Annotated in this window: 105 protein-coding genes, 2 tRNA genes and 1 pseudogene (1 of these 108 cut by a window edge); 72 read left to right on the top strand and 36 right to left on the bottom strand. The window is 72.2% G+C overall.

Annotated features, from left to right (window positions below):
• From ABZ898_RS19680 to obgE, 5 genes and pseudogenes are all read left to right on the top strand, one after another.
• Positions 1–204, top strand: a pseudogene (locus ABZ898_RS19680) (phosphocholine cytidylyltransferase family protein); the annotation flags it as partial.
• Positions 192–1,253, top strand: coding sequence for an iron-containing alcohol dehydrogenase family protein (locus ABZ898_RS19675; RefSeq protein WP_361660097.1), 1,062 nt, complete (start codon positions 192–194; stop codon positions 1,251–1,253). The pseudogene ABZ898_RS19680 and the gene ABZ898_RS19675, both read left to right, overlap by 13 nt.
• Before the next feature lie 191 nt (positions 1,254–1,444).
• A complete protein-coding gene (gene rplU, locus ABZ898_RS19670) occupies positions 1,445–1,765 on the top strand; it encodes a 50S ribosomal protein L21 (protein ID WP_030815038.1) in 321 nt (106 codons plus the stop codon).
• Between the two features lie 14 nt (positions 1,766–1,779).
• Positions 1,780–2,034, top strand: coding sequence for a 50S ribosomal protein L27 (gene rpmA / locus ABZ898_RS19665; protein ID WP_147986439.1), 255 nt, complete (start codon positions 1,780–1,782; stop codon positions 2,032–2,034).
• Between the two features lie 128 nt (positions 2,035–2,162).
• The gene (gene obgE, locus ABZ898_RS19660; protein ID WP_361660094.1) at positions 2,163–3,608 is read left to right on the top strand and encodes a GTPase ObgE; all 1,446 of its coding nucleotides are present in this window, start codon (positions 2,163–2,165) and stop codon (positions 3,606–3,608) included.
• 117 nt (positions 3,609–3,725) lie between these two features.
• Here obgE and ABZ898_RS19655 read toward each other — a convergent pair whose 3' ends face one another.
• Both ABZ898_RS19655 and ABZ898_RS19650 read right to left on the bottom strand, forming a co-directional pair.
• Positions 3,726–6,029 (bottom strand): CDP-glycerol glycerophosphotransferase family protein, encoded by a 2,304-nt coding sequence (locus ABZ898_RS19655; protein ID WP_361660091.1) that lies wholly within the window; start codon positions 6,027–6,029, stop codon positions 3,726–3,728.
• Between the two features lie 582 nt (positions 6,030–6,611).
• A complete protein-coding gene (locus ABZ898_RS19650; protein WP_361660088.1) occupies positions 6,612–7,340 on the bottom strand; it encodes a hypothetical protein in 729 nt (242 codons plus the stop codon).
• 173 nt (positions 7,341–7,513) lie between these two features.
• Here ABZ898_RS19650 and proB point away from each other — a divergent pair, with 173 nt between their 5' ends.
• The 5 genes from proB to ABZ898_RS19625 all read left to right on the top strand — a co-directional run bounded on the left by proB (position 7,514) and on the right by ABZ898_RS19625 (position 12,366).
• A complete protein-coding gene (proB, locus tag ABZ898_RS19645) occupies positions 7,514–8,620 on the top strand; it encodes a glutamate 5-kinase (protein ID WP_361660123.1) in 1,107 nt (368 codons plus the stop codon).
• Positions 8,621–8,780: 160 nt separating this feature from the next.
• Complete coding sequence (locus ABZ898_RS19640; RefSeq protein WP_361660086.1) at positions 8,781–9,206, top strand: hypothetical protein; 426 nt, start codon at positions 8,781–8,783, stop codon at positions 9,204–9,206.
• 73 nt (positions 9,207–9,279) lie between these two features.
• Complete coding sequence (locus ABZ898_RS19635; RefSeq protein WP_361660083.1) at positions 9,280–10,566, top strand: glutamate-5-semialdehyde dehydrogenase; 1,287 nt, start codon at positions 9,280–9,282, stop codon at positions 10,564–10,566.
• Between the two features lie 86 nt (positions 10,567–10,652).
• Entirely contained in the window at positions 10,653–11,210 is a 558-nt protein-coding gene (locus ABZ898_RS19630) for a hypothetical protein (protein ID WP_361660080.1), read from the top strand.
• 88 nt (positions 11,211–11,298) lie between these two features.
• Positions 11,299–12,366, top strand: a complete 1,068-nt coding sequence (locus ABZ898_RS19625) for a hypothetical protein (protein WP_361660078.1) — start codon at positions 11,299–11,301, stop codon at positions 12,364–12,366.
• A 27-nt stretch (positions 12,367–12,393) separates the two neighbouring features.
• On the opposite strand, the gene ABZ898_RS19620 is transcribed toward ABZ898_RS19625, so the two are convergent.
• Positions 12,394–13,485, bottom strand: a complete 1,092-nt coding sequence (locus ABZ898_RS19620) for a M48 family metallopeptidase (protein ID WP_361660075.1) — start codon at positions 13,483–13,485, stop codon at positions 12,394–12,396.
• 99 nt (positions 13,486–13,584) lie between these two features.
• Between ABZ898_RS19620 and ABZ898_RS19615 the strand changes: the two genes are divergently transcribed.
• The 10 genes from ABZ898_RS19615 (at position 13,585) to ABZ898_RS19570 (ending at position 18,823) form a co-directional block, all read left to right on the top strand.
• The gene (locus ABZ898_RS19615) at positions 13,585–13,749 is read left to right on the top strand and encodes a hypothetical protein (protein ID WP_361660072.1); all 165 of its coding nucleotides are present in this window, start codon (positions 13,585–13,587) and stop codon (positions 13,747–13,749) included.
• Positions 13,750–13,882: 133 nt separating this feature from the next.
• Complete coding sequence (locus ABZ898_RS19610) at positions 13,883–14,047, top strand: hypothetical protein (protein WP_361660069.1); 165 nt, start codon at positions 13,883–13,885, stop codon at positions 14,045–14,047.
• Between the two features lie 55 nt (positions 14,048–14,102).
• A complete protein-coding gene (gene nadD, locus ABZ898_RS19605; RefSeq protein WP_361660067.1) occupies positions 14,103–14,780 on the top strand; it encodes a nicotinate-nucleotide adenylyltransferase in 678 nt (225 codons plus the stop codon).
• A gap of 16 nt (positions 14,781–14,796) precedes the next feature.
• On the top strand, positions 14,797–16,518 hold the full coding sequence (locus tag ABZ898_RS19600; protein WP_361660064.1) for a LytR C-terminal domain-containing protein: 1,722 nt from the start codon (positions 14,797–14,799) through the stop codon (positions 16,516–16,518).
• A gap of 161 nt (positions 16,519–16,679) precedes the next feature.
• Positions 16,680–17,123: a ribosome silencing factor gene (gene rsfS, locus ABZ898_RS19595; protein WP_361660061.1), complete on the top strand. Its 444-nt coding sequence runs from the start codon at positions 16,680–16,682 to the stop codon at positions 17,121–17,123.
• Positions 17,123–17,791 (top strand): histidine phosphatase family protein, encoded by a 669-nt coding sequence (locus tag ABZ898_RS19590; protein WP_361660058.1) that lies wholly within the window; start codon positions 17,123–17,125, stop codon positions 17,789–17,791. The genes rsfS and ABZ898_RS19590 overlap by 1 nt, the downstream gene beginning before the upstream one ends.
• Positions 17,792–17,897: 106 nt before the next feature.
• Positions 17,898–17,970, top strand: a tRNA-Ala gene (locus ABZ898_RS19585).
• Positions 17,971–18,218: 248 nt separating this feature from the next.
• Positions 18,219–18,392 (top strand): hypothetical protein, encoded by a 174-nt coding sequence (locus ABZ898_RS19580; protein WP_361660055.1) that lies wholly within the window; start codon positions 18,219–18,221, stop codon positions 18,390–18,392.
• Positions 18,393–18,395: 3 nt separating this feature from the next.
• Entirely contained in the window at positions 18,396–18,629 is a 234-nt protein-coding gene (locus ABZ898_RS19575; RefSeq protein ID WP_006136074.1) for a hypothetical protein, read from the top strand.
• Between the two features lie 121 nt (positions 18,630–18,750).
• Positions 18,751–18,823: transfer RNA gene (locus tag ABZ898_RS19570), tRNA-Ala, on the top strand.
• Between the two features lie 114 nt (positions 18,824–18,937).
• On the opposite strand, the gene ABZ898_RS19565 is transcribed toward ABZ898_RS19570, so the two are convergent.
• Positions 18,938–20,548: an NADH-ubiquinone oxidoreductase-F iron-sulfur binding region domain-containing protein gene (locus ABZ898_RS19565; protein ID WP_361660052.1), complete on the bottom strand. Its 1,611-nt coding sequence runs from the start codon at positions 20,546–20,548 to the stop codon at positions 18,938–18,940.
• Positions 20,545–21,792: a cytochrome b/b6 domain-containing protein gene (locus tag ABZ898_RS19560; RefSeq protein WP_361660049.1), complete on the bottom strand. Its 1,248-nt coding sequence runs from the start codon at positions 21,790–21,792 to the stop codon at positions 20,545–20,547. The genes ABZ898_RS19565 and ABZ898_RS19560 overlap by 4 nt, the downstream gene beginning before the upstream one ends.
• Before the next feature lie 401 nt (positions 21,793–22,193).
• On the opposite strand from ABZ898_RS19560, the gene leuS reads away from it, so the two are divergent.
• The 5 genes from leuS (at position 22,194) to ABZ898_RS19535 (ending at position 30,486) form a co-directional block, all read left to right on the top strand.
• Positions 22,194–25,082: a leucine--tRNA ligase gene (gene leuS, locus ABZ898_RS19555; RefSeq protein ID WP_361660046.1), complete on the top strand. Its 2,889-nt coding sequence runs from the start codon at positions 22,194–22,196 to the stop codon at positions 25,080–25,082.
• Between the two features lie 164 nt (positions 25,083–25,246).
• The gene (locus ABZ898_RS19550; protein WP_361660043.1) at positions 25,247–25,960 is read left to right on the top strand and encodes a hypothetical protein; all 714 of its coding nucleotides are present in this window, start codon (positions 25,247–25,249) and stop codon (positions 25,958–25,960) included.
• Between the two features lie 63 nt (positions 25,961–26,023).
• Entirely contained in the window at positions 26,024–26,869 is an 846-nt protein-coding gene (locus ABZ898_RS19545) for a DegV family protein (RefSeq protein ID WP_361660041.1), read from the top strand.
• Positions 26,870–26,977: 108 nt separating this feature from the next.
• Positions 26,978–28,024, top strand: a complete 1,047-nt coding sequence (locus tag ABZ898_RS19540) for a ComEA family DNA-binding protein (RefSeq protein ID WP_361660039.1) — start codon at positions 26,978–26,980, stop codon at positions 28,022–28,024.
• Positions 28,021–30,486 carry a ComEC/Rec2 family competence protein gene (locus ABZ898_RS19535; RefSeq protein ID WP_361660036.1) on the top strand — a complete coding sequence of 822 codons (2,466 nt, stop codon included), beginning with the start codon at positions 28,021–28,023 and terminating at the stop codon, positions 30,484–30,486. Before ABZ898_RS19540 ends, ABZ898_RS19535 begins: the two co-directional genes overlap by 4 nt.
• Before the next feature lie 16 nt (positions 30,487–30,502).
• Here the strand turns inward: ABZ898_RS19535 and ABZ898_RS19530 are convergent, their stop codons facing one another.
• Together ABZ898_RS19530 and ABZ898_RS19525 are read right to left on the bottom strand one after the other, a co-directional pair.
• Positions 30,503–30,685, bottom strand: a complete 183-nt coding sequence (locus tag ABZ898_RS19530; RefSeq protein ID WP_361660034.1) for a hypothetical protein — start codon at positions 30,683–30,685, stop codon at positions 30,503–30,505.
• Complete coding sequence (locus ABZ898_RS19525) at positions 30,682–30,978, bottom strand: ATP-binding protein (RefSeq protein ID WP_361660031.1); 297 nt, start codon at positions 30,976–30,978, stop codon at positions 30,682–30,684. Before ABZ898_RS19525 ends, ABZ898_RS19530 begins: the two co-directional genes overlap by 4 nt.
• Positions 30,979–31,285: 307 nt before the next feature.
• On the opposite strand from ABZ898_RS19525, the gene ABZ898_RS19520 reads away from it, so the two are divergent.
• The 7 genes from ABZ898_RS19520 to ABZ898_RS19490 all read left to right on the top strand — a co-directional run bounded on the left by ABZ898_RS19520 (position 31,286) and on the right by ABZ898_RS19490 (position 37,698).
• Complete coding sequence (locus ABZ898_RS19520) at positions 31,286–32,548, top strand: helix-turn-helix transcriptional regulator (protein WP_361660029.1); 1,263 nt, start codon at positions 31,286–31,288, stop codon at positions 32,546–32,548.
• The gene (locus ABZ898_RS19515; protein WP_361660026.1) at positions 32,545–33,072 is read left to right on the top strand and encodes a GNAT family N-acetyltransferase; all 528 of its coding nucleotides are present in this window, start codon (positions 32,545–32,547) and stop codon (positions 33,070–33,072) included. Before ABZ898_RS19520 ends, ABZ898_RS19515 begins: the two co-directional genes overlap by 4 nt.
• A gap of 167 nt (positions 33,073–33,239) precedes the next feature.
• The gene (locus ABZ898_RS19510; RefSeq protein ID WP_361660023.1) at positions 33,240–34,046 is read left to right on the top strand and encodes an arylamine N-acetyltransferase; all 807 of its coding nucleotides are present in this window, start codon (positions 33,240–33,242) and stop codon (positions 34,044–34,046) included.
• A gap of 117 nt (positions 34,047–34,163) precedes the next feature.
• Complete coding sequence (locus ABZ898_RS19505; protein WP_361660120.1) at positions 34,164–35,045, top strand: YceI family protein; 882 nt, start codon at positions 34,164–34,166, stop codon at positions 35,043–35,045.
• Positions 35,046–35,168: 123 nt separating this feature from the next.
• Positions 35,169–35,414: a hypothetical protein gene (locus ABZ898_RS19500; protein ID WP_361660020.1), complete on the top strand. Its 246-nt coding sequence runs from the start codon at positions 35,169–35,171 to the stop codon at positions 35,412–35,414.
• A 74-nt stretch (positions 35,415–35,488) separates the two neighbouring features.
• Complete coding sequence (gene holA, locus ABZ898_RS19495) at positions 35,489–36,478, top strand: DNA polymerase III subunit delta (RefSeq protein WP_361660017.1); 990 nt, start codon at positions 35,489–35,491, stop codon at positions 36,476–36,478.
• 209 nt (positions 36,479–36,687) lie between these two features.
• Positions 36,688–37,698, top strand: a complete 1,011-nt coding sequence (locus ABZ898_RS19490; RefSeq protein ID WP_361660014.1) for a CorA family divalent cation transporter — start codon at positions 36,688–36,690, stop codon at positions 37,696–37,698.
• Between the two features lie 191 nt (positions 37,699–37,889).
• Here the strand turns inward: ABZ898_RS19490 and rpsT are convergent, their stop codons facing one another.
• On the bottom strand, positions 37,890–38,156 hold the full coding sequence (gene rpsT / locus ABZ898_RS19485; RefSeq protein ID WP_030814907.1) for a 30S ribosomal protein S20: 267 nt from the start codon (positions 38,154–38,156) through the stop codon (positions 37,890–37,892).
• A gap of 228 nt (positions 38,157–38,384) precedes the next feature.
• Here rpsT and lepA point away from each other — a divergent pair, with 228 nt between their 5' ends.
• The 4 genes from lepA to hemW all read left to right on the top strand — a co-directional run bounded on the left by lepA (position 38,385) and on the right by hemW (position 45,723).
• A complete protein-coding gene (gene lepA / locus ABZ898_RS19480; protein ID WP_361660011.1) occupies positions 38,385–40,262 on the top strand; it encodes a translation elongation factor 4 in 1,878 nt (625 codons plus the stop codon).
• A gap of 279 nt (positions 40,263–40,541) precedes the next feature.
• Entirely contained in the window at positions 40,542–42,416 is a 1,875-nt protein-coding gene (locus ABZ898_RS19475; RefSeq protein WP_361660008.1) for a long-chain fatty acid--CoA ligase, read from the top strand.
• 172 nt (positions 42,417–42,588) lie between these two features.
• Positions 42,589–44,454: an ATP-binding SpoIIE family protein phosphatase gene (locus ABZ898_RS19470; protein WP_361660118.1), complete on the top strand. Its 1,866-nt coding sequence runs from the start codon at positions 42,589–42,591 to the stop codon at positions 44,452–44,454.
• Between the two features lie 36 nt (positions 44,455–44,490).
• Positions 44,491–45,723, top strand: a complete 1,233-nt coding sequence (hemW, locus tag ABZ898_RS19465) for a radical SAM family heme chaperone HemW (protein WP_361660005.1) — start codon at positions 44,491–44,493, stop codon at positions 45,721–45,723.
• 9 nt (positions 45,724–45,732) lie between these two features.
• On the opposite strand, the gene ABZ898_RS19460 is transcribed toward hemW, so the two are convergent.
• Positions 45,733–46,593 carry a DUF3097 domain-containing protein gene (locus tag ABZ898_RS19460; protein ID WP_361660002.1) on the bottom strand — a complete coding sequence of 287 codons (861 nt, stop codon included), beginning with the start codon at positions 46,591–46,593 and terminating at the stop codon, positions 45,733–45,735.
• Between the two features lie 34 nt (positions 46,594–46,627).
• Positions 46,628–47,350 (bottom strand): MBL fold metallo-hydrolase, encoded by a 723-nt coding sequence (locus ABZ898_RS19455; RefSeq protein WP_361660000.1) that lies wholly within the window; start codon positions 47,348–47,350, stop codon positions 46,628–46,630.
• A 158-nt stretch (positions 47,351–47,508) separates the two neighbouring features.
• Between ABZ898_RS19455 and hrcA the strand changes: the two genes are divergently transcribed.
• The 10 genes from hrcA to ABZ898_RS19405 all read left to right on the top strand — a co-directional run bounded on the left by hrcA (position 47,509) and on the right by ABZ898_RS19405 (position 58,295).
• On the top strand, positions 47,509–48,525 hold the full coding sequence (gene hrcA / locus ABZ898_RS19450) for a heat-inducible transcriptional repressor HrcA (protein ID WP_361659997.1): 1,017 nt from the start codon (positions 47,509–47,511) through the stop codon (positions 48,523–48,525).
• Positions 48,526–49,668 carry a molecular chaperone DnaJ gene (gene dnaJ / locus ABZ898_RS19445; protein WP_361659994.1) on the top strand — a complete coding sequence of 381 codons (1,143 nt, stop codon included), beginning with the start codon at positions 48,526–48,528 and terminating at the stop codon, positions 49,666–49,668.
• A 76-nt stretch (positions 49,669–49,744) separates the two neighbouring features.
• Positions 49,745–50,845, top strand: coding sequence for a nitronate monooxygenase (locus tag ABZ898_RS19440; RefSeq protein ID WP_361659991.1), 1,101 nt, complete (start codon positions 49,745–49,747; stop codon positions 50,843–50,845).
• The gene (locus tag ABZ898_RS19435; RefSeq protein WP_361659988.1) at positions 50,842–51,588 is read left to right on the top strand and encodes a 16S rRNA (uracil(1498)-N(3))-methyltransferase; all 747 of its coding nucleotides are present in this window, start codon (positions 50,842–50,844) and stop codon (positions 51,586–51,588) included. The genes ABZ898_RS19440 and ABZ898_RS19435 overlap by 4 nt, the downstream gene beginning before the upstream one ends.
• A 1-nt stretch (position 51,589) precedes the next feature.
• Positions 51,590–51,982, top strand: a complete 393-nt coding sequence (locus ABZ898_RS19430) for a VOC family protein (protein ID WP_361659986.1) — start codon at positions 51,590–51,592, stop codon at positions 51,980–51,982.
• 109 nt (positions 51,983–52,091) lie between these two features.
• On the top strand, positions 52,092–52,640 hold the full coding sequence (locus tag ABZ898_RS19425; RefSeq protein WP_361659983.1) for a hypothetical protein: 549 nt from the start codon (positions 52,092–52,094) through the stop codon (positions 52,638–52,640).
• A gap of 57 nt (positions 52,641–52,697) precedes the next feature.
• Positions 52,698–55,952: a S41 family peptidase gene (locus tag ABZ898_RS19420; protein ID WP_361659980.1), complete on the top strand. Its 3,255-nt coding sequence runs from the start codon at positions 52,698–52,700 to the stop codon at positions 55,950–55,952.
• A gap of 43 nt (positions 55,953–55,995) precedes the next feature.
• Positions 55,996–56,349, top strand: a complete 354-nt coding sequence (locus ABZ898_RS19415) for a histidine triad nucleotide-binding protein (protein WP_361659978.1) — start codon at positions 55,996–55,998, stop codon at positions 56,347–56,349.
• Between the two features lie 6 nt (positions 56,350–56,355).
• Positions 56,356–57,261, top strand: coding sequence for a ribonuclease Z (locus ABZ898_RS19410; RefSeq protein ID WP_361659976.1), 906 nt, complete (start codon positions 56,356–56,358; stop codon positions 57,259–57,261).
• Between the two features lie 29 nt (positions 57,262–57,290).
• Positions 57,291–58,295: an adenosine deaminase gene (locus ABZ898_RS19405; protein ID WP_361659973.1), complete on the top strand. Its 1,005-nt coding sequence runs from the start codon at positions 57,291–57,293 to the stop codon at positions 58,293–58,295.
• 72 nt (positions 58,296–58,367) lie between these two features.
• Here ABZ898_RS19405 and ABZ898_RS19400 read toward each other — a convergent pair whose 3' ends face one another.
• Positions 58,368–59,837 (bottom strand): MFS transporter, encoded by a 1,470-nt coding sequence (locus ABZ898_RS19400; RefSeq protein ID WP_361659970.1) that lies wholly within the window; start codon positions 59,835–59,837, stop codon positions 58,368–58,370.
• Positions 59,838–60,356: 519 nt separating this feature from the next.
• On the opposite strand from ABZ898_RS19400, the gene ABZ898_RS19395 reads away from it, so the two are divergent.
• The 8 genes from ABZ898_RS19395 (at position 60,357) to ABZ898_RS19360 (ending at position 68,489) form a co-directional block, all read left to right on the top strand.
• Positions 60,357–61,307, top strand: coding sequence for a 5-dehydro-4-deoxyglucarate dehydratase (locus ABZ898_RS19395; RefSeq protein ID WP_361659967.1), 951 nt, complete (start codon positions 60,357–60,359; stop codon positions 61,305–61,307).
• Positions 61,304–62,593 carry a glucarate dehydratase family protein gene (locus ABZ898_RS19390; protein WP_361659964.1) on the top strand — a complete coding sequence of 430 codons (1,290 nt, stop codon included), beginning with the start codon at positions 61,304–61,306 and terminating at the stop codon, positions 62,591–62,593. The genes ABZ898_RS19395 and ABZ898_RS19390 overlap by 4 nt, the downstream gene beginning before the upstream one ends.
• A gap of 202 nt (positions 62,594–62,795) precedes the next feature.
• The gene (locus ABZ898_RS19385) at positions 62,796–63,947 is read left to right on the top strand and encodes a PfkB family carbohydrate kinase (RefSeq protein ID WP_361659961.1); all 1,152 of its coding nucleotides are present in this window, start codon (positions 62,796–62,798) and stop codon (positions 63,945–63,947) included.
• 220 nt (positions 63,948–64,167) lie between these two features.
• Positions 64,168–65,247, top strand: coding sequence for a PhoH family protein (locus tag ABZ898_RS19380; protein ID WP_361659958.1), 1,080 nt, complete (start codon positions 64,168–64,170; stop codon positions 65,245–65,247).
• Positions 65,248–65,259: 12 nt separating this feature from the next.
• Complete coding sequence (gene ybeY, locus ABZ898_RS19375) at positions 65,260–65,757, top strand: rRNA maturation RNase YbeY (protein ID WP_361659955.1); 498 nt, start codon at positions 65,260–65,262, stop codon at positions 65,755–65,757.
• A gap of 11 nt (positions 65,758–65,768) precedes the next feature.
• The gene (locus tag ABZ898_RS19370) at positions 65,769–67,067 is read left to right on the top strand and encodes a hemolysin family protein (RefSeq protein ID WP_361659952.1); all 1,299 of its coding nucleotides are present in this window, start codon (positions 65,769–65,771) and stop codon (positions 67,065–67,067) included.
• Positions 67,064–67,423, top strand: a complete 360-nt coding sequence (locus ABZ898_RS19365) for an MmcQ/YjbR family DNA-binding protein (RefSeq protein WP_361659949.1) — start codon at positions 67,064–67,066, stop codon at positions 67,421–67,423. The genes ABZ898_RS19370 and ABZ898_RS19365 overlap by 4 nt, the downstream gene beginning before the upstream one ends.
• A gap of 46 nt (positions 67,424–67,469) precedes the next feature.
• Positions 67,470–68,489, top strand: coding sequence for a S66 peptidase family protein (locus ABZ898_RS19360; RefSeq protein ID WP_361659946.1), 1,020 nt, complete (start codon positions 67,470–67,472; stop codon positions 68,487–68,489).
• On the opposite strand, the gene ABZ898_RS19355 is transcribed toward ABZ898_RS19360, so the two are convergent.
• Positions 68,490–69,905 (bottom strand): MFS transporter, encoded by a 1,416-nt coding sequence (locus tag ABZ898_RS19355; protein ID WP_361659943.1) that lies wholly within the window; start codon positions 69,903–69,905, stop codon positions 68,490–68,492. It abuts the gene before it with no gap.
• A gap of 173 nt (positions 69,906–70,078) precedes the next feature.
• Between ABZ898_RS19355 and ABZ898_RS19350 the strand changes: the two genes are divergently transcribed.
• Positions 70,079–70,894, top strand: a complete 816-nt coding sequence (locus tag ABZ898_RS19350) for a helix-turn-helix transcriptional regulator (RefSeq protein ID WP_361660115.1) — start codon at positions 70,079–70,081, stop codon at positions 70,892–70,894.
• A complete protein-coding gene (locus tag ABZ898_RS19345) occupies positions 70,891–71,241 on the top strand; it encodes a cytidine deaminase (protein WP_361659940.1) in 351 nt (116 codons plus the stop codon). The genes ABZ898_RS19350 and ABZ898_RS19345 overlap by 4 nt, the downstream gene beginning before the upstream one ends.
• A 102-nt stretch (positions 71,242–71,343) precedes the next feature.
• On the opposite strand, the gene ABZ898_RS19340 is transcribed toward ABZ898_RS19345, so the two are convergent.
• The 5 genes from ABZ898_RS19340 to ABZ898_RS19320 form a co-directional block, all read right to left on the bottom strand.
• Positions 71,344–72,567, bottom strand: a complete 1,224-nt coding sequence (locus ABZ898_RS19340; protein WP_361659938.1) for a hypothetical protein — start codon at positions 72,565–72,567, stop codon at positions 71,344–71,346.
• Complete coding sequence (locus ABZ898_RS19335) at positions 72,560–72,775, bottom strand: hypothetical protein (RefSeq protein WP_329011034.1); 216 nt, start codon at positions 72,773–72,775, stop codon at positions 72,560–72,562. The genes ABZ898_RS19340 and ABZ898_RS19335 overlap by 8 nt, the downstream gene beginning before the upstream one ends.
• A 142-nt stretch (positions 72,776–72,917) precedes the next feature.
• Positions 72,918–73,169, bottom strand: a complete 252-nt coding sequence (locus tag ABZ898_RS19330; protein ID WP_361659935.1) for a hypothetical protein — start codon at positions 73,167–73,169, stop codon at positions 72,918–72,920.
• A 151-nt stretch (positions 73,170–73,320) separates the two neighbouring features.
• Positions 73,321–73,659, bottom strand: coding sequence for a P-II family nitrogen regulator (locus ABZ898_RS19325; RefSeq protein WP_361659932.1), 339 nt, complete (start codon positions 73,657–73,659; stop codon positions 73,321–73,323).
• Complete coding sequence (locus ABZ898_RS19320) at positions 73,656–74,951, bottom strand: ammonium transporter (RefSeq protein WP_361659930.1); 1,296 nt, start codon at positions 74,949–74,951, stop codon at positions 73,656–73,658. The genes ABZ898_RS19325 and ABZ898_RS19320 overlap by 4 nt, the downstream gene beginning before the upstream one ends.
• 180 nt (positions 74,952–75,131) lie before the next feature.
• On the opposite strand from ABZ898_RS19320, the gene era reads away from it, so the two are divergent.
• The gene (gene era, locus ABZ898_RS19315) at positions 75,132–76,085 is read left to right on the top strand and encodes a GTPase Era (RefSeq protein ID WP_361659927.1); all 954 of its coding nucleotides are present in this window, start codon (positions 75,132–75,134) and stop codon (positions 76,083–76,085) included.
• 10 nt (positions 76,086–76,095) lie between these two features.
• On the opposite strand, the gene ABZ898_RS19310 is transcribed toward era, so the two are convergent.
• Genes ABZ898_RS19310 through ABZ898_RS19300 form a run of 3 tightly spaced genes read right to left on the bottom strand, consistent with a single transcriptional unit; the run spans position 76,096 to position 78,809 of the window.
• Positions 76,096–77,409 (bottom strand): GH1 family beta-glucosidase, encoded by a 1,314-nt coding sequence (locus ABZ898_RS19310; RefSeq protein WP_361659924.1) that lies wholly within the window; start codon positions 77,407–77,409, stop codon positions 76,096–76,098.
• Between the two features lie 44 nt (positions 77,410–77,453).
• On the bottom strand, positions 77,454–77,720 hold the full coding sequence (locus ABZ898_RS19305) for a protealysin inhibitor emfourin (RefSeq protein WP_361659921.1): 267 nt from the start codon (positions 77,718–77,720) through the stop codon (positions 77,454–77,456).
• 24 nt (positions 77,721–77,744) lie between these two features.
• The gene (locus ABZ898_RS19300; RefSeq protein ID WP_361659918.1) at positions 77,745–78,809 is read right to left on the bottom strand and encodes a M4 family metallopeptidase; all 1,065 of its coding nucleotides are present in this window, start codon (positions 78,807–78,809) and stop codon (positions 77,745–77,747) included.
• Positions 78,810–79,199: 390 nt separating this feature from the next.
• On the opposite strand from ABZ898_RS19300, the gene leuA reads away from it, so the two are divergent.
• The 3 genes from leuA to ABZ898_RS19285 all read left to right on the top strand — a co-directional run bounded on the left by leuA (position 79,200) and on the right by ABZ898_RS19285 (position 82,859).
• Positions 79,200–80,921 carry a 2-isopropylmalate synthase gene (gene leuA, locus ABZ898_RS19295; RefSeq protein WP_361659915.1) on the top strand — a complete coding sequence of 574 codons (1,722 nt, stop codon included), beginning with the start codon at positions 79,200–79,202 and terminating at the stop codon, positions 80,919–80,921.
• A gap of 190 nt (positions 80,922–81,111) precedes the next feature.
• The gene (locus ABZ898_RS19290) at positions 81,112–81,756 is read left to right on the top strand and encodes a TerB family tellurite resistance protein (protein WP_361659912.1); all 645 of its coding nucleotides are present in this window, start codon (positions 81,112–81,114) and stop codon (positions 81,754–81,756) included.
• 89 nt (positions 81,757–81,845) lie between these two features.
• A complete protein-coding gene (locus ABZ898_RS19285; RefSeq protein ID WP_361659909.1) occupies positions 81,846–82,859 on the top strand; it encodes a questin oxidase family protein in 1,014 nt (337 codons plus the stop codon).
• Here the strand turns inward: ABZ898_RS19285 and ABZ898_RS19280 are convergent.
• Together ABZ898_RS19280 and ABZ898_RS19275 are read right to left on the bottom strand one after the other, a co-directional pair.
• On the bottom strand, positions 82,856–83,089 hold the full coding sequence (locus tag ABZ898_RS19280; protein WP_361659906.1) for a DUF397 domain-containing protein: 234 nt from the start codon (positions 83,087–83,089) through the stop codon (positions 82,856–82,858). The two genes, ABZ898_RS19285 and ABZ898_RS19280, sit on opposite strands and share 4 nt — an antisense overlap.
• Entirely contained in the window at positions 83,071–83,901 is an 831-nt protein-coding gene (locus ABZ898_RS19275; protein ID WP_361659903.1) for a helix-turn-helix transcriptional regulator, read from the bottom strand. Before ABZ898_RS19275 ends, ABZ898_RS19280 begins: the two co-directional genes overlap by 19 nt.
• Before the next feature lie 123 nt (positions 83,902–84,024).
• On the opposite strand from ABZ898_RS19275, the gene ABZ898_RS19270 reads away from it, so the two are divergent.
• The 4 genes from ABZ898_RS19270 (at position 84,025) to ABZ898_RS19255 (ending at position 86,160) form a co-directional block, all read left to right on the top strand.
• Positions 84,025–84,231, top strand: a complete 207-nt coding sequence (locus ABZ898_RS19270) for a hypothetical protein (protein ID WP_361659900.1) — start codon at positions 84,025–84,027, stop codon at positions 84,229–84,231.
• Positions 84,228–84,452 carry a hypothetical protein gene (locus ABZ898_RS19265; protein WP_361660125.1) on the top strand — a complete coding sequence of 75 codons (225 nt, stop codon included), beginning with the start codon at positions 84,228–84,230 and terminating at the stop codon, positions 84,450–84,452. The genes ABZ898_RS19270 and ABZ898_RS19265 overlap by 4 nt, the downstream gene beginning before the upstream one ends.
• An 82-nt stretch (positions 84,453–84,534) precedes the next feature.
• A complete protein-coding gene (gene recO, locus ABZ898_RS19260; RefSeq protein WP_361659897.1) occupies positions 84,535–85,281 on the top strand; it encodes a DNA repair protein RecO in 747 nt (248 codons plus the stop codon).
• A 30-nt stretch (positions 85,282–85,311) separates the two neighbouring features.
• A complete protein-coding gene (locus ABZ898_RS19255; protein ID WP_361659895.1) occupies positions 85,312–86,160 on the top strand; it encodes an isoprenyl transferase in 849 nt (282 codons plus the stop codon).
• Positions 86,161–86,280: 120 nt separating this feature from the next.
• Here the strand turns inward: ABZ898_RS19255 and ABZ898_RS19250 are convergent, their stop codons facing one another.
• The 4 genes from ABZ898_RS19250 to ABZ898_RS19235 form a co-directional block, all read right to left on the bottom strand.
• On the bottom strand, positions 86,281–86,706 hold the full coding sequence (locus ABZ898_RS19250; protein WP_361659892.1) for a transcriptional repressor: 426 nt from the start codon (positions 86,704–86,706) through the stop codon (positions 86,281–86,283).
• Between the two features lie 134 nt (positions 86,707–86,840).
• Positions 86,841–87,734, bottom strand: coding sequence for a metal ABC transporter permease (locus ABZ898_RS19245; RefSeq protein ID WP_361659889.1), 894 nt, complete (start codon positions 87,732–87,734; stop codon positions 86,841–86,843).
• Positions 87,734–88,516, bottom strand: a complete 783-nt coding sequence (locus ABZ898_RS19240; protein WP_361659886.1) for an ABC transporter ATP-binding protein — start codon at positions 88,514–88,516, stop codon at positions 87,734–87,736. The genes ABZ898_RS19245 and ABZ898_RS19240 overlap by 1 nt, the downstream gene beginning before the upstream one ends.
• Positions 88,513–89,484, bottom strand: coding sequence for a metal ABC transporter substrate-binding protein (locus tag ABZ898_RS19235; RefSeq protein WP_361659883.1), 972 nt, complete (start codon positions 89,482–89,484; stop codon positions 88,513–88,515). The genes ABZ898_RS19240 and ABZ898_RS19235 overlap by 4 nt, the downstream gene beginning before the upstream one ends.
• 241 nt (positions 89,485–89,725) lie before the next feature.
• Between ABZ898_RS19235 and ABZ898_RS19230 the strand changes: the two genes are divergently transcribed.
• The 3 genes from ABZ898_RS19230 to ABZ898_RS19220 all read left to right on the top strand — a co-directional run bounded on the left by ABZ898_RS19230 (position 89,726) and on the right by ABZ898_RS19220 (position 92,903).
• Positions 89,726–91,108, top strand: a complete 1,383-nt coding sequence (locus ABZ898_RS19230) for a glycine--tRNA ligase (protein WP_361659880.1) — start codon at positions 89,726–89,728, stop codon at positions 91,106–91,108.
• Between the two features lie 148 nt (positions 91,109–91,256).
• Positions 91,257–92,267, top strand: a complete 1,011-nt coding sequence (locus ABZ898_RS19225) for an aldo/keto reductase (protein ID WP_361659877.1) — start codon at positions 91,257–91,259, stop codon at positions 92,265–92,267.
• A gap of 39 nt (positions 92,268–92,306) precedes the next feature.
• Positions 92,307–92,903: a TetR family transcriptional regulator gene (locus ABZ898_RS19220; RefSeq protein WP_361659874.1), complete on the top strand. Its 597-nt coding sequence runs from the start codon at positions 92,307–92,309 to the stop codon at positions 92,901–92,903.
• A 72-nt stretch (positions 92,904–92,975) separates the two neighbouring features.
• Here the strand turns inward: ABZ898_RS19220 and ABZ898_RS19215 are convergent, their stop codons facing one another.
• The 3 genes from ABZ898_RS19215 to ABZ898_RS19205 all read right to left on the bottom strand — a co-directional run bounded on the left by ABZ898_RS19215 (position 92,976) and on the right by ABZ898_RS19205 (position 95,910).
• Positions 92,976–94,118 (bottom strand): serine hydrolase domain-containing protein, encoded by a 1,143-nt coding sequence (locus ABZ898_RS19215; RefSeq protein ID WP_361659871.1) that lies wholly within the window; start codon positions 94,116–94,118, stop codon positions 92,976–92,978.
• A 62-nt stretch (positions 94,119–94,180) separates the two neighbouring features.
• Positions 94,181–94,405 (bottom strand): hypothetical protein, encoded by a 225-nt coding sequence (locus ABZ898_RS19210; protein ID WP_361659869.1) that lies wholly within the window; start codon positions 94,403–94,405, stop codon positions 94,181–94,183.
• Between the two features lie 71 nt (positions 94,406–94,476).
• On the bottom strand, positions 94,477–95,910 hold the full coding sequence (locus tag ABZ898_RS19205; RefSeq protein WP_361659866.1) for an MFS transporter: 1,434 nt from the start codon (positions 95,908–95,910) through the stop codon (positions 94,477–94,479).
• Positions 95,911–96,089: 179 nt separating this feature from the next.
• Between ABZ898_RS19205 and ABZ898_RS19200 the strand changes: the two genes are divergently transcribed.
• Positions 96,090–96,962, top strand: a complete 873-nt coding sequence (locus tag ABZ898_RS19200; protein WP_361659863.1) for a helix-turn-helix transcriptional regulator — start codon at positions 96,090–96,092, stop codon at positions 96,960–96,962.
• Positions 96,963–96,972: 10 nt separating this feature from the next.
• Here the strand turns inward: ABZ898_RS19200 and ABZ898_RS19195 are convergent, their stop codons facing one another.
• Positions 96,973–98,418: an MFS transporter gene (locus tag ABZ898_RS19195; protein ID WP_361659860.1), complete on the bottom strand. Its 1,446-nt coding sequence runs from the start codon at positions 98,416–98,418 to the stop codon at positions 96,973–96,975.
• A gap of 159 nt (positions 98,419–98,577) precedes the next feature.
• Here ABZ898_RS19195 and dusB point away from each other — a divergent pair, with 159 nt between their 5' ends.
• A complete protein-coding gene (dusB, locus tag ABZ898_RS19190) occupies positions 98,578–99,708 on the top strand; it encodes a tRNA dihydrouridine synthase DusB (protein ID WP_361659857.1) in 1,131 nt (376 codons plus the stop codon).
• A 114-nt stretch (positions 99,709–99,822) separates the two neighbouring features.
• Positions 99,823–100,449 carry a LysE family translocator gene (locus tag ABZ898_RS19185; protein ID WP_361659854.1) on the top strand — a complete coding sequence of 209 codons (627 nt, stop codon included), beginning with the start codon at positions 99,823–99,825 and terminating at the stop codon, positions 100,447–100,449.
• 23 nt (positions 100,450–100,472) lie between these two features.
• Here the strand turns inward: ABZ898_RS19185 and ABZ898_RS19180 are convergent, their stop codons facing one another.
• From ABZ898_RS19180 to ABZ898_RS19170, 3 genes are all read right to left on the bottom strand, one after another.
• Positions 100,473–102,494 carry a CDP-alcohol phosphatidyltransferase gene (locus ABZ898_RS19180; protein ID WP_361659852.1) on the bottom strand — a complete coding sequence of 674 codons (2,022 nt, stop codon included), beginning with the start codon at positions 102,492–102,494 and terminating at the stop codon, positions 100,473–100,475.
• A 180-nt stretch (positions 102,495–102,674) separates the two neighbouring features.
• Positions 102,675–104,612, bottom strand: a complete 1,938-nt coding sequence (locus tag ABZ898_RS19175; protein WP_361659849.1) for a glycogen debranching N-terminal domain-containing protein — start codon at positions 104,610–104,612, stop codon at positions 102,675–102,677.
• A complete protein-coding gene (locus ABZ898_RS19170) occupies positions 104,609–106,027 on the bottom strand; it encodes a trehalase family glycosidase (RefSeq protein ID WP_361659847.1) in 1,419 nt (472 codons plus the stop codon). The genes ABZ898_RS19175 and ABZ898_RS19170 overlap by 4 nt, the downstream gene beginning before the upstream one ends.
• A gap of 119 nt (positions 106,028–106,146) precedes the next feature.
• Here ABZ898_RS19170 and ABZ898_RS19165 point away from each other — a divergent pair, with 119 nt between their 5' ends.
• Both ABZ898_RS19165 and ppdK read left to right on the top strand, forming a co-directional pair.
• Positions 106,147–107,367, top strand: a complete 1,221-nt coding sequence (locus tag ABZ898_RS19165; protein ID WP_361659845.1) for an ROK family protein — start codon at positions 106,147–106,149, stop codon at positions 107,365–107,367.
• Positions 107,368–107,773: 406 nt separating this feature from the next.
• Positions 107,774–110,494, top strand: a complete 2,721-nt coding sequence (gene ppdK, locus ABZ898_RS19160; RefSeq protein ID WP_361659842.1) for a pyruvate, phosphate dikinase — start codon at positions 107,774–107,776, stop codon at positions 110,492–110,494.
• A 132-nt stretch (positions 110,495–110,626) separates the two neighbouring features.
• Here ppdK and ABZ898_RS19155 read toward each other — a convergent pair whose 3' ends face one another.
• The 3 genes from ABZ898_RS19155 to ABZ898_RS19145 all read right to left on the bottom strand — a co-directional run.
• On the bottom strand, positions 110,627–111,247 hold the full coding sequence (locus tag ABZ898_RS19155; RefSeq protein ID WP_361659840.1) for a class F sortase: 621 nt from the start codon (positions 111,245–111,247) through the stop codon (positions 110,627–110,629).
• A 127-nt stretch (positions 111,248–111,374) separates the two neighbouring features.
• The gene (locus ABZ898_RS19150; RefSeq protein WP_361659837.1) at positions 111,375–111,917 is read right to left on the bottom strand and encodes a hypothetical protein; all 543 of its coding nucleotides are present in this window, start codon (positions 111,915–111,917) and stop codon (positions 111,375–111,377) included.
• Positions 111,918–112,219: 302 nt separating this feature from the next.
• A protein-coding gene (locus ABZ898_RS19145) for a M4 family metallopeptidase (RefSeq protein WP_361659834.1) crosses the window boundary here: on the bottom strand, positions 112,220–112,404 show its 3' end. It continues 1,462 nt past the right edge of the window; the window shows 185 of its 1,647 coding nt (coding positions 1,463–1,647); its start codon lies beyond the right edge, outside the window; its stop codon occupies positions 112,220–112,222.

The raw sequence follows: 112,404 nt of genomic DNA, 5'->3' as shown, positions 1-112,404 counted from the left end.
GAGGGCGACGCCGCCGAGGAGCTGGCCGACGCCCTGCGCGCCACCTTCGAGCGCGACCCGCAGCTGTACTACGAGGACGGTTACCAGGAGCTGGTGAACCGCGGCTTCAAGGTCGACGTCCAGCCGATCGGCGACGTCTCCTGGGTCGAGATCGACAACCACGACGACCTCGCTCGGGGACGGGAGATCGCGTGCCGATACTGACGAGGCTCATCCCCTCGCCGGTCGTCGTGGACATCCGCCCGGGTGCCCTCGCCGACCTGGCCGCCGTCCTCGCCGACCAGCGCATCTCGCACTCCGGCCGCCTCGCCGTCGCGGTCAGCGGCGGCTCCGGCGCCAGGCTGAAGGAGCGGGTCGCGCCGCAGCTGCCGGGTGCCACCTGGTACGAGGTGGGCGGCGGCACGCTGGACGACGCCGTACGGCTCGCCGACGAGATGAAGTCCGGCCGCTACGACGCCGTGGTCGGCCTCGGCGGCGGGAAGGTCATCGACTGCGCCAAGTACGCGGCGGCCCGCATCGGCCTGCCGGTGGTCGCGGTCGCCACCAACCTCTCCCACGACGGCATCTGCTCGCCGGTGTCCATCCTGGACAACGACGCGGGCCGCGGCTCCTACGGCGTGCCCTCGCCCATCGCGCTGCTGATCGACCTGGACATCATCCGGGAGACGCCGGTGCGCTTCGTGCGCTCCGGCATCGGGGACGCCGTGTCGAACATCTCGGCGGTCGCGGACTGGGAGCTGGCCAACCGGGTCAACGGCGAGAAGATCGACGGTCTCGCCGCCGCCATGGCCCGCCAGGCCGGCGAGGCGGTGCTGCGCCACCCCGGCGGCTGCGGCGACGACGCCTTCCTCACCGTGCTCGCCGAGGGGCTCGTGATGTCCGGCATCGCCATGTCGATCGCCGGTCACACCCGTCCCGCCTCGGGTGCCTGCCACAAGATCAGCCACGCGTTCGACCTGCTCCACCCCAAGCGCGCGGCCAGCCACGGCGAGCAGTGCGGCTTCGGCGCGGCCTTCGCCATGCATCTGCGCGGCGACCACGAGGGCTCGTTCCTCATGGCCGCCTCGCTGCGCAGGCACGGGCTGCCGGTGCTGGCCGAGGAGATGGGGTTCAGCGCGGAGGAGTTCGTCGGCGTGGTGGAGTTCGCGCCGGAGACCCGGCCGGGCCGCTACACGATCCTGGAGCACCTGGAGCTGTCCCCGGACCGGATCAGGCAGGCGTACGCCGACTACTCGGCCTCGCTGAACGGCTGATCAGGGCCCGGTTTGACCCGTACGGGACGCGCCCGTACCCTTGACCGTCGGCGTGTCATTTGAACATGCCACATCCTCGTAAACCTTCTCCTCCCGGTCGCCCCGGTGCGGTCGGGAGAGGTCGTTCATGGCGTAGTGCCGGTCCGGCTGGCCTGCGGGGGTGCCGTCCTTCGAGCGAAAGTGAGATCCGCGTGTACGCCATCGTGCGCAGCGGTGGTCGCCAGCACAAGGTTGCTGTCGGCGACATCGTTGAGGTTGACAAGATTTCCACGGCCAATGTGGGCGACACGGTCGAGCTCTCGACCCTGCTCGTCGTCGACGGCGACTCCGTGACCAGCGACCCGTGGGTGCTGGCCGGCATCAAGGTCCAGGCCGAGGTCGTGGACCACCACAAGGGCCAGAAGATCGACATTCTGCGCTACAAGAACAAGACCGGCTACCGCCGTCGTCAGGGCCACCGCCAGCAGTACACGGCGATCAAGGTCACTGAGATCCCCGCGGCTGCGAAGTAAGGGACTGAGAACACATGGCACACAAGAAGGGCGCATCGTCCACCCGGAACGGTCGCGACTCCAATGCCCAGCGGCTCGGCGTGAAGCGCTTCGGCGGTCAGGTCGTCAGCGCTGGTGAGATCCTCGTCCGCCAGCGCGGCACCCACTTCCACCCCGGCGCGGGCGTCGGCCGTGGCGGCGACGACACGCTGTTCGCGCTGCTGCCCGGTGCGGTGGAGTTCGGCAGCCACCGCGGCCGCAAGGTCGTGAACATCGTTCCGGTCGCCTGAATCGTCTGATTCACGGCCGCGAGCGTAAAACCACGCGAGGCGGACCTCACTTCCCGGTTCGGGAAGGCAGGTCCGCCTTTCGCGTGTTGACATAGGTATTACCCGTACTTTTCTGGAGGCACCGAACCATGACCACCTTCGTGGACCGCGTCGAACTGCACGTCGCCGCGGGTAACGGAGGCCACGGCTGTGCCTCCGTCCACCGTGAGAAGTTCAAGCCGCTCGGCGGTCCGGACGGCGGAAACGGCGGACGGGGCGGCGACATCATCCTCACCGTCGACCAGTCCGTGACCACGCTGCTCGACTACCACCACTCCCCGCACCGCAAGGCCACCAACGGCAAGCCCGGCGAGGGCGGCCACCGCTCCGGCAAGGAGGGCCAGGACCTGGTGCTCCCCGTCCCGGACGGCACGGTCGTCCTGGACAAGCAGGGCAACGTCCTGGCCGACCTCATCGGGGAGGGCACCTCCTTCGTCGCCGCGCAGGGCGGCCGGGGCGGCCTCGGCAACTCCGCGCTCGCCAGCGCCCGCCGCAAGGCCCCCGGCTTCGCGCTGCTCGGTGAGCCCGGCGACCTCCGGGACGTGGTCCTGGAGCTGAAGACCGTCGCCGACGTGGCCCTGGTCGGCTACCCGAGCGCGGGCAAGTCCTCGCTGATCTCGGTGCTCAGCGCCGCCAAGCCGAAGATCGCGGACTACCCCTTCACCACCCTGGTGCCCAACCTCGGTGTGGTGACGGCCGGTTCGACCGTCTACACCATCGCCGACGTGCCCGGTCTGATCCCCGGCGCCAGCCAGGGCAAGGGCCTGGGGCTGGAGTTCCTGCGCCACGTGGAGCGTTGCTCGGTCCTGGTGCACGTGCTGGACACCGCCACGCTGGAGTCCGACCGCGACCCGCTCTCCGACCTCGACATCATCGAGGAGGAGCTGCGGCAGTACGGCGGCCTGGAGGACCGGCCCCGCATCGTCGTCCTCAACAAGATCGACGTGCCCGACGGCAAGGACCTCGCCGAGATGGTCCGGCCCGACCTGGAGGCACGCGGCTACCGCGTCTTCGAGGTGTCCGCGGTCGCCCACACCGGGCTGCGCGAGCTGAGCTTCGCCCTCGGTGACCTGGTGGGCCAGGCGCGTGCCGCCAAGCCCAAGGAGGAGGCGACGCGCATCGTCATCCGGCCCAAGGCCGTGGACGACGCGGGCTTCACCGTCACCCGCGAGGAGATCGACGGCGAGCCGCTGTTCCGGGTGCGCGGCGAGAAGCCGGAGCGCTGGGTGCGCCAGACCGACTTCAACAACGACGAGGCCGTCGGCTACCTCGCCGACCGGCTCAACCGCCTCGGTGTCGAGGACCGGCTGATGAAGGCGGGCGCCCGCACGGGCGACGGCGTCGCCATCGGCCCCGAGGAGAACGCGGTCGTCTTCGACTGGGAGCCCACGGTCACCGCCGGCGCCGAGATGCTCGGCCGCCGTGGCGAGGACCACCGCCTGGAGGAGGAGCGCCCGGCGGCGCAGCGCCGCAGGGACCGTCAGGCCGAACGCGACGAGGCCCAGCAGGAGTACGACGACTTCAAGCCGTTCTGACGCGGTGAACCGGGCCGGCGCCTCGCGCCGGCCCCGGGACCGGCGGCCGTTCGCCGAAACGACAAGAGGGCGGGCCGGAGGGAGATCCCTCCGGCCCGCCCTCTTCGTCGCGTCGGGTCAGACGTTGATCAGACCGGCCTCGCCGGACGGCTGGCGCGGGATGTGCGCCTTGGCCAGGGTGGAGGGCGCGGGCGCCGGGGTCCGCTCGTCCAGGGGGATCACCTCGGGGGAGGGCTCCTGGCCGAGGAACAGGTGGCGCACCACGCGCTCCGCCGCGTTGCCGTCGTCGAACTGCACGAAGCGCTCACGGAACGCCGACCGCAGCTCGCTCGCCTTGTCGCTCTTCCACTCGCCCGAGCGGAAGACCTCGATCAGCGCGTCCTCGCTGGTCGCGGTCGCGCCCGGGGTCTCGCCCGGCTTGCCGGAGAGGATGTCGAAGTAGACACCGCGGGCCCGGCTGTAGACCTCCCAGTCGTCCGCGTACGTGACGATCGGGCGGTCCAGGCACGCGTAGTCGAACATGATGGAGGAGTAGTCGGTGATCAGCGCGTCGGCGGCCAGGCAGAGGTCCTCCACCACCGGGTACTTCGACACGTCCTTGATCAGACCGCGCTCCTGGAGCGCCTCCAGGCGGGGGTCGCTGCCGTAGAAGTAGTGGGTGCGGACTAGCACGACGTGGTCCGGGCCCAGCTCACGGCAGAAACGCTCCAGGTCGATGCGGGGCACGTAGCCCTTCTGGTAGTCACGCACCGTCGGGCAGTACAGGATCGCCGTCTTGCCCGGCTCGATGCCCAGCTCGGCGCGGATGCGGACGACGTCCTCGGCGGTGGCCCGGTAGTAGACGTCGTTGCGCGGGTAGCCGTACTCGACGGCCTCGAACGCGCAGGGGTACACCCGCTCCCAGATCTCCGAGGAGTGCCGGTTCGACGTCAGGCTCAGGTCCCACTTGTCGGCCCGCTCCAGCATCTTGCCGAAGCTCATGTTCTTGGCCGCCGCAGGGTACTTCTGCTGGTCGATGCCCATCTGCTTGAGCGGGGTGCCGTGGTGCGTCTGCAGGTGCACCTGCTCGGGGCGCTTCACGAAGTCGTTCGGGAAGTTGACGTTGTTGACCAGGTACTTGGCGCGGGCGATGACCTCCCAGTACCGGGGGGAGTTGGCCACCACGTAGTCGACGCCGGCGGGGACGGTGTCCACCGCGTCCTTCTTGATGATCCACACGCCGTGCACGTCCGGCGCGAGTTCCTTCGCCTTCTCGTAGATCGCGGCGGGGTTGCAGGCCACACCGCGGTTCCAGTAGGCGGCGTAGACGGCGAGCTTGTCGTCGACCGGGCGGCGCAGGTGCAGGCGGTACAGGCGGTTGTACGCGGTCTTGCCGAGCTTGTGCTTGGCCTTGGTGGCCCGCTGGATGACCTGGCGGCGGGTGTCCGCGGCCTTCGTCACGGCCGCGTACGCCGCGTAGGAGCCGCGCTCCAGCAGCTGGAACCTGACGCCCTGCGAGCCCTCGGGGAGGACGAAACCGCTGGGCCGGTAGCGCTTGTACTGGGCGGCCGACAGCTTGAAGAACTCCGCGCGGTCCTTGGGGACGATGCGGTCCTCGCGCATGAGGGTGAACAGGAAGTGGCTGGCCATGCGCTCGAAGAGCAGCGCGCGCACCGGCGCGGTCTCCGGGTGCTCGTCGAGGAACTCGAAGAGGCGGGCGTACTGCTCGAAGATGCCGAAGTGCTTGCGGCCGGGCGTCCGCATGGAGTTGCCCTGGCGGCGCTGGCGGTACTCGACGCAGACGTGGTCGAGCGCGGCGATGGTCTCCGCGGTCAGCATGGTCTTGTAGACCATGAGGGCGTCTTCGTAGATGCCGTCGGTGAACGTGAAGTTGTGGTCCGTGACGTAGAAGTCACGCCGGTACACGCGGTTCCACACGACGGCGAACATCGTGAGGAACTCGGGGCGCTCCAGCGCGGTGAACACGTCCGAGCCCGCGCTGCTGAGCAGTTCGCCGGCCGCGCTCGCCTGGACCCGGTTGTTCCAGTAGGTGCGCACGTGGTTGAGCAGCAGGATGTCCGGGTCGCCGGTGGCATCCAGCCGCTCGGCTATCGCCTGCAGCGCGCCCTCGGCGAGGGTGTCGTCGCTGTCCAGGAAGAGGATGTACTCGCCCCGCGACTTCAGCGCGCCGGCGTCGCGCGCCTTGCCGATGCCCTGGTTCTCCTCGAGGTGCACCGGCACGACACGGCTGTCGAGGGCGGCGTACTCGTCGAGTATGCGACCGCAGGAGTCGGGCGACTTGTCATCTATCGCGATGACCTCGAAATCGCCGAACGACTGCGAGAGGATGGAATCCAAGCATGCACGCAGGTATCCCTGGACTTTGTAAACGGGGACGACAACGCTGATTTTCGGCGAAGCGTTTCCATTCGCAATAGGCATGCTTCGGGGCTCCTGAGACTGTCGATCAAACTCAACTGCGCCCCGTCGCGTGAACCGCGGCGAGGCGCGAGAGGTACAGGGAGGGCAAGGTAAACGTGCGGATAATCGTAGCCTACGCCCCTCTGAGACAGTCATGTCCGACGGGTGGCCTGCCTCACGGGAGCCGGCGCTCACGGCCCGGTCCGGTCCCCGGCTCGTGAGGGAACGGCGAAGAGCTGGTCACCTGAGGCCAAGGGGCGGACGGCACCGGGGCCGGACCGGTCCACAGTCGTGACGCAAGTGTTGCCGTTCGGTGAGCCGAAGTGGACCGCGCGGGCGGAGTGTGCGGATGTTGTGCTTCGTCCCACATCCGGCCACTCGTGACGTAAAACCGACTCGCGTTTGTGCGCGATGTCCGGGTTGCCCGCATATATTGCCCGGGTATATCGGTGTCACGCGTGGTGACCCGAGTGGCGGGAGTGGAATTCCTTTACCGGTGCTTTCCTGCGGCGCTGTGAATGCCGCGTAAATTACCGCGCACCTGCGGCGCCGGGGCGAATGGGCCGGGAGCCCGGGATTCGCGCTCCGTACCGGCGCCGCATTTCAGGCCCTCAGATCCGCCTCGTCGCCCATCACCACGACCGGATGCTCCGCCGGATCGAGCGTGCGCAGCAGATACTCCATGTCCGCCCCGGACTGGCTCACGCACGCCGACGTGCCGCTGCCGTGATCCATGTGCAGCCAGATCCCGCCGCCCTTGGACTGCCCCTGCGGCCTGGTCTGGTCGTTGGGCGCGGTGCCCCGGACCCGGTTGTAGTCGATGGCGATGACACGGTCGAAGTCGTGCCAGTACGACTTCTTCCAGTAGTGCGGCGCCTGGAAGGCGGCCGACTCGGTGTACGGCAGCCTGGCGCCCTCGGGCGCGGCCAGCACCCCGCCCGCGTCGCTCAGCGTGAACACCCCGACCGGGCTGCGCAGATCGTCCTCGTGGTGGTCGGTCGTCCAGCCCTTGCGGCCGTTGTGCGTGTCCCAGGCGCGCTCCCGGGTCCAGACCGACCCCTTCCTCGTGTACAGCGCCGCGTGCGACTCCGCCGAGTCCCGGCCCTCGCCGGAGACCAGCAGCACCTGCCGGGACTCGGCGGGGACCCGCTTCCACAGCCGGTCCCCGACACCGGGGACCCGCTTCAGCACCGTCTCGCGCGGCTTCCCGTCGGCACGGTCCCGCGCGCCCGGCTTGTCGTGCTCCGGGCCGCCGCACCCCACCGCACCTAGGACGAGCAACGCCCCGCCCACCGCGGCCGCAGCCGCTCGCACCGCAACGCCGTTTCGCATGGGCTCCATGGTCCCAGAACGTGCCCCGTCCGCACGGCCGCAGTCCCCCGCCCGCCCCGTCCGCCTGCTGAAACCCGGCTGCACCGGCCGCGCCCATTCACGTAGATTGCGGGCACGGCAGCCGGACCGGGGTCAGAGGAGAAGCGGGCAAGGTGGCAAGCGCAAGGCAGACCGTGGGCGACGCGCGGCGGATCGTCGTCAAGGTGGGGTCCTCCTCACTGACCACCGCCGCCGGCGGACTCGACGCGGACCGCGTGGACGCGCTGGTCGACGTGCTGGCGAAGGTGCGCGGCGGCGGGGAGAAGGAGATCGTGCTCGTGTCCTCCGGCGCCATCGCCGCCGGACTCGCCCCGCTCGGCCTGGAACGCCGCCCCAAGGACCTCGCCCGCCAGCAGGCCGCCGCCAGCGTCGGCCAGGGCCTGCTGGTCGCCCGCTACACCGCCTCCTTCGCCCGCTACGGCGTCCGCGTCGGCCAGGTCCTGCTCACCAGCGACGACATGAGCCGCCGCGCCCACCACCGCAACGCCTCCCGCACCCTGGACAAGCTGCTGGCGATGGGCGCCTTCCCCATCGTCAACGAGAACGACACCGTCGCCACCGACGAGATCCGCTTCGGCGACAACGACCGCCTCGCCGCGCTCGTCGCCCACCTCGTCCGCGCCGACCTCCTGGTCCTCCTCTCCGACATCGACGGCGTCTACGACGGCGACCCCGCCCGCCCCGGCACCTCCCGCATCGCCGAGGTGCGCGGCCCCGCCGACCTCAGCGGCGTCGAGATCGGCAGCGCGGGCAAGGCGGGCGTCGGCACCGGGGGCATGGTCACCAAGGTCGAGGCCGCCCGGATCGCGGCCGCCGCCGGCATCCCCGTGGTGCTCACCAACGCCGTGCACGCCGCCGACGCCCTCGCGGGCGGCGACACCGGCACCTGCTTCCACCCCACCGGCAAACGCTCCGCCGACCGGCTGCTCTGGCTCCAGCACGCCTCCACCCCGCAGGGCTCGCTCACCCTGGACGACGGCGCCGTGCGCGCGGTGGTCGAGCGCCGCACCTCGCTGCTGCCGGCCGGGATCGCCGCCGTCACCGGCGAGTTCAGCGCCGGGGACCCGGTGGAGCTGCGGGACCGGGCCGGGCAGGCGGTGGCGCGGGGGCTCGTCAACTTCGACGCCAGGGAACTGCCCCAGTTGCTCGGGCGTTCGACCCGCGAGCTGGCACGCGAGCTGGGCCCCGCCTACGAACGCGAGGTCGTGCACCGGGACGACCTGGTACTCCTGCACCCCTGACCGGCGCCCCCGCCCCGGGAAAGCCGGGCACACCGGGGGACCCCGGTGGGGGACGTTCCGTAAAACCGCCACGCGGAGCCCTGCGGCCTGCTCAACTTTGTTGCGGGGGCGTGTTGAAGGGACACGCTCCGTCAAGGGGCCATGCGTGAAGGAGGCCGTCGTGAGACGAGTCCGTCCTGGGGCGGCGTCCCGCGGTGCTCTGACGAGCGTCGCGGCCGGGGACACCTACGAGGAGCCCAAGGACCTGCCCCGCCTGTGGCACGTCACCCTCAGCGTCTCCGGGGAGCACGTCCCCGTGCAGGACCTGCGACGGGCCCTGGAACAGCTCGCCCACGACCATCCCTTCCTGCTGACCAGCAGATACGCCGGCGACCACGCGGAGATCCGGTACTGGGAGGAGGCCCGCGACCTGCACGACGCGGCCGCCGTCGCGCTGCGCCTGTGGGGCGAGCACCGGCAGACCGCCGGACTGCCGCCCTGGGAGATCGTCGGCCTCGAGGTCATCGACCGCGAGACCTACCACCAGCGCCTCGCCGAGGGCTACGGCCCCGCACCGGCCACCCCCGTGGGCGTCCATCCCTTCTGAGGGCTCCTTTTGTCCCGTCTCGCGGTGTGGAACAGCCTCCGGACGGCCTCGCGCCCCGCACTACCCTTCCCCCATGACCACGCTCTCCCCGCACGACTCCCTCTCGCCGGTCACCCGGGCCGCCCGCCGGGCCAAAGCCGCCGCCGCCGACCTCGCGCCGCTGCCGCGCGCCGCCAAGGACGAAGCGCTGCTCGCCGTGGCCGACGCGCTGGAGGTCCGCACCGCCGAGATCGTGGCCGCCAACGCCCGTGACGTGGCCAGGGCGCGGGAGAACGGAACGAGCGAGTCGGTCGTGGACCGGCTCACCCTCACCCCCGAGCGGGTCCGCGCCATCGCCGCCGACGTGCGCGACGTGGCGAAGCTGCCCGACCCGGTCGGCGAGATCGTCCGGGGCGGCACCCTGCCCAACGGCATCGACCTGCGCCAGGTCCGCGTCCCCCTCGGCGTCGTCGGCATCATCTACGAGGCCCGGCCCAACGTCACCGTCGACGCCGCCGCGCTCTGCCTGAAGTCCGGCAACGCCGTCCTGCTGCGCGGCTCCGCCTCCGCCTACGAGTCCAACACCGCCCTGGTCGGCGTGATCCGGGACGCCGTCGGCGGCGCCGGGCTGCCCGCCGACGCCGTGCAGCTCGTGCCGGGGGAGAGCCGGGAGAGCGTGCACGAACTGATGCGCGCCCGCGGCCTGGTCGACGTGCTCATCCCGCGCGGCGGCGCCTCCCTGATCCGGACCGTGGTCGGCGAGTCCACCGTCCCCGTCATCGAGACCGGCACCGGCAACTGCCACGTCTACGTGGATGCCGACGCCGACATCGACATGGCCATCGACATCCTGGTCAACTCCAAGGCCCACCGGGTCAGCGTCTGCAACGCCGCCGAGACCCTCCTGGTCCACCAGGACATCGCCGCCGCCTTCCTGCCCCGCGCCCTGGACGCGCTGGCCGGCGCCGGGGTCACCGTGCACGCCGACCCGCGCGTGCTGGCCCACGCCGAGGGCACGAAGGCGACCGTGGTGGAGGCCGTGCCGGAGGACTGGGAGACCGAGTACCTGTCGTACGACATCGCCGCCGCCGTGGTGGACTCCCTCGACCAGGCCGTGGAGCACATCCGGCGGTGGAGCTCCGGCCACACCGAGGCCATCGTCACCACCAGTCAGCAGGCCGCCCGCCGCTTCACCCGTCTGGTCGACTCCACCACGGTCGCCGTGAACGCCTCCACCCGTTTCACCGACGGCGGCCAGTTCGGCTTCGGCGCGGAGATCGGCATCTCCACCCAGAAGCTGCACGCCCGGGGCCCCATGGGCCTTCCGGAGCTGACCAGCACCAAGTACATCGTCACCGGCGACGGACACGTACGCCCCTGAGCGCACCGCTCGGCGACGGCCGCGGGGCGGCGGAAGAATTTCCTTACGGTCTGCCCAAATTGACCCCCCAGGTCTACTCTGGACCCGTGCCGGAGGACGTGGGGGGCACGCCGTTCCCGGACGGCTGGGAGCCCGACGACGACCACGACCGCGGAGCGCCGGACGAAGAGTTCGCCTCTGTGGTCTTCGACGCGGCCTTCGTGGCCGCCGCCACCATCCATGAACCGTCCGCGGTGGAGCGCCTCCTCGCCGCCGCCGAGGCGCGGGCGGAGGCGTCCGAGAACGACCCCCGCCGCACCCACGCGCCCGCCGACCCCTACGACGACGGGTACGGCCCCGAGGGCGGCGCTTTCGGCCACGACCCGGACGAGGACTGGGACGGCCGCTACGCCTACGACGGTCACGACGGACCGCTCGCGGGGCTGCGCTGGCACCGGCCCGTGGCCTGGGTGCTCGCCGTGGTGATGGGCGTCGGCATGGTCGCGCTGGCCTTCGCCGCCGTCTACCGCGGCGCCTCCTCCGGCAGCCGCGACCAGGTGCCCGCCCCCGCCTCCACCGGCCTCGGCCGGGACGGCGCTGCCGCCCCCTCGGTCTCCGCCGAACACTCCCGGCCGGCCGTCCCGGCGCTCCCGCCCACCCCCTGACGTCCGCTGTCCCACTTGGTGGGAACCTGTCAGAAGTTGTCGCGTACCAGCGCGTTTACCCGAGCCTTCCGCGACCTACTCTGAAGGTATGGGCGGGCCTGGAGACCCACCGGAGGGGACACCCGAGGGCGGCCCCGGAGGTGCCGAGGACGAGTACCGATCCGTCGTGTTCGACGAGTCGTTCGTCCGTGCTGCCCGGCTCCAGGAGTCCTCCGCGCGCGAACGCGTCACCGACCACGCCCCCGCCGTGCGCCGCCGTCCGCCCCTGCGCCGGGGCCTCACCCGGCAGGCGCTGGTGCTCCTCCTGCTCCTTGCCGTCGCCTTCGGCACCGCCATCTTCCTGGGCTTCCGTCACCCGTACGGCTCAACACCCCCGAGGCGGTCCGCCGAACCGCTGCGGATGACCGTCGTCCCGCTCGCCCCGCGCGGCAAGGTGCCCGGCGCCCCCGACGCCCGGAGCCTGTACGCGCGCAGCCCCGCCGCCCGGTTCGCGGTGGGCCTCGCCGGGATTCCGCTGCCCCCCTCCCGTCCCACCGCGCACTTCTCGGACAGCCAGATCCTCGCGGCCCTCGACACCGCCCGGAAATACGTCCTGCACTCCGCACTCGACCCCGAGGTGCTCACCGGCCGCCAGGTCCGCCCCGTACGGGCCCTGCTGGACGCCGGTCAGCTCGACCAGTTCGACCGCGGCCTGCGCGCCCCCGCCGCCGACGGCCGCGACGCCCCCACCGGCTGGATGATCCGCTTCGACCCCGCCCGCACCGCCCTCGCCGACAACGACATCCGCGTCCGCGGCGCCCTGCGGGTGCGCGAGACCGACGCGGCCACCCTCCAGGTCGTCGCCGACGGCACCTTCGTCTACGCCCTGCGCGCCCCCGGCACCGAGGGCAGGACCCCGGTCTCGCTGTTCACCGTCCGCCGCGAGCTGGTCTTCCGCTTCGACCGCGACAGCCTGCGCGTCGGCCAGACCCGGCTGGCCACCTCCACCACCCAGGCGGGCCCGCTGTCCTGCTCCGAGGACACCAGCGCCTATCTGCGCCCCCTGCTCGCCGGGGAGCGGGCCAAGGCGGGCGGACCGCCGGGCACCGACCCCTTCGGAAGCGATGCCCCGGCCCTGTGCGGCACGCTCGCCGACTCCGCCCAGCTCACCGGGTGAGGGTTAGCCCTCAGCCCCTCAGCCCCCTCAGCCCTCCGCCGGGCCGTCCCCGGACGGCGCGTCCTTGGGCGGGGCCTGGCCGGCGAAGCCGTTGAAGCCCCGCCGCACCCGGCCGCCCAGGTCACCGGCACCGCCCGCGATGTCCGACACCAGCTTCATCAGCGGGTCCTTGCTGGTGCGCACCCCGTCGGCGTAGCTCGCTGCCGACTGCCGGAAGGACTCGCCGACCCGGGCCTCCTTGTCCTCCTCGCGGCGCGGGTAGTGGCCGTCCATGATCCGCTGGAAGTCGCGCGACTCGGCCCACCGCTTCAGCTCGGCCGCCCGGACCGTGGTGAAGGGGTGCGAGCGCGGCAAAACGTTCAGGATCTTCAGCACCGAGTCCCTGAGGTCGCCCCCGGACTCGTACTCCTCGGCCTGCTCCAGGAAGGCGTCCACGTTCATCTCGTGGAGGTGGTTGCCGCCCGCGATCTTCATCAGACCGCGCATCGACGCCCGCAGGTCCTGGCCCACCAGCAGCCCGGCCCGGTCGGCCGACAGCTCCGACTTGCGGAACCACTCCCGCAGCGCCGTCACGATCGCCATGACCGCCACATTGCCCAGCGGGACCCACGCCACCTTCAGCGCCAGCGAGGTCAGGAACAGCAGCACCGTGCGGTACACGGAGTGACCGGACAGCGCGTGGCCCACCTCGTGGCCGACGACCGCCCGCATCTCCTCCTCGTCCAGCAGCTCCACCAGACCGGTGGTCACCACGATGATCGGCTCGTCCAGGCCGATGCACATCGCGTTCGGCTTCGGGTCCTGCGTCACGTACATCGCCGGGACCCGGTCCAGGTCCAGGATGTAACAGGCGTCGCGCAGCATGTCGTTCAGATGGGCGAACTGGCGGTCGGAGACCCGCACCGAGTCGGACAGGAACAGCAGCCGCAGACTGCGCTCGGGCAACAGCCCGCTCAGCGCCTTGAACACCGTGTCGAAACCGCTCAGCCTGCGCAGGGCCACCAGCGCGGAACGGTCGGCCGGATGCTCGTAGGCGCGCGAGGAGATCCCCGGAAAGCGGCTGCGCGCCCGGCCCGGCGCGCGCTCGCGGCCGGCCTGTTCGTGGCGGTCTTCGGACATGTCTTCCCCCTGCGTCTCGGATGCCGCTGCGCCCCCCCGGACCGGGCTCAGCCTAGGCGGAGATACCGTGGACGGGCAGAGCCCCCGAGGAGTCATGTCATGGAGCACCACCCCGCAGCCGCCCGGCTGACCGAGGCCGCCGCGAGCGCCGTCCAGCAGCAAGGGCCGGGAAACCTGCTCCGGATCGTGCTGATCGTGATGGTCCTGGGCTGCGCGCTGACCGCCTGGTTCCTCCTGCGCGGCTACAAGCGCAAGGACGACTGACGCCGGGCGGAGGTTCCCGCGCGCCGCGCCGCTCAAGGGCCCTGTGCCGGAGTCGGCGTGATCGTCCGGGGGGCGCCCGCTTACGATGAGCAGACGTCTTTATCCCGCCCACACGCGATAGGTCCTGCCGAAGATGAGCTTCCACAGCACCGCTGCCCAGTTGGTCACCCTCGCCGCCGAGGGCGGAGAACACGGCGGCAACCACAACAGCCTCAACCCCGCGGTCACGGGCGGCGGCGCCCTGATCATCCTGCTGCTCCTGCTGTGGATCACCACCCGCTTCAACCGCGACCGCTGAAGCCCGACCGGTCCCCGGCAGGAAGCCGCAGGCCGGGCCGGTAGGGTCTGCACGCATGGGAGAGCAGGACATGCCTACCGGTCCGGCGGAGCGCGCCGTAAACGATCCGGCACGGGACACGGCTGACCACGGCCCCGCCCGCACGGGCCGGCGCAGGCTCGGCGTCATGGGCGGCACCTTCGACCCGGTCCACCACGGGCACCTCGTGGCGGCCAGCGAGGTCGCCGCCCGGTTCCACCTGGACGAAGTGGTGTTCGTGCCCACCGGCCAGCCCTGGCAGAAGTCGCACCGGAACGTCTCTCCGGCCGAGGACCGCTACCTCATGACGGTCATCGCGACCGCCGAGAACCCGCAGTTCTCCGTCAGCCGCATCGACATCGACCGCGGCGGCCCCACCTACACCGTGGACACACTGCGCGACCTGCGCTCCCTCAACCCCGACACCGACCTGTTCTTCATCACCGGTGCCGACGCCCTCGCCCAGCTCCTGACCTGGCGGGACTCCGAGGAACTCTTCTCCCTCGCCCACTTCGTCGGCGTCACCCGCCCCGGCCACCAACTGACCGACGCCGGGCTGCCCGCGGGGGGTGTCTCCCTGGTCGAGGTGCCCGCGCTGGCCATCTCCTCCACGGAGTGCCGGGCGAGAGTCGCCAAGGGTGACCCCATCTGGTACATGGTCCCGGACGGGGTCGTCCGCTACATCGACAAGCGTGAGCTGTACCGCGGCGAGTGAGCCGAGAGGGGCACCGGTGAACGACCGATACGAAGCTGGGTACGGCGACGACCAGTACGGGGGGCAGGAGCAGTACGAGATCGTCGGCTACGACGACTACGGCCGCCCCGTGTACCAGCAGGTCCCGTCCCGCCCGCCGCAGCAGCAGACCTACGACCCCTACGGGCAGCGGCAGGACTACGCCCAGGGCGGCTACGACACCGGGCGGCAGCAGCCCATACCCCCCGCCTACGACCCTTACGCGGCCCAGGAAACGGCCTACGACCCGTACGGCGCCCAGGGACACGACCCCTACGGGCAGGCGGCGGCGAGCGAGCGGCAGCCGCGCGTCACCGGACAGACCGCCTACATCCCGCAGCAGGACGGACCCGCCCCCGACGGCCGGCCGTCGCGGCCCCTGCCGCAGCAGCCCGAGGAGGACGACGGGCGGACGCCCCCGGCCCGCGCCGAGCGCCAGGAGGACGGCGAGGACGGGCAGTTCGCGTTCGTGGAGGAGCCGGACGGCGAGTCCGAGGACGTCATCGACTGGCTGAAGTTCACCGAGAACCGCACCGAACGCCGCGAGGAGGCCCGCCGCCGCGCCCGCACCCGGGTCATCGCGCTCTGCGTGGTCCTCGCCCTGGTCGTGGCGGGCGGCGCCGGCTACCTCTGGTACGCTGGGAAGCTGCCCGGCGTCTCCTCGCCCGCCGCCGCGAACGGCACCGCCGTCGCCGCGGGCGCACAGAAGCGCGACGTGATCGTGGTCCACCTGCACAACACCGGCAAGCGCGACACCTCCACCGTGCTGCTCGTCGACAACACCACGACCAAGCGCGGCACCACCGTCCTGATCCCCAACTCCCTGGCGCTGACCGACGATTCGGGCACCACCACCACGCTCGCCAAGTCGGTGGACGGCGACGGCTCCTCCGGCACCCGCGACCAGCTCGACACTGTCCTCGGCACCGACATCCAGGGCACCTGGCGGCTGGACACGCCGTATCTGCAGAACCTCGTCGAACTGGTCGGCAACATCGAGATCGACACCGACACCGACGTGCCCGACCCGGACGCCAAGAAGAAGGGCTCGGCCCCGCTGGTCCACCAGGGCAAGGCGCAGACCCTCAGCGGCAAGATGGCCGTCGCCTACGCCACCTACCGGGGCCCCGGCGAGACGGAGAACGCCCAGCTCGCGCGGTTCGGCCAGGTCATGCAGGGCGCGCTGCGCAAGCTGTCCTCCGACCCGTCGGCCGCGACGACCACCGTGCAGACCCTCGCGCAGATCCTCGACCCGCCGCTGACCGACAAGGACCTGGGCACCTTCCTCGCCAGGCTGGCCGACCTCGCCAAGGGCGGCAAGTACCGCACGGTCCCGCTGCCGGTGCAGGCCGACGGCACGCTGACCGCCGCCACCGGCGACAGCGTCGTCAAGAACGTCCTGGGCGGCACCGCCAAGAGCCCCGACGCCGGCTCCGCGCTCCGGGTCGCGGTGCAGAACGCCACCGGCACCAAGGACGACACCGAGAAGGCCCGGGTGGCCCTGCTGGGCGGCGGCTTCGGCTTCATCGAGGGCGGCACCGCCGCCGCCGGCCAGGCCGCCTCCGAGGTGGTCTACTCCGACGCCGCCGACAAGCAGAACGCCGCCGAGGTCGCCAAGACCCTGGGCCTGCCCGCCGGCTCGGTGAGCAAGGGAGCGGTCTCCTCCGGCGCCGACGTCCTCGTCGTCCTCGGCCAGGACTACCGGCCCGGCACCTCCTGACGGCCGCGGCGCACCCCATGTGAACACCGGAACACGTGGGGTGCGTCCGCCCGCCCGTGAGACCCTTGAAGTCCCGGTGCCTTCCCCGGTGCGCCCCGCGCCCCGCTGGCCCGTCCCGAACGCTTCGCATCCGCGTCCCGTCCTCGAACGAAAGCCGCACAGTGACCGCCACCGACCGTTCCCTCGAACTCATCAACGTCGCCGCCCAGGCGGCCGCCGACAAGCTCGCCCACGACGTCATCGCCTACGACGTCAGCGACGTGCTGTCGATCACGGACGCGTTCCTGCTGGCCTCCGCCCCGAACGACCGCCAGGTCCGGGCGATCGTCGACGAGATCGAGGAGCGCCTGCAGAAGGAGCTCGGCGCCAAGCCCGTCCGCCGCGAGGGCGACCGCGAGTCCCGCTGGATCCTGCTCGACTACGTCGACATCGTCGTCCACGTCCAGCACAGCGAGGAGCGCGTCTTCTACGCCCTGGAGCGCCTGTGGAAGGACTGCCCCGAGCTGGAGCTGCCCGAGGAGGCCAAGGCCACCCGCGGCAAGGCCCAGGAGCACGCCGAGCTGCACGCGGACGAGGCCGGTGACGAGACCGGCCTGGAGCGCTGATGAGCGCCACCGGTGAGGTGACCGACCGCCCCGGGCGGGGCCGCCGCGTCATCCTGTGGCGGCACGGCCAGACCGCGTGGAACGTGGAGCGCCGCTTCCAGGGCACCACGGACGTGGAGCTGACCCCGGCCGGCATCGCCCAGGCCCGCCGGGCCGCCCGGCAGCTCGCCTCGCTGCGGCCCGACGCCATCGTCGCCTCCGACCTCAAGCGCGCCTCCGACACGGCCGACGAGCTGGCCGCCCTCACGGGCCTCGACGTCGCGCGCGACGAGGCCCTGCGGGAGACCTACGCGGGCGTCTGGCAGGGCCTGACGCACGAGGAGATCATCGCCAGGTTCGGGGACGACTACGCCGCGTGGAAGCGCGGCGAGCCGGTCCGGCGCGGCGGCGGCGAGCTGGAGACCGAGGTCGCCGACCGGGCCGCCCCCGTCGTGCTGCGGCACGCCGAGAAGCTGCCCGAGGACGGCACGCTGGTCGTCGTCAGCCACGGCGGCACCATCCGCACCACCATCGGCCGGCTGCTCGGTCTGGAGTCCCGCCACTGGGAGAGCCTCGGCGGGCTGACCAACTGCTGCTGGTCCGTGCTCGGCGAGGGCGCCTGCGGCTGGCGGCTGCTGGAGCACAACGCGGGCAGCCTGCCCGAGCCGGTCCTCGGCGACGACGACTGAGCCCCGCCGGCACCCCCGGCGGGTACGGCCGGACCCGGATTTCACTTTCCGGCAGGTCACAGGCTAAAGTTCTTCTTGTTCGGCCCGCGGAGCGGGAAGAACGCGAGGGGCTATAGCTCAGTTGGTAGAGCGCCTGCATGGCATGCAGGAGGTCAGGAGTTCAATTCTCCTTAGCTCCACAGATCGGCACTCGTACCGGGTGTCAAGAGATCGGTGATGAAGATCCCGTCCCTTCGAGGGGGCGGGATCTTCTGCTTCTCCCCCCTCTTGAGTCGTTCGCGTTCCATGGTCGTATACCTCTGTGAACGGTGTTCGCCCAGGGGCGACCGTGTCCGGACCGGTACTGAGGCGTCGCTGACCGTGCAGGCCCGGCCGTGGCAGAATCAGACGGCCGGAAGGGGGCTCGGCCCGACGGGAGGGAGTGGCGATGTCTGCGAGCATCCTTGGGGAGGTCGGCGGCCTCCTCGGGGCGGCGTGGATACGGGACACGGCCACCCGGCTCGACTGCCCTTCCTGCGGTTCCGCGCACGTGGCCCAAGTCCTCGGCGACAACGGCGGAATCTCCTACGTGTGCACGGCCTGCGGCCACAGCTGGAGCTGAGCGATGGGTGCACACAGGCGGAAGTGCGACTGGTGCGGGAGCGGCACCCCGATCGTCCGCGACATGGAGCCGATCAACCCCGACTACCAGTACTGGTGCGAGGAATGCGCGCGGGCGCTGATCATAAAAGGCGACCCCATCGAGACGTACCGCGAGCTCGAGGGCGAACCGATCTACGGCCGGCTGCTGGAGGAGCACTGCACCCTCAAGCGGTTCTACTCCTTCGTGACGGCATAACGGGCATATCGTCCGTACGGGCTCGGGGTGGGGGCCGGGGCCGGGAACCGATTTGGTGTTCCACCCCCAGGTCCGTGTAATGTTGGCATCGCCGCCGGGGGAACCGGGCGGAAAACAGCAAGGGGCTATAGCTCAGTTGGTAGAGCGCCTGCATGGCATGCAGGAGGTCAGGAGTTCAATTCTCCTTAGCTCCACAGAAAACGAAGGCGGACCGTCGTAAAGACGGTCCGCCTTCGGCGTATTGCACCCTCCGGTGCGCCCGCCGGCCAGGGAGGGCCGCCCGTTCCCGGACGGCCCTCCCCGGCGCGTCAGCGTCCCAGCGCGCGCCGGCCGCGGGTCTGGGAGACCACCGGGAGGTTCCGCGCGGGCGCCTGGCCCCGGGTGTCCTCCTCGATCCGCAGGGCCAGCGCCGGGCAGCGGCGCACCGCCCGCAGCGCCTTCGCCTCCGCGTAGCGCGGCACCTTCGCCTGGGCGACCGTCGGGAAGCCGTCCGCGCCCAGCTCGAAGACCTCGGGGAGGATGTCCGCGCACAGGCCGTGGCCCCGGCACAGCGTCCAGTCGACGTAGATGTTCTGGCGGCTGCCGCCCGGCTCCTCCGGCTGCGCCGCGCCCGTGATGCCGGCGGGGAGCTTGCCGTCCTCGAAGAGCGGCAGGACGCCCTCCACGGGCCGTCCGCAGCCGTTGCCGAGGACATGGGCGGCCAGGTCGTCCGTGAACGCCTTGATGGTCGACTCCAGGAACATCGCCGACCCGTCGGGGTGCGAACACGCCCCGCGCCGCTTCACGTTCTTGGCGACCTGCTTCAGCGCCTCCAGCGCGGCCGGGCCGCCGCCGTTGATGATGTCCTCCAGGCCGCGCGCGGCCGCGGGCAGTCCGAGGTAGCACGGGCCGCACTGCCCGGCGCTCTCGTCCGCCAGCCACTGCGCCACGCGCAGCGACTCGCCCAGCGGGCACGTCTCCTGACTGATCGGCAGGATCGCGCCCGCGCCCAGCGCGCCGCCCACCGCGTCCAGCGAGTTGCGCGAGACGACCGCCTCGTTCACCGTCGCCGCGTCGATCCACTTGCCGTGGTAGCCGCCGGTCAGCACGCCCTGCGGCACCGGCGGGGCACCGGCGAGCTGGAGGATGTACCGCAGCGGCACACCGGTGGGCGCCTCGATCACCATCGGGCGGGCCACCGCGCCGGACACCGTCAGCATCACCGTGCCCGGCTCGTCGTAGAGCCCGGTGTTGCCGTAGCGCTCGGGGCCGATGCGGGCGGCGATGGCGAGCTGGGCGAACGTCTCCGCGTTGGACAGCAGGGTGGGCACCCCGCCGACGCCGCTCTGCGAGGCGCTGATCTTGCGGCCGGGCGGGATCGCCGGGCCGCCGTCCACCGAGCGGATCAGGGAGGCGGCGGCACCCGTGACCATGCGGACCGGGTTGCGCTGCACCCAGGCCCGCAGGGCCGAGCGGCGGGAGTTGCTCAGGCCGCGTTCGGCGAGGGCGGCCTCCATGGAGCGCTGCGTCGATTCACGGGTGACGCCGATCACCAGCGTGCGCGCGCCCATCGCCTCGGCGCACAGCAGGGCGCCGTCGAGGATGAGGTGCGGGGCGCGGTTGATCAGGACCGTGTCCTTGCGGCAGGCCGGTTCGTCCTCGCTGCCGTTGACGACGACGACCGGCCGTACGCCCTTCTTGATCGCCGACTCGGCGACCGAGCGGAGTTTCTTGTGGAAGGGGAAGCCCGCGCCGCCGCGGCCCTTCAGATTGATGCTCTCGGCGAGTTGCGCGAGCTGTTCGCCGCCGAGCGGCTCGAGCGGCCCGTGCACCTTCAGATGCATGGGCAGGTCGAGCCGCTCCACAAGGTCGAAACCCGACGTGAGCTGGGGAAGTCCGACCACGCGGACTTCAGGGACGTCGGGCAGGGCCTCGTTCACCTATGGCCTCCGGAAGGCATGTTCCAGGGTTCGCCCGAACCCGGCGCGTCGTAGCCGGCGCCGGGGGTCGCTTGCGAGGCGGGACCGCTGTTGAACGTTTCGGGTGAGTTGTACGTCCCGTACCGGGCGTTCGTCTCACCGCTGTTGTGCACATCACTTCCGCCGTACCCGGGGGCGCCCGGATTGCCATAGGCGGGGATGTTGTATCCGGTGTCCTGGAGCGGGTCGTAGGAGGAGGGCGGGGCCTCGCCGACCGGGGGCGGGGACGGTACGGGCCAGCTGGAGGCCGGGCCCGCGGGGCCGGAGGGATTCGGGACGCGGGGCATCGCCTCGGTCGGCTGCGCGTCCCGGCTGCCGCCGTAGGGCTGCTGGGCGGCGCCCGGACCGTTCGCGGTGCGGTAGGCGGCGGCGAAGCCGGGGTCCGGGGCCGGGGCGGCCGGGGACTGGTAGAGCGGGCTGCCGCCGGAGGGGGCGCGGCGGGGTTCGCGGCGGTTGTCGAAGCCCGGCTCGGACATCCGGCTGCGGCTCGCCTCCAGACGGTCCAGGTCGGAGGACTCGCCGCCCCCGAACGCGCCGACCAGACGGCCGGCGAGCCTGCGCTTGACCGGGCGCGGCGCGGCGCGCAGCGCGAGACCGGCCATCACGCCGAGCAGGGAGAGGCCGTAGAGGATCACGAAGATCGGCTTGGCCTGGCGACCCGCGTAGAGCCCGTGCACCAGGGCCGCGCACCACGCCGGGTAGGCCAGCATGTGCATGGCGCGCCAGCGGGCGGCCACGGGGGCCGGGGCGGCGAAGTTGCTGCGCAGGGCGCCGGTGACCCCTACGAAGATCATCAGCAGTCCGGCCAGGGAGCCGAGGCCGATCAGGCCGCCGCTGCCGGTGAGGCCGCCGGAGAAGGGGATGAGGGCCGAGATCAGCTGGGTGTGGTCCAGCGCGATCTTGGTGGTGATGTGCAGCAGCAGGAACGCGATCGAGCCGACCGCCGTCGTCCGGTGCACCGCCTGGCCGATGATCCGCTGGCGGGTGTTCAGCAGCACCCGGTCCTGGGCGACCAGGCCCCAGATGACCGAGCAGCTCAGGCAGACGAGGGACAGCACGCCCGCGCCGAAGTTCAGGAACTCTTGGAACTGGCTGCCTCCCACCAGCACGATCACCGGTATGAGCAGCAGGACGACAGCGGACGCCACCCCGTAGGCCGACCGGCCTGGCTTGGGGAGCGAGCTGTTACTACGACGAGGGTTCATGGGGGCAACTCCGAGCAGTTTCGGGAAGGCGGTCCCGCTGCCGAACTCTAGGTGGAGCCATACCGATCAGTACGAGGTTTGAGTTATTGCGTTGTTATCAAAGGACGAATCACCTGCGGCGTCGTCCCTTAGTGACTGTTACGCGAAGTAATCCTTGACCCGGATTCAGATCTGGCGGCCGTACGGACATGTCTCACCTGCATACGCACGCGCGTCGCGGCTTGCTCAAGGGCTGCGGTACCCTAGCGCCATGCGTGCTGTACGCCTTCTGCTTAGCGAGCCGCGCTGATCAGTCCCGACCACCGGTCGCCCGGCGGGTCGGCATCGGCGCGGCTTCCCCTCCTGTGCGAGGGGTTTTTTCGTTTCCGCGGGCAGAGACGATCGATGGAGCTTTGAGGATCATGAGCGAGACGAACCCCGCCACCGCCGCCGCGTCGGCGGAGGCCGCGCCGCACCGCTACACGGCAGCCCTGGCGGCCGACATCGAGGCACGCTGGCAGGACTTCTGGGACGTCGACGGCACCTACGACGCGCCGAACCCCACGGGTGACCTGGCGGGCGACGCCGCGCTGGCGGCGAAGCCCAAGAAGTTCATCATGGACATGTTCCCCTACCCCTCCGGCGCCGGCCTGCACGTCGGCCACCCGCTGGGGTACATCGCCACCGACGTCTACGCCCGCTTCCAGCGCATGACCGGCCACAACGTCCTGCACACCCTGGGCTTCGACGCCTTCGGCCTGCCCGCCGAGCAGTACGCGGTGCAGACCGGCACGCACCCGCGCGTGTCCACCGAGGCCAACATGGAGAACATGAAGGCGCAGCTGCGCCGCCTGGGCCTGGGCCACGACAAGCGCCGGTCGTTCGCCACGATCGACCCCGAGTACTACAAGTGGACGCAGTGGATCTTCGTCCAGATCTTCAACTCCTGGTACGACCAGGACGCGAAGAAGGCCCGCCCCATCTCCGAGCTGGTCGCCCTCTTCGAGTCCGGTGAGCGCCCCGTACCGGGCCACACGCGCGCGTGGAGCGAGCTGACCGCCGCCGAGCGCGCCGACGTCCTGGGCGAGTTCCGGCTGGCCTACGCCTCCGACGCGCCGGTCAACTGGTGCCCCGGCCTGGGCACCGTCCTGGCCAACGAGGAGGTCACCGCCGACGGCCGCTCCGAGCGCGGCAACTACCCGGTCTTCAAGGCCAAGCTGCGCCAGTGGAACATGCGCATCACCGCCTACGCCGACCGCCTGCTGGAGGACCTGGACGGGCTGGACTGGCCCGAGGCCATCAAGCTGCAGCAGCGCAACTGGATCGGCCGCAGCGAGGGCGCCCGCGTCGACTTCCCCGTCGACGGCGAGCGCATCACCGTCTTCACCACCCGCCCCGACACCCTGTTCGGCGCCACCTACATGGTGCTGGCCCCCGAGCACCCGCTGGTGGAGAAGTTCACCCCCGACGCGTGGCCCGAGGGCACCCGCGAGGCGTGGACCGGCGGACACGCCACCCCGGCCGAGGCCGTCGCCGCCTACCGCGCGCAGGCCGCCGCCAAGTCCGACGTCGAGCGGCAGGCCGAGGCCAAGGACAAGACCGGTGTCTTCACCGGCGTCTTCGCGGTCAACCCGGTCAACGGCGAGCAGGTCCCCGTCTTCATCGCCGACTACGTCCTGATGGGCTACGGCACCGGCGCCATCATGGCCGTCCCCGCCCACGACACGCGTGACTTCGCCTTCGCCCGCGCCTTCGAGCTGCCCATCCGCTGCGTGGTCGAGCCCACCGACGGCCGCGGCACCGACACCGCCGCCTGGGACGACGCCTTCGCCTCCTACGAAGCGAAGCTGGTCAACTCCGCCGGCGACTCCGTCACCCTGGACGGCCTGGCCGTCCCCGAGGCCAAGGCCCGCATCACCGACTGGCTGGCCGAGCAGGGCATCGGCGAGGGCACCGTCAACTTCCGGCTGCGCGACTGGCTGTTCAGCCGCCAGCGCTACTGGGGCGAGCCCTTCCCGATCGTCTACGACGAGGACGGCATCGCCCACGCCCTGCCCGAGTCGATGCTGCCGCTGGAGCTGCCCGAGGTCGAGGACTACAGCCCCCGCACCTTCGACGCGGACGACGCCGACACCCGGCCCGAGACCCCGCTGTCGCGCAACGAGGACTGGGTCCACGTCACCCTGGACCTGGGCGACGGCCCGAAGAAGTACCGCCGCGAGACCAACACCATGCCCAACTGGGCGGGCTCCTGCTGGTACGAGTTCCGCTACCTGGACCCGCACAACGACCGCGAGATGGTCGACCCCGCGAACGAGCGCTACTGGATGGGCCCGCGCGAGGGCATGCCGCACGGCGGTGTCGACCTGTACGTCGGCGGCGCCGAGCACGCCGTGCTGCACCTGCTGTACGCCCGCTTCTGGTCCAAGGTCCTGTTCGACCTGGGGCACGTCTCCTCCGCCGAGCCGTTCCACAAGCTGTTCAACCAGGGCATGATCCAGGCCTACGTCTACCGCGACAGCCGGGGCATCGCCGTCCCCGCCGCCGAGGTCGAGGAGCGCGACGGCGCCTTCTACCACGAGGGCGAGAAGGTCTCCCGGCTGCTGGGCAAGATGGGCAAGTCCCTGAAGAACGCCGTCACTCCGGACGAGATCTCCGCCGAGTACGGCGCCGACACCCTGCGCCTGTACGAGATGGCCATGGGCCCCCTGGACGTCTCCCGCCCCTGGGACACCCGCGCCGTCGTCGGCCAGTTCCGGCTGCTGCAGCGCCTGTGGCGCAACATCGTCGACGAGAACACCGGTGCCCTCACCGTCACCGACGCCGCGCCCGACGAGGACACGCTGCGCGCCCTGAACAAGGCGATCGACGGCGTCGGCCAGGACCTGGAGGGGCTGCGCTTCAACACCGCCATCGCCAAGGTCACCGAGCTGAACAACCACCTGACCAAGGCGTACGGCAGCGCCGGTGAGCTGCCCCGCGCGGTCGCCGAGCCGCTGGTGCTCATGATCGCCCCGCTGGCCCCGCACATCGCCGAGGAGCTGTGGCGCAAGCTGGGCCGCACCGACTCCGTCGTCCACCAGGACTTCCCGGTCGCCGACCCCCGGTACCTGGTCGACGACACCGTGACCTGCGTCGTGCAGATCAAGGGCAAGGTCAAGGCCCGCCTGGAGGTGCCGCCGGCCATCTCCGACGAGGAGCTGGAGAAGGCCGCGCTGGCCGACGAGAAGGTCGTCGCCGCGCTGGGCGGCGCACCGGTCCGCAAGGTGATCGTGCGCGCGCCGAAGCTGGTCAACATCGTCAGCGGCTGAGGTCCCGCCCCGGCAGAACACCCGGTCCGCCGGGTGTCGGGGTGATCCCCTACGGGCAGGTTCCGGGTTCCGGGGGAACCCGGGGCCTGCCCGCTGCGTTTACCGTGGAGAGCGAAGCCGCGCCGAGCGAGGCGGCTCGGGGCCGCCCATGAGGAGGACGCGTCATGGAAGCAGTGATCACCGTGTTCGCCGTGCTCTTCGTGCTGCTCGTCGCCCTCGGCGCCTACGCCACGGTGAAGGCGGTCGGCGCCGCCAAGCGCGGAGTGGACCGCACCATCGCCCAGGGCCGCCGCACCGTCGAGGACCACACCCTGCGCGCCAAGTCGCTCACCCGCCCCGGCCCCGCCGGCGAGATCGCCCAGCTCCGCCTCACCCTGCGCACCTCGATGCGCGCCACCCAGGACGCGCTGCACGCGGGCCCGCCCGAGGACGCGTCGCTGAAGGAGTCCCTTGGTCTCTTCGAGCGCCTCAGCGCGCACGGCCGCGAGCTGGACGTCGTCCTCAGGCACCTGGAGTCCGAGCCCGACCGGGCCACGCTCACCGCCCGTCTCCCCGAGCTGCGCACCCGGACCGAGCGCATCACCGCCTCCGCCGACTCCCTGCGCTGGGCCGCCCGCGACCGCGCGAGCCGCTTCGCCGAGGACGACCTGGACGCCCTCAGCACCCAGATCGACATCGAGGCGGGCGCCCTGCGGCACTGGACCACCGAGCAGGCACCAGCCGCCGCTCCCTGGCCCGAGGCCCCGGCCGCCAAGGACGCCGCGTCCCGGCGCCAGACCTGGCCCCGGGAGGCGGAGCCCCAGCCCGCCATCACCCCGCCCGTGGCGCCGCCCGTCCACCCCTGGCAGAAGAAGCCGCGCCCGGAGAGCACCGCTTGAGCGGAACGGCCCCCTCCGGGGCCGGACTGCCATGGCGGCGCTACGGCAGGTAACCTCCAGCTCATGTCCCGCCATGTCGCTATCGTCACCGATTCAACGGCCTACTTGCCGCCGGGGCTGATGGAGCGCCACGGCATCACCTCGGTGCCGCTGACCGTGGTCCTCGGCGACCGGGCGCTCGAAGAGGGCACCGAGATCTCCACCCGCTCCCTGGCCCAGGCCCTGCAGAAGCGGCGCGCGGTCACCACCTCCCGCCCCGCACCGGAGGAGTTCGCCCGTACCTACCGCGAGATCGCGGACACGGGCGTGGACGGCATCGTCTCGCTCCACCTGTCCGCCGAGCTGTCCGGCACCTACGACGCCGCGGTGCTGGCGGCCCGTGAGGCGCCGGTACCGGTCCGGGTCGTGGACACCGGCATGGTCGCCATGGCACTCGGCTTCTGCGCACTGTCCGCCGCCGAGGCCGCGGAGACCGAGGGCACGGTCGACGAGGCGGTGACGGCCGCCGAGAAACGCGCCGCGGGCACCACCGCCCACTTCTACGTCGACACCCTCGACTACCTCCGCAGGGGCGGCCGCATCGGAACCGCCCAGGCCCTCCTCGGCTCCGCCCTCGCGGTCAAACCGCTGCTGCGGCTGGAGAACGGGCGGATCGAGCTGCTGGAGAAGGTGCGCACGGCCTCGAAGGCGATCGCCCGACTGGAGGAGATCGTGGTGGAGCGGGCGGGCGGCGCGGAGGTGGACATCGCCGTCCACCACCTGTCCGCGCCCGAGCGGGCCGGGGTGCTGGCGGAGCGGCTGCGTGAACGGGTGCCCGGCCTGGCGGAGTTGCATGTCAGCGAGGTGGGCGCGGTGATCGGGGCGCACACGGGGCCCGGGCTGCTGGGGGTCGTGGTCTCGCCGCGCTGAGGCGCCCTTTCCACCCGTGCGGGTGGCGGAGTTGTCCACAACGGGCTGTCTTTCCACCGGAATCGAGCAAGATCCACTTGTGAAGGCGAAGTGTCCCATCCTCGGGTCATGACACTTCGCTCACTGACCCGTACGGCCACGACTTCTAAGGCCACGACTCGTACGGCCACCGCGACCAGCGGTCCCGGCAGGGGACCTTCCTCCGACAGCCGCGTGCGGCACCGGCGTCCGCCCGAGCGGGGCCGGAGGGCGCGCCCTCGCGCGCCGGTTCCGGGGGAGGAAGTGCGGCGGCGGGCAGGGCAGTTGTTCGGTGAGGCCCCGCGGGAGTGGGTGGGGGAGTCGGGGAGCGGTCCGCCGGGAGGGGCGGGTAACGAGGGTCAGGCCGCTGATTCCGGGCGGGTTGAGCGGGCCGAGGGGTCCGAGCGGGCCGGGATCGGGCTCGCGCTGCGGGACCGGGTGCCGGTGTGGGTGCTGGCGCGGTGCGGGGTGGATCGGCGGGGAGTGCTCGCGCTCGGTGTGGTGCTGGCGTTGGCCGCCGTGCTCGCCGCCCAGCACTTCTGGAGCGGGCGCACGGAGAACGTGAGCGCGCCTCGGACGGTGCGCGAGGCTCCGGCGCGGGAGAAGGGGGCGGGGGTTGATACCGGTGGCGGTGGTGGTGCCGGTTTCGTTGCCGCGACCGGGACGCCGGGGGCGCGGATCGTGGTCGACGTCAGCGGCAAGGTGCGTGATCCGGGCATCAAACGGCTGCCGGCGGGGTCGCGGGTGGCCGACGCGCTGAAGGCCGCCGGGGGAGTGCGGGAAGGGGTGCGGGCGGAAGGGCTGAACCGGGCTCGCTTCCTGGTGGACGGGGAGCAGATCGTGGTGGGGGCGTCGGGCGCTCCGTCCGCGGTGGGTGTGGGGGCGGGGCCGGGTATGGGGGCTGGTCCGGTTGCTGGTGCTGCGGCGGCCGGTGCGGGGCCTTCGGCTCCGGTCTCGCTCGGCACGGCGACGGTCGAGCAGCTCGACACGCTGCCCGGCGTGGGCCCGGTGCTTGCCCAGCGCATCATCGACTACCGCGCCCAGCACGGCGGTTTCCGCTCGGTGGACGAGCTGCGCCAGGTGGACGGCATCGGCGACCGCCGTTTCTCGGACCTCCGGGCACGGGTGGGGCCATGAGGGCCGAGTCCGACCCCGGCTGGAAGGGCGACTCCCATCCTCGTCAGGAGGGCCCGGTCGACCTGCGGCTAGCGGGGCCCGCGCTCGCCGCGTGGGCAACGGCCGCCGTGGTCCTGGATGTTCCGCCGGTGTGGAGCCTGGGCGTGGCGGGCGTGTGCCTCGCCGTCGGGGTCGCGCTGCTCAGGGTGGGTTCCGCCCGGTATCGCGCTCCGGTCGCGGCAGTGCTGCTGTGTGTCGCCGCGTCCGCCGTCTCGGCGGGGCTGCACGGGGCGGACGTACGGTGCGGACCGGTGCCGGAAGTGGCGCGGAGATTCGGCACGGTGGCGGTCGAGGTGGAGCTGACCGGCGACCCGTGGCTGAGCAGGCCCCGGGTGCGGGGGGATCATGCGTCGCCGGTGGGGGTGTTGGCGCGGGGTGAGGTACGAAGGGTGGGGGAGGGAACCCTCACTCGAAGCCCGGTACTTCTCGTAGTGGACGCGAACGTACCGGCGCCCGGAGCGCGAGGTGCCGGACCCGAGGCACGTGCCGCCTGGCTCCGGCTGCTCCCCTCCACCCGGCTCCGCCTGACCGGCAGGCTGGCCCCCGCGACGACGGCCGGTGACCGTACCGCCGCCGTGCTGCGCGTCCGGAGCCTGCCGACTCCGGTCGTCGTGGCGGGACCCACCGCGCCGCAGCGGCTGGCGGGGCGCCTCAGGGCCGGGCTGCGCGAGGCGACCGGGGAACTTCCGCCGGACGCACGGGCGTTGCTACCGGGCCTGGTCGTCGGGGACACCTCGCGCATCACCCCCGAGCTGGACGACGCCTTCAAGGCGACCGACCTCGCGCACACCCTGGCCGTCTCCGGGAGCAACCTCACGATCCTGCTCGCCCTGCTCATCGGCCCACCGGGCATGGCGGGCCTGGCCGAACGCCGGGGACTCGCACCCCTGCTGGGCCTGTCCCTGCGCACCACCGCCCTGCTCGCGGGCGCGCTGACCCTGGCCTTCGTGATCGTGTGCCGCCCCGACCCCAGCGTGCTGCGGGCGGCGGCGTGCGGTGCGGTCGCCCTGCTGGCCCTGGCGACCGGGCGCCGTAGATCGCTCGTACCGGCGCTGGCCGCGGCCGTGCTCCTGCTGGTCCTCTACGACCCCTGGCTGAGCCGGAGTTACGGCTTCGTCCTCTCCGTGCTGGCGACCGGAGCCCTGCTCCTGCTGGCGCCGCGCTGGAGCGGGGCCCTGCTGAGGCGCGGGGTGCCGGCCCGGCTCGCGGAGGGGCTGGCGGCGGCCGCGGCGGCGCAGGCCGTGTGCGCGCCGGTCGTGGCGGTGCTGTCGGCCCGGGTGAGCCTGGTGGCGGTGCCGTGCAACCTGCTGGTGGAGGCGGCCGTGGCCCCCGCGACCGTGCTCGGCTTCGCGGCGCTGGCGGCGGCCCCGGTGTCGATGCCGCTGGCCAAGGCGCTGGCATGGTCGGCGGGTTGGCCGGCCGGGTGGATCGCCGCCGTGGCCCGTACCGGGGCGGCGCAGCCCGGCGCGGGCGTGGACTGGCCGGGCGGTTGGCCGGGGGCGCTGCTCCTGGCGGTCGTCACCGTGGCCCTCGTACTCCTCGGGCGACGCCTGATCCGGCACCCCTGGTGGTGCGGGGCGCTCGCCCTGCTCCTCCTGCTGGTGGTCGTACGGCCCGCCCCGCTGACCCGCGCGGTCACCGGCTGGCCCCCGCCGGACTGGCGGTTCGCCCTGTGTGACGTGGGCCAGGGCGACGCCGCTGTGCTGTCCGCCGGACCGGGCACCGCTGTCGTCGTGGACGCCGGACCCGACCCGGCACCGGTCGACCGCTGTCTGCGTGAGCTGGGCATCACCCGCATCCCCCTGCTCGTTCTGACCCACTTCCACGCGGACCACGTAGGAGGACTCTCCGGAGTGCTGCGAGGCCGCACGGTAGCCGCCATCGAGACCACGACCTTCGCCGAACCCGCCGACCAGGCCGAGTCGGTACGCCGCGAGGCCGCCGCCCACCACATCCCCCTGACCACGGCGGCGGCGGGCGAGGAACGCCGCGCGGGCCCCCTCGGCTGGCAGGTGCTGTGGCCCCCGTCCGGCCATGTGCCGCCGGACGCCCCGAACGACGCCAGCGTCGCCCTCCTCGTCCGCACCGCCGGCCTGCGCCTGCTCCTCCTCGGCGACCTGGAACCTCCCGCCCAGCAAGAGCTGCTGCGTACCCCCGAGGCAGCCGACCTCTCCCACGTGGACGTCCTGAAGGTCGCCCACCACGGCTCCGCCTACCAGGACCCCGACCTCCTCCACCTCGCCGCCCCGCGCGTAGCCCTCATCTCTTGTGGCACCGGAAACCCGTATGGCCACCCGGCCCCTTCTACCGTGACAGCCCTCCGCTCCACCGGAGCCACGGTGCTCCGCACGGACCGGGACGGGGCGCTCGCGTTGACCGGTACAGGGGGACCACATGGCTGGATGAAGGTGATGCGGGACTGAGGGAGAGACAGCCGGCCTACGCCTGATCGCGGGTGATTACGGTCAGCTTCTCCGCGTCCTTGGCGACCCACGCCGGGCCACCACCGGCATGGGGCCGGAGGACGTACGCTTCGCCTCCTTGAACATCGGTCACGATGGCCTTCCTGCCGGTGGCCCCGTCGTGCACCGCGTCACCCACCCAGGGCTTGCCGTCCTTCATCGCCCCTCCGCCCACAGCTCGCCCCACACCTGCTTGCCCCACGGGTACAGCTCGGTGCCCCACCGGGTCGTCAGCCTGTCCACGATCAGGAGGCCGCGCCCCCGTAACGGGACGCCGGTGAACTCGGTCCGGAGGATCGGCAGAACCTTCGACCGGTCGATCACGCCCAGCCGGACCGTGTCCGCCGTCGGCCGCCCGACGATCAGACGGATCGAAGCGCAGCGGGCGTGCTCGACGGAGTTGGCGACCAGCTCCGAAGCCACGGTGACGGCGTCCTCGACCAGCCCGTCCATACGCCACGCCGTGAGAGCGGTCCTAATGAGCCTGCGCGCCTCGGCGGCACTTTCCGGTTGCCGGCGGAGGGTCTGAGAGTACCCGGGATGCCCCGTGGGGCGGGGTGTGACGGTCACTGTCATCGAGACCTCGAGTCGGTATGGGAACCGCGTACCGGGTCGCTCCGGAGCGGCTGCGTCGTCGCTTCAGTCAACGGCCGCCTGGCCTGCGGCAGCAGGAAAGACTGACGCCGCGCGTATGTGGGGGGACCGGAAATTTCGCGCGCTTCCACCTCACTGACGGGCACTCATTCACTACCGTGAGTACGTGGAGGGGAACGAGAGCCTCATCAGCGCCATGAAGGAAAGAGGGTTCACCCAGACCGAGTTGGCCGAGCGGGTGAACGACCACTTGATCCGCGCCGGGCACGAGGGCACGGTCAGCGACAGGACCGTCCGGAACTGGGTGACCGGAAGGACTCGCTGGCCTCACCCCCGTCAACGGGAGGCCCTGGAGGCAGTATTCGGGTATAGGGCCGAGAAGCTGGGGTTCAGGCCATCAGCGCGACGGCGCCCCTCGAACTCTCCGGAGGACCCTGTGGACCGCAGGAACTTCCTCGCCGCTGCGAGCGGCACGACCGCCTCCGTGGTCGCTCCTTTCGGCGGAGCCCCTCCCCAAGTCGGCACCTCCGACGTCATCCGTCTCCGCCAGGGCCTGGACGCCTTGATGGAGGTGGATCGCAGCAGAGGCGGTCACGAGGGCCTGGAGCGTGCCGCGCTCTCCGGGGCCGAAGAAGCCCTGGCGAAGCAGAGGCTCGGGGCCACCCAGCGCATCCGTCAGAGGCTCTTCTCCGTGGCCGCCGACTACACGGCCACGGCCGCCTGGAGCGCCATCGACGCCCGGCGGATGGACCGGGCTTCCCAGCTTCTCGGCCGTGCCCTGTACCTGGCCGGGATGGCCAGGGACCCGGTTGCCGAGATGAGGGTATGGAACTCGTACGCGATGCTCGCCCACCACCGGGAGGAGTTCGCCGAAGCCGTCGATGCGGGCTACGCGGCGCAGGAAACGGCCATCGCCCGGAGGGCTCCCCTTTTCGCCTCCCTGGCCCATGCTCGTACAGCCATCGGTAACGCCAACCTCGGTGACGGGCGGGCCGCTTTGCGGTCCATGGGATACGCACAGGATGCCCTGAGCAAGGCGAACGCATCCGAGCCCGCCCCGAGCTGGATGGCCTTCTACGGGCCGGCTGAGCTGATGGCGATGACGGCGATCGTCCGGGACCGTATCGGAGATGCCGTCGAGTCCGAGGCAGCCTCCCACAGGGCCCTTGCAGCGATCCCGAAGGAGTTCAAGAGGAACCGTGCCCTGGCCACCACCCGGCTCGCTCTGGCACAGCTCCACCAGCGCGACGTCGACCAGGCGTGTTCCACGGCCGCCACGGTGTTCACCCTCATGTCCGGACACCCGATCCCCGGACGAATGCGATCTCTCCTCGGTGACTACTACCGCGACTTGATCACCCTTGCGCCTGACGCCAGGGTCGCCCGAGAGTGGGGCGACCGCTACCGCACGGAATGGAGCCGACTGTGAGCGCCGCTGGGCTGGACATCCGACACTTCGGTACCGAGAACCTGGCGGAGATCCGTCAGACGATCATCGACCTGCACGCCGCGGCAGCCGGGCCCGACCGGGACGACGATTTCAAGAAGAAGTTCCCCTGGTTCGTGGATCACTGGGGCGGCAAGGAGGGCTACGCCTGCGTGATCGCGTACGACGGTGATGAGTCGGTGGGCTTCGCTTACGGCGCACCGTCGGACGAGGGCCGGGAGTGGTGGCGGGAGTACGTCGAGGAGGTCCCCGAGAAGCACCGGACGTTCGCCTTCTCCGAGCTGGCCGTCCACCCCTCCAGGCGAAAGCAGGGCGTCTCGGACGCACTCACCCGCGCGCTCTTCGAGAACCGGCTCGAGGATCTCGTGGTCCTCCTGGTCGACGTGACCCACCCGCGTGTGCAATCCCTTTATGAGGAGTGGGGATTCAGAAAGGTCGGTGAACGCCGGCCCTTCCCGGACTCTCCGGTGTACGCCGTCATGTTGGCTCAGTTGCCCCTGAATTAGGCCCAGCCAGTGGATGGCCTTCGTCCTCCAACACCGTTCGGGCTGCCATGGCGAAGACAGCCCGTGGTCATCGGAGCTTCTCCCGCATTCGCGGTCCGCACCACCGACTCCGGGTCGACGATGACGACATGCGGGACTGAGCGCCCACCGCCCACCACACTGGGCGCATGAACCCCACCCGGACCGATGCCTACCTCCGGCGCCTCGGCGCGGAGCGCCCCGCGAGCCCTACCACCGCCGCCCTGCGCGATCTGCACCTGCGCCACCTGCGTACGGTCCCCTTCGAGAACCTGTCGGTCCACCTGGGCGAGCCGGTCGTCCTGGCGGAGGAAGCGCTGCTGGACAAGGTGGTCGGGGCCCGACGGGGCGGCTTCTGCTACGAACTCAACGGCGCCTTCGCCCTGTTGCTGGCCGCGCTCGGCTACGAGGTCCAGTTGCTCGCGGGCCGGGTGCACGGTGGTGAGGGGCGGCTCGGCATCCCGTACGACCATCTCGCCCTGCGGGTGGGGACGGTGGACGGCGGCGACCTGATCGCCGACGTGGGCTTCGGCGCGCACAGCCACGGTCCGCTGGCCTTCGGTGAGCGCGGGGACCAGTCGGACCCGGGTGGCACGTTCCGGGTGGTGGAGGCGGGCGGCGGGGACCTCGACGTCCTGCGTGACGGCAGCCCGCAGTACCGGCTGGAGACGCGGCCCCGGACGCTCCCGGACTTTCGCGCTGGCGCCTGGTGGCACTCCACCTCGCCGGAGTCGCACTTCACCCGGTCCCTGGTGTGTTCCCGGATCACGGCGGACGGCGGGCGGATCACCCTCAGTGGACGGACGTCGACGACAACGGACGCGAGCGGGCGCAAGGAGGTGCGGGAGCTGGGGACGGACGAGGAGGTGCTCGCGGCGTACCGGGACGGGTTCGGGATCGGGCTGGACGCCGTGCCCGCGGTGCGGGACTTCGGGCGGCGCGGCCAATTCGGGTGAGTTCCGGCGCATGGGCCGTACTCCCGTGATGTGGGCCCGTTTTGCTCGAAACTCACATCGGTGATCGAATGAACCTTCGGTGGATAAAGGATGTCGAGGCGCACGGGAGTGGCGTACATGTTCGGCCGGTGGCTGGAGAAACGAACGGACCGGGACCACCGGACGAGCCCCCTGGCGGCGCTGCGCACACCGGCCGACGCGGGGGTGCTGAGCTGCCGGGTGCTCGACCCGGTCAACCACCCGCTGGCCTCCGCCGAGTTCACCGTCAGCGACAGCCGGGGCCGCAAGGTGGTCACCGGCGGCACCGACCCCTACGGCTCCTTCATGGCGACGCTCCCGGCCGGCGAGTACCGGCTCGCGGTGTCCGCCGAGGGGTACACCCCCTACCGCGCCACGGCCATGGTCGCGGAGAACTCCCTCGCCTCCCTCGGCGACGTGACCCTCCAGCTGGCGCCCCCGACCGACCCTCCGATGCGGGGCGACTGGGACATCGACGCGTTCCACTCCTCCATCGTCTTCACCGCGCGGCACATCGGACTGGCCCGTATCCACGGGCGGTTCAACTCCTTCGCGGGCGCGGTACGGATCGCCGACCGGGTGGAGAACTCGGCGATGCACGTGGTGATCGACGCGGCCTCCATCGACACCGGTGTCCGGATGCGCGACGACCATCTGCGCTCGCCCGACTTCCTCGACGTGGGGCGGTACCCGACGCTGGAGTTCTACAGCGAGCGGTTCGTCCGCCGGGGCGGCAACCGCTGGGCCGTCACCGGCGCGTTCTCGCTGCACGGCGTGACCCGCACCGTCACCCTCGACACCGAGTACCTCGGGCTCGGCCACGGCATGGAGGGCGAGACGCGCGCCGCCTGCCGGGCCACCGCCGAACTCCACCGGGACGACTACACGATCAACTGGCAGACCCTGCTGGCGCGCGGCATCGCGGCGATCGGCCCGAGCATCCGGATCGACCTGGACGTGCAGATCGTCCCGAGGGTCTGACCCCAGGGCCGACGCCCGCCCGTGCCGAGGGTCTGACCCGGACCGGCGCCCGCCCGTCCCGAGGGGCTGCCCCGGCCGACGCCCGCCCGTCCCGGGTTCCGGGGCATGCCGGAGAATGGCCCGGTGAGTGATGTGAGACATGTGCTGGTGCTGCCCGACCGTGACGCCGCCGAGGAGGCGGCCGAGGCGCTCGGAGCGCGGTTCGGCACGGACGAGGAGCCCCGGCTCGTACGGGACGCGCTGGCCGGCGAGGACGACGCCGAGGACGCCCAGTGGCTGGTGGTCCTGCGGGACGAGGCGGAGCGGTTGGACCCCGCCGAGCTGGACGCCTTCGCGGCCGAGTGGGACGGCTGGCGCGAGGAGCCGTGAGCCCCCGCGGCCCCGGCCTACTCCCTACCGCGCGGACCGGCTCGTTGTCGGTGCCGCGTGGGATGCTGTGAGGGATGGCAAGAAAGACTGCGAATGACGACCCTCTCGCCCCGGTGACCCTCGCCGTCGGCCAGGAGGACCTCCTGCTCGACCGCGCCGTGCGGGAGGTGGTGGCCGCCGCCCGGGCCGCCGACGCCGACACGGACGTACGCGACCTCACCCCGGACCAGCTGCAGCCCGGCACCCTCGCCGAGCTGACCAGTCCCTCGCTCTTCGCCGAGCGCAAGGTCGTGGTCGTACGCAACGCCCAGGATCTCTCCGCCGACACGATCAAGGACGTCAAGGCGTACCTGGGTTCGCCCGCCGAGGAGATCACCCTCGTCCTGCTGCACGCGGGCGGGGCCAAGGGCAAGGGCCTGCTGGACGCGGCGCGCAAGGCCGGCGCCCGGGAGGTCGCCTGCCCGAAGATGACCAAGCCCGCCGACCGGCTGGCGTTCGTGCGGACCGAGTTCCGGGAGTCCGGGCGCTCCGCGACGCCCGAGGCGTGCCAGACCCTGGTCGACGCGATCGGCAGCGACCTGCGTGAGCTGGCCTCGGCGGTGACCCAGCTCGTGGCCGACGTCGAGGGCACCATCGACGAGGCCGTGGTCGGCAGGTACTACACCGGCCGGGCCGAGGCATCCAGTTTCACCGTCGCCGACCGGGCGGTGGAGGGGCGTACGGCGGAGGCGCTGGAGGCGCTGCGCTGGTCCCTGTCGACCGGCGTGGCACCGGTGCTGATCACCAGCGCGCTGGCCCAGGGCGTACGGGCCATCGGCAAGCTGTCCTCCGCGCGCGGCGGGCGTCCGGCCGACCTCGCCCGTGAGCTGGGGATGCCCCCCTGGAAGATCGACCGGGTCCGCCAGCAGATGCGGGGCTGGACCCCGGACGGGGTGTCCGTCGCGCTGCGCGCGGTCGCGGAGGCCGACGCGGGCGTGAAGGGCGGAGGCGACGACCCTGAGTACGCGCTGGAGAAGGCGGTCGTGACCATCGCCAGGGCGGCCCGGTCGCGGGGCCGGGCGTAAGAGGGCGCGGCGGGAACCAGGGGCCGTACCCCGTCGGGCCGGCGGACTTCCGTCCCGCCCGCCCCGCTCCACCCCGCCCCGCTCCACCCCGCCCCGCTCCGTCATCCGTTCGGCTCGTCCGCGCGCGCATACGAGTGCCTGCGCGTGCGGGAGCTGCGGAGCGCGCCGACGCTTGAGGCCGCGGGCTTCGGGACGAGGAGCGAGGGGCGATGATCGTAACGGTGGTGTCGATGCCGGAGGCGACCCTCACCCGGACCGATGCCGCTCAGGCGCGCGAACGGCTGGCCCTGGACCCCTTCGTGCTCGTCGACGTCGAACTCCCCGAGGTTCCGGAGCCGGGGGCGGACACGCGGGCGGCGGAGGAGAGCGAGGCCGAGGAGCGGTCGGTCGCCGACCGGCTGGGTCTCGACACCGAGAGCCTGGACTGGTTCGGGCGGGCGGACGAGCCCCCGAGGGCCGACTACCTGGGCGACCGGGCCGGGTTCGTCATCCCCGTGGTGAACGGGGAGCGGATCGTGCACATCCACGCGGTGGTCACGGAGACCTTCCTCGCCTCCGTGCACCGGGGACAGGCGGGCCTGGGGCACCTGCTGCCCCTCGCGCTGCGTCACGAACGGCCGGCCGATCCCGTGGCCGTGCTCTTCCTCCTGCTCGGGGAGGCGCTGGGCAGCTTCCGCCGGGCGGCCGTGGAGGCGCTGCTGGAGACCGAGGAGCTGGAGGACGACATGTTCGAGGAGCGGAATCCCGAACAGGTAGCCCGCCTGTCGTCGCTGCGCCGCCGCTCCGCCCTCCTCCACCACTTCCTGCGGCCCTTCCTGGAGCTGACCGACGAGGTGCTCACCCGGCGGATGATGAACCCCTCGTTCCCCGAGCAGCGGCAGCGGCTCGCCCGGGAGTTCCAGACCAGCGGACGGCTGGTGCTCGCGGACATCGAATCGCTCCAGGAGGCGACCCGGCGGGCCTTCGCCAGCTACTCCTCGCTGGTCGCGGGCGAGCAGAACGGTGTGATCAACCGGCTGGCCATCGTGTCGGTGATCTTCCTGCCGCTGTCGTTCCTCACCGGGTTCTTCGGGATGAACTTCACCTTCCTCACCGACAAGCTGGCCAGCCGGGACGAGTTCTGGCTGCTGGCGGTGGGACTGCAGGCGCTGGTCCTGGTCGTCTCCCTCTACGTGCTGCACCGCACCCGCATCTGGCGCAGACTCCGCGAGGACGACTAGAGCCGCTCCCCCCCAGACATGCAGAGAACCCCGTCCCCTCCCGGTAAGGAGGGTGACGGGGTTCTCGGTGAAGCTTGCTGGAGCCACACCCGCGTGGCGAACGCAGGCCGCGTGTGGCTCCGGGATGCCGGACGGGAGCGGATAGAGAGGGCCCGCTCTGAGTCCCTCCGGCGGTCAGATCAGAAGGAGGTTCAGCCCTTGAGGTCCGCGACCTTGGCCGAGAGCGCCGACTTCTTGTTGGCGGCCTGGTTCTTGTGGATGACGCCCTTCGAGACGGCCTTGTCGAGCTGACGCGCGGCAGCGCGCTGGTACTCGGTGGCCTTCTCGACGTCACCCGCGGCAGCGGCCTCGCGGGCCTTGCGGATCGCGGTCTTCAGGGAGGACTTGACGGCCTTGTTGCGCAGCCGAGCCTTCTCGTTGGTCTTGATCCGCTTGATCTGGGACTTGATGTTCGCCACGAAAGGAGCCTTTACAGGTTCAGGCACGGGCCCCGTGAAGGTCCCGCGCCGGTGATCCAGAAATTTATCGTCGCGCCTCGCGCTGAGAGGGCATGAGGCACAGCGCTCTACAGTACCAGCGGCCCCGGCGGCGGCCCAAAACGTTCCCTGGTCGCTCTCCGTGGGACCATGGTGTCTACGTATAGATCCGACCCGAGGCATAAGGCGCCTCAAGAGACAGGACCCTGCGTGCCCGCGACCCCTAACAATGTGCCCGAGCCGAGCCGTACCGCGCCGGCTCTGATCCGCAACTTCTGCATCATCGCGCACATCGACCACGGCAAGTCCACGCTCGCCGACCGGATGCTCCAGCTGACCGGCGTCGTCGAGCAGCGGCAGATGCGTGCTCAGTACCTCGACCGGATGGACATCGAGCGCGAGCGCGGCATCACGATCAAGTCCCAGGCGGTGCGTCTGCCCTGGGCCCCCACCGAGGGCCCCGACCAGGGCACGACGCACATCCTCAACATGATCGACACGCCGGGCCACGTCGACTTCACCTACGAGGTCTCGCGCTCGCTGGCCGCCTGTGAGGGCACCGTCCTCCTGGTCGACGCCGCACAGGGCATCGAGGCGCAGACGCTCGCCAACCTGTACCTGGCGATGGAGAACGACCTCAAGATCATCCCGGTGCTGAACAAGATCGACCTCCCGGCCGCGCAGCCGGAGAAGTTCGCCGAGGAGCTGGCGAACCTGGTCGGCTGCGACCCCGACGACGTGCTGAAGGTCTCCGCGAAGACCGGCCTCGGCGTGGACGCGCTGCTGGACCGGGTCGTGAAGGAGATCCCGGCCCCGGTCGGGAACGCGGACGCCCCCGCCCGCGCGATGATCTTCGACTCGGTCTACGACTCCTACCGGGGCGTCGTGACGTACGTCCGTGTCGTCGACGGCCAGCTCAACAAGCGTGAGCGCATCAAGATGATGTCGACCGGCGCGAGCCACGAGCTGCTGGAGATCGGTGTCAGCTCGCCCGAGATGCTCCCGGCGGACGGCCTGGGCGTGGGTGAGGTGGGCTACCTCATCACCGGCGTGAAGGACGTCCGGCAGTCCAAGGTCGGTGACACGATCACCTCCCTGCACAAGGGCGCGACCGAGGCGCTCGGCGGCTACAAGGACCCGAAGCCGATGGTCTTCTCGGGCCTGTACCCGCTGGACGGCTCGGACTACCCCGAGCTGCGCGAGGCGCTGGACAAGCTCCAGCTCAACGACGCCGCCCTGGTCTACGAGCCGGAGACCTCCGCCGCCCTCGGCTTCGGTTTCCGCGTCGGCTTCCTCGGCCTGCTGCACCTGGACGTGGTCCGGGAGCGGCTGGAGCGCGAGTTCGGCCTCGACCTCATCGCCACCGCGCCCAACGTGGTCTACCGCGTGGACATGGAGGACGGCACCGAGCACACGGTGACCAACCCGAGCGAGTTCCCCGAGGGCAAGATCGCGGATGTGTACGAGCCGGTCGTGCGCGCCACGATCCTCGCGCCGTCCGAGTTCATCGGCTCGATCATGGAGCTGTGCCAGACCCGGCGCGGCACCCTGCTCGGCATGGACTACCTCTCCGAGGACCGGGTCGAGATCCGCTACACGCTGCCGCTCGCGGAGATCGTCTTCGACTTCTTCGACCAGCTCAAGTCCAAGACCCGCGGCTACGCCTCCCTGGACTACGAGCCCACCGGCGAGCAGGCGTCCAGCCTGGTCAAGGTCGACATCCTGCTGCACGGCGACAAGGTGGACGCCTTCTCGGCGGTCACCCACAAGGACCAGGCGTACGCCTACGGTGTCCGGCTCGTCGCCAAGCTGCGCGAGCTGATCCCGCGGCAGGCGTTCGAGGTCCCGATCCAGGCCGCCATCGGTTCGCGGGTCATCGCCCGCGAGACCATCCGCGCCATCCGCAAGGACGTCCTCGCCAAGTGCTACGGCGGTGACATCTCCCGTAAGCGGAAGCTGCTGGAGAAGCAGAAGGAGGGCAAGAAGCGGATGAAGATGGTGGGTTCCGTGGAGGTTCCCCAGGAGGCGTTCATCGCGGTGCTCTCCAGCGACGACAGCGCCGGAAGCTCGGGCAAGGGCAAGAAGTAACCGCACCGGCGCCGGGCCGCCGGAGCGAAACGGGTGAATCGGGGCCCGCCGTACACAAGTACGGCGGGCCCCCGTTCGTACGCGGGGGCGTGCCGGCGGTGATCTCGTCCGGGTGCCTGTGCCAAGTGACAGGCCGTGACCTCTTACGTCGTGGCCGGTCGCCCCTTACCCTGAACCCTGCTCGCTAGTTACTCGCGGGTTAAACAACAGCTTCGAACCAGCGTGAGTCCACCCAGCCGCACCGAGTCAGCCGCACCGTCGCGGGCCCCGGAGGATGTCGTGAGCGACACACAGACCCTGATCGAGAACCGTCCGCCGTCCGTGGCGGCCCTCTTCCTGGAGCGCGTGGCGGCCACACCGGACGCCGAGGCCTACCGGTACCCGGTCCCGGCGGACTCCGGCGAGGGCCCCGACGAGTGGCGGTCGCTGAACTGGAGCCAGGCGGCGGAGCGGGTGAACGCGATCGCGGCCGGCCTGATCGAGCTGGGGATCGAGCCCGAGCAGCGCGTCGCGCTCGCCTCCTCGACCCGGGTCGAGTGGATTCTGGCCGACCTCGGCATCATGTGCGCGGGCGGTGCCACCACCACGGTCTATCCGCAGACCAACGCCGACGAGTCGTCGTTCATCCTCTCCGACTCCGAGAGCCGGGTGCTGATCGCCGAGGACGCCGCCCAGGTCGCCAAGGCGGTCGAGCGCCGGGCCGAGCTGCCCGCGCTGACCAAGGTCGTCGTGATCGACCCCGAGGGCGCCGAGACCGGCGACTGGGTGATCACCCTCGCCGAGCTGGAGAAGCGCGGCGCCGCCTACCTGGAGCAGCACCCCGAGCTGATCAAGGAGCGGGTCGGCGCGATCACCCGCGACCAGCTGGCCACCCTGATCTACACCTCCGGCACCACCGGCCGCCCCAAGGGCGTGCGGCTGCCGCACGACAACTGGGCCTACATGGCGAAGGCCATCGCGTCGACCGGCCTGTGCACGGCCGAGGACGTGCAGTACCTCTGGCTGCCGCTCGCCCACGTCTTCGGCAAGGTGCTCACCTCCGGCCAGATCGAGGTCGGTCACGTCACCGCGGTCGACGGCCGCGTCGACAAGATCATCGAGAATCTGCCGGTGGTCCGGCCGACCTACATGGCCGCGGTGCCGCGCATCTTCGAGAAGGTCTACAACGGCGTCGCCGCCAAGGCCCGCGAGGGCGGCGCGGCCAAGTACAAGATCTTCCAGTGGGCCGCAGAGGTCGCCCGCGAGTACGCCAAGGTGTCCCAGGACAGCTTCCGGCGCACCGGCACCGCCTCCGTGCCGTTCGCGCTGGCCGCCAAGCACAAGGCCGCCGACGCCCTCGTCTACGGCAAGCTGCGCGAGGCGTTCGGCGGCAGACTGCGCGCCTGCGTCTCCGGCGCCTCCGCCCTCGCCCCCGAGATCGGCTACTTCTTCTCCGGCGCCGGCATCCACATCCTGGAGGGCTACGGCCTCACCGAGACCTCCGCCGCCTCCTTCGTCAACCCCGGCGAGGCGTACCGCACCGGCACGGTCGGCAAGCCGATGCCCGGCTGCGAGGTGCGCATCGCGGACGACGGCGAGATCCTGCTGCGCGGCCCCGGCGTCATGGAGGGCTACCACCAGCAGCCGGAGAAGACCGCCGAGGTGCTGGAGTCCGACGGCTGGTTCCACACCGGCGACATCGGGGAGCTGTCGGCCGACGGCTACCTGCGCATCACCGACCGCAAGAAGGACCTCATCAAGACCTCGGGCGGCAAGTACGTGGCGCCCGCCGAGGTCGAGGGCCAGTTCAAGGCGGTCTGCCCCTACGTCTCCAACATCCTGGTGCACGGCGCCGACCGGAACTACTGCACCGCCCTCATCGCGCTCGACGAGCCCGCCATCCTCCAGTGGGCCGCCGACAACGGCCTGGAGGGCAAGTCGTACGCCGAGGTGGTGGCCGCGCCGCAGACCGTCGAGCTGGTGGACGGCTTCGTGAAGCAGCTCAACGAGGGGCTGCAGCGCTGGCAGACCATCAAGAAGTTCCGGCTGCTGCCGCGTGACCTCGATGTGGAGCACGGGGAGATCACGCCCAGCCTGAAGCTGAAGCGGCCCGTGGTGGAGCGGGAGTACAAGGGCCTGATCGACGAGATGTACAGCGGGGCCCGCGAAGCCTGATCCGCGTCCGCCGGGGCGGCCCGACACGGCCGGCCCGGTGGAGCGGGTTTCGGCCGCGTCCGAAAATGACCGCCTTCTGGCGGGACGGTGGCCGAGTCCGCCGCCACGATCGTTCACTTCGGTGACTCGGTGCTTACGCGCCCCGCCTGTCTGTCACCCTGGCCGCATGGACATGGCGGCCATACCCGTGCAACGGGCGGGCGGCGCCGGAGCGGACGACGCGCCGGCGCCCCCCGGCACGCGCGCCCTCGCCGAGGGCGGCGCCACCCTCCCCGGCAGTCCGGCCGCGCCCGGCACGGCCCGGGCGCTGGTGCGCGCCGCCTTCACCGACTGGGCCGGCCTCGGCCTCACCGGCCCGGACGGCGCCGCCCGGCTCGGCGAGGACGCCACCGCCGTCGTCAGCGAACTCGTCACCAACGCCGTCGTCCACGCGGGGACCGAGGTCCAGATCGGCTGGCGGCTGGAGGAGAGCGGGGCGTTCGTCGTGGAGGTCCACGACCAGCACCCCGCCCGCGCCCCGCGCGACCCCGCCGACGACACCCCGTACGAGACCCCCGAGCACGGCCGCGGACTGCGGCTGGTCGCCACCCTCGCCGAGTCCTGGGGCGTCACCTACCGCACCGGCCGCAAGACCGTCTGGGCCCGTCTGCCGCCCGGTGGAGCAGAGGAACCCGACGGCCCGGCGCCCGCCCCCGCCCTGGTCGCCGCCGAGGCCCTCGCCCCGCAGCCGCAGCGCGCCGCGGGCGACCGGGACTGGCTCGGCAGGGGCGCGCTGACCTTCCTCGCCGAAGCCTCCGACCTGCTGGCCGGACAGCTCGACGAGAACCTGGTCGCCGCCCTCACCGGCCAGCTCATCGTGCCCCGGCTCGCCGACTGGTGCGCGATCTGGCTGGAGGACGAGGCGACCGTACGCGGCGGCGGTGACGGGCCCGCCCGCGTCTGGCACACCAGCGAGAGCCGCATCGAGGAGCTCCAGCGGGCCCTGGAGAAGGAACCCCCGCGTTCCCGGGACGGCGTGCGCTCCGGCCCCGAGCCCTACCTCTGGCCCGGCACCGCGCTCGGCCCCGAGGGCACCCACGGCACCGCGCTCTCCTACCGGCTGATCGCCGGCGGCCGCCCGCTCGGCACCCTCCTCATCGGCCGCTGCGGCCTGCTCGGCTTCCCCGACGAGGTCACCGGCCTGGTCGAGGACCTCGGCCGCCGGGTCGCCCTCGCCATCGGCACGGCCCGCCAGTACGCCCGCCAGGCCACCATCAGCGCCGTCCTCCAGCGCGGGCTGCTGCCCGGCGCGGTCGCCGAGATCCCCGGCATGTCCAGCGCCCTCGTCTACGAACCCCGCGACCAGGGCGGCCCCAGCGGCGACTTCTACGACCTGTTCCCGGCCGGGCGGGGCCGCTGGTGCTTCGCCGTCGGCGACGTCCAGGGCAAGGGGCCCGAGGCCGCCGTCGTCATCGGGCTCGCCCGGCCCTGGCTGCGGCTGCTCGCCCGCGAGGGGTACGGCGTCGCGGACGTCCTGGACCGTCTCAACCAGCTCCTCCTGGACGACGCCACCGAGGCCGCCGACGCCGCCGCCCGCGCCCTGATCGCCGCCGGAGGCGGCCCCTTCGCCCCCGGCGACGGCCCGCAGACCCGCTTCCTGTCGCTGCTCTACGGCGAGCTGACGCCCGTCGAGGGCGGCGTCCGCTGCACCCTCGCCTCCGCCGGGCACCCGCTGCCGCTGGTGCTCCACCCCGACGGCCGGGTCAGCGCCGTCGCCCGCCCGCAGACCCTGCTCGGCGTCGTGGAGGACGAGACCTACCTCAGCGAGACCGTCGAGCTGCGCCCCGGCGACAGCCTGCTGTGCGTCACGGACGGGGTGACCGAGCGCCGGTCCGGCTCCGACCAGTTCGACGACGGCGACGGGCTCGCCCGCGCCCTGTCCGGCTGCGCGGGCCTGAGCGCCGGGGACATCGCCGACCGCATCCGCGACCTGGTCCACGGTTTCGGCGAGGACGATCCCGAGGACGATCTCGCCCTGCTGGTGCTCCAGGCGCACTGAGCGGGGTCCCGCCCGCGGTGCGGGACAATGGAGGACATGCCTTCCGCACTCCCCGACGGCGAGTCCGTCCCCGACGACGGCGCGCTGCCCGCCGCCGCGCTCGCCGGCGTGGCCGAGCGGCCCCTCGGGTTCTATCTCCACGTCCCGTACTGCGCGACCCGCTGCGGCTACTGCGACTTCAACACCTACACCGCCACCGAGCTGCGCGGCACCGGCGGCGTGCTCGCCTCCCGGGACAACTACGCGGACACCGTGGTCGAGGAGATCCGCCTCGCCCGCAAGGTGCTCGGCGACGACCCGCGCGAGGTCCGTACGGTCTTCGTCGGCGGCGGCACGCCGACCCTGCTGGCCGCCGGGGACCTGGTGCGGATGCTCGGCGCGATCCGGGACGAGTTCGGCCTCGCGCCCGACGCCGAGATCACCACCGAGGCCAACCCCGACTCCGTCGACCCGGCCTACCTGGCCACCCTGCGCGAGGGCGGCTTCAACCGGCTCTCCTTCGGCATGCAGAGCGCCAGGCCGCACGTGCTCCAGATCCTGGACCGCACCCACACCCCGGGCCGCCCCGAGGCGTGCGTGGCCGAAGCCCGCGCGGCCGGGTTCGACCACGTCAACCTCGACCTGATCTACGGCACCCCCGGCGAGTCCGACGACGACTGGCGCGCTTCTCTGGAGGCGGCCCTCGGCGCGGGCCCCGACCACATCAGCGCCTACGCCCTGATCGTCGAGGAGGGCACCCAGCTCGCCCGGCGCATCCGGCGCGGCGAGGTCCCGATGACCGACGACGACGTGCACGCCGACCGGTACCTCATCGCCGAGGAACTACTCACCGCGGCGGGCATGCACTGGTACGAGGTCTCCAACTGGGCCACCACCGAGGCCGCCCGCTGCCTGCACAACGAGCTGTACTGGCGCGGCGCCGACTGGTGGGGCGCGGGCCCCGGCGCGCACAGCCACGTGGGCGGGGTGCGCTGGTGGAACGTCAAGCACCCCGGCGCCTACGCCGCAGCGCTCGCCGCCGGCCGCACCCCGGGCGCCGGACGCGAACTCCTCTCCGACGAGGACCGCCGGGTCGAACGCATCCTGCTGGAACTCCGGCTCCGGGACGGCGTCCCGCTGTCCCTCCTGAAGCCGGCCGGCCTGGCCGCCGCCGGCCGGGCCCTGGCCGACGGCCTCCTGAACCCCGGGCCCTACGCCGACGGCCGCGCCACCCTCACTCTGCGCGGACGGCTACTGGCGGACGCGGTGGTGCGGGACCTGGTGGACTGAGCGAGGCGGCTACGCCTCGGCCGTGACGAAGTCGATCAGTTCCTCCACCCGTCCCAGCAGCTCCGGTTCCAGGTCCCGGTAGGACGTCACCTTCGCCAGGATCGCCTGCCACACGGCACCGGTGTTTTCCGGCCAGCCGAGGGCCTCGCAGACACCCTTCTTCCAGTCCTGGCCGTGCGGGACGCGCGGCCAGGCGGGGATGCCGAGGGCGGAGGGCTTCACGGCCTCCCAGATGTCGATGTACGGGTGGCCGACCACCAGGGCATGGTCACTGGTGACCGACTGGGCGATGCGCCACTCCTTGGTGCCGGGCAGGAGATGGTCGACCAGAACACCGAGGCGGGCGTCGGAGCCGGGATCGAATTCGGCCACGATCGAGGGCAGGTCGTCCACGCCTTCCAGGTACTCCACGACGACGCCCTCGATGCGCAGGTCGTCGCCCCAGACCTTCTCGACCAGCTCGGCGTCGTGCCGGCCCTCGACGTAGATCCGCCCCGCGCGGGCCACCCGGGCGCGCGCGCCGGGGACGGCGACCGAGCCGGAGGCGGTACGGGCGGGCTTCACGGGGGCGGCGGCAGGGCGGACCAGGGTGACCGGGCGGCCCTCCAGCAGGAAGCCGCGCGGCTCCAGCGGGAACACCCGGTGCTTGCCGAAGCGGTCCTCCAGCGTCACCGTCCCCGCCTCGCAGCGGATCACCGCCCCGCAGAACCCGGTACCGGGCTCCTCCACCACCAGCCCCGCCTCCGCCGCCACCTCGGGCACGGCCTGCGGCTTCTTCCAGGGGGCGGTCAGGTCGGGGGAGTACAAACGGGAGTGCGGGCCCGAAGGGCCCTCGCTGGAAGGGCGGTGGCGGGAGACGGGTGGGCGCATTCCGCAGACGATAGGAGAAGTCGCGGCCCGGTACTCAGGACACGCCGAAACGCGTGGCCAGGGCGTCGCGTTGGCGCCGTACGAAGGCCGCGTCGACCACCGCTCCGTGACCGGGCACGTACAGCGCGTCCTCGCCGCCGAGGGCCAGCAGCCGGTCCAGCGCGTCCGGCCAGCGGGAGGGCACGGCGTCCGGGCCCGCCTGCGGCTCACCGGACTCCTCCACCAGATCTCCGCAGAAGACGACCTCGGGGGCACCCGGCACCAGGACCGCCATGTCGTGGGCGGTGTGCCCGGGGCCGACGTTGGCCAGCAGCACCTGGCGGCCGCCGCCGAGGTCGAGCGTCCACTCGCCGGACACCGCGTGCGCGGGCGGGACCAGGGCCCGGCTCGCGGCCTCCGCCTCCCCGGCCGGGAGTCCGTGCCCGACCGCGTCCCGCCGCAGCGCCTCGCGCCCGTGCCCGAACACCACGTCCAGCCCGACCGCGCCGTAGACCTCGGCCCCGGCGAAGGCGGGGGCGCCCAGGACGTGATCGAAGTGCGGGTGGGTCAGCGCGAGATGGGTCACATCACGGCCCGCCAGCGTCCGCGCGGCGGCCCGCAGCCCGGCGCCCTCGGCCAGGCTCGACCCCGCGTCCACCGCGAGCGCCGTGCCCGCGCCCACCACCAGCCCCACCGTGCAGTCCCAGCCCGGCAGCCGGCACCGGCCCACCCCCTCGGCCAGCCGCTCCCACCCGAGGTCTTCCCAAGTCACCGTCATACCCGGACGCTAGCCGCGGACAAGCCGTACGGACCGCACCGACCTTGCCCGGTGACCACCCCACGGCCGTACACTGGCCGGGGAAGTCTGGCACTCGCACGAGCAGAGTGCCAGGCGGGACACCGTAAGGGCCGTGGGGCGACGCGATGGAGGTGCGCATGCTGAGCGAACGCAGGCTGCAGGTGCTGCGCGCCATCGTGCAGGACTACGTCGGCACCGAGGAGCCGGTGGGCTCCAAGGCCCTCACCGAACGGCACAGCCTCGGCGTCTCCCCGGCGACCGTGCGCAACGACATGGCCGCGCTGGAGGAGGAGGGGTTCATCGCCCAGCCGCACACCAGCGCCGGGCGCATCCCCACCGACAAGGGCTACCGCCTCTTCGTCGACAAGCTCGCCGGTGTGAAGCCGATGACGGCGCCCGAGCGGCGCGCCATCCAGAACTTCCTGGAGGGCGCCGTCGACCTGGACGACGTCGTGGCCCGCACGGTCCGGCTGCTCGCGCAGCTCACCCGGCAGGTCGCCGTCGTGCAGTACCCCTCGCTGACCCGGTCCACGGTGCGGCATGTGGAACTGCTCTCACTCGCCCCCGCCCGTGTGATGCTCGTGCTGATCACGGACACCGGCCGGGTCGAGCAGCGGATGGTCGACTGCCCCGCCCCGTTCGGCGAGGCGCCGCTCGCGGATCTGCGTGCGCGGCTCAACAGCAAGGTGGCCGGACGCCGGTTCACCGACGTACCGCGACTGGTCGAGGACCTCCCCGATGCCTTCGAGGCGGAGGAGCGCGGTACGGTCTCCACAGTGCTCTCCACTCTGCTGGAGACACTGGTCGAGGAGAACGAGGAACGGCTGATGATCGGCGGCACCGCCAATCTCACCCGTTTCGGACATGACTTCCCCCTGGTGATCCGGCCCGTGCTGGAGGCGCTCGAGGAGCAGGTCGTGCTCCTCAAACTCCTCGGCGAAGCCAAAGATCCGGGCGTGACCGTGCGTATCGGGCACGAGAACGCCCACGAGGGACTCAACTCCACGTCCGTCGTGTCGGTCGGCTACGGTTCGGGCGGCGAGGCGGTTGCCAAGCTCGGCGTGGTCGGACCGACCCGCATGGACTATCCGGGAACGATGGGAGCGGTACGCGCAGTGGCACGGTACGTCGGACAGATCCTGGCGGAGTCGTAAGTGGCCACGGATTACTACGCCGTTCTCGGCGTGCGCCGCGACGCGTCGCAGGATGAGATCAAGAAGGCGTTCCGCAGGCTCGCGCGCGAGCTGCATCCGGACGTCAACCCCGACCCGAAGACCCAGGAGCGGTTCAAGGAGATCAACGCCGCTTACGAGGTGCTGTCGGACCCGCAGAAGAAGCAGGTCTACGACCTCGGCGGCGACCCGCTCTCCCAGGCCGGCGGCGCCGGTGGCGGCGCGGGCGGCTTCGGGGCCGGCGGCTTCGGCAACTTCTCCGACATCATGGACGCCTTCTTCGGCACGGCGTCGCAGCGCGGACCGCGCTCGCGCACCCGCCGCGGCCAGGACGCCATGATCCGGATCGAGGTCGAGCTCGACGAGGCGGCCTTCGGCACGACCAAGGACATCCAGGTCGACACGGCGGTCGTCTGCAACACCTGCAGCGGCGAGGGCGCGGCCCCCGGCACCTCCGCGCAGACCTGTGACATGTGCCGCGGCCGGGGCGAGGTCTCGCAGGTCACCCGGTCCTTCCTGGGCCAGGTCATGACCTCCCGCCCCTGCCCGCAGTGCCAGGGCTTCGGCACCGTCGTCCCGACCCCGTGCCACGAGTGCGCGGGCGACGGCCGGGTCCGCTCCCGGCGCACCCTGACGGTGAAGATCCCCGCCGGTGTCGACAACGGCACCCGCATCCAGCTCGCGGGCGAGGGCGAGGTCGGCCCCGGCGGCGGCCCCGCCGGCGACCTGTACGTCGAGATCCACGAGCTGCCGCACTCCACCTTCCAGCGGCGCGGCGACGACCTGCACTGCACGGTCACCCTCCCGATGACGGCGGCGGCCCTCGGCACCAAGGTGCCGCTGGAGACGCTGGACGGGATGGAGGAGGTCGACATCCGGCCCGGCACCCAGTCCGGCCAGTCGATCCCGCTGCACGGCCGGGGCGTCACGCATCTGCGCGGCGGCGGCCGGGGCGACCTCATCGTGCACGTCGAGGTCACCACGCCGACCAAGCTCGACGCCGAGCAGGAGCGGGTGCTGCGGGAGCTGTCCAAGCTGCGCGGCGAGGAGCGGCCCACGGGTCAGTTCCAGCCCGGCCAGCAGGGCCTGTTCTCCCGGTTGAAGGACGCGTTCAACGGACGCTGACGGCGGGGGGCGCCCAGCGCGCCCCCACGCCCGGGGCGGATTCGGACTTGTCCGGCGGACATGACACCATGCGGGCATGTCCTCCGCACTGGCCGATCTCGTCGTGCATCCGATCGTGCAGGCCCCGATGGCGGGCGGTGTCTCCGTGCCGGAGCTGGCGGCCGCCGTCTCCGAGGCCGGAGGGCTCGGCTTCCTCGCCGCGGGCTACAAGACCGCGGACGGCATGTACCGCGAGATCAAACGCCTGCGCGGGCTGACCAGCCGCCCCTTCGGCGTCAACGTCTTCCTGCCCCAGCCCGCCCACGCCGAGTCCGGCGCGGTCGAGCTGTACGCGCAGCAACTGGCCGGTGAGGCCGCCTGGTACGAGACCGAGACCGGTGATCCCGACGGCGGCCGCGACGACGGCTACGACGCCAAGCTCGCCGTCCTGCTGGACGATCCCGTCGCCGCCGTCTCCTTCCACTTCGGTGTGCCCGACCCCGAGGCGCTGGCCGCGCTGCGCCGCGCCGGGACCGTCACCCTGGTCACCGCCACCACCGTCGAGGAGGCCCGCGCGGTCGAGCGGGCCGGGGCGGACGCGGTGATCGCGCAGGGCATCGAGGCGGGAGGCCACCAGGGCACCCACCGCGACCTCGCGGAGAACGACGGCACCGGGCTCGGCCTGCTGTCCCTTCTCGCCCAGGTCGCCGAGGCCGTCGACATCCCGGTCGTCGCCGCCGGAGGCATCATGCGCGGCGCGCAGATCGCCGCCGCGCTCGCCGCCGGGGCCACCGCCGTCCAGCTGGGCACCGCCTTCCTCGCCACCCCCGAGTCCGGCGCCCCCGAGGTCCACAAGCGGGCGCTGACCGACCCGGTCTTCCCCCGCACCGAGCTGACCCGGGCCTTCTCCGGGCGCCCGGCCCGCGCCCTGACCAACCGGTTCCTGCGCGAGCACGGGCCCTACGCGCCCGCCGCCTACCCCGACGTGCACCACCTGACCTCGCCGCTGCGCAAGGCCGCCACCGCCGCCGGGGACGCCCAGGGCATGTCGCTGTGGGCGGGCCAGGGCCACCGGCTGGCCCGGCCGCTGCCCGCCGCCGAACTCGTCCGCACCCTCGCCGCCGAACTCAACCTCGTACGAGGCGAGTTCGGGAGCCGGCACCGACCCATCCGAAACCAAGGAGGAGACGCGCGATGACCGCGCCCGTCTTCGTCGTCGAGCACTTCCGCACGGACGGCGCCCGTTACGTACTCGACGGCCCCGAGGGGCGGCACGCCGTCTCCGTGAAGCGTCTGGAGCCCGGCGAGGAGGTCGTCCTCACCGACGGCGCCGGGCGCTACGCCGTGTGCGAGGTGGTCGGGACGGAGGGCAAGGACCGGCTGATCGTCCACCTGGCGTCCGTCGCCGAGGAGCCGCCGCCGTCCCCGCGCATCACCGTCGTCCAGGCCCTCCCCAAGGGCGACCGGGGCGAACTCGCCGTGGAGACCATGACCGAGACCGGGGTCGACCGGATCGTGCCCTGGCAGGCGTCGCGCTGCATCACCCAGTGGAAGGGGGAGCGCGGGCTCAAGGCGCTCGGCAAGTGGCGCTCCACCGCCCGCGAGGCCGGCAAGCAGTCCCGCCGGGTCCGCTTCCCCGAGGTCGCGGACACGGCGACGACCAAGCAGGTCGCGGCACTTCTCGCGCGGGCCGACTTCGCCGCGGTGCTCCACTCCGACTTCGCGCACGAGAGCATCCCGCTCGCCACCGCCGAACTGCCCTCCGAGGGTGAGATCGTGCTCGTGGTCGGCCCCGAAGGGGGCGTCTCGCGCGACGAGTTGGCACTCTTCGAGGAGGCGGGCGCCCGCGCCTGCGTGCTCGGCCCGTCCGTGCTGCGCACCTCCACCGCGGGCACCGCCGCGACCGCCCTGCTGCTGGGCCGCACCGGGCGCTGGTCCTGACATGGAACTCGCCCAGGTCCGCCTGCTGGTCACGGACTTCCCCGCCTGCTACCGCTTCTACGCCGAAGTCCTCGGCCTGCGCCCCCAGTCGGGCTCGGCCGAGGGCCCGTACGAGAAGTTCAGCCCGCACGCCGGGTCCGCCGGGATCGCCCTGCAGGACCGGGCGTCGATGGCCGAGGTGCTCGCCGGCCTGGGGGACACCGCCACCGGGCATCGCTCCCTGGTCGTGCTCCGGGTCGACGACCTCGACGCCTACTGCGCCGAGATCACCGGCCGGGGCGCCGAACTGGTCCACGGCCCGGCGGACTTCACCGGCCGGATGCGGGTGGCCCATCTGAAGGACCCCGAGGGGAACCTGGTGGAACTCCAGGAGTGGCTGCTGATGCCCGGCTGACGGCGACGGCCGCCAGCAGCTCCCGTCCACGGTGGCCACGGCCGCACGTTCGGGTGACTGGCTTCATGTGGTCTTCCGCCGCCGGGGAGTCGGTGGGACGCTGGGCCGTATGGGGGTATCGAGGTGGATTCGCCGGGGTCCGCGTCCGGCGCGGGCGCTCGCCGTGGCCGGGCTCGTGGTGCTGGGCGCCGGTGCGGTGACGGCCTGTCAGCCGGGTGACCTGGGGGCGGCCTCGGTCGCGTACACCACCGACTCGACCGCGACCGACGCGCTGAAGAAGCGCCATGTGGACGTCAGTTGGCTGACCTGCACCGGGCGCCAGGGAGGCGGGGGAGGCGCCACGGTCTCGCCGAGCGAGTCCACCGTCGTCACCGTGGACTGCCAGGGACGCACCACGGACGGGCGGGACATCAAGGTCACCGGCAGGGTGACCCGCGCGGTGAGCGGCGCCTGCGTGCGCGGGAACCTCACGGCCGAGGTGGGCGGGCGGCAGGTGTTCCGGGTCAGCGGGCTCGGCGACTGCGACGCCACCCCCGGCCCGGTGTACACCCCGCCGGCCACCTACCGGCCCGGCGGACGGCCCACGGTGACCGTCACCGTCACCCGCACCCTGTGGTGCGAGCAGGACCCCGCCTGCCGGCCCGTCGAGGGCAAGTGACGAAAGGAGTGATCAATTCCGGGTCCGCGGGCCCCGGTCCGCGCGTAGGGTGACCGCGTGACTCAGGGTGCTGCCATCGAAGACGCCGCCTCGTACCTCCGATTCCCGCACATACGCGGCGACTTGATCACCTTCACCGCCGAGGACGACGTCTGGGTCGCCCCGCTGGACGGCGGCCGGGCCTGGCGGGTCAGTGCCGACAACATGCCGGTGGACCACCCCCGCATCTCGCCCGACGGCACCACCCTCGCCTGGACCTCCACCCGCGACGGCGCCCCCGAGGTGCACACCGCCCCCGTCGACGGCGGGCCCTCGCGGCGCCTGACCCACTGGGGCAGCCCCCGCACCCAGGTCCGCGGCTGGACCCCCGACGGCGAGGTGCTGGCGATCAGCGCGGCCGGACGGCACAGCACCCGGCAGACCTGGGCCCGCGCCGTCCCGCTCGACGGCGGCCCGGCCGCCACCCTTCCCCACGGCCCCGTGGGAGCGGTCGCCCACGGCCCGCACACCGTGCTGCTGTCCGCCCGGATGAGCCGCGACGCCTCCGCGTGGAAGCGGTACCGGGGCGGCACCGCGGGCAAGCTGTGGATCGACCGCGACGGCGACGGCGAGTTCGTCCGGCTGCACGAGGAGCTGGACGGCGACATCGAGTACCCGTCCTGGGTCGGCGACCGCCTCGCCTTCCTCTCCGACCACGAGGGCACCGGCGCCCTGTACTCCTCCCTGGCCGACGGCTCCGACCTGCGCCGCCACACCCCCCTCGGAGGCTTCTACGCCCGGCACGCCGCGAGCGACGGCACCCGCGTCGTCTACGTCAGCGCGGGCCGGCTCTGGGTCCTGGACGACCTCGACGGCGCCGAGCCGCGCCGACCCGGCATCCGGCTCGGCGGCGCCCGCGCGGACCTCCAGCCCCATGTGCTGGACGCCGCCCGCTGGCTCGACTCCGCGGCCCCCGACCACACCGCGCGCGGCAGCGCGGTCGCCGTACGCGGCACCGTCCACTGGGTCACCCACCGCGCCGGACCCGCCCGCGCCCTCGCCGCCCGGCCCGGCATACGCGCCCGGCTGCCGCGCACCTTCCGCACCGGCGGCGAGGAGTGGGTGGTGTGGGTGACCGACGCCGAGGGCGACGACGCGCTGGAGTTCGCGCCCGCCACCGGCCCTGCCCCCGGCACCGCCCCGCGCCGCCTCGCCGCCGGTGCGCTCGGCCGGGTCCTCGAACTCGCCGTGTCCCCCGACGGCACCCGCGCCGCCGTCGCCTCCCACGACGGACGGCTGCTGCTCGTCGAGCGGGAGACCGGCGAGATCCGCGAGGTCGACCGCAGCGAGCACGGCGAGGTGCACGGCCTCGCCTTCTCACCCGACTCCGGCTGGCTGGCCTGGGCCCACCCCGGTCCCCGTCCGCTCTCCCAGATCCGGATCGCGGCGACCACCGACCTCACCGTCACCGAGGCCACCCCGCTGCGCTTCGCCGACCACGAACCGGTCTTCACCCACGACGGGCGCCACCTCGCCTTCCTCTCCGACCGCGCCTTCGACCCCGTCTACGACAGCCATGTCTTCGACCTCGCCTTCGTCGAGTCGGTCCGCCCGCACCTGATCACCCTCGCCGCCACCACGCCCTCCCCCTTCGGCCCCCAGCGCCACGGCCGCCCCGTGGACACCGCCGACCGGGACGAGACCCCGGGCACCGAGGGCGCCCCCGCCACCCGTATCGACCTCGACGGGCTCGCCGACCGCATCGTGCCCTTCCCCGTCGAGGCCGCCCGGTACAGCCACCTGCGCGCCGCCAAGGACGGCGTGCTCTGGCTGCGCCACCCGGTGCGCGGTGTCCTCGGCGCCTCCCGCGCCACCCCCGAAGCCCCCGACCCCAGGACCGAGCTGGAGCGCTACGACCTCGCCCAGCACCGGCTGGAGCATCTCGCCGCCGACGCCGCCCACTTCGAGGTCAGCGGCGACGGCCGCCGCGTACTGCTGTGGAGCGACGGCACCCTCCGCGTCGTACCCGCCGACCGGCGCGCCCCGGACGACGACGACGGCGACGCCCGCGTCACCGTCGACCTCGGCCGCGTGAGGCACACCGTCGACCCGGTCGCCGAACGGCGGCAGATGTACGACGAGACGGGCCGGCTCATGCGGGACAACTTCTGGCGCCCCGACCTGGGCGGCGTCGACTGGGACGGCGTGCTGGACCGCTACCGTCCGGTCCTCGACCGCCTCGCCACCCACGACGACCTGGTGGACCTCCTCTGGGAGGTGCACGGCGAACTCGGGACCTCCCACGCCTATGTCATCCCCGGCGGCGCCTGGAGCGACGGCGCCCCGCAGGGGCTGCTCGGCGCGGACATCTCCCGGCACGAGGACGGCGGCTGGCGGATCGACCGGGTGCTGCCCTCGGAGACCTCCGACCCGCGGGCCCGGTCCCCGCTCGCCGCGCCCGGCGTCGCCGTCCGCGCCGGGGACACCCTCCTCGCCGTGGGCGGCCACCCCGTCGACCCGGTCACCGGGCCCGGCCCGCTGCTGCTCGGCACGGCCGGCAAGCCCGTCGAGCTGACCGTCGCCCCGGCCGGCGGCGGCGAACCCCGGCACGCGGTCGTGGTCCCCCTCGCCGACGAGGAGCCGCTGCGCTACCACGCCTGGGTGGCCGGCCGCCGCGCCCACGTCCACGAACGTTCCGGGGGCCGCCTCGGCTACCTCCACGTCCCCGACATGCAGGCCCCCGGCTGGGCCCAGATCCACCGCGACCTGCGGGTGGAGGTCGCCCGCGAGGGCCTCGTCGTGGACGTCCGCGAGAACCGCGGCGGCCACACCTCCCAGCTCGTCGTGGAGAAGCTCGCCCGCCGCGTCGTCGGATGGGACCTCCCGCGCGGCACGCGCCCCGAGAGCTACCCCCAGGACGCCCCCCGGGGACCGGTGGTGGCCGTCGCCGACGAGTTCTCCGGCTCCGACGGCGACATCGTGAACGCCGCGATCCGGGCCCTCGGCATCGGCCCCGTCGTCGGCATGCGCACCTGGGGCGGAGTCATCGGCATCGACAGCCGCTACGACCTGGTCGACGGCACGATCGTCACCCAGCCCAAGTACGCCTTCTGGATGGAGAGCGGGGGCTGGGAGGTGGAGAACCACGGCGTCGACCCGGACGTGGAGGTCCCCATGCGCCCCCAGGACTGGGCGGCGGGGACGGACCCACAGCTGGACAAGGCGGTGGACCTGGCCCTGGAAGCACTGGAGAGGGAACCCGCGAAGACGCCTCCAGGTCTGCCGGCTCCAGGGGCACGCCCAGCCCCCACGCACCCGCACCCGAACGACTAGGATGCCGAAGGCAAAGATCACCGGCGAAAGCGAGCGCGGCGACATGGCAGGGGAACCCCAAGAGGACTGCCTCTTCTGCAACATCATCGCGGGCAAGGTCCCCGCAGACGTGGTCAGGGAGACCGACACCACCCTCGCCTTCCGGGACATAAACCCCCAGGCCCCCACCCACATCCTGGTGATCCCCAAGGCCCACTACAAGAACGCCGCGGAACTCGCCGCCGAAGCACCGCAGGTGGCCGCCGACGTCCTCGCGGAGACCCGCGGAGTCGCCGAGGGCGAGTCCCTGGAGAGCTACCGCACCGTCTTCAACACCGGCAGCGGTGCCGGCCAGACCGTCTGGCACGCCCACGCGCACGTCCTCGGCGGCCGGGGCCTCAACTGGCCCCCCGGATGACCCGTCATGTCCGCACGTGAACTGGTGGTGCTCGGCACCGCCAGCCAGGTCCCGACCCGGCACCGCAACCACAACGGCTACCTGCTGCGCTGGGACGGCGAGGGCATCCTCTTCGACCCCGGCGAGGGCACCCAGCGGCAGATGCTGCGGGCCGGGGTCGCCGCGCACGACCTGAACCGGATCTGCGTCACCCACTTCCACGGCGACCACAGCCTGGGCCTGGCCGGGGTGATCCAGCGGATCAACCTGGACCGGGTGCCGCACCCGGTCACCGCGCACTACCCGCGCTCGGGGCAGCGCTTCTTCGACCGGCTGAGGTACTCCACCGCCTACCGGGAGACCGTCGACCTCACCGAGGCACCCGTCGACACCGACGGCACCCTCGCCGCCGCCCCCTCCTACACGCTCCAGGCGTACCGGCTGTCCCACCCGGTGGAGTCCTACGGCTACCGGCTCGTCGAGCCCGACGGGCTGCGCATGCTCCCCGGCCGCCTGGCCGAGCACGGCATCTCCGGTCCCGACGTGGGCCGCATCCAGCGGGAGGGCTCGCTCGGCGGGGTCACGCTGGAGGAGGTCAGCGAGACACGGCGCGGGCAGCGGTTCGCGTTCGTCATGGACACCCGGCTGTGCCCCGGTGTGCACGCCCTCGCCGAGGGCTGCGACCTGCTCGTCATCGAGTCCACCTTCCTCGACGAGGACGTGAAGCTCGCCGAGGAGCACGGTCATCTGACGGCCGGGCAGGCGGCGGCCGTGGCCCGGGACGCCGGGGTGCGGCACCTCGTCCTCACCCACTTCAGCCAGCGCTACTCCGACCCGGCCGAGTTCGAGCGGCAGGCCCGCGCGACCGGGTTCGAGGGCGAGCTGACCGTGGCGCGCGACCTGGACCGCGTGCCGGTGCCCAAGCGCCGCTGAGCGTGCGGGGGCGGGCGTAGGATATTTCGATGCCCCTCCCCAAAGCTGAACTGCACCTGCACATCGAAGGCACACTGGAGCCGGAGCTTGCGTTCCGCCTGGCCGAGCGCAACGGCGTGGAGCTTTCCCACGCCGACACCGAGGCCCTGCGCGAGGCGTACCGGTTCGAGGACCTCCAGTCCTTCCTGAACCTGTACTACGAGCTGATGGCCGTCCTGCGCACCGAGCGGGACTTCGAGGAGCTGGCCGACGCCTATCTCGCCCGCGCGGCGGAGCAGGGTGTGCGGCACGCGGAGATCTTCTTCGACCCGCAGGCCCACCTCGCGCGCGGGGTGGAGATGGGGACCGTGGTCGAGGGCCTGTGGCGGGCGCTGGGCCGCAGCGAGGAGACCCACGGCGTCTCCACCAAGCTGATCATGTGCTTCCTGCGCGACGAGTCCGCCGAGTCGGCGCTCGCCACGCTGGACGCCGCCAAGCCGTACCTGGACCGGATCACCGCCGTCGGCCTGGACTCCGCAGAGGTGGGCAACCCGCCGGAGAAGTTCCGCGAGGTGTACGACGCCGCCGCCGCGCTCGGCCTGCGCCGGGTGGCGCACGCCGGTGAGGAGGGTCCGCCGGAGTACGTCGTCCAGGCCCTGGACCTGCTCGGGGTGGAGCGCGTCGACCACGGGCTGCGGTCCATGGAGGACCCGGCGCTGGTGGAGCGGCTGGTCCGGGACCGCGTCCCGCTGACCCTGTGCCCGCTGTCCAACGTCCGCCTGCGCACGGTCGACACGCTGGCCGACCACCCGCTCCCGGCGATGCTGGAGGCGGGGCTGATGTGCACGGTCAACTCCGACGACCCGGCCTACTTCGGCGGTTACGCGGGCGACAACTTCCACGCCGTCCGCGACACCCTCGGTCTCTCCGAGGACCAGATGCGCGAGCTGGCCCGCAACTCCTTCCTCGCCTCCTTCCTGGAGGACGACGAGGAGCGCCGGGCGCGGTACCTGGCCGAGGTCGAGGCGTACGAGTTCCCCGGCCGGGAGTCGTAGCAGCCCTCCGCATGCGTGCGAGGCCCCCCTGTGGAAAGGGGGGCCTCGTCGCGTTTCCGGGGTGCCGGGGGCTCAGGCCGGAATGGTCGCGCCGGGGGTCTTCCCGGCGTGGGAGGTGCCCATGGCCCGGAGCTCCCCCACGGAGATGTCCGTGAGCGGGATCTGCACGACCGGGATGCCCTTGGCGGGCAGGTCCAGCGCGGTGGCTCCGCCGACCAGGATCTCCCCGGCCAGGATCTCTTCGGTCCGGGTGTCCCCGGCGGCCGGATCGGTGACGGGGGTCTCCCGCAGGGAGATCTCCACGACGGGGAGGGCCTTGAACTGGACCGCCACGACCTCGACGCCGGAGACCGGTTCCGTGAGGGGGGCCTCGGCGAGCGGGCCGGCCGCGATCGGGATCTCCACGATCCGCAGGCGGCGGGGTGCCGTGCGCAGGGCGACCGCGGTCATCGGGACGGCCGCCAGCAGCAGTGCCGCCGCCAGGATGCCGCCCATGGCGGGGAACCCGGCGCGGGCGGACAGCAGGCTCCCGGTCAGGGGACCGGCCGCCGTGCCGAGGGACGCCGCGGAGCCGACCAGCACCGCCCAGCGGCCGCGTGTGTCGAGGGCGGCGGCCAGGCTGATGACGTAGGACAGCACCACCGGGTAGCAGAGGTTCCACGCGATCTCGCCCAGCGCGAAGGAGGGCAGGTCGGTGGCCGAGGCGCTGAGCGCGATGCAGGCCGCGATCAGCGCCGTACCCAGCCCGATCGGCAGTGCGCGACCGAGGCGTGGGCCGAGGGCGCTCGCGCCGACCACGCCCAGCAGACCGGCGCCCAGCGCGACCGCGAACACCGCGCCGACCGTGATCTCGGTGAGGTGCGCCTGCCCGAGGCCGATGCGCCCGCTCACGCCCCACAGCGCGTTCTGCGCCAGCGACCAGCAGGGCATCGTGGCGGCCAGCAGCAGCCCGGCCCGGCGGTGGGGGAGCGGCCGGCGCACGACGGCGGGGCCTGCCGCCGGGGCGGTACGGGCGGGGAGCCGGCCGGTGAACGGCCATATGGCGAGCGCGGTCAGCGCGATCGCGCCGAGCGGCAGCCCGTGGCCGGGGCCGAGGCGGGGGATCGTCAGATAGAGGGCACCCGCCAGGGCGGAGACCATGAGCAGCCCGGACGTGGTGGCCCGGTGCGGATCACGTCCGGCGGCGATACCGCTCGCGGCGACCGCCGTCATCGTGCCGGAGCCGAGGCCCCCGACGACCGCGCCGAGCACCACGGCGGGCACGGAGTCGGTGAGGGCGGCGCAGCCGTAGCCGAGGACGGCCAGGGTGAGACCCAGCCGGGCGACCGCACGGGCGCCGAACCGGTCGACGCGGCCGGCCAGCGTGAATCCGGCGGACGCCGAACTCAGCAGCAGGGCGCTGCCGATGGCACCGGCCTGGGTGGCGGACAGCGGCAGCGCGCTGTCGAGACGGCCGACCGTGGTCGGCAGGAGGTACGAGGCCAGGTACCCGGCCGTGAAAAGGGCGACGAGGGGCCAGGGAGTGGAGCGGGGGGCGGACACGGGCGTTCCCAGGGCAGGCGAGAGCGACAGCTCGACGAGGAGAAAAGAGGGGGAGGGGCGACGGCCGTCTGTTCGACGGGAGCGCGCGAGCAAGTTGTATCAAGCACGCGGTTTCGAGAAGAAACTCGGCCGATGTGATCTAGAGCACTATCATGTTTGCTCTTTGTCGGGCCGGGTAGACACCATTGATTTCGCGCTCGAACGCCCGGACGGTGATCGCACAGAACTCCGGGATGCGCTATGGTTGTTCACGTCGCGGTCGCCGGAACTCCCGGTGGCGGACAGTGCGTTGGTGGTCCAAGGAAAGACGCCCCGCTTCCTGCGGGGAAATGCAGGTGCAAGGCCTGCCCGGCGCTCCGAACAGAGCCCCATCCCGCTTCGAGCGGGGTGGGGCTCTTTGCTGCGCGCCCCCGCTCCGCGCCTCCCTGCTTCTTTCACGCCTGAACTGCGCCCCATTGACTGCCTCCGTACGTGTACCTAGCCTCGGTTCTCATACATGGACGGCATTCACAAGAGGAGATGGTGCGGGTGAGCGGCGTTCCGCAGGACGTGGCCCGGCGGCTGCGGGAGGGGATGGCGCGGGGCGTGCTCTCCTTCCCGCTCACCGCTTTCCACGACGACGGCACCCTCGATCCCGACGGCTGCCGCGCCCACGTGGCCGCCCGCCTCGCCGCGGGCCCCGGCGCCCTCTTCCCCGCCTGCGGCACCGGGGAGTTCTTCTCCCTGGACGAGGACGAGTACCGCCAGGTCGTCACCATCGCCGTCGAGGAGGCGGCCGGGCGGGTCCCGGTGGTCGCCGGGGCCGGCTACGGCTGGGCGCAGGCCGCCCGCTTCGCCGCGATCGCGGAGGAGGCCGGGGCCGACGCCCTGCTGGTGCTGCCGCACTACCTCGTCGCCGCCCCGCAGGACGGACTCGTCGCCCAGCTCGAACACCTCGCCGCCCGCACCCGGCTTCCGCTCATCGCCTACCAGCGCGACCAAGTCGCCTACACGGTGGACTCGTTGCGGCGGATCGCCGGCATCCCGAACGTCATCGGGCTCAAGGACGGCCACAGCGACCTCGACCGGCTCCAGCGTCTGACCCTCGCCGCCCCCGAGGGCTTCCTCTTCTTCAACGGCGCCGCCACCGCCGAGGTCCAGGCCCGCGCCTATACCGCCGTCGGCGTACCGGCCTACTCCTCCGCCGTGCACGCCTTCGCCCCCGAGATCGCCACCGCCTTCCGGACCGCCCTGACCGCCGGGGACGACGACACGGCCGACCGGCTGCTGCGCGGCTTCTACGTCCCCTTCGTCGAACTGCGCGACCGCACCGCCGGATACGCCGTCTCCCTGGTCAAGGCCGCCGCCCGGCTCAGGGGCGCGCGCGTCGGACCCGTACGGGCGCCCCTGACCGACCCCGGTGCCGCCGACACCGCCGCGCTGAAGGAACTCCTGGCCGCCGGACTCGACCTCGTGGGAGCCGCCCTGTGACCCCGGACCTGACCATCACCGAGGTCCGGCTGACCCCGGTCCTGGTGGCCGACCCGCCACTGCTCAACACGCAGGGCGTGCACCAGCCGTACACACCCCGGCTGATCGTGGAGGTGGTCACCGCGGGCGGTGCCACGGGGCTCGGCGAGACGTACGGCGACACCGACTACCTGGAGCCCGCCCGCGCGCTCGCCGACCGGCTCACCGGACACCGGGTCACGGACGTGAACGCGCTGTTCTCCCTCGATCTCCCGGTCGACGCCGGCCGGGGCGCGGGCGGCCTCGACGCGGGCGGGCTGCGCGGGGTGCGGAACGCCGACAAGCTGCGGCTGTCCGTGCTCTCCGCCTTCGAGGTCGCCTGCCTGGACGCCCAGGGACGGGCGCTCGGGCTCCCCGTGCACGCGCTGCTCGGCGGGAAACTGCGGGACTCCGTCGAGTACAGCGCCTACCTCTTCTACAAATGGGCCGCCCACCCCGACGGGGTCGCCGCCGAGCCGGACGAGTGGGGCGCCGCGCTCGACCCGGCCGGAGTGGTCGCCCAGGCCCGCGCGCTCAGTGAACGGCACGGGTTCACCTCCTTCAAGCTCAAGGGCGGCGTCTTCCCGCCGGAGGAAGAGGTCGCGGCCGTGCACGCGCTCGCCGAGGCGTTCCCCGGCGCCCCGCTGCGGCTCGACCCCAACGGGGCCTGGTCCGTGCCGACCGCGCTGAAGGTCGCGGAGGAACTCGCCGGCGTGCTGGAGTACCTGGAGGACCCGGTGCTGGGCACCGCCGCCATGGCCGAGGTGGCCGCGCGGACCGGGGTGCCGCTCGCCACCAACATGTGCGTCACCACCGTCGGGGAGATCAAGGAGGCGTTCACCCGCGACGCCGTGCAGGTGGTGCTCTCCGACCACCACTACTGGGGCGGCCTGCGCAACACCCGCCACCTCGCCGCGATCTGCGCCGCCTTCGGCGTCGGGGTGTCCATGCACTCCAACACCCACCTCGGCATCAGCCTCGCCGCGATGACCCAGGTCGCCGCCACCGTGCCGGACCTCCACCACGCCTGCGACTCCCACTACCCCTGGCAGAGCGAGGACGTGCTCACCGAACGCGTGCCCTTCACCGCCGGCCGCGTCGCCGTCTCCGACCGGCCCGGCCTCGGCGTCGAACTCGACCGCGACGCCCTCGCCCGCCTCCACCACCGCTGGCTGGCGGACGACGGGTCGCTGCGCGAGCGGGACGACGCACGGGCGATGCGCCGCGCGGACCCGACCTGGCGGACACCGGTGATGCCACGCTGGTGACCAGCCCGCGCCGCGCCTGGCGGACACCGGTGATCCCGCGCTGGTGACCGGCCCGCCCCCGCGCCGCCACAAGCCCTCCCACGACACCGCGCGCTCCCGCGAGCCCCCGCCGCACACGGATTCCGGCCGCACGGCCCTCGGTCACCCGGCGTCGAGTGGTGCACACTGGCCAGATCCGCACCACGTCAGGGAGCCCGCACCGATGCCGTCCCACGCGATCGCCGGAGAGGAAACCGGAGGCGAACCGGAGCACCTCACGCAGACCGCCCGCCGCCAGGCCCAGGTCGACCCGCTCGCCGCCCTGCGCGCCCCCGGCGATCCGCCCTGGGACGTCTATCTGACCGGCACCGTCTTCCTCGACATCGTCTTCACCGGTCTGGAGGCGGCACCGGTGCGCGGCACCGAGTCGTGGGCGCGCGGCATGGGCTCCAGCCCCGGCGGCGTCGCCAACATGGCCGCCGCGCTGGCCCGCCTCGGCCTGCGCACCTCCCTCGCGGCGGCCTTCGGGGACGACCACTACGGCGAGTACTGCTGGGACGCGCTGGCCCACGGCGAGGGCATCGACCTCACCCCCTCGCGCACGGTGCCCGGCTGGCACTCCCCGGTCACCGTCTCCATGGCGTACGAGGGCGAACGCACGATGATCTCCCACGGGCACGAGCCGCCCCCGGAGGAGACCGCGCCCGACTGCCCGCCGCCCGCCCGCGCCGCGGTGGCCTCCCTCACCCCCGGCCGGCGCGCTCCCTGGATCGCCCAGGCGGCCCGCGAGGGCACCCGGATCTTCGCCGACGTCGGCTGGGACGACACCGGCGCCTGGGACCTGGCCTCGCTGCCCGACCTGAAGCACTGCGAGGCGTTCCTGCCCAACGCGGAGGAGGCGATGCGCTACACCGGCTCGACCTGCCCCAAGGCGGCCGCGCACGCCCTCACCGAACATGTGCCGGTCGCGGTCGTCACCCTCGGCGCCGAGGGCGCCTACGCGGTGGACCGGCGCACCGGCGAGACCGCCGAGGTGCCCGCCATCGCGGTGGAGGCCCTCGACCCCACCGGCGCCGGGGACGTCTTCGTGGCCGGCTTCGTCACCGGCTCCCTCGCCGGCCGGCCCCTCGCCGACCGCCTCGCCCTCGCCGGGCTCACCGCCGCCCTCTCCGTCCAGGAGTTCGGCGGCTCCCTGTCCGCGCCCGGCTGGTCGGAGATCGGCGCCTGGTGGCGCAGGGTCCAGTCCCTGCCGACCCAGAACCCCGCCGCCCTGCGCCGCTACGCCTTCCTCGACGCCCTCGTCCCCGCCCACCTCGACCGCCCCTGGCCCCTGCGCCGGGCCGTCCCGACGATCGGCTTCGGCCGCACGACCTGAGACGGCCTCCGGCGGAGAGACGGGAAGCGAAGCGGCACCGGCCCCCATCCCGCACCCGCCCACGGCGAATCCCCGCACCCGTCGCCCAGGCGTCGCAGCCACTCGCGTGGGGGAAAACCGCTGCGGTGTTGACGGGACCCCGGCGTACTCTGGACGTGCGAGGCCGCCGTCAGGGGGGCGGCCGTGACGAGGAGGACACGCAGGCCATCAGCGCCGGCCCATGACTCAGACACCGACAGCCCACACCTCCGCACAGGACCGGGCGAGAGCACGGATCAGCGTTCCGGCACAGCACCCGATGGTGACCGTGCTCGGTTCCGGCGACTCCCTCCTGCGCGTGATCGAGAAGGCCTTCCCGGCGGCCGACATCCACGTCCGGGGCAACGAGATCAGCGCGGTCGGCGACCCGGCGGAAGTCGCCCTGATCCAGCGCGTGTTCGACGAGATGATGCTGGTGCTCCGCACCGGGCAGCCGATGACGGAGGACGCAGTGGAACGCTCGATCGCCATGCTCAAGGCGAGCGACCAGGGAACGAGCGACGGCCCCGAGACCCCGGCCGAGGTGCTGACGCAGAACATCCTGTCCTCGCGCGGGCGCACGATCCGCCCGAAGACGCTGAACCAGAAGCGCTACGTCGACGCGATCGACAAGCACACCATCGTCTTCGGCATCGGCCCCGCGGGCACCGGCAAGACCTACCTGGCCATGGCCAAGGCCGTGCAGGCACTGCAGTCCAAGCAGGTCAACCGCATCATCCTGACCCGCCCGGCGGTCGAGGCCGGCGAACGCCTCGGCTTCCTCCCCGGCACCCTGTACGAGAAGATCGACCCGTACCTGCGCCCGCTCTACGACGCCCTGCACGACATGCTCGACCCCGACTCGATCCCGCGCCTGATGGCGGCGGGCACGATCGAGGTGGCGCCGCTGGCGTACATGCGCGGCCGGACCCTGAACGACGCCTTCATCATCCTGGACGAGGCCCAGAACACCAGCCCCGAGCAGATGAAGATGTTCCTCACCCGGCTCGGCTTCGACTCGAAGATCGTCATCACCGGTGACGTGACCCAGGTCGACCTGCCCGGCGGCACCAAGAGCGGCCTGCGGCAGGTGCAGGAGATCCTGGAGGGCGTCGAGGACGTCCACTTCTCCCGGCTCTCGTCCCAGGACGTCGTCCGGCACAAGCTGGTGGGCCGTATCGTCGACGCGTACGAGAAGTACGACAGCCACCAAGGCACGGAGAGCGGCGCCCACCAGGGGGGCCGGGGCAGGACCGGCGCCAAGGGCTCCAAGGGGAAGTAGACCAGCACGACCATGTCGATCGACGTCAACAACGAATCCGGCACCGAGGTGGACGAGCAGGCGGTCCTCGACATCGCCCGCTACGCGCTCGCGCGGATGCGCATCCACCCGCTCTCCGAACTCTCGGTGATCGTCGTGGACGCCGACGCCATGGAGCAGCTCCACATCCAGTGGATGGACCTGCCCGGTCCGACGGACGTCATGTCGTTCCCGATGGACGAGCTGCGCCCGCCGGGCAAGGACGACGAGGAGCCCCCGCAGGGCCTCCTCGGCGACATCGTCCTGTGCCCGGAGGTCGCGGCGAAGCAGGGCAAGGAAGCGCCGACCGACCACTCCATGGACGAGGAACTGCAGCTGCTCACCGTCCACGGCGTGCTGCACCTCCTCGGCTACGACCACGAGGAGCCGGACGAGAAGGCCGAGATGTTCGGCCTCCAGGCCGCCATCGTCGACGGCTGGCGGGCCGAGCGCGGGCTGACCGGGCCGTCCCCGGCGCCGACCGTCTCGTAAGAGGGGTCGCCTTGAGTCCGCAGATCGTGACCGGCGCGGTCGCGCTGGTCGTCGTGGCCTGGCTCGCCGCCTGCGCGGAGGCGGGCCTCGCCCGTGTCTCCAGCTTCCGCGCCGAGGAGGCCGTCAAGTCCGGGCGGCGCGGCAGCGCCAAGCTGGCGCAGGTCGCCGCCGACCCCACCCGCTATCTCAACGTGGCCCTGCTGGTCCGCGTCGCCTGCGAGATGGCCGCCGCCGCCCTCGTCACCTACGGCTGCCTGCGCGCCTTCGACGCCACCTGGCAGGCGCTCCTGGTCGCCATCGCCGTGATGGTGCTGGTGTCGTACGTCGCCGTCGGCGTCTCGCCGCGCACCATCGGCCGCCAGCACCCGATCAGCACCGCCACCGCGGCCGCCTACGTGCTGCTGCCGCTGGCCCGCGTGATGGGCCCGGTGCCCTCGCTGCTGATCCTCATCGGCAACGCGCTCACCCCCGGCAAGGGCTTCCGGCGCGGCCCCTTCGCCTCCGAGGCGGAGCTGCGCGCCATGGTCGACCTCGCCGAGCAGGAGTCGCTGATCGAGGACGAGGAGCGCCGCATGGTGCACTCCGTCTTCGAACTGGGCGACACCCTGGTCCGCGAGGTGATGGTGCCGCGCACCGACCTCGTCGTCATCGAGCGGTACAAGACCATCCGCCAGGCCCTCACCCTCGCCCTGCGCTCCGGGTTCTCCCGCATCCCGGTGACCGGGGAGAGCGAGGACGACATCGTCGGCATCGTGTATCTGAAGGACCTGGTCCGCAAGACGCACATCAACCGCGACGCCGAGAACGACCTGGTCTCCACCGCGATGCGCCCCGCCGTCTTCGTCCCCGACACCAAGAACGCGGGCGACCTGCTGCGCGAGATGCAGAAGGAGCGCAACCACGTCGCCGTCGTCATCGACGAGTACGGCGGCACGGCCGGGATCGTCACCATCGAGGACATCCTGGAGGAGATCGTCGGCGAGATCACCGACGAGTACGACCGTGAACTCCCGCCCGTGGAGGACCTCGGCGAGGGCCGCCACCGCGTCACCGCCCGCCTGGACATCACCGACCTCGGTGAGCTGTACGGGCTGGAGGAGTACGACGACGAGGACGTGGAAACCGTAGGCGGACTGCTCGCGAAGGCGCTGGGCCGCGTGCCCATCGCCGGGGCGAGCGCCGAGGTCGAACTGCCCGACGAGCGACGGCTGAAGCTGACCGCCGAGGCCGCCGCCGGACGCCGGAACAAGATCGTGACGGTACTGGTCGAGCCCGCCGGGGTCCCGGCGCGGGAGGAGAGCACGGAATGAAGCCCCAGGAGCTGCGCGCCCTGTGCCTGTCCTTCAACGCGGTCACGGAGGAGTTCCCCTTCAACCCGGAGACCTCGGTCTTCAAGGTGCTGGGCAAGATGTTCGCCCTCTCGGCCCTGGACGCGCGGCCCCTGACGGTCAACCTCAAGAGCGACCCGGAGGACGCCCAGCGGCTCCGCGCCGACCACGAGGGCCTGATCGTGCCCGGGTACCACATGAACAAGCGGCACTGGAACACCGTGACGGCGGACTCCGACCTGCCCGACGCTCTCGTCAAGGAGCTGGTCGAGGACTCCTACGACCTCGTCGTCGCGGGCCTGCCGCGCGCGGAGCGGCTGAAGCTCGACCGCCCCTGAGGAAATCCCTGCGGGCGGGCGGTGACCCCGTGTCAGAATCCGCCGCATGACCCCTCGATACCCGCGCCCCCTGCGCCCCGGAGACCGCATCGGTGTGACCTCGCCCTCCAGCGGGGTCCCGGACGCCCTGCGCGGCCGGCTCGACGTGGCCGTGGGCGACCTGAAGGCGCGCGGGTACGAGGTGACGGTCGGCCGGTGCATGGACGGCTCCGGCCACCTCAGCGCCCCGGCCGCCGAGCGGGCCGCCGAACTCACCGCGATGCTCACCGACCCGGAGATCCGGGCCGTGGTGCCGCCCTGGGGCGGCGAGACCGGCATCGACCTGCTGCCGCTGCTGGACTTCGCGGAGATCGGCCGGGCCGAGCCCACCTGGGTCGTCGGCTACTCCGACCTCTCGACCCTGCTCGCCCCGCTCACCCTGCTCTCCGGGGTGGCCACCGTGCACGGCAACAACCTCATGGACACCCCCTACGCCACCCCTGACGGTCTGCTGAGCTGGCTGGACGTCGTCGAGGCGCCGCAGGGCGAGCCGTTCACCCAGACCCCGCCCGGCCGGTACCGCTCGGCCGGCTGGGACGACTTCGCCGGGCATCCCGGGGTCCGCGATCCGAGGCTGGACACCGAGGGCACCTGGACCCGGCTGGACGGCACCGGGGACGTGGACGTGAGCGGCCGGCTGATCGGCGGCTGCACCGAGATCCTGGCCCCCCTCGCCGGGACGCCGTACCTGGACACCGCGTCCTTCGCCCCCGGCGAGCCGCTGCTCGTCTACGTGGAGGCCTGCGAGGACAGCGCGTTCACCATCTGCCGGAACCTGCACGGGATGCGGCTCGCCGGGTTCTTCGACCGGGCCGCCGCGATCCTGGTCGGCCGCACCAAGGCCCCCGACAGCCCGGCCCTGAGCCAGCACGAGGCCGTGCTCGACGCGCTCGGCCCGCTGGGCGTGCCGATCGTCGCCGACGTCGAGTGCGGGCACGTCGCCCCATATCTGCCGCTGGTCAACGGCGCGCGCGGCCGCGTGGAACACACGGCCGCGCGCAGCGCGATCACCCAGACCCTGGACTGATCAGGCCCGGCCCCCGCGCAGCCCGAGGGCGATCAGGGCGGCCGCGCCGAGCACGATCACCGCGTCCAGCGCGATCACCGTGTGGACCCCGGTCAGCAGATCACCGCCGGTGGTGGCCAGCACGCCCAGCAGGGGCACGCCGACCGTGAGGCCGACCTGCTGGGTGGAGGTCACCAGCCCGGTGGCCAGCCCCTGCTCGCCGTCCGCCACACCCGAGGTGACGGTCAGGCCGTACGAGATGATCGCGCCGAGGTGGCACACGCTCGCCAGGGACACCGCCGCCGTGGCCAGCCACACCGACCCTCCCCGGGTGCCCAGCGGCAGCAGGGCGGCGACCAGGAGGCCCTGTCCGGCCAGCGAGCCGACCAGCGTGCGGCGGGCGCCGAACCGGCCGATCACCCTCGGCGCCAGCACGCCCGCCACCGCCGACAGCGCGCCCTGCACCCCGAAGACCAGACCGGTCTCGAACGCCGACAGGCGCAGCACCTCCTGGAGGTACAGGGTCAGCACGAACACCACGACCGACATCATCGAGAACGTGACCAGCCCGCCCAGGTTGCCCCACGCCACCGTCCGGCGGCGCAGCATCGGCAGCGAGACCAGCGGCGCGGACGTGCGGGACTCGATCACGGCGAACGCGGTCAGCAGCGCCAGGCCCGCCACCAGGGCGACCGGCACGTCGACCCGGCCGAAGCCGTGGCCGGCGGCGGTGGACATCGCGTAGATCAGCGACAGCAGTCCGGCGGTGACGGTGACGGCGCCGGGCACGTCCAGCCGGGGGCGCTCCGGGGTGCGGGACTCGGGCAGCAGACCCGGTGCCATGGGCAGCACGATCAGCGCGAACACGGCCAGCAGCGCCATCGTGGAGCGCCAGCCGAAGGTGTCGGTCAGCGTGCCGCCCGCGACCATGCCGATGGTGAAGCCCAGCGACAGCAGCGTGCCGGAGATGCCGAGCGCGCGGTCGCGGGCCGGGCCCTCGGGGAAGGTGGTCGTCAGCAGGGACATACCGGTCGGCACGATGGCCGCCGCGCCGAGCCCTTGCAGCGCGCGGCCGGTGAGGAAGGACGCGGGGTCCCAGGCCGCGGCCGCCAGCAGCGAGGCCGCGCCGAACAGGGCGAGCCCGGAGAGGAACAGCCTGCGGCGGCCGAAGAGGTCACCGACGCGGCCGAAGAGCAGCAGGAAGCCGCCCGAGGGGAGGGCGAACGCGGTGACCGCCCACTGGAGGGCGCCGCGGCTCATGCCGAGGCCCGAACCCAGATCGGGCAGCGCCACGTTCAGCACCGAGAAGTCGAGGGCGACCATGAACTGGGCCGCGCAGAGCACGAACAGCACGAGCCGGTCACGCGTGGACAGCCGGACGGGCCCGACCGGCCTGGTCGCAGGGGGAGTTGCGGGAGCTGGGGTGTCGATCGCCATGGCAAAGAGCTTCCGATGCCCGGAAGAAACGTGGGGAGTCGGAACTTATGGTGGTGGTGGCACCACCAGACACGGCGACGAGGGGGAACCGGGACGTGGCTGCGACGGCGAGCACGGCGGGCACGGCGAGTGCGCCGAGGGGTGAACGCCGCAGCGAACTGCGGGAGTTCCTGATGACCCGGCGCGCCCGGATCACCCCGCAGGAGGCCGGGCTGCCGCTCGGCGGACCCCGGCGCCGCACGGCGGGGCTGCGCCGCGAGGAGGTCGCGGTGCTGGCCGGGGTGGGCGCCTCCTGGTACCAGTGGCTGGAGCAGGGGCGGGACATCTCCGTCTCCCCGCAGGTGCTCGACGCGGTCTCGCGGGTGCTGCGGCTCAGCGACGCCGAACGGCGGCACCTGTACCTGCTGGCGGGCCTCAACGCGCCCGCGCCCGAGATCGTGCCGGACCGGCGGGACATGTGCGACGGGCTGCGCCGGCTGATCGACACCTGGATGCCCTACCCGGCGCACATCATGGACCGCTACTACAACTGCGTGATGCACAACGACGCGGCGGGCGCGGTCTTCGGCATGGGGCAGGGGATCACCACCCGCAACTGCCTGGTCGACTTCTTCACCGACCCGCTGTTCCGCAGCCGCTCACTGAGCTGGGAGACCAACGCCCGCACGGTCGTCGCCCAGTTCCGCGCCGCCTGCGCCGCCGACCCCGAGGACGAGGGGTTCCAGGCGGTGCTGGCCGAAGTGAGCGCCGCCAGTCAGGAGTTCACCGCGCTGTGGGCGGAACGGGACATCGAGGACCAGGGGCAGATCCGCAAGGAACTGATGCATCCGCGGGCCGGGCTGCTGGTGGTGGAGTCCACCGCGATGCGCGTGCCCGCCCGCCCCGACCTGCTGATCGTGCTGCACACCCCGCTCCCGGAGGCGGACACGGCGGCCAAGCTGGAGTGGCTGGCGGGGGCGCCGGACGGGGTTCGTATGCTCGGGGCATGAGCGAGAACGAGCTTGATCCCGAGGACCGGAAGATCGTGACCCTGGCGCGGTCGGTGCGAGCGCGGAACGCGGTGCCCGAGGGGGCCGCCGTGCGGGACTCGACGGGGCGCACGTACGCCGCCGGGTCCGTGTCGCTCCCCTCGCTCCGGCTGAGCGCCCTGCGCACGGCCGTCGCCATGGCGGTGGCCTCCGGCGCGGAGTCGCTGGAGGCGGCGGCGGTGGTCAGCGAGGCGGAGGCTCTTTCGGCGGAGGACCTGGCTGCTGTGGCCGACCTCGGAGGCACGGGTACGCCGGTACTCCTCGCCGGGGCGGACGGTGTCGTCCGGCTGACCGTCTCCGCGGGCTGACGCGAGAGAGCGAGGGCGGCCTGCCGCAGCGCGCGGTACGTCACCGGGAGCAGGAGGGGACGTACGCCGCGCTGTGGCCCGGCCGGTGCACGATTTCTGGACTCAGACGATCGACCTGATGGTCTTGTCCGCGTATCGCAGCGTCTCGTCGATGGCCTTGTTCATCTCCGGCAGGCTGTCGGGCTCCGCCGTGAGGAGAGCCCCGACGTTGATGCTGCTCACGGCGAGGAGGCACGCCGCCACGGTCAGGAACTCCTGGTACCGCTCCTGCCCCTCCTGCCCGAGTGATGCCCAGTCCCGAGGCTCCGGTGGCAGACTCGCCCGCCACTTCTCCAGGGCGTGCGTACCGTGGACGCTGACGTACTCCATGGTCTGCGGTGCGCGACTCAGCACGTCGGCCATCGAGTCGAAGCCTTGCTGTGACTGGTCCAGAGCCGCCTCCGCGTCCTCGACCTCGGTTCGCAGGCGCTCCTCCTCCGCCTTGGTCCGGCGCTTCTTCAGGACGTAGAAGCCCGCGGCCGCCAGCGCTGCCGCCGGGGCGGCGACCATGCCGGTGAGCAGGAGCGCGCCGCCCGCCATGCCCGCACCACCGGCGGCGAGCGTGCCGCCGCCCAGGAGAGCCAGGGTCGCGTTGGTGGCGGCGACCCCGGACAGCGTCGAGATGGCCGCTCCGGTGGAGGCGGTCCCGAACAACGCGGCGGCGGTGAACGCCCCGTAAGCCGCGGCGCCACCCGCGGCCACCCCTGCCGCACCGCCGGCCGCGGCACCGCGGATCGCGTTCGCGATCCCTGCGGACATGGCCTCGATGCGTCTCGCGGTGGGCACCTCGCCGGTGCTCTCGGTCTGTTCTTCGTGGGGCCTCATCGGCTCGGGCGCTCCGCCGATGCTCTCGGCCAGTTCCACGAACCTCAGGAAGAACTTGTCGCGGGCGACATCATGGACATCGTTGAAGGCTTCCGCGAGCTCTTGGGTGATCTTCGACCGCTGAGCTGCCTTCTCGCTGATCTCGGCGTGACGTCTTTTCGTCTCCGCGACCTGGTCGCGCAACTTCACCGGCCGCCGCCCTCGCTCACGTGCGAGAGACCTGGTCCGGTCCGCCGCCTCCTGCCTGAGCTGCTCGGATGTGAGCCCGAGGGCGAGGGCGATGGCGGCAAGGCGGTGCTCCCCGGGGCTGATGAGCCCGCGCTCGATCCGGGAGACCGAGACCGCGCCACCCCTTCCGTATTCGGCCTTCCTGGCCAGCTCCTCCTGAGTCAGTGGGGGGCTCAGGGCCTGGCGGTGCTCACGGATCACGAGGCCCATCGCCTCCGCGCTGAAGTCATTCACCGGTTCCGGTCCCCTTGGTCGGCGGGCGGTGGCGCAGCCAGGAGGACTTGACCTCATGTGCCAGCGCGGTACCGGAGCGGACAGCCCGGGCGCCATCCTGCGTGAACTGCTTGAACGCCTTGACGACGGCCGGGTCACGACGAACCTGGTTGGCGGTGTCGAGGTGGGCGGCAGCGATGGCCAAGTGGGCGGGGTTGAGGCGAGGCATGGCGGTGCACCTTTCGTCGCTCATAGTGCCTGGCCGAGAAACATAGCGTGACTTAGTGTCCAGCGTAGGCACTATGGCCGAATGCGCCGTCGTCCTCTGAGGAGCCGCTTCCGCACCGGGCTTCCGCAGTCGCCTGAGCCCGTCATTCGCCGAGTTGCCGAAGGACCTGCGTGAACTCGCCGTTCTCGATCAGGCCGACGAGCACTCGGATCATGTTGCCGATGCCGGCATCGCGGACGATGAGGCCGTCCGGCACCCGGAAGTAGCGGCCGCCCAGGGCTTCCCCGGTTGCGGCCCACCGCTTCATCGCAAGCTCGACCTGGACGAGCGTGATGAGGGTCGCGCTCCACCGGGAGCCGTCCGGAAGGTCGACGAAGACATCGACGTTGTCCACGGACTCCAGGTCCTCACCGGCGTTCGGTACGAACGCGGCTTCGAAGTGCTCTGTATGGAGCCGGTAGAAGGGGCCGTCCCAGACTCCCGGCTCTCCGCCCTGGCTCATACGTGAGACCCGGACCTCGTTCCGGAACGGTTTCCGGGTCGCATCACAGCGCGTCCGGTCCCCGTTCGCCCGTCCGCACCCGCACCACCGTCTCCACCGGCACGGACCACACCTTGCCGTCGCCGATCTTGCCCGTGCGGGCGGCCTCGACGATGGCGTCGATCGCCTGCTCGGCCGCCGCGTCCTCCACCACCAGTTCGAGGCGGACCTTGGGGACCAGGTCGACCTGGTACTCCGCGCCCCGGTAGACCTCGGTGTGGCCGCGCTGGCGGCCGTAGCCGCTGGCCTCGGTGACGGTGAGGCCGTCGATGCCGAGGTCGCGGAGGGCGGACTTCACCTCGTCCAGTCGGTACGGCTTCACGACGGCGGTGATGAGCTTCATGCGGGGCTCTCGGCCTTCCGGACGGGGGCGACGGGGGCGCCATGGCCCAGGACTCCGTGATCGTAGGCCGTCTCGGCGTGCACCGTAAGGTCGAGACCGGTGCGCTCCTCGTCCTCGCTCGCCCGCAGCCCCATCGTGCGGTCCAGCAGCCTGCCCAGGCCGTACGTCACCGCGAAGGCGTACCCGGCGACCGCGAGCACCGCGACCAGCTGCTTGCCGAGCAGGGCGAGCCCGCCGCCGTACAGCAGGCCCTCGGGGCCGCCCGTCATGACCTTGTCCGCGAACAGGCCGATCATCAGGGTGCCGATCACTCCGCCGACCAGGTGGACGCCGACGACGTCGAGGGAGTCGTCGTAGTTCAGCCGGAACTTCCAGCCCACCGCGTACGAGCACACGACACCCGCGGCCAGCCCGACGGCCAGCGCGCCCAGCAGCGGGACCGTGCCGCAGGACGGGGTGATGGCGACCAGGCCCGCGACCGCGCCGGAGGCGGCGCCCAGCGTCGTGGGGTGGCCGTCCCGCTTCTGCTCGACCAGCAGCCAGCCCAGCAGGCCGGTGCAGCCGGCGGCGAGGGTGTTGAGGAAGGCCGCCGCCGCGAGCCCGTTCGCGCCGAGCGCGGACCCCGCGTTGAAGCCGAACCAGCCGAACCACAGCAGACCGGTGCCGAGCATGACCATGGGGAGGCTGTGCGGCCGCATGGCGTCGCGCCGGAAACCCAGCCGGGGTCCGAGGACCAGGCACAGGGCGAGCCCCGAGGCACCGGACGTGATCTCGACCGGCAGGCCGCCCGCGAAGTCCAGCGCCCCCAGCTTCGCGCCGATCCACCCGCCCGGCCCCCACACCCAGTGGGTGACCGGAACGTATACGAGCAGCGTCCACACCGGCACCAGCACCAGCCACGCCCCGAACCGGGTCCGGTCCGCGACCGCGCCGCTGATCAGGGCCGCCGTGATGATGGCGAACGTGAGCTGGAAGGTCGCGAACAGCAGGGTCGGCACCGTGCCGTGCAGAGCGGCCGGGCCCACCCCGGCCATCCCCGCGTTCTCCAGCCCGCCCAGCAGGCCGCCGCCGAGGTCGTCGGTGAAGGCGAGGGAGTATCCGGCCGCCAGCCACACCACCGTGACCAGAGCGATGGACACGAAGCTCATCATCAGCATGTTGAGGACGCTCTTCGCGCGGACCATGCCGCCGTAGAACAGGGCCAGGCCCGGTGTCATCAGCAGCACCAGGGCGGTGGCGGCGAGCAGCCAGGCGGTGTCGCCGGAGTCGGCGTGCGCGGCGGCGAAGGTCACGGGCGTCTCCAGCGGTCCGGGGGAGCGGGCTCGTCAGAGGTTCACGGCTGCGCGTTTCCGGTCGCCTACAGGCGCGTTTCCGCGGTGTTTCGGCCCGCGCGGGCGGCCGGAGGCGCCGGTGGGACGGGCGCTCACGACGCCGGTGCGGCGCGGGCCCGAGGATCAGGGAGAATGGTCGGCATGAGCGTTCGTACCCAGTCATCCGAGCGGTCGGGCGAGAACGCCCACCGCGCAGGCTTCGCGTGTTTCGTGGGCCGTCCCAACGCGGGCAAGTCCACCCTCACGAACGCTCTGGTCGGGCAGAAGGTGGCCATCACCGCCGACCAGCCGCAGACCACCCGGCACACCGTGCGCGGCATCGTGCACCGTGAGGACGCCCAGCTCATCCTGGTCGACACCCCCGGCCTGCACAAGCCGCGCACCCTGCTCGGCGAGCGGCTGAACGACGTGGTCCGCACCACCTGGGCCGAGGTCGACGTGATCGGCTTCTGCCTCCCGGCGAACGAGAAGATCGGCCCCGGCGACCGCTTCATCGCCAAGGAGCTGGCCGGGATCAAGAAGACCCCCAAGGTCGCCATCGTCACCAAGACCGACCTGGTCGACTCCAAGACCCTCGCCGAGCAGCTCATCGCCATCGACCAGCTCGGCAAGGAGCTGGGCTTCGAGTGGGCCGAGATCGTGCCGGTGTCGGCGGTCGGCGACAAGCAGGTGGGCCTGCTGGCCGACCTGATCGTCCCGCTGCTCCCCGAGGGCCCGGCGCTCTACCCCGAGGGCGACCTCACCGACGAGCCCGAGCAGGTCATGATCGCGGAGCTGATCCGCGAGGCCGCGCTGGAGGGCGTGCGCGACGAACTGCCGCACTCCATCGCCGTCGTCGTCGAGGAGATGCTCCCGCGCGAGGACCGCCCGGCCGACCGGCCCCTGCTCGACATCCACGCCAACGTCTACATCGAGCGGCCCAGCCAGAAGGGCATCATCATCGGCCCCAAGGGCAAGCGGCTGAAGGACGTGGGCATCAAGTCCCGCAAGCAGATCGAGGCCCTGCTCGGCACGCCCGTCTTCCTGGACCTGCACGTGAAGGTCGCCAAGGACTGGCAGCGCGACCCCAAGCAGCTCCGCAAGCTCGGCTTCTGAAGCCCGCCCCTCAGCGCTGCGCCCGCAGCAACTCCTGGTACCAGCGGTAGGACGCCTTCGGCGTGCGCCGCTGCGTGGCGAAGTCCACGTGGACCAGGCCGAAGCGGCGGGCGTAGCCCTCGGCCCACTCGAAGTTGTCCAGCAGCGACCACACGAAGTAGCCCCGCACGTCCACCCCTTCGGCGAGCGCCCGGTGCAGGGCACGGACATGGCCGTCCAGGTAGGCGATCCGCTCCTGGTCGTCCAGTCCCTCGTACGAGCAGCCGTTCTCGGTGATCACGACGGGCGGCAGCCGGTCGCCGTAGCGGTCGCGCATGCCGGTGAGCATGCCGGTCAGCGCCCCGGGCACGACCGGCCAGCCGAAGTCGGTCACCGGGACGCCCTCGAACTCCCGCAGCGAGAAGGGCAGCCCGGCGGGCAGGGCCACACCGCCGAACTCCGAAGGGGTCTCCCCCGGGGCACCCACCCGGGCGGGCGCGTAGTAGTTGATCCCGTACCAGTCGAGCGGCTCCGCGATGATCCGCAGGTCGTCCTCGGCGCCCTCCGGCATCAACGCGGCCGTGCCGTCCGGGTACTGGCCCAGCAGGACCGGATCGGCGAACAGGCGGTTGAGGAGCAGGTCGTAGAAGACGGCGGCCTCCACGTCGGCCGGGTCGGCCGAGGCGGGCTCCACGGGGGAGTGGGAGTTGGCGATCCCGATGTCACGCACCCCGGCCGCGCGCAGTGCCCGTACCGCCAGGCCGTGCGCGAGGAGCTGGTGGTGGGCGGCCGGGAGCGCGTCGAAGAGCAGGGCGCGGCCGGGGGCGTGGGTGCCCAGCGCGTGGCCCAGCAGGGTGTGCTCGGCGGGCTCGTTGAGCGTGATCCAGCGGGGTACGCGGTCCCCCAGCCGGTCCGCGACGCGGGACACGTGATCGGCGAACCGGTACGCGGTGTCCCGGTCCAGCCAGTCGAGCCCGGCCGGCAGATCCCAGTGGAAGAGCGTCGGCACCGGCGTCACGCCCGCCTCGCACAGTGCGTCCACCAGCCGGTCGTAGAAGCCGAGTCCGCCGGGGGAGTTCACGCGCGGCCAGGAGACCGAGAAGCGGTACGCGTCCACGCCCAGGCCGGCCAGCAGGGCGACGTCCTCCGGGTAGCGGTGGTAGTGGTCGCAGGCCACGGCGGCCGTGGAACCGTCCTTCACCCGGCCCGGCTCGGCCGTGAACACGTCCCACACCGAGGGCTCCCGCAGGCCGGCGGCGCCCTCGATCTGGTGCGCGGAGGTCGACACCCCCCACAGGAAGCCGTCGGGGAAGCGGGGGATCGGGCCGTGCGCGTCCGTCACCATGGGCGGGATCATCCGCACCCGCCCCCGCGAAGTCAACCACCCGGCTAGGCACCCTCCTTCAGCACCCGCGACACCAACTCCCTCTGTGCTTCGGTCAGTCGGGGGTCCGCGGTGTGGACGGTGCGGCCGTCCACCGTGATCTCGTAGTGGAAGCCGTCCGGGACGCCCGCGGCGGGGGCGTCCGGTGCGGCGGCCAGGGCGCGGTCGGCCAGGGCGCGCCACTCCTGGGCGTCGGCGCGCCCCGAGGTGTCGACCTCGGCCTCCCGCTGGATGCCCGCGAAGCCGCCGGTGCGCCGTACTTGGATACGCATGGCCCCAGTGTCCGGTACCGGCGGCTACAGCGTCTGCACCCCCACTTCCTCCCACGCCTTCTCCACAGCCTGGAGCTCGGCGCCCGCGCCGTACCGCTCACGGGCCGCCTTCACGGTCAGGGTGGCGAAGTCGGCGAACTGGGCGTCCTCCTTCAGCTTGCCGCCGGTCAGCACGTCGTACCAGATCTGCCCGGTCTTCTCCCAGGCGTAGCCGCCGATCGCGGTGGCCGCGATGTAGAAGGCGTGGTTCGGGATGCCGGAGTTGATGTGGACGCCGCCGTTGTCCCGGCCGGTGTGGACGTAGTGCTCCATGTCGGCGGGCTGGGGGTCCTTGCCGAGCACGTCGTCGTCGTAGGCGGTGCCCGGCGCCTTCATCGAGCGCAGCGCCTGGCCCTGGACGCGGGGCGCGAGCAGGCCGGCGCCGATCAGCCAGTCCGCGTCGGCGGCGGTCTGGCGCAGCGTGTACTGCTTGATCAGCGAGCCGAAGACGTCGGAGAGCGATTCGTTGAGCGCGCCGGACTGGCCGAAGTACGCGAGGTTCGCGGTGTACTGGGTGACGCCGTGGGTCAGCTCGTGGCCGATGACGTCGACCGGGATGGTGAAGTCGAGGAAGATCTCGCCGTCCCCGTCGCCGAACACCATCTGCTCGCCGTTCCAGAAGGCGTTGTCGTAGTCCTTGTCGAAGTGGACCGTGGCCTGGAGCGGGAGGCCCTGGTCGTCGATGGAGCGGCGGCCGTACACCTTCAGATACAGCTCGAAGGTGGCGCCGAGGCCCGCGTAGGCGCGGTTGACGGTGGCGTCGCCGCCCGGCTCGGAGCCCTCCTCGCGGACCTTCGTGCCGGGCAGGTCCTGGGTGTGCTCGGCGTCGTAGATGGTGCGGTCCGGCTGGTCACCCTCGGCCACGGCGGCGGCCGCCCGGGCGCCGATCACGGTGGTCAGCCGGCGGCGGGTGCGCTCGAAGGCGTCCCGCTCCAGGGAGCGGCGGGCCGGACCGGACAGCGCCGGGTCCGCGTCGCGGGCGAGCTTGTCGAGGACGTGCGGCGGCACGATCGTGCAGAAGACGGGCTCGGAGCCCCCGTTGGTCGTCATACCCAAAATGCTCGCACTGTGCGATGCCAAAGTCACTAGTAGTAACCGTGATTGGTGAAATGCGGTGATATCTCTCGTCACTCCCTGTCACCGGATGGTATGGACCCTCGATGCCGGACCTCGCCGTCCCCCCGGCGCCCGCCCGCCTCCCTCCCTGACCCGCCCCGGACCTGCCCCGGACCCGTCCCGCCCACCTCCGGTTCCGCATGCTGATACGGCCCCGCGCGTCCATGGAAGCTCGGATAGGCTGCGGAGCATCATGCGTTTCGGGCTGCTTCTCCTTAGCTGCCGCGGCGAGGGCCTGTAGACAAGGCCGACCCCCTCCCCGCGGTGCTCTGGCGTTGCGTCGTCGGCCGTCCGTCCGGACCTTTCCGAGGAGCCCACGCGATCATGGCGAACCGCCAGCAGCCCAGCCCCATGCCGTTCCAGCGCTACGGCCAGTACGAGCAGGTCGACATCCCGGACCGCACCTGGCCCGGCAAGCGTGTCACCGCCGCCCCCCGCTGGCTCTCCACCGACCTGCGCGACGGCAACCAGGCCCTGATCGACCCCATGTCGCCCGAGCGCAAGCGGCGTATGTTCGACCAGCTGGTGAAGATGGGCTACAAGGAGATCGAGGTCGGCTTCCCCGCCTCCGGCCAGACCGACTTCGACTTCGTGCGCTCCATCATCGAGGAGGAGGGCGCGATCCCCGAGGACGTGACCATCTCCGTCCTCACCCAGGCCCGCGAGGACCTGATCGAGCGGACCGTGGAGTCCCTGCAGGGCGCCCGCCGCGCCACCGTCCACCTGTACAACGCCACCGCGCCGGTCTTCCGCCGGGTGGTCTTCCGGGGCTCCAAGGACGACATCAAGCAGATCGCCGTCGACGGCACCCGCCTGGTCGTGGAGTACGCCGAGAAGCTGCTGGGCCCCGAGACCGAGTTCGGCTACCAGTACAGCCCGGAGATCTTCACCGACACCGAGCTGGACTTCGCGCTGGAGGTCTGCGAGGCGGTGATGGACGTCTACCAGCCCGGTCCGGGCCGCGAGATCATCCTCAACCTGCCCGCCACCGTGGAGCGCTCCACCCCCTCCACGCACGCCGACCGCTTCGAGTGGATGCACCGCAACCTCTCGCGCCGCGAGCACGTGGTCCTGTCCGTGCACCCGCACAACGACCGGGGCACGGCCGTGGCCGCCGCCGAACTGGCCGTGATGGCCGGCGCCGACCGCGTCGAGGGCTGCCTGTTCGGGCAGGGCGAGCGCACCGGCAACGTCGACCTGGTCACGCTGGGCATGAACCTGTTCTCGCAGGGCGTCGACCCGCAGATCGACTTCTCCGACATCGACGAGATCCGTCGCGTGTGGGAGTACTGCAACCAGATGGAGGTCCACCCGCGCCACCCGTACGTGGGCGACCTGGTCTACACGTCCTTCTCCGGCTCCCACCAGGACGCCATCAAGAAGGGCTTCGACGCGATGGAGGCCGACGCGGCCGCGCGGGGCGTCGGCGTGGGCGAGCTGGAGTGGGCGGTGCCGTACCTGCCCATCGACCCCAAGGACGTCGGCCGCTCCTACGAGGCCGTGATCCGGGTCAACTCGCAGTCCGGCAAGGGCGGGATCTCCTACGTCCTGAAGAACGACCACAAGCTGGAACTGCCGCGCCGGATGCAGATCGAGTTCTCGAGGATCATCCAGGCCAAGACGGACGCCGAGGGCGGCGAGATCACCCCCCGCGCCATCTGGGCCGCCTTCCAGGACGAGTACCTGCCGAACCCGGAGAACCCCTGGGGCCGCGTCCAGGTCCGTACGGGCCAGTCGACCACCGACACGGACGGCGTGGACACGCTGACGGTCGAGGCGACGGTGGACGGCGTGGACACCGTCCTGACCGGCTCGGGCAACGGCCCGATCTCGGCCTTCTTCGACGCCCTCCAGTCCGTGGGCGTGGACGTACGCCTGCTGGACTACCAGGAGCACACGATGAGCGAGGGCGCGTCCGCGCAGGCCGCCTCCTACATCGAGTGCGCGATCGGCGACAAGGTCCTGTGGGGTATCGGCATCGACGCGAACACGACACGTGCGTCACTCAAGGCGGTGGTGTCGGCGGTGAACCGCGCGACCCGCTGACGCCGCGCTGACCGGCCCCTTCGGTGCCCCGGCCGCTGTATACGGCGGCCGGGGCACCGTCGTCTTCCGGCCGGGGAACGCCCCAGGTCACGGACCGGTCTCGTACGGGGTGCTGACTCGGGCTCCGTGATGTGGCTAACATCACGCCAGCGCGGCGATGTTGCCGCGTGGTTACGTGCGGAGGTGCGACGTGCTGCCAGTACGGGGACGAGACGGCCGAGCCGACGGGTTCGTCCGGCGCATCCTGGGCACTCGCACCGCCTGGACGCCGCAGGGCGACGGGGAGTTCTTCTGCCCGGGCTGCGGCGGCGACCGCAACTACCAGCGCCTGGCCGGCCGCAGGCGCCTCACCCTGCTCGGGGTGCCCGTCCTCGCGCGCGGTGCGGCCGAGCCGGTCGTGGAATGCGCCTCCTGCCTGCACCGCTTCGGCCTCGACACCCTCGACCCGCCCACCACCCGGCGCCTGTCCGTCCTGCTCCGTGAGGCGGTCCAGGAGGCCGCCGTCTCGGTGCTCGCGGCCGGCGGCACGGGCTCGCGGGCCGCGCAGGAGACGGCGGCGGCCACCCTCCGCGCGGCGGGCTGCGAGGCGGACGCGGCGGAACGTCTCGCCATGACGGCGGACGCCGCCGACCCCCGCGGCCCTCTGACCGCGCTCACCCCCCACCTGGCGACGGCGGGCCGCGAGACCGTCCTCCTGGACGCGGCCCTCATCGCCCTGGCGGACGGCCCCTACACCCCCGCGGAACACACCGCCCTCACCGAGATCGGCGAGTCCCTGCTGCTCCCGGCCGAGGCGGTGGAACGCGTGCTGACCACGGCGCGGACGCCGTCCTGAGGGAGGCTCGCGGGTCTCGCGGGGCCTAGGACCGGGACTAGGTCTTCCGGCCGTTACGCAGCTCCCCAGGGCCGCTCTACCGTCCCGCCATGGATACGACAGGCATTCTCGACGAAGCGCTGGAGCGGCTGCACGTATCGGGGCCGGAGCGGATGGGGCGGCTCACCAACCACGCGCCGATGGCCGTGGAGGCGCTCGCCGCGCGGGGGCAGTCGCGGTCGGTGCACCGGTGGCTGGACCTGTACGCGGACAAGCTGGAGGAGTTCCCCACCGGGGTCGAGCGCGTGACCGCCGCCGACTGGACCGCCGCGCTGGGCGACCCGCGACGGGCCGCCGACTGGATCGACCACTTCCGCCGGGAGGTCGCCGAGCGGCCCTGGCGGGAGGTGCTCGCCGAGTGGTGGCCCCGGCTGCTGCCCGGCATGTACGGCGGCTCGGCGCACCCGGTGATCCGGGTCGGGCACGCCGTACGGACCCTGCTCGCCGGCGACGAGGTCACCGGACCACGGGTGGACGAGCTCGCGCACGGGCTCGGCTACTGGGCCGCCCGGCACCACCCCGTCACCGGAGTCACGCTCCTGCCCGGCGCCGACAGCGCGGCCGCCGCGCTGGACGCCGTGCCGCCCATCGACGCGCAGGAGGGCAGCTTCCCCGCCCGGCTCGACCGCGTCTCCGGGCTCCCCGTCTGGGCGGACGGCGTCACCGGCCCGGACGAGGCCCTCGGCCGCCTCACCGAACTCGTGCGCGCGGCCACCCACCGGTACGCCACCCACGCCCACGGCGAGCCGACGATGCTGGTCCACGCGGCCACCGCGCCCAACGCGGTGCTGCGCACCCTGCCCGCGCTCCCGCGAGAGCAGTGGGTGCCGAGCCTGCGGGCCGCGTGGACGGCGTCCGCCGCCGTCACCGCGATGTACGCGCCCGACGCCCCCATCGCATTCGTCCCGCCGGGCACCCTCACCCCGGAAGAGGTCTTCGAACGGGCCCGCGCGCACGGCGACGAGCACGTCATCAAACTGACCGACACCGCGCTGGACGTCGGGGACGAACAAGCCCTGGCGGCCGCGCTCCGCGCGATCGAGCTGAGCGAGCCCCTGGCCTAGCGCACGCGCTCCCAGCAGGCGTGCGCGTGCGGATGCTGGTGCCTGACGGCGTCAAGGAAGTCGGCCCAGGCGGCGGCGCCCACGAGCAGTACGGGGCTGTCGGCGAGCTTGCTGTCGCGGACGGGGACGAGGCCGGGGACTCCGTCGGCTGTTTCGAGGCAGTTTCCGCCGTCGCCGTTGCTGTAAGTGCTCCTGTGCCAGCGGGCATTGCTCAGGTCGTACTCGCGCATCGTCTGTGGTCCTCAGCCGCCGATTCGATCAGGGCCAGGGATGCCTCCGGCGACAGCGCGGCGCCCCTGATGAGATCGTATGCGCGCTGGGCCCGCTTCACCACGGCCGGATCGTCGATCAAAGTGCCGGAAAACGAGGTCTCTGTATAGGCGACGAGCGGCGCGTCGTCGAACTCCATCAGCCGCAGCGAGCCGTTGTTGGCTGGGGCGCCTGCGGCGAACGGGAAGACCTGCAGAAGCACCCTTCGCTGCCGGGACAGCGCCGCGAGGTGGTCCAGCGCTTCTGCCGCGACCGCTGCTCCGCCGACGGCGGTGCGGAGCGCTCCCTCGTGCACGACCGCCCAATACATGGGGCGCGCAGCCTCCTTGAGGATGGCGGAGCGCTCCACTCGGGCGGCCGCCCGGTCGGCGATGAACTCTTCGGCCGCAAAGGGATGCGTCGCCAGGATGAGCGCGCGGGCATAGCTCATTGTCTGCAGAAGTCCCGGCAGGACAGTCGGCTCGAACTCGCAGATCGTCGTCGCCAACTGCTCAAGCTCCACCACCTGCGCGAAATACTCCGCATACCTCGGATCATCGATCAGCTTCCTGCACAGCCGCTCGAACATGCCGTCCGTCCGCAGGACTTGGTCGATGCGCTGGGCGACGTCCAACTGGGGCTTGCGGATGGCCTGTTCGAACTGGCCGATGTAACCCCCGGAGACGAAGACCCTCGTCCCCAGCTCCGCCTGGGTCAGCCCCGCGTCCTCCCTGCGCCGTTTCAGCTCCGTGCCGAAGAACTCCCAGACCGCCTGACGTGAACCGTTGGCCACTGCCGACCCCCTCGTACTGCCACGCGCTTGTAGGGCCGAGGCCCCTTCCGGAGTCTAGTTGTGGAGCGTCACCGTGAGGACACGAAGCGTGAAGAGCGTGACGGCAGGGAAGTGATGCGGACAGTGAACACACAGGATTCGGCGGACCGGGTCGAGGAAGCGGAGCGAACCCTCGAGGAGTTGCGGACCGCACTGGAGAAGGCCGGGATCAAGCTGCCCTCGCTCGGGCTCGATCCCGTCTCGCTGGCCTGCGAGGCCCCGATCCCGCTGGTGGAGCTGGGACGGTGCTCCGTGGAGACGGCCACGATGCTCGCAGCGGCCCTGCGGTGAGCGCGGGAAGGCCGCCGCTGGGCTCGTACGCGTGGGACAGCGGCACGGACAGAGTGGGGGTCGTCATGGGGCACCAGGGGCCGTACGTACAGCTCAGACCGCTCGGTGGCGGCCGGGAGTGGGACGTGCCGCCGGACCGGCTGCGCGCGGCGACCCCCGCGGAGCGGATCAGCGCGGCGACGGCGTACGCCAACGCGCGCAGCCGGGGCGAGGTGCCCTGACGGGCGTGGGGCCGGTCACAGCCGGGGGCGGGTGAGCCGATGCGGGGCCCGGCCGTCGTGGGCGTGGGCGAGAATGGACGGCATGAGTCTGTTCCGCGACGACGGCATCGTGCTGCGCACCCAGAAGCTGGGCGAGGCGGACCGGATCATCACCCTGCTCACCCGTGGCCACGGCCGGGTGCGGGCCGTGGCGCGCGGTGTGCGGCGCACGAAGTCGAAGTTCGGGGCCCGGCTGGAGCCGTTCTCCCACGTCGACGTGCAGTTCTTCGCGCGGGGCAGTGAGCTGGTCGGGCGGGGGCTGCCGCTGTGCACCCAGAGCGAGACGATCGCGCCGTACGGGGGCGGCATCGTCACCGACTACTCCCGTTACACCGCCGGGACGGCCATGCTGGAGACGGCCGAGCGGTTCACCGACCACGAGGGCGAGCCCGCCGTGCAGCAGTACCTGCTGCTGGTCGGCGGCCTGCGCACGCTCGCGCGCGGGGAGCACGCCCCGAACCTCGTGCTCGACGCGTTCCTGCTGCGCTCGCTCGCGGTCAACGGCTACGCGCCGACCTTCGGCGACTGCGCGCGGTGCGGCATGCCGGGACCGAACCGGTTCTTCTCGGTCGCATCCGGCGGCTCGGTGTGCGCCGACTGCCGGGTGCCGGGCAGTGTGGTCCCCTCACCGCAGACCCTGATGCTGCTGGGCGCGCTGCTTACGGGAGACTGGGAGACCGCGGACGCGGCCGAGGCGCGGCACGTCCGCGAGGGGAGCGGCCTGGTGTCCGCCTACCTGCACTGGCATCTGGAGCGCGGCCTGCGTTCCCTGCGGTACGTAGAGAAGTAAGCAGCAAGCACGGCTGAGGAGACGAGAAGCATGGACGTACGCGGATTTCTGGGGGGCCGGCGCCGGGAGTACCAGGCACCGGACCCGCACCCGTCCGGCGCCCGCGCGCCGAAGCTTCCCGGTGAGCTGATCCCCGAGCACGTGGCGATCGTCATGGACGGCAACGGGCGCTGGGCGAAGGAGCGGGGGCTGCCGCGTACCGAGGGGCACAAGGTGGGCGCCGAGCAGGTGCTCGACGTGCTCCAGGGGGCGATCGAGGCGGGCGTCCGCAACATCTCGCTCTACGCCTTCTCCACCGAGAACTGGAAGCGGTCGCCCGACGAGGTCCGCTTCCTGATGAACTTCAACCGCGACTTCATCCGCAAGACCCGCGACCAGCTCGACGCGCTGGGCATCCGGGTGCGCTGGGTCGGGCGCATGCCCAAGCTGTGGAAGTCGGTCGCGAAGGAACTCCAGATCGCGCAGGAGCAGACGAAGGACAACGACCGCCTGACTCTCTACTTCTGCATGAACTACGGCGGCCGCGCCGAGATCGCCGACGCCGCGCAGGCTATCGCCGAGGACGTGAAGGCGGGCCGGCTGGACCCGTCCAAGGTCACGGAGAAGACGGTCCAGAAGTACCTGTACTACTCCGACATGCCCGACGTCGACCTCTTCCTGCGGCCCAGCGGCGAACAGCGCACCTCCAACTACCTGTTGTGGCAGAGCGCCTACGCCGAGATGGTCTTCCAGGACGTCCTGTGGCCCGACTTCGACCGCCGGGACCTGTGGCGGGCGTGCGTCGAATTCGCCTCGCGGGACCGGCGCTTCGGCGGTGCGGTGCCCAACGAGGAGCTGCTGGCCATGGAGGCGGCGATGAAGGGCGACCCGGAGGCGTAGCCGCCCCTCCCTGCCTTGGCGCGACACCGTCGCCGCCGGGGCTGTCGCCGAGTACGAGGAACGCCCCCGCCGTCGAGGCGGGGGCGTTCCTGTCGTGCGTTCCTGCTTCTACGGCCCGGATCAGCCGGTGGCCTCCGCGCAGCCGGCGCAGTCCGCGCAGGTGCCGAAGATCTCCACCGTGTGGGCCACGTTGACGAAACCGTGCTCGGAGGCGATCGCCTCGGCCCACTTCTCCACGGCCGGACCCTCCACCTCGACCGCCTTGCCGCAGGTGCGGCAGACCAGATGGTGGTGGTGCTCGCCCGTCGAGCAGCGGCGGTAGACCGACTCGCCGTCCGAGGTGCGCAGGACGTCCACCTCACCTGCCTCGGCGAGGGACTGGAGGGTGCGGTAGACGGTGGTGAGCCCGACCGAGTCGCCCTTGTGCTTGAGCATGTCGTGGAGATCCTGCGCGCTGCGGAACTCGTCGACCTCGTCGAGGGCCGCCGCCACCGCCGCGCGCTGCTTGGTCGCGCGGCCCTTCACGGGCGGTCCAGCGGTCGTCACCGGGTGCCTCCTCATGTCTGCGCCTCTGACCCGGGTCATTGTGCCAGCCCCGACCCCCTCGGGTCAGACGCCGAGGCCGCCCCCGGCGGGTCCGCGGGGCGGCCCGGCGCACGGCCGGCCCTGACTTCCGGGGGTCAGACACCCACCTCGTCCCCGGCCGGGCGGGCGGCCGGGATGGCGCACTCCACCGGGTCGGCCGCGGGGCGTGACCTCCGGGCGCGCCGCCTGGCCAGCGGGGCCGCCAGCGCGGCCATCACCGCGAACGCGGCGATGGTGAGCAGGACGATCGTCGCGCCGGGAGGGACGTCCTGGTAGAACGACGTGATCGTGCCGCCGATGGACACCGTCACACCGAGCGCGACCGCGATGGCGAACGTCGCCGCGAAGCTGCGCGTGAGCTGCTGGGCCGCGGCGACGGGGACGACCATGAGCGCCGAGACGAGGATCAGGCCGACCACCCGCATCGCCACGGTGACCGTGACCGCCGCGGTGACCGCGACGAGCAGGTTCAGCGCCCGCACCGGCAGACCGGTGACCCGCGCGAACTCCTCGTCCTGGCTGACCGCGAACAACTGGCGCCTGAGGCCCAACGTCACGGCGACCACACAGGCGCCGAGCACGATGATCGCGGTCACGTCGGACGGCGCCACCGTGGACAGCGAACCGAACAGGTACGAGGTGAGGTTGGCGTTGGAGCCGCCGGGGGCGAGGTTCACGAAGAGCACACCGCCCGCCATGCCGCCGTAGAACAGCATCGCGAGGGCTATGTCGCCGCGCGTCCTGCCGTACCAGCGGATCAGCTCCATCAGCACCGAGCCGGCCACGGAGACGAGCGTCGCCATCCACACCGGGGAGGAGTGCAGCAGGAAGCCGAGGCCGACGCCGGTCATCGCCACGTGCCCGATGCCGTCGCCCATCAGGGGCTGGCGGCGCTGGACGAGGTAGATGCCGATCGCGGGGGCGATCACGCCGACCAGGACGGCCGCGAGCAGCGCCCGCTGCATGAAGGCGTAGTTCAGGAAGTCCATCAGCTCAGCAGTCCCGTCCGGATCGGTTCGGCGCTCTCGTGCGGGTGCACGTGGTCGTGGCCGGGCAGGGCGTGCTGGCCGACGGCCTTCGGCGGGGGGCCGTCGTGCAGCACGCAGCCGTCGCGCAGGACGACCGCGCGGTCGATCAGCGGCTCCAGCGGGCCCAGTTCGTGCAGCACCAGCAGGACCGTCGCCCCGGCCGCCACCTGATCGCGCAGGGTCGCGGCCAGCACCTCCTGGCTGGCGAGGTCGACGCCCGCCATCGGCTCGTCCATGATCAGCAGTTCGGGCTCGGAGACCAGCGCGCGGGCGATCAGCACCCGCTGGTGCTGGCCGCCGGAGAGCGCGGTCACCGAGTCCTTGGCGCGGTCCGCCATGCCGACCAGCTCCAGCGCCCGCTCCACGGCCTCGCGGTCCGTCCTGCGGAAGAGGCCGAAGCGGGTGCGGGCCAGCCGGCCCGAGGACACGATCTCCGAGACCGTGGCCGGGACGCCCCCGGCGGCGGAGGTGCGCTGGGGCACGTAGCCGACGCGGGCCCAGGAGCGGAAGGAACGCAGAGGCGTGCCGAACAGCTCGACGGCGCCCGAGGTGGCGGGCACCTGGCCGATGGCGGTGCGCACGGCCGTGGACTTGCCGGAGCCGTTGGCGCCCAGCAGCGCGACGACCTCGCCGGTGCGCACGCTCAGGTCGATGCCGCGTAGCACCGGCCGCCCGCCCAGCTCCGCCCGTACGTCCCGCAGGGCGAGCACGGGTGCCGTCGTCTCTTCTCCGGCGGTGTTCATTCGGCCCCCAGGGCGTTCTGGAGGGCCTTGAGGTTGGCACGCTGGACGGCGAGGTAGTCCTTGCCGCGCGAGTGCGCCGTGATGCCCTCGATCGGATCGAGCACGTCGGTCTTCAGGCCCGCGTCCCCGGCGACCGTCTTCGCCGTCTTGTCGCTGACCAGCGTCTCGTAGAAGACGGTGGAGACCCGGTCGGCCCTGGCCATCTTCTGGAGGTCCTTGACCCGGGCCGCGCTCGGCTCGGACTCGGGGTCGAGGCCGCTGATCGCCTCCTCGGTGAGGCCGTAGCGCTCGGCGAGGTAGCCGAAGGCGGCGTGGGTCGTGATGAAGACCTTGGACCGGGTGTGCGCCAGGCCGTTGCGGAAGTCGGTGTTCAGCTCGTCCAGCTGCTTCACCAGGGCCGCGGTGTTCTTCCGGTAGTCGGCCGCGTGCTTGGGGTCGGCCTTCTCGAAGGCCCGGCCGACGCCCTCGGCGACCTCGGCGTACCGCACCGGGTCCAGCCAGATGTGCGGGTCCTTGCCGTCCTCGCTCTCGTGGGAGTGGCCCTCGTGCTCCTCCTCGTGCCCGGCCGCGTGGCCGCCGACCTCGGTGCCGTGCTGCTCCAGGGTGGTCAGCGCGGTCGCGTCGATCTTCGTCCGCACCGGGGACTGGGCCACGGCCTGGTCGACGGAGGGCTGGAGGCCCTTCAGGTAGAGGACCGCGTCGGAGTCCTCCATCGCGGCTATCTGGCGCGGGCTGATCTCCAGGTCGTGCGGCTCCTGGCCGGGGGAGGTGAGGGTGCTCACGTGCACGTGGTCCCCGCCGATCCGCTCGGCGAGGAAGGCCATCGGATAGAACGAGGTGACGACGTCGAACTTCCCCGTGCCCCCGGCGGCGGCGCTGGTGACCGAGCAGGCGGACAGCGTGCCCAGGCCCAGCGCGGTGACGGCCGCTATCGCGGACCCGGATATGAGGCGTCGTCGTACGTTCATGACACTCATTTTCAACAAAGTTGGAAACGATTGTCAACAAGCTGAGGGTGCGGCCATGTGTGCGGACCCGGTCGCGCGAATTCACCCGGTGGGCTTGGTGAGGGTTCGGGTGGGCTTCGGCGGCTTCGGGAGGGGGGTCGGCGGGGGCCGATTTGGCCGAGGGGGAGCATGCGCCGGTAACCTGAATCATTCGCTGGAAGCATCTCGCTTCAACGCCCGTCGTCGTAATGAAGAGAGCACCGTGGCCGCCGACAAGATCGACACCATCGTCAGCCTGAGCAAGCGCCGTGGCTTCGTTTTCCCCTGCAGTGAGATCTACGGCGGACAGCGTGCCGCCTGGGACTACGGACCGCTGGGTGTCGAGCTCAAGGAGAACATCAAGCGCCAGTGGTGGCGCTACATGGTGACGTCGCGCGAGGACGTGGTCGGTATCGACTCGTCCGTCATCCTGGCCCCCGAGGTCTGGGTCGCCTCCGGTCACGTCGCCACCTTCACGGACCCGCTGACCGAGTGCACCTCGTGCCACAAGCGGTTCCGTGCGGACCACCTGGAAGAGGCGTACGAGGAGAAGAAGGGCCACGCTCCCGCGAACGGCCTGACCGACCTCAACTGCCCGAACTGCGGCAACAAGGGCACCTTCACCGAGCCCAAGCAGTTCTCCGGTCTGCTCTCCACCCACCTCGGCCCGACCCAGGACTCCGGCTCCGTCGCCTACCTGCGTCCCGAGACCGCCCAGGGCATCTTCACCAACTTCGCCCAGGTGCAGACCACTTCGCGCCGCAAGCCGCCCTTCGGCATCGCCCAGATGGGCAAGTCCTTCCGCAACGAGATCACTCCCGGCAACTTCATCTTCCGGACCCGCGAGTTCGAGCAGATGGAGATGGAGTTCTTCGTCAAGCCGGGTGAGGACGAGGAGTGGCAGGAGTACTGGATGCAGCAGCGCTGGAACTGGTACACGGGTCTCGGCCTGCGCGAGGAGAACATGCGCTGGTTCGAGCACCCGAAGGAGAAGCTCTCCCACTACTCCAAGCGCACCGCCGACATCGAGTACCGCTTCTCGTTCGGCGGCTCGGAGTGGGGCGAGCTGGAGGGTGTCGCCAACCGGACCGACTACGACCTCGGCGCCCACGCCAAGGCGTCCGGCCAGGACCTCTCCTACTTCGACCAGGAGGCCGGCGAGCGCTGGACCCCCTACGTCATCGAGCCCGCCGCCGGTGTCGGCCGCACCATGCTGGCCTTCCTCCTCGACGCCTACACCGAGGACGAGGCGCCCAACGCCAAGGGCAAGATGGAGAAGCGCGTCGTGCTGCGCCTCGACCACCGCCTGGCCCCGGTCAAGGTCGCGGTGCTCCCGCTCTCCCGCAACCCGGAGCTGTCCCCGAAGGCCAAGGGTCTCGCCCAGGCGCTGCGCCAGAACTGGAACATCGACTTCGACGACGCCGGCGCCATCGGCCGCCGCTACCGCCGTCAGGACGAGATCGGCACCCCGTTCTGCGTGACCGTCGACTTCGACACGCTCGAGGACAACGCGGTGACCGTGCGCGAGCGCGACACCATGAAGCAGGAGCGGGTTTCCCTCGACCAGATCGAGGGCTACCTCGCCGCTCGCCTGATCGGCGCCTGACCTTCGCATTTCCGCCCACCCTCCAGTCCGGTTCCTCCGGGCCGGAGGGTGGGCTTCTTCGTGCCCGGAGGGTGTCTGCCCAGAATCCGATGACAAATAACAGCTGACAGATATTGAATTCTGTCATTCGTCATGCCAGGCTGGACGCATGACGATGACAACGCGCACTCTCGGAACCACCGGCCCCCGTGTCTCCGCCCTCGGCCTCGGCTGCATGGGCATGTCGGGGATGTACGGAGAGGCGGACCGCCCCGAAGCCGTCCGCACCGTCCACGCCGCCCTGGAAGCGGGCGTCACCCTCCTCGACACCGGCGACTTCTACGCCATGGGCCACAACGAACTCCTCGTCGGTGAGGCCCTGCGCACCGCCCCCGCCGCCTCGCGCGACAACGCGGTGCTCAGCGTGAAGTTCGGCGCCCTGCGCGACCCGGACGGCGCCTGGCTGGGCTTCGACGGCCGGCCCGCCGCGGTGAAGACCTTCGCCGCCTACTCCCTCCAGCGCCTCGGCGTGGACCACATCGACATCTACCGCCCCTCCCGCCTCGACCCGGACGTCCCGATCGAGGAGACCGTCGGCGCCGTCGCCGAGCTGGTCGAGAAGGGCTGGGTGCGGCACATCGGCCTCAGCGAGGTCGGCCCCGAGACCATCCGCCGGGCCGCCGCCACCGCCCCCATCGCCGACCTCCAGATCGAGTACGCGCTGATCTCGCGCGGCATCGAGCGGGAGATCCTGCCCACGCTGCGGGAGCTGGGCATCGGCGTCACCGCGTACGGCGTGCTCTCCCGCGGCCTGCTCTCCCAGCACATCGCCGCCGACCGTGACTTCGCGGTCTCGGACTTCCGCGCCCACTCGCCCCGCTTCCAGGGCGACAACTTCCGGCACAACCTGACCCTGGTGGACTCCCTCCGCAAGATCGCCGAGCAGAAGGGGGCCACGGTCGCCCAGATCGCCATCGCCTGGGTGCTCGCCCAGGGCTCCGACATCGTTCCGGTCGTCGGGTCCCGCACCCGCGAGCGGCTGTCCGAGGCGCTGGGCGCGCTCGACGTCACCCTGGACCAGGCCGACCTCGCCGCCATCGAGGAAGCCGTCCCGGCCGACGCGGTCGCGGGCGAGCGGTACGCCCCGGCGCAGATGGCCATGCTGGACAGCGAGCGATGAGCCGGAAACGGTGACCGGCGCGCCGGGTACGGTCTAGGCATGGCAGCGACCGAGACCCTGACCGCCGAGCGCATCCTCGAAGCGACCGAGGAGGTGCTGCGCCGCCACGGCCCGGCCAAGGCCACCGTGGTCGACGTGGCCCGCGCCCTGGGCGTCAGCCACGGCAGCGTCTACCGCCACTTCCGTACCAAGGCGGCGCTGCGCGAGGCGGTCACCAAGCGCTGGCTGGACCGCACCTCCCAGCGGCTCGCGCTCATCGCAGGCGAGGAGACCCCGGTCGAGGGGAGGCTGCGGGACTGGCTCTCCACCCTGTTCGAGGCCAAGCGGCACAAGGCGGGTGACGATCCCGAGCTGTTCGCCACCTACAGCGTGCTGGCCGAGGAGAGCGGGCAGGCGGTCAGCGAGCACATCACCGACCTCACCGCCCAGCTCACCCGGATCATCGAGGACGGAGCCGGGTCCGGCACCTTCCGCGCGACCGACCCGGTCGCCGAGGCCCGCGCCGTCTTCCAGGCCACCGCCCGCTTCCACGACCCCTGTTACGCGCGCGAATGGCAGCAGCCCGGTATCGAGGAGGACTTCAAGGTGATCGTGGACCTGCTGATACGCGGACTGGGCGCTCCCGCCAGGCCGTGAGCCTCATCAGGCCGTGACCAGCGTCAGGCCGTGACCAGCGTCAGGGTGACCAGCGGCGGGCCGTGATTCCGGTCAGGCCGTGACCCGCCAGAAGTCCCGCACCACCGCGGGCGCGGTCGGGCCTGTCATGGCCACCTGGGTGAGCAGAACGGTCACCTTGCCGGTGGCCGGGACCAGATGGGCCGCGGTGCCGGTGCCGCCGACCCAGCCGTAACGGCCGGGCACGTGCCACGGTTCGGTGCGTTCGATGTCGACCGAGCCGCCGTAGCCCCAGCCCTGGCCCTCCAGGAAGAGCGAGCTGCTCTTCCGCTGGGCCGGGGTGAGCTGGTCGCTGGTCATCCGGGTCACGGACTCCGGCGAGAGCAGCCTGCGGCCACCGCCCGCCTCGCCCCCGGCCAGCAGCATGCGTGCGAAGGCCAGGTAGTCGTCGGCCGTGGAGACCAGGCCGCCGGCGCCGGAGGGGAAGGCGGGGAGCCGGTCCCAGCCGTCGTTGAATGTTTCGGCCACCTTCAAGGTGCCGTCGGCGTCGGGCTGGTAGGCGGTGGGCAGCCGGTGCAGGCCCCGTTCCGGTACCGAGAAGCCCGTGTCCGTCATGCCCAGAGGCTCGAAGATCCGCTCGGCCAGGAAGTCCGGCAGTGTCCGGCCCGTCGCCCGTGCGATCAGGGCGCCCTGAAGATCGGAGGAGGTGTTGTAGAGCCAGGCGTCACCGGGCTGGTGGAGGAGCGGTACCCCGGCGAGTTCGGCCAGCAGCTCGTCCATGGCGGGCACCGCGTGCGGGGCGAACCCGCCGCGCTGCAACTCGAACAGCGGGGCCACGGCGGGCAGCGAGAAGTCCGGCGGGAATCCCCACCCGCACCGGGAACTGAGCACGTCCTCCACGGTGATCGGCCGCGCGGCCGGTACCAGGTCGTCCACCGGAGACCCGGGCGTCCGCACCACCATCGGTTCGGCCAGCTCGGGAAGCCACCGTGCGACCGGGTCGTCCGGCCCGACCCTTCCCTCGTCGACGAGCATCAGCAGCGCGGCGGCGGTGACGGGCTTGGTGACCGAGGCGAGCCGGAACAGCGAGTCCCGCGCCAGCGGCACGCTCCGCCCGGTGTCCGTGTACCCGACGGCCACGGCCTCGACCTCGTCCCCCCGGGCGAGAAGGCCGACCGCGCCGGGCAGGCTCCCGTCGTCCACGTACCGGCGCAGGGTGTCGTGCAGTGCGGTCATGGGGCTCGCCCTCCGGTCGGCGCGGGTCGTCGTGGGGTAACGACTCCCACGGCGCCGTGGACTCATCGCCGGGACGGGTCCAGGGTCGCCTGATGGGCCTCGGCCAGATGCTCGGTCGCCGGGTGCTCGTCCGTCGGCGTCCACGGCAGGTGCCGGGTGCCCCGGCGCCAGCCGCAGGTGCCGCACCCGAAGGTCCGCTGGAGCCCGGCCCGCACCACCCGCACGACGTGTTCCCGGCCGTGCCGGTCCCACCGGCGCACACTTTTCCCGAATCTGCTGTCGGTCATGCCCGGAGTCTGCGGCACACGGGCCGGGGCGAGGGGAAAACTCCGGGTGGGAACCGTCACACGGGCCCCGCTCAACCCGCCTCGCGGGGCAGGCGCAGGCTCAGCAGACCGGTGGCGACGATCGCCGTGAGCTGGGTGACCAGGGCGATCAGCAGGGCGTCCCGCATCCCGGCGTGGGGGACCAGGGTGAGGAAGAGGGCGCCCAGGGTGGCCACGCCGAGGGCGAACGACGCCTGCTGGGTCGTCGCCAGCACCCCGCTGCCCACCCCGGCACGGGCGGCCGGGACCTCGGAGAGCACGATCCGCAGCAGGTTGGGGAGCTGGAGCGCCTGGCCCGCACCCGCGACCGCCGCCCCCGGCAGCAGGCTCCACGTCCCGAGGTCCGGCCAGTCCCGCCACACGGCCAGCACGATCAGCAGCACGCCCACGCCCTGGAGCACGGACCCGGCGCCCACCACCCGCGTACCGAAGCGGGCGATCAGGCGCGGCCCGGCCAGCGAGACCAGCAGGAAGGAGACCGCCATCGGCGCCAGCGCCAGCCCCGCCCGTACCGGGCCCAGTCCCGCGCCCTGCTGGAGGCTCAGCGCGATGACGAACATGAACCCGCTGAAGCCCAGGCAGAACGGCACCACGATGACCAGCCCCCGCCGCAGCGACACGGTGGCGAACAGGCTCGGCGGCAGCAGCGGGGTGCGGCCCTGCCGGTCCAGACGCCGTTCCACCGCCCAGAACGCCCACCCCGCCACCGGGAAGACGGCCAGCGAGACCCACGTCCACAGCGGCCAGCCCGTCGCCCGGCCCTCGGTCAGCGGGGCGAGCAGCGCCAGCAGGGCCACCGCCAGCAGGACGGTGCCGGGCACGTCGACCGGCTCCGGGTGCCGGGCGCGGGTGTCGGGGACGTGGCGGACGGCGAGCACCAGGCCGAGGACGACCACGGGCACGTTCACCAGGAAGATCGAGCGCCAGCCGGTGCCCGCGATGTCCGCCGCGACCAGGACGCCGCCCAGGATCTGGCCCACCACCATGGACAGGCCCGCCGTCGCCCCGTACAGGCTCATCGCGCGGGCGCGGCGGCCGCCCGCGGTGGTGGACTGGATGGTGGCGAGCACCTGCGGCAGCATCAGCGCGGCCGAGGCGCCCTGCGCGGCCCGCGCCGCGACCAGGGTCCACGCGTCCGGCGCCAGCCCGCACGCCAGCGAGGTCAGTCCGAAGGCGGCCATGCCGCCGATGAACAGCCGGCGCCTGCCGAACAGGTCCCCGAGGCGGCCGCCGAGCACGAGCAGCACGGCGTAGGTGACTCCGTACCCGGCCACGACCAGTTCCAGCAGGGCCTCGCTCGCGGAGAGGTCCCGGCCGATGGCGGGGAGGGCGACGTTGACGATGAAGAAGTCGACCAGCGGGAGCGAGGCGGCCAGCAGGACGGTCACCAGGCCCGCCCCGCTCAGGGAGGGCGCGGCCGCCGGGGCGCGGACGGCCTGCGCGGTGGAGAGGGTGGTCTCGGTCATGACACCGAGGGTGCGCCCGCCCTCAGACGGGTACCAGAGTGTGCCGATCCTGGTACCGGAACTACCCGCCAACGCCCTCGGACACCCCCGTGTCCCGCCCGCAGCCTGGTGGTCGCGGACGCTCATCCTGGTGGCAGGAGCACCTGGCAACGGGGTACGGGCGGAGGCACTCTGGAGCCATGACGACCATGGCCCAGGAGAGCACCGCCCCCGCGGTGAAGGGCGCGGAGATCCGCCGCCACGAACTGGCCGCGTTCCTGCGCAGCCGCCGTGAGCGGATCACCCCCGAGCAGGTGGGGCTGCCGCGCGGCGCCCGGCGGCGTACGCCGGGGCTGCGCCGCGAGGAGGTCGCACAGCTCTCCGCGGTGGGCGTGACCTGGTACACCTGGCTCGAACAGGCCCGCAACATCCAGGTGTCCGTGCAGGTCCTCGACGCCCTCGCCCGCACCCTGATGCTGGACCCCAGCGAGCGCGCCCACCTCTTCCGGCTGGCCGGGGCCACCGACCCGACGCCCGCCGCGGTCTGCCCCAGCATCACCCCGGCGCTGCGCGCGACCCTGCGCCAGATGGAGCCGTTCCCGGCGGCGGTGCAGAACAGCCGGTACGACATCCTGGCCTACAACCGGACCTACGCCCGGCTGCTGTGCGACATGGACGCGATCGCGCCCGAGGACCGCAACTGCGTCCTCCTCGCCTACTCCAACCCCGAGTGGCGCTCCTCCATCGTCCACCTCGACGAGACCCTGCGGCTGATGGCGGCCCGCCTGCGCGCCTCGCTCGCCGGACACCTCGGCGAACCGGCGTGGAAGATGCTCCTCAAGCGCCTCCAGGCGTACCCGGAGTTCCGCGAGCACTGGGAGCGCTACGAGGTGGTCGGCAACCGCTCCAAGACCAAGGAGTTCCTCAACCCCCACGTCGGCCTCCTCACCCTGGAGCACACCGACCTCTGGCTCTCCCCGGACCAGGGCCCCCGCATCGTGATCTACCCGCCCAGGAACGAGGAGTCCCGCGAGCGCCTGGAGAAGCTGCACGCGATGGCGCTGGAGGGATGAGCCGCCGACGTCAGGCGGACGTCCCCACCGGCTGCCGCACCTCTTCCGTGGCCAGCCGTTCCGCCGTGCGCTCGGCCGTGCGGTGGGCCCAGCGGCCGCTGGTCAGAAGGCCCAGCACCAGGACGGCCGCGCCGCACGCGGCCAGGACCCACCAGCCCGGACGGGCCGCCGCGACGAAGGTGTCGCGGTAGCCGGAGCCGCCGATGCCGGCGGCCAGGACCGCGCCGATCACGGCCACGCCGAGGGTCTGGCCGAGCTGCCGGCTGGTGGAGGCGACCGCGGCCGCGACGCCCGCCTGGGCGCGGGGCATGCCGGAGACGGCGGTGTTGGTGATGGGGGCGTTGACGAAGCCGAAGCCGACGCCGAAGAGGACGTAGCCGATGAAGAGGGTGACGTCGGAGGTCTCGGCCTCGAAGAGGGCGAAGAGCAGGCCGCTCGCCGTCATCGCGGCGCCCGCGATCAGCAGCGGCAGCCGCGGACCCCGGGTGCCGACCAGCCGCCCGGACAGCGGGGCGCACAGCAGGGTCGGCGCGGCCATCGGCAGCATCCACAGGCCGGCGTGCAGGGCGTCGAGGCCGCGTACGTTCTGCAGGTAGAGCGTGGACAGGAAGAGGAAGCCGCCCAGCGCCGCGAAGGCGCTCACCGCTATACCGGTCGCGCCGCTGAACGGCGCCGAACGGAAGAAGCGCAGGTCGATGAGGGGTTCGGGGCGCCGGGGTTCGTAGATCAGGAGGGCCAGCAGGGCCGCGAGGGCCACGGCGGCGAAGGGGAGCACCTCGGTGAGGCCCGCCTCGGGCGCCTCGATGATCGCGTACGTCAGCGAGCCGAAGAGGGCGATCACCAGTACCTGGCCCACCGGGTCGGGGCGGCGCGGCCGGGGCGCGCGGGACTCGGGGACGAAGCGCAGCGTGAGCAGCAGGGCGGCGAGGCCCACCGGCAGGTTGACCCAGAAAATCGAGCGCCAGCCGACCGACTCCACCAGCAGCCCGCCCGCCAGCGGACCGGCCGCCATGGAGATGCCGACCACCGCGCCCCACACACCGATCGCCCGCGCCCGTTCGCGCGGGTCGGTGAAGGTGTTGGTGATGATCGACATGGCGACCGGGTTGAGCATCGAGCCGCCGACTGCCTGGACCATCCGGAACACCACGAGGAGCTCCAGGTTCGGCGCGAGCGAGCACAGCAGGGAACCGGCGGTGAAGATCACCAGGCCCGCCATGAAGACCCGCTTGCGCCCGATCCGGTCCGCCGTGGACCCCGCCAGCATCAGCAGCGAGGCCAGAACCAGCGTGTAGGCGTCGATCGCCCACTGGAGGCCGGAGGTGGTGGCGTGCAGCTCGCGCTGCATCGAGGGCAGTGCGACGTTCAGGGCGGTGTTGTCCAGGCTCACGATCAGCAGGCTCATGCAGCAGATCGCGAGCACCAGCATCCGCCGCCGGTGACTCAGCTCGGGCATGCGTCCCATCGTACGCGCTTCGATAGTGCGGCTAACTAATGAACAGTACATGTTTTGCCCCGTACCCGGACAAGATCCAGCCCTCGGGGGGCAGGGGCACGAGTGAGGTGAGGGACAATGGACGACGCCCATGCCGTACATCCGTCCCGGAGCCCCCTGATGACCCAGCCGCTTTCCATCGGCCCGCACGCCGTGGTGCCGCCCGTCGTGCTCGCACCCATGGCCGGGATCACCAACGCCCCCTTCCGCACCCTGTGCCGGGAGTTCAGCGGGGGCAAGGGGCTGTTCGTCAGCGAGATGATCACCACGCGGGCGCTGGTCGAGCGCAACGACAAGACCATGCAGCTCATCCGGTTCGACGAGACCGAGAAGCCCCGCTCGATCCAGCTGTACGGCGTCGACCCGGCCACCGTCGGCAAGGCCGTCCGCATGATCGCGGAAGAGGGCCTGGCCGACCACATCGACCTCAACTTCGGCTGCCCGGTCCCCAAGGTCACCCGCAAGGGCGGCGGCTCCGCGCTGCCGTACAAGCGGAACCTGCTGCGGTCGATCCTGCGCGAGGCCGTCACCGGCGCGGGTGACCTGCCGGTCACCATGAAGATGCGCAAGGGCATCGACGACGACCACATCACCTACCTCGACGCCGGCCGCATCGCCGTCGAGGAGGGGGTGACCGCCATCGCCCTGCACGGCCGCACCGCCGCCCAGCACTACGGCGGCACCGCCGACTGGAGCGCCATCGCCCGGCTGAAGGAGCACGTCCCGGAGATCCCGGTGCTCGGCAACGGCGACATCTGGTCCGCCGAGGACGCGCTGCGCATGGTGCGCGAGACCGGCTGCGACGGCGTGGTCGTCGGCCGCGGCTGCCTCGGCCGCCCCTGGCTCTTCTCCGACCTGGTCGCCGCCTTCGAGGGCCGCGACGAATTCCGGCGGCCCGAGCTGCGCGAGGTCGCCGACGTCATGGTCCGGCACGCCACGCTGCTCGGGGAGTGGCTCGGCGACGAGTCGCGCGGTGTCATCGACTTCCGCAAGCACGTCGCCTGGTACCTCAAGGGCTTCGCGGTCGGCTCCGAGATGCGCAAGCGGCTCGCCATCACCTCCTCCCTGGAGGAACTGCGCGCCGGCCTCGACGAGCTGGACCTCGACCAGGCGTGGCCCACCGGTGCCGACGGCCCGCGCGGGCGCACCTCCGGCAACAACCGGGTGGTCCTCCCCGACGGCTGGCTGAAGGACCCCTACGACTGCGCGGGCGTCGGCGAGGAAGCCGAACTGGACACCTCCGGCGGCTGAACGCCCCTGCCCTCGCGGCGAGTTGTGGCCTGATTCGCCTTGTTCCACGCGCCTGTGGCGGGTGTTACTTTCCTCGCGTACTTTCCTCGGGGGAAGGGGGACGCCGTGTGGATCATGGGTTTTCTCGCGGTCGCGCTGCTGGTCGCACTGACTCCCGGCGCCAACAACCTGCTGGCGCTGAGGCATGCCATGGTGCGCGGCTTCGGCGCCTCGATGGTCGGGGTCTGCGGACGGCTCGTCGCCTTCGCCGTGCTGGTGGTCGCGGTCGTGGCCGGACTGGGGCCGCTGCTGTCGGCCTCCGAGTGGGCGCTGACGGCCATCCGGTGGGCCGGCGTCGTCTACCTCGCCTATCTGGGCAGCACCATCCTGTGGGCCAGCTTCCGGCGGCGCGGTGAGCCTGAAGGGACCGCCGCCGAGGCTTCGGCGCCGGAGCGGCCGCCGCTGGCCGCGCTGGTGCGCAAGGAGTTCCTCGTCGCGATCACCAACCCCAAGGCGGTACTGGTCTTCACCGCCTTCGTCCCGCAGTTCGTCGTCCACGGACACGGGTCGGTGACCGGCCAGCTCGCGGTGCTCGGCGCCTTCTACCTCGTCGCGGAGGCGGCCGCGGCCGGGGTGTTCGCCGCCGCGGGCAGCGTGATCAGGGCGGTCCGCCTCAGCTACCGGGCACACCGCCGGATGGACCGCGCCACCGGCGGCGTGCTCCTCGGCATGGCGGGCCTGCTCGCCGCCGAGTCGGCCTAGGCCGTGTCCGACCGGGAGACCGGTCAGCCCTTCTTCGGGTGCGGGGTGGAGCCGTAGGCGGTCAGGAAACGGTCGCGGAAGGCGTTCATCCGCCACACCGGCGCGTCGTGCGCGGGACGCAGGCCGTCCGTCCAGCCCCAGTCGCCGATCTTGTCGAGCACCTTCGGGTCCTTGGCGACGATCGAGATCGGTACGTCCCTGCTGGCGTGGTTGCCGCTGACGCGGGCGATGGGCTGGTGGTCGCCGAGGAAGACCAGCACCGTGTCCTTCGAGCCGTAGCGCACCAGCCACTCGGTGAGGGCGTTCACCGAGTACTGGATCGACTTGCCGTACTCCGTGCGGGACTTGGCCGTGTCCGCCATGACGTCCGTCGGGTCGGTGCCCGCCGCCTCGATGCCCTTGAAGACCGAGCCGTCGCCCAGCTCGTCCCAGTCGACCATCTTCGGGATCGGGCTCCAGGGCTGGTGGCTGGAGGTCAGGATCAGCTCCGACATCACCGGCTTGTCGTGCTTCTTGCCGTGCACCCGCTGCTGGAACTGCTCCAGGGCGTACTGGTCCGGCATCGTGGACCAGCTGAACTTCGGTCCCTTGTAGCCGAGCTGGAAGGCGTTGTAGACCTTGTCCAGGCCGTAGAAGCTCTGTTCGGGCCACGCCTTCTGCACGCCCGGCATCACCCCGACCGTGTTCCAGGCGCCGGTCTTCTTGAACACCTTGGTGAGGCTGAGGTGGTCGCTCGCCATCACCGTGCGGTAGCGCTGCTGGTTGCTGACCCACAGGCCCGACAGGGTGGTGGAGTGGCCGAGCCAGCTGCTGCCGCCATACGTCGCGGAGGTCAGCCAGCCGCTCTTCGCGTGGTAACCCGCCTTCGCCAGAGCCTCGTTGCGCACGGCGAGGGTCTTGTCGACGCCGGGTGCCATGACCGGGTCCTCGATCGCGCTGCGGCCGTAGCTCTCGATGAACGTGAAGATGACGTCCTTGCCGCGCAGGTCCGGCACGAGCTGGGCGGGCGGGGTCGCGCCGAACGCGTCCACCTTGGCGACCTTCTGGAACGCGGCCTCGTCCGCCAGCGTGTTCGACACCCGCTCGGTCTGGCTCCGCAGCGTGACGGCCGCGCTCTCGGCGGCCAGCGGCACGCCCGCGATCTGCACCCCGAAGGAGGAGCAGGTGATCCAGACGACGCCCGCGATCAGGGTGCCCCGGGTCGCGGTGGCGGAGTGCCGGGCGAGGACGTCGCCCAGCCGCACGACGGCGAAGGCCGACGCGGCGAACAGCAGCAGCACGGCGACGATCAGCGCGGCCGTCGCGGCGAGGGTGGCCGTCCGGCCGAACGAGTCCTCCAGGTACGACTGCGCGTCACCCAGCAGGCTCCAGTCCAGCACCAGGTTGAAGGTCCGGCCCAGGTACTGCCGGAACCCCATGTCCAGCCAGTTGAGCACGGTCAGCGCGGCCATCGCGACACCAGCCGCCGCGCCCACCACGACACGGGGTTTCCTGGGCAGGGCGAGCAGTATCGCCGCCCCGACGATCGCCTCTCCCGGAATCCGGAAGAAGCCGGCCGGCCTGACCGCGACGATGGTGGCGGGCATCACCAGGCAGCAGACGACCAGCACGGCGGCCAGCACGGTGACGGTCCGCGAGAGGACGCGGGCCCGCCGGGGGTGCGCGGCCCGCCAGCGGGCGATGCGGCCGGGCCCGCCCCCGGAGGCGGCCTCCGGCTCGGCCGCCGCGCCGGACTCGTGCGCCTTCGCTTCTGACGGTTCGGCCTCCGCGCCGGACTCGTGCGCCTTCGCTTCCGACGGCTCGGCCGCCGCGCCGGACTCGTGCGCCTTCGCTTCTGACGGTTCGGCCTCCGCGCCGGGCTCGTGCGCCTTCGCCCCCGACGGCTCGGCGGCCGTGCCGGACCCGGGGCCGTCGTCGCTCTTCCCGTGCTCGGCCGGCGTCTTCGTGTCCACCGCCCCGCCGGGTCCGGCGGAGCCCTCCTCGGGAATGCCCCCCGGTGCCCCCGCCGCGGCCGGTGACTGGTGCGTGTTCTTCTGCTGAGGCAAACCCGGAGGTCCTTCCGCGCGGGGCCGGTGAGGGGGGAGGCGGCGGGCCACGCTGGGGAGGCAGAGGCGGGACCGGTTCGGGCCGGCCCGCCCGGCCCGCCGTCCTTGCGTACGGTCCACCGCGGGCCGGTGTTCACGACCTACGGCAAATACCGGGCAAACGCCCGGTCAAGGACGGTGTCAGGCACCCCCGACCGCGGTGAGCAGGGCGAGCGGCGCGGCGGCGGAACGGGACTCCCGCACACACGCGTGCGGGTACGGTACCGGCTCGGGGTGGGTGTCACGGCCGTAACCCGCCAGCACCTCGGGAAGCCGGTGACCCGCCGCCGTCGCCGCGTCCACCAGCCCCCGGGCCACCGCGCGGGCCTCGTCGTGCAGGCCGTAGCGGGCCAGGCCCAGGGTGATCAGGGCGTTGTCGTGCGGCCAGACCGAGCCCCGATGGTAGGACAGCGGGTGGTAGGCGGCCTGGCCGGAGGCCAGCGTGCGCACGCCCCAGCCGGAGAAGAAGTCCGGCTCCAGCAGCCGGCGTCCGACCGCCTCCCCGTACTCCTTGTCCAGCAGCCCCGACCACAGCAGATGTCCGGCGTCCGAGGCGAGCGCGTCGATCCGGTGGCCGTCGCCGTCCAGCGCCAGCGCGGGGAAGTCCTGCTCCGGCAGCCAGAAGTCCCGCTGGAAGCGGTCGCGCAGATCGGCCGCCGACTGCTCCAGCAGCGCCGCGTACGTCCCGTCGTCCCACACCGTGCGCGCCAGCCAGGCCGTGCGCCGCAGCGCGTCGTACGCGTAGCCCTGCGCGCCCGCCGCCATCACCGCGCCGCTCGGCCGCGTGCCGTCGGCCCGGCAGATCGCGCCGGGGGAGTCCTTCCAGTTCTGGTTGGCCAGGCCGCCCTCGTCGGCCCGGTAGACGAGATAGCCGCGCGCGGTCAGCCCGCCGTGGTCCAGCATCCAGCCGACCGCCGCGCGGGCGTGCCGCTCCAGGCGCCGGGCGAGGGCCGTGTCGCCGGTGCGCTCGGTGTAGGCGCCGAGCAGGACCAGGAAGAGCGGGGTGGCGTCGACCGAGCCGTAGTAGCGCCCGTACGGCACCTGCCCGAAGTGGGCCAGCTCGCCGTGCCGGACCTCGTGCACGATCTTGCCGGGCTGGGCGACGGAGGAGGCGCCGTCGGCGGTGGCCTGGGTGGCGGCCAGCGCGGGCAGCGTGGCGGCGGCGAGCTGCGGCCGGTACGGCAGGGAGAACAGCGAGGACAGCAGGGCGTCCCGGCCGAGCAGGGTGAGGAACCAGGGGGCGCCCCCGGCCGGGACCCGCAGTTCCTCCCCGTCCGGTCCCCGCGCCGGCACCTGCAGCGCGGCCAGGTCCGACAGCCCCCGCACACAGGCGGCCGCCAGCTCGGGCCACGCGGCCGGGAAGGCGACCCCCTCCATGAACTCGGCCTCCGCCGAGCGGAGTTCCTCGTCCACCGCGACGGGCGAGCGGGGTACGCGCACCGCGCGCCGGTCGCCGTGCGGGCGGGCCATCACCCGCAGCAGCAGCTCCGCGCTGCCGTGCGCGGGGAGTTCGAGCGTCCAGACCAGCCGCCGGGCGCCGGTACCCGTCTCCTCCACCGCCTCCGGAGCGGGCTCGGCGGTGATGGTCGTACAGGACCGCCATTCCCCGCGCCGGTAGCCGAACTCGATCCCGTCGTCCAGGATCTGACGGCTGCGCACGGCCCCCGCCTTGACGTAGGTGCGGTGGTCGGAGCGCAGTTCGAACTGGTCGGTGAAGTCGGCGTCCACGGTGAGCGCGAGCCGTACGGTGGTGGCCACCGGGACATTACCGGTGACCCGCACCGACTCCACGAACGAGCTGTCGCCCACGGCCTGTTCGCGCCACAGGGTGTACGCGGGCGGCTCCTGGCGGCCGCCGCGCGGCACCAGCACGCAGCGCGCCGTGTCGCCCTCCCCGACCGGCCGCAGCACCTCCGGCACCGCGCCGTCGACGGTGAGCTGCCAGCGGCTCAGGTGCCGGGCGTCCCGGACGAACAGCCCGTCCACCGGGCCGCCGCCCCGCACCCCGCTGATGTCGCCCCGGTCGCCCACGGCGGCGAACGTGGCTCCTCGCACGAACAGATGATGCCGCTCGGTCATCTCCGGTCCCCTCCCTCTTCGCCAGTGTCCACAGCGCCGTTCGCGTCGTGCAGCAGGTCCAGCGTCAGCGCGGCCGTCCAGCCGAACCCCGGCGCCCCGCACGCCTCGCCGGTGTCCGGGTCCACGTACTCCGCGAACTCGGATTCCCCGGCCGCGCGCAGGAACGCGGCGCGCAGGGCGTCGGCCGCCGCGCGCTCGCCGCGGGCGCGCAGCCCGCGCTCCACCAGCCAGGCCGTGTTGAACCAGGCCGGGCCGCGCCAGTAGCGGTTCGGCTCGAACGCCGGGCCGCGCAGGTCGTAGCTGGGCACCAGCCCGGTGCGCGCCGCGAAGTGCGGGCCGCGCAGGGTGTCCAGCAGCGCGCCGGCCACGTCGCCCGGCAGCCCGGGCAGCAGCAGCGGGACCAGGCCCGACACGCTCCGCTCGCGGACCGGGCCGCCGCCGCGCAGGTCCCGGCAGAGGAACATCCCGGACGCGTCGTCCCACAGCCGTTCCACCAGCGCCGCCGTCAGCCGCCCGGCGCGGGCGCGCCGGGCGGTGCCGGGGGCGCCCAGTTCCGTGGCGATGTCGGCGAGGGCGTGCTCGGAGGCGATCAGCAGGGCGTTGAAGGAAGGGTCCTCCACCGCGAACTCCCCGTCTCCGTCCGCGTATCCGCCGTCCCGGTAGTCGGCCGCGAGGCGCACGTACCGTCCGTAGTCCAGATCGGTCGGCCGGTCCTCGGGGGCGCCGTGGTCGAGGTCGGCGCGGCGGAAGGAGCGGGCCGGGGCCGGGCTGACCCGGGCCAGCGGGCCGTCCCAGCACGGGCTGTTGTCCATGCCCTGCTCCCACGGGTGCACCACCGCCACCAGACCGCCCCCGCCGAGGTCCCGGCGGTGCAGCAGATAGCGGTGCCAGGCGGCGAGCCGGGGGTACACCCGGGCCAGGAAGCCGCGCGCCCGCGACAGGCCGGGGTCGGCGCGGTGCACCAGCCAGGCGGCCAGCGCGTGCACGGGTGGCTGCACGATGCCGGACGTCTGTACGGTGCGCGGGGCGCCCGCGGCCCGCCCCGCGGTGGAGGAGCGCCAGAAGTCGGGGCTCGGGAAGTAGGCGTCGAGCGGCACGGAGGGGGAGAAGACGATGTGCGGCACCCGCCCGTCCGCCCACTGCGCCGCGAGCAGCGTCTCCAGCTCCGTCTGCGCCCGCAGAGGCGACAGGTGCCGCAGGCCGATGGCGATGAACGCCGAGTCCCAGGACCACTGGTGCGGGTACAGGCTCCGCGAGGGGACCGTCGAGGCGCCCGTCCAGTTGGCCGCCAGCACGCGTGCCGCCCTGACATGCAGCGACGCCACCGACGGCGGCGACGCGGAGGAGTGCGGCGGCGGATCGTATGCGATCCGGCGCTCGGTGGTACGGGCGGTGAGCTGGGCAGTGCGATCCACTCGGGGCTCCCCGAAGACGTCCGGCCGGCCTGGTTTGGTCTTGTCTATCGCAGGGTTACGTCTACTTAACACGCAAAACTCAATATGTAATGCAAACTTGAGGAACACAAGGGGGTGGCATGACCGGAAAGCCGGGCAGGACGGCCAGGGGCGGCGCTCAGACGAGCGCCGGTGAGCTGCTCGACCTGGTGCGCAGCGGACGGGCCGTCACGCGCGGCGCGCTCCAGCAGGTCACCGGACTCTCCCGCGCCACGGTCGGCCAGCGCCTGGACCGGCTGTTCCGGGCGGGCTGGCTGCGCGAGGGAGCGGGCGGCCCGGTGGACTCCCCGCTCGGCGGCCGGCCCGCCGCCACCCTGGAGTTCGACGGCTCGCACGCCGTGGTCCTCGCCGCCGACCTCGACACCCGCCACGCCCGCGCCGCCCTGCTCACCCTGACCGGCGAGATCCTGGCCGAGCGGGCGGGAGCGCTGGTGGTCGAGGACGGCCCCGAGGTCGTCCTCGCCGGGCTGGGCCGCTGGTTCGCCGAACTGCTCGCCGAGACCGGCCACCCGCCGCAGGCGGTCTGCGGGATCGGGCTCGGGGTGCCGGGCCCGGTGGACAGCGAGACCGGGCGGGTGGTCCAGCCCCCGATGATGTCCGGCTGGGACGGCTACGACATACGGGGCCGCCTCTCCCGCGCCTTCACCGAGCACACCGGCGCCGGGCCCGTCCCGGTCCTGGTGGACAACGACGCCAACCTCATGGCGTACGGCGAGCAGCGCGCCGGACACCCCGGCTGCCGGGCGTTCGTCCTGGTCAAGGTCTCCACCGGCATCGGCGCCGGGGTCGTGGTCGACGGCGCGATCTACCGGGGGGTGGACGGCGGCGCGGGCGACCTCGGGCACATCCGGGTCGGCACCGAGGCGCTGTGCCGCTGCGGCTCCTACGGCTGTCTCGCCGCCGTCGCCAGCGGAGGCGCGGTGGCCCGGCGGCTGACGGACGCCGGGGTGCCCGCCGCCTCCGGCTCCGACGTGCGGGACCTGCTGGCCGCGGGACACCCGGAGGCGGCCGCCCTGGCACGGGAGGCCGGGCGCCGGGTCGGGGACGTGCTGGCGACCGTCGTCACCCTGCTCAACCCCGGTGTGCTGATGATCGCGGGCGATCTCGCCGGCACGCCCTTCCTGACCGGGGTGCGCGAACTGCTCTACCAGCGGGCGCTGCCCCGCTCCACGGCCCACCTCGACGTCGTCACCGCGAGGCTGGGTGAGCGGGCGGGGCTGACCGGCGCGGGGGCGCTGGTCGTGGAGCACCTGTACGCGCCCGAGCGGGTGGAGGAACGGCTCTCCGCGCTGGGGGTGTGACGGGCGCGTTTCCGGCTCGCGTCGGCGTCCGCATGGTGAAATCGCGCGCCCTGTGGCAGCGTGATTCTCGCCACCCTTGATAAGGGGTGCGCTCAGATGAGCGGATCTTGAGCGACTGCACTTCTCCAAGGGGTGGCACTCGGTGCCACCCCTTGGGCGTTCATTGATCGAAATCAAGCGTGCCGATCGATGCTCATCTGAGCGGCGAGAGATGCCTTCGGGCGCCCTTGCGTTCAAGAAGTGAACACTTGCGCGGCCCTGGCCTTGCCCTGCCTTTGCTTTCGATCCTGTGGCAGACGGCTGGTTACAGGCTTATGACGCACGAGTGGACGTACCCAGGTGCCTTCGATCTGGGTATGTTCCTCGCCGTCAGGGCAGCCACCGTGGCCTCAAGGAGTCGAGACCCGTGTCGGAAAACAAAGAGCCTCACGTAGCGAAGTTCGTCTACGACTTCACCGAGGGCAACAAGGACCTCAAGGACCTGCTCGGTGGCAAGGGCGCCAACCTCGCAGAGATGACCAACCTCGGACTGCCGGTCCCTCCCGGCTTCACCATCACCACCGAGGCCTGCAAGGTCTACCTCGACAGCGGCGAGGAGCCCGCGGCACTGCGGGACGAGGTGAGTGCGCACCTCGACGCGCTGGAGCAGCGCATGGGCAAGAAGCTCGGCCAGGCCGACGACCCGCTGCTGGTCTCGGTCCGCTCCGGCGCCAAGTTCTCCATGCCCGGCATGATGGACACCGTCCTGAACATCGGCCTCTCCGACAAGTCGGTGAAGGGCCTGGCCAAGCAGGCCGGCGACGAGCGCTTCGCGTGGGACTCCTACCGGCGCCTCATCCAGATGTTCGGCAAGACCGTCCTCGGCGTCGACGGCGAGCTGTTCGAAGAGGCGCTGGAGAAGGCCAAGGAGGCCAAGGGCGTCCAGGTCGACACCGAACTGGACGCGGCCGACCTGAAGAAGCTGGTCACCGCCTTCAAGAAGACCGTCAAGACCGAGGCCGGCCGGGACTTCCCGCAGGACCCGCGCGAGCAGATGGACCTCGCGATCAAGGCCGTCTTCGAGTCGTGGAACGGCGACCGCGCCAAGCTCTACCGCCGCCAGGAGCGCATCCCGGGCGATCTGGGCACCGCGGTCAACGTCTGTTCCATGGTCTTCGGCAACCTCGGCCCCGACTCCGGCACCGGCGTCGCCTTCACCCGTGACCCCGCCTCCGGGCACCAGGGCGTCTACGGCGACTACCTCCAGAACGCCCAGGGCGAGGACGTGGTCGCGGGCATCCGCAACACCGTGCCGCTCGCCGAGCTGGAGAACATCGACAAGACGTCGTACGACCAGCTCATGAAGATCATGGAGACCCTGGAGAACCACTACCTGGATCTCTGCGACATCGAGTTCACCATCGAGCGCGGCAAGCTGTGGATGCTCCAGACCCGCGTCGGCAAGCGCACCGCGGGCGCGGCCTTCCGCATCGCCACCCAGCTCGTGGACCAGGGCCTGATCGACGAGACCGAGGCGCTCCAGCGCGTCAACGGCGCCCAGCTCGCCCAGCTCATGTTCCCCCGCTTCGACGAGGACGCCCGCGCCGAGCAGGTCGGCCGGGGCATCGCCGCCTCGCCGGGCGCGGCGGTCGGCAAGGCCGTCTTCGACTCGTACACCGCCGTCAAGTGGTCCCGCTCGGGCGAGAAGGTCATCCTGGTGCGCCGGGAGACCAACCCCGACGACCTGGACGGCATGATCGCCGCCGAGGGCATCCTCACCTCGCGCGGCGGCAAGACCTCCCACGCGGCCGTGGTCGCGCGCGGCATGGGCAAGACCTGTGTCTGCGGCGCGGAGGACCTGGAGGTCGACACCAAGCGGCGCCGGATGATCGTGCCGGGCGGCCACGTGGTCGAGGAGGGCGACGTCATCTCCATCGACGGCTCCTCCGGCAAGGTGTACCTCGGTGAGGTACCGGTCGTGCCCTCCCCGGTCGTGGAGTACTTCGAGGGCCGGATGCACCCGGGCGCCGACGACGCCGACGAACTGGTCGAGGCCGTGCACCGGATGATGGCCTTCGCCGACCGCAAGCGCCGGCTGCGGGTGCGGGCCAACGCCGACAACGCCGAGGACGCGCTGCGCGCCCGCCGGTTCGGCGCCCAGGGCATCGGACTGTGCCGCACCGAGCACATGTTCCTCGGGGACCGGCGCGAGATGGTCGAGCGGCTGATCCTCGCGGACACCGGGGCCGAGCGCGAGGAGTCCCTCAAGCAGCTCCTCCCGCTGCAGAAGCAGGACTTCGTCGAGCTGTTCGAGGCGATGGACGGCCTGCCCGTCACGATCCGCCTCCTCGACCCGCCGCTGCACGAGTTCCTGCCCGACATCACCGAGCTGTCGGTGCGCGTGGCCCTCGCCGAGTCCCGGCAGGAGCCGCACGAGAACGAACTCCGCCTGCTCCAGGCCGTGCACCGCCTGCACGAGCAGAACCCGATGCTGGGCCTGCGCGGCGTGCGCCTCGGCCTCGTCATCCCGGGCCTGTTCACCATGCAGGTCCGCGCCATCGCGGAGGCGGCCGCCGAGCGCAAGACGGCCAAGGGCGACCCGCGCGCCGAGATCATGATCCCGCTCGTCGGCACCGTCCAGGAGCTGGAGATCGTCCGCGACGAGGCCGACCAGGTCATCGCGGAGGTCGAGGCGGCGACGGGCACGAAGCTGAAGCTGGCGATCGGCACGATGATCGAGCTTCCGCGCGCCGCGCTGACCGCCGGTCAGATCGCGGAGGCCGCCGAGTTCTTCTCCTTCGGCACGAACGACCTCACCCAGACCGTGTGGGGCTTCAGCCGGGACGACGTGGAGGCATCGTTCTTCACGGCCTACCTGGAGAAGGGCATCTTCGGCGTCAGCCCCTTCGAGACCATCGACCGGGACGGCGTCGGCTCGCTCGTGAAGGCCGCCGCCGAGGCCGGCCGGGCCACCCGCCCCGACCTCAAGCTCGGTGTCTGCGGCGAGCACGGCGGCGACCCGGAGTCCGTCCACTTCTTCCACGAGGTCGGCCTGGACTACGTCTCCTGCTCCCCCTTCCGCATCCCGGTGGCCCGCCTCGAAGCCGGCCGCGCGGCCACCCAGTCGGAGGGCAGCGACCACCGCTGACCTCCCGCCGACCCCGGACCCGTCGTCGGTCCCCGACCCTCACCACCGATCGACGACGGGCTCCGGCGCCACAAAGAGGGGCGGCACCCTGTGCGGGGGTGCCGCCCCTTCGCGTGCGTCCGGGACCCGGCTTCAGCCCGCCCGGCTCCCCGTCAGATGCGCGAAGACCACCACGTTCCCCTGGTACCCCGTCGACCTGGAGTACCCGCCCCCGCAAGTGATCACCCGGAGTTCGGGGCGGGGCGAGGCGCCGTAGACCTTTTCGTCGGGGAAGTTCTTCGCGGAGTAGACCTCCACCGCGTCCACCGTGAAGACGGCCGTCGTGGCGTCCTCGCGGTCGATCTCGATCGTCGTGCCCCGTTTCAGGGCGCCGAGGTCGTAGAAGACGGCCGGGCCTTCGGTGTTGTCGACGTGGCCGGCCACGACCGCGGTGCCGGTGTCGCCGGGGGTGGTGCCCGCCTCGTACCAGCCGGCGAGGTTCTTCTCCGCCGGGGGCGGTGCGTCCAGGCTGCCCGACGGGGTCAGGGCCAGGCCCGTCAGGGGGGCGTCCACGCGTATCGCGGGGATGCGGACGCGGGTGGGCGGGGACGCGGGCAGTGCGGGGGCCGTGCCGTGTTCGCCGCCCGGATCGGGCCGGCCCTCGGCGGCGGACGGCTGCGGGGGTGTGCCGGTGCCGGGGCCGAGGAGCCATATGCCCGTGCCCAGCGCGAGCACCGTGACGGTGGCTATGGCGGTGTCGCCGATCCTGCGCATGGAAATCCCTTCCCGGAGACAGCACCCCCCTTCACAGGGAGGCCCGCCCCCTAGGGGTCACGAGGGGCATCGGACCCTTAGGGGGCGGGACTTCGCGGTACCGGCGACGGACAGCGGAGGGTGTCCGTCAGATCCCGTCGCCTCTCGCCCGGCGATGCAGGAGCCAGGTACCGCCCGCGGCGGCGACGGCAAGAGCCGCCACACCCGCCGTGGTCTGGAGGGGGCCGGGGCCGAAGGCGCCGCCGACTCCCGTCTTCACACTGCCGTGCGGCCGCACCTGCCCGGGCGCGCCGGCCAGGGTCACCATCAGGTCGCCCGTCACCCGCTTCTCGCCCTCCGCGCACCGCGCGACGATCTCGTAGGTCCCCGGCTGCGCTCCCGCCGGCACCTGGAACCGCCCGATCGCCTCGCCCTCGTGCGTGGTCGGCGCCAGCGCGAACGTCCCCGCGCCCACCGCCCCGGCGTCGCCGAGCGCCGCGCCCTTCTCCCCGCAGGCCGCCGTGTTCACCGTGACCTGGCCGCCGGGCAGGGCGGTGGACGGGTACACCTGGAGGCTCCCGGTCCGCGCGGGCCGCAGATGCGGGGCACCGGCGTGAGCCGGAACCGTGCCCAGCCCGGCCGCGGCTACGGCGAGCGCGGTACCGGTCAGCAGACGGGCGGTGCGACGCATGGTGCTCCCCAGAGCTTGTCCGACTTCTCGACTCGTGTGATCAGGGGGCGTGCCCCTGCCTTTCCGAGGTAAAGGGCAGCGCGCCCGGTCCGCCTCCCGAGCCGCCGCCCGCGCTGCGGTGAACGGGTGGCGCCCGCCGCACCCGCACGGGTGAGGAAATGGCGCGTAACAGCAGCTCAGAGGCCCTGTGGAGGAGGGGAGTCAGGTGCACACGAATGGCGTGCGGCCGGGGGAGACACGACGACGGTGCGCCGGACACGAGGTCCGGCGCACCGTCGGCGGAAGCGGGGCGGGAGGCCGCCTCAGTTCACGTTCACCGCGCTCCAGGCCGCCGCGACCGCGTCGTACTCCGCGCTGCCGGCCCCGTACAGGTCCTTCGCCGCGTTCAGGGTCGCCGTGCGGGCGCCCGCGTACTTGGTGGACGAGGTCATGTACACCGTCAGCGCGCGGTACCAGATCTTGCCGACCTTGTCCCGGCCGATGCCGG

It is taken from the genome of Streptomyces sp. NPDC046860 (assembly GCF_040645115.1).
Classification (GTDB): Bacteria; Actinomycetota; Actinomycetes; order Streptomycetales; family Streptomycetaceae; genus Streptomyces.
Note: the sequence above shows the minus strand (reverse complement) of the source record. Positions and strands in the feature narration are given on the sequence as shown.

Bases quoted from the DNA above. Each gene is read 5' to 3' on its own strand.
- ABZ898_RS19210 (WP_361659869.1), bottom strand. From the start codon at position 94,405: ATGACCGACAGCAGATTCGGGAAAAGTGTGCGCCGGTGGGACCGGCAC.
- ABZ898_RS19635 (WP_361660083.1), top strand. From the start codon at position 9,280: ATGACCACGCTCTCCCCGCACGACTCCCTCTCGCCGGTCACCCGGGCC.
- recO (WP_361659897.1), top strand. From the start codon at position 84,535: ATGAGTCTGTTCCGCGACGACGGCATCGTGCTGCGCACCCAGAAGCTG.
- rpmA (WP_147986439.1), top strand. From the start codon at position 1,780: ATGGCACACAAGAAGGGCGCATCGTCCACCCGGAACGGTCGCGACTCC.
- ABZ898_RS19550 (WP_361660043.1), top strand. From the start codon at position 25,247: ATGGAAGCAGTGATCACCGTGTTCGCCGTGCTCTTCGTGCTGCTCGTC.
- ABZ898_RS19255 (WP_361659895.1), top strand. From the start codon at position 85,312: ATGGACGTACGCGGATTTCTGGGGGGCCGGCGCCGGGAGTACCAGGCA.
- ABZ898_RS19380 (WP_361659958.1), top strand. From the start codon at position 64,168: ATGACTCAGACACCGACAGCCCACACCTCCGCACAGGACCGGGCGAGA.
- dusB (WP_361659857.1), top strand. From the start codon at position 98,578: ATGACCCAGCCGCTTTCCATCGGCCCGCACGCCGTGGTGCCGCCCGTC.
- ABZ898_RS19305 (WP_361659921.1), bottom strand. From the start codon at position 77,720: ATGCGTATCCAAGTACGGCGCACCGGCGGCTTCGCGGGCATCCAGCGG.
- ABZ898_RS19620 (WP_361660075.1), bottom strand. From the start codon at position 13,485: ATGTCCGAAGACCGCCACGAACAGGCCGGCCGCGAGCGCGCGCCGGGC.
- ABZ898_RS19200 (WP_361659863.1), top strand. From the start codon at position 96,090: ATGACGACCATGGCCCAGGAGAGCACCGCCCCCGCGGTGAAGGGCGCG.
- ABZ898_RS19655 (WP_361660091.1), bottom strand. From the start codon at position 6,029: ATGCCTATTGCGAATGGAAACGCTTCGCCGAAAATCAGCGTTGTCGTC.
- ABZ898_RS19395 (WP_361659967.1), top strand. From the start codon at position 60,357: ATGGTGCGGGTGAGCGGCGTTCCGCAGGACGTGGCCCGGCGGCTGCGG.
- ABZ898_RS19240 (WP_361659886.1), bottom strand. From the start codon at position 88,516: ATGAACACCGCCGGAGAAGAGACGACGGCACCCGTGCTCGCCCTGCGG.
- ABZ898_RS19215 (WP_361659871.1), bottom strand. From the start codon at position 94,118: ATGACCGCACTGCACGACACCCTGCGCCGGTACGTGGACGACGGGAGC.
- leuA (WP_361659915.1), top strand. From the start codon at position 79,200: ATGGCGAACCGCCAGCAGCCCAGCCCCATGCCGTTCCAGCGCTACGGC.
- ABZ898_RS19345 (WP_361659940.1), top strand. From the start codon at position 70,891: ATGAGCGAGAACGAGCTTGATCCCGAGGACCGGAAGATCGTGACCCTG.
- ABZ898_RS19610 (WP_361660069.1), top strand. From the start codon at position 13,883: ATGAGCTTCCACAGCACCGCTGCCCAGTTGGTCACCCTCGCCGCCGAG.
- ABZ898_RS19245 (WP_361659889.1), bottom strand. From the start codon at position 87,734: ATGGACTTCCTGAACTACGCCTTCATGCAGCGGGCGCTGCTCGCGGCC.
- ABZ898_RS19460 (WP_361660002.1), bottom strand. From the start codon at position 46,593: ATGCGCCCACCCGTCTCCCGCCACCGCCCTTCCAGCGAGGGCCCTTCG.
- ABZ898_RS19285 (WP_361659909.1), top strand. From the start codon at position 81,846: ATGGATACGACAGGCATTCTCGACGAAGCGCTGGAGCGGCTGCACGTA.
- ABZ898_RS19440 (WP_361659991.1), top strand. From the start codon at position 49,745: ATGTCCTCCGCACTGGCCGATCTCGTCGTGCATCCGATCGTGCAGGCC.
- ABZ898_RS19155 (WP_361659840.1), bottom strand. From the start codon at position 111,247: ATGCGCAGGATCGGCGACACCGCCATAGCCACCGTCACGGTGCTCGCG.
- ABZ898_RS19360 (WP_361659946.1), top strand. From the start codon at position 67,470: ATGACCCCTCGATACCCGCGCCCCCTGCGCCCCGGAGACCGCATCGGT.
- ABZ898_RS19545 (WP_361660041.1), top strand. From the start codon at position 26,024: ATGTCCCGCCATGTCGCTATCGTCACCGATTCAACGGCCTACTTGCCG.
- ABZ898_RS19615 (WP_361660072.1), top strand. From the start codon at position 13,585: ATGGAGCACCACCCCGCAGCCGCCCGGCTGACCGAGGCCGCCGCGAGC.
- era (WP_361659927.1), top strand. From the start codon at position 75,132: ATGAGCGTTCGTACCCAGTCATCCGAGCGGTCGGGCGAGAACGCCCAC.
- ABZ898_RS19175 (WP_361659849.1), bottom strand. From the start codon at position 104,612: ATGACCGAGCGGCATCATCTGTTCGTGCGAGGAGCCACGTTCGCCGCC.
- ABZ898_RS19355 (WP_361659943.1), bottom strand. From the start codon at position 69,905: ATGGCGATCGACACCCCAGCTCCCGCAACTCCCCCTGCGACCAGGCCG.
- ybeY (WP_361659955.1), top strand. From the start codon at position 65,260: ATGTCGATCGACGTCAACAACGAATCCGGCACCGAGGTGGACGAGCAG.
- ABZ898_RS19325 (WP_361659932.1), bottom strand. From the start codon at position 73,659: ATGAAGCTCATCACCGCCGTCGTGAAGCCGTACCGACTGGACGAGGTG.
- ABZ898_RS19425 (WP_361659983.1), top strand. From the start codon at position 52,092: ATGGGGGTATCGAGGTGGATTCGCCGGGGTCCGCGTCCGGCGCGGGCG.
- ABZ898_RS19580 (WP_361660055.1), top strand. From the start codon at position 18,219: ATGTCTGCGAGCATCCTTGGGGAGGTCGGCGGCCTCCTCGGGGCGGCG.
- ABZ898_RS19310 (WP_361659924.1), bottom strand. From the start codon at position 77,409: ATGGTGACGGACGCGCACGGCCCGATCCCCCGCTTCCCCGACGGCTTC.
- ABZ898_RS19300 (WP_361659918.1), bottom strand. From the start codon at position 78,809: ATGACGACCAACGGGGGCTCCGAGCCCGTCTTCTGCACGATCGTGCCG.
- ABZ898_RS19455 (WP_361660000.1), bottom strand. From the start codon at position 47,350: ATGACGGTGACTTGGGAAGACCTCGGGTGGGAGCGGCTGGCCGAGGGG.
- ABZ898_RS19435 (WP_361659988.1), top strand. From the start codon at position 50,842: ATGACCGCGCCCGTCTTCGTCGTCGAGCACTTCCGCACGGACGGCGCC.
- ABZ898_RS19350 (WP_361660115.1), top strand. From the start codon at position 70,079: ATGACCCGGCGCGCCCGGATCACCCCGCAGGAGGCCGGGCTGCCGCTC.
- ABZ898_RS19470 (WP_361660118.1), top strand. From the start codon at position 42,589: ATGGCGGCCATACCCGTGCAACGGGCGGGCGGCGCCGGAGCGGACGAC.
- ABZ898_RS19575 (WP_006136074.1), top strand. From the start codon at position 18,396: ATGGGTGCACACAGGCGGAAGTGCGACTGGTGCGGGAGCGGCACCCCG.
- ABZ898_RS19205 (WP_361659866.1), bottom strand. From the start codon at position 95,910: ATGACCGAGACCACCCTCTCCACCGCGCAGGCCGTCCGCGCCCCGGCG.
- ABZ898_RS19185 (WP_361659854.1), top strand. From the start codon at position 99,823: ATGGGTTTTCTCGCGGTCGCGCTGCTGGTCGCACTGACTCCCGGCGCC.
- ABZ898_RS19535 (WP_361660036.1), top strand. From the start codon at position 28,021: ATGAGGGCCGAGTCCGACCCCGGCTGGAAGGGCGACTCCCATCCTCGT.
- holA (WP_361660017.1), top strand. From the start codon at position 35,489: ATGGCAAGAAAGACTGCGAATGACGACCCTCTCGCCCCGGTGACCCTC.
- ABZ898_RS19220 (WP_361659874.1), top strand. From the start codon at position 92,307: ATGGCAGCGACCGAGACCCTGACCGCCGAGCGCATCCTCGAAGCGACC.
- hemW (WP_361660005.1), top strand. From the start codon at position 44,491: ATGCCTTCCGCACTCCCCGACGGCGAGTCCGTCCCCGACGACGGCGCG.
- ABZ898_RS19530 (WP_361660034.1), bottom strand. From the start codon at position 30,685: ATGAAGGACGGCAAGCCCTGGGTGGGTGACGCGGTGCACGACGGGGCC.
- nadD (WP_361660067.1), top strand. From the start codon at position 14,103: ATGGGAGAGCAGGACATGCCTACCGGTCCGGCGGAGCGCGCCGTAAAC.
- ABZ898_RS19650 (WP_361660088.1), bottom strand. From the start codon at position 7,340: ATGCGAAACGGCGTTGCGGTGCGAGCGGCTGCGGCCGCGGTGGGCGGG.
- ABZ898_RS19415 (WP_361659978.1), top strand. From the start codon at position 55,996: ATGGCAGGGGAACCCCAAGAGGACTGCCTCTTCTGCAACATCATCGCG.
- ABZ898_RS19410 (WP_361659976.1), top strand. From the start codon at position 56,356: ATGTCCGCACGTGAACTGGTGGTGCTCGGCACCGCCAGCCAGGTCCCG.
- ABZ898_RS19510 (WP_361660023.1), top strand. From the start codon at position 33,240: ATGAACCCCACCCGGACCGATGCCTACCTCCGGCGCCTCGGCGCGGAG.
- ABZ898_RS19335 (WP_329011034.1), bottom strand. From the start codon at position 72,775: ATGCCTCGCCTCAACCCCGCCCACTTGGCCATCGCTGCCGCCCACCTC.
- ABZ898_RS19365 (WP_361659949.1), top strand. From the start codon at position 67,064: ATGAAGCCCCAGGAGCTGCGCGCCCTGTGCCTGTCCTTCAACGCGGTC.
- ABZ898_RS19560 (WP_361660049.1), bottom strand. From the start codon at position 21,792: ATGAACCCTCGTCGTAGTAACAGCTCGCTCCCCAAGCCAGGCCGGTCG.
- ABZ898_RS19165 (WP_361659845.1), top strand. From the start codon at position 106,147: ATGACCGGAAAGCCGGGCAGGACGGCCAGGGGCGGCGCTCAGACGAGC.
- ABZ898_RS19150 (WP_361659837.1), bottom strand. From the start codon at position 111,917: ATGCGTCGCACCGCCCGTCTGCTGACCGGTACCGCGCTCGCCGTAGCC.
- obgE (WP_361660094.1), top strand. From the start codon at position 2,163: ATGACCACCTTCGTGGACCGCGTCGAACTGCACGTCGCCGCGGGTAAC.
- ABZ898_RS19430 (WP_361659986.1), top strand. From the start codon at position 51,590: ATGGAACTCGCCCAGGTCCGCCTGCTGGTCACGGACTTCCCCGCCTGC.
- ABZ898_RS19235 (WP_361659883.1), bottom strand. From the start codon at position 89,484: ATGAACGTACGACGACGCCTCATATCCGGGTCCGCGATAGCGGCCGTC.
- ABZ898_RS19625 (WP_361660078.1), top strand. From the start codon at position 11,299: ATGGGCGGGCCTGGAGACCCACCGGAGGGGACACCCGAGGGCGGCCCC.
- ABZ898_RS19505 (WP_361660120.1), top strand. From the start codon at position 34,164: ATGTTCGGCCGGTGGCTGGAGAAACGAACGGACCGGGACCACCGGACG.
- ABZ898_RS19540 (WP_361660039.1), top strand. From the start codon at position 26,978: ATGACACTTCGCTCACTGACCCGTACGGCCACGACTTCTAAGGCCACG.
- ABZ898_RS19195 (WP_361659860.1), bottom strand. From the start codon at position 98,418: ATGCCCGAGCTGAGTCACCGGCGGCGGATGCTGGTGCTCGCGATCTGC.
- ABZ898_RS19490 (WP_361660014.1), top strand. From the start codon at position 36,688: ATGATCGTAACGGTGGTGTCGATGCCGGAGGCGACCCTCACCCGGACC.
- ABZ898_RS19405 (WP_361659973.1), top strand. From the start codon at position 57,291: ATGCCCCTCCCCAAAGCTGAACTGCACCTGCACATCGAAGGCACACTG.
- ABZ898_RS19525 (WP_361660031.1), bottom strand. From the start codon at position 30,978: ATGGACGGGCTGGTCGAGGACGCCGTCACCGTGGCTTCGGAGCTGGTC.
- ABZ898_RS19280 (WP_361659906.1), bottom strand. From the start codon at position 83,089: ATGCGCGAGTACGACCTGAGCAATGCCCGCTGGCACAGGAGCACTTAC.
- leuS (WP_361660046.1), top strand. From the start codon at position 22,194: ATGAGCGAGACGAACCCCGCCACCGCCGCCGCGTCGGCGGAGGCCGCG.
- ABZ898_RS19225 (WP_361659877.1), top strand. From the start codon at position 91,257: ATGACGATGACAACGCGCACTCTCGGAACCACCGGCCCCCGTGTCTCC.
- ABZ898_RS19385 (WP_361659961.1), top strand. From the start codon at position 62,796: ATGCCGTCCCACGCGATCGCCGGAGAGGAAACCGGAGGCGAACCGGAG.
- hrcA (WP_361659997.1), top strand. From the start codon at position 47,509: ATGCTGAGCGAACGCAGGCTGCAGGTGCTGCGCGCCATCGTGCAGGAC.
- ABZ898_RS19590 (WP_361660058.1), top strand. From the start codon at position 17,123: ATGAGCGCCACCGGTGAGGTGACCGACCGCCCCGGGCGGGGCCGCCGC.